Below are 114,555 nucleotides of genomic sequence, written 5' to 3' on the forward strand. Positions count from 1 at the left end.
ACAAGCTCATCCATGAAACGCTGCATGATGGCGTTGCCGGATATGGCAGCAAGCGTCAGATGGAAGTCGCCTGATGCCTTGATCTCGGCACGCCGGGCCGTCTGGCCGCGCTCGCCCATCAGGCGGCCTTCCTCGAGCAGCAATTGCTTCAGATGCTGGATTTGCGAAGGCGTGACTCTGGCCGCGGCCTCCCGCAAGATCCCGGGCTCCACGAGACGGCGGGCGGCAAAGATCTGGCGCGCCTCATCGGGCGAGGGGTAGGCGACGAAGGCGCCACGATTCTTTTCGACGCTGACCAGACCTTCATAGGAAAGAGCCTGCAAGGCGGCGCGCGCAAGCGTGCGACTGACATTGAACAAGTTGCCGACATCGCTTTCAGACAGCTTCGTTCCCGGTGACAGACGCCGCTCGACGATCGCATCGCGGATCGCGTCGCGGATTTGTTGTGTGCCTGTATCGGCTGGATCCTCTGCAGTCTGCAGGGCCGTTGCGGTGGGCTTCATGAACACAAATACCTTTTGACCGGGAAATGATATCTGCGTTTCCCGTAAAAGTTAAACGGAATTTGCGCGCAAAGTGAAGGCTAAATTGTATACGATATTTTGCACGAATTGCAGACGATGGCCTATTTTGTGTGCATGTGACGCCGCTGCCTGAATTTTGATATATGACGTTGCATCGATCGGAAGTCTTTGATTTCCCGACGTTTTGTGCGCCGCAAAAGAAACTGGCACGGCAGATGCATTGTCTTTCTCAAACAGGGGAAGATCAATGTCGAAAGCTGCAGAGATCGATATCATATCCGTTTCCAAGGTGTATGGCGCCACGACGGCGGTCCATTCCATCAGCCTGAAGATTCCGGCCGGCTCCTACTGCTGCTTTCTCGGGCCTTCCGGCTGCGGCAAGACCTCGACGCTGCGCATGATCGCCGGGCACGAAAGCATTTCCTCAGGCGATATCAGGCTCGGGAATACCGTCGTCACCGATTTTCCGCCGGCCAAGCGCGGTACCGCGATGATGTTCCAGTCCTATGCGCTCTTCCCGCATCTTGATCTCATCGACAACGTCGCCTTCAGCCTGAAAATGAAGGGCGTCGAGAAGGAGGACCGGCGCGCCAAGGCGCTTGACATGTTGAAGCTGATGCAGATGGACGCCTATGCGACGAGGCGACCGCTACAGCTCTCTGGCGGCCAGCAACAGCGCGTGGCGCTGGCGCGCGCGCTGATCACAGATCCCGAAGCGCTGCTGCTCGATGAACCGCTCTCAGCCCTCGATCCCTTCCTGAAGATCCGCATGCGTGCGGAGCTGAAGAAGCTGCAGAAGAGTCTCGGCATCACCTTTGTGCACGTGACGCACAGCCAGGAAGAGGCGATGGCGCTCGCCGATATCATCGTCATCATGAACGACGGCAAGATCGAGCAGGCGGCAACGCCGCGCAAGGTCTTCGAGGAGCCGGCCACCGCCTTCGTCGCTCGCTTCATGGGCGATCACAATGTTCTTTCCGGCCGCGTTGTGTCTTCAAATGGCGGTGTCACTACGCTCGAGGTTCCGGAAGGGCAGACCTTCTCGGTGCGCGGCAACGGCAAGCATGCCGGCGAGAGCGTCGATATCGGCGTCCGCACGGATCGTGTGCGCCTCGAAAAGGCTTCCGACAAGACGCTCGGCTTCAACGGTGTCGTCTCCAATATCGAATATCGCGGCGCCTCGGTGAAGCTCACGGTGGCCGGCGCGGGCAGTGACGACTTCACTGTTATCGCGAGTGACGGCGATTATTTCGCCAAACCCGTATCGGTCGGCGATGCGGTGTCTCTGAGATGGGCTCTGGAGGACGCGGTCCTCCTCGGCCGTGCATGAACCTCACCAGCAAAAAGAAGGGGAACTGACATGACAACTGAAAAGAAGACGACCAAGACTGAGGTCGGGATTTCCCGCCGCAGCCTGCTGAAAACTGGCGCCGCCGCGCTCGGCGCTGCTGCAGGCTCGGGCCTCATCACCGGCTTCCCGACGATCTGGGCGCAGTCCAACATCACGCTACGCCAGTTCGGCACGGGTGTTTCCAACATCAACGCCATTGCCGAGCAGTGCAAGAAGGACCTCGGCATCACGCTGGAGATGACGGCGACCGATTCCGACGCCGCCGCCCAGCGCGCCGTGACGCAGCCTGACAGCTATGACATCGCCGACATCGAATACTGGATCCTGAAGAAGGTTTACCCGACCGGCGTCATCCAGCCGATGGATGTGAAGAAGCTGAAGTACTACGACAAGGTCGTTCCGTTGTTCAAGAACGGCAAGCTGAAGCCGGACAGCGTCATCGCGCAGGGCACGGCGCCGCACACGGTCGGCTATGTCGAGAGCGCGGACGCCAAGACCTTCGCCAAGGGCGAAACCGAGCTCTTCACCATGATGCCGACGATCTACAATGCCGATACGCTCGGCATTCGTCCGGATCTCGTCGGTCGCGATATCACCACTTGGGCCGATATCATGGACCCGAAGTTCAAGGGCAAGACCTCGATCCTCAACATTCCGTCGATCGGCATCATGGATGCCGCGATGATCATGGAAGCGCTCGGCAACATCAAATACGCCGACAAGGGCAACATGACCAAGGAAGAGATCGACAAGACGATCGAGTTCCTCATCAAGGCCAAGCAGGACGGCCAGTTCCGCGCCTTCTGGAAGAGCTTCGACGAGTCGGTCAACCTGATGGCCTCCGGCGAAGTCGTCATCCAGTCCATGTGGTCGCCGGCTGTCGCGGCCGTCCGCTCCAAGGGCATCGCCTGCAAGTATCAGCCGCTCAAGGAAGGCTACCGCTCGTGGGGCGGCGGTCTCGGCCTTGCCTCGCACCTCAAGGGCGCGCAGCTCGACGCGGCCTATGAATACATCAACTGGTACACGTCGGGCTGGGTCGGCGGCTACCTCAACCGCCAGGGCTACTACTCGGCCTGCATGGACACCGCCAAGAACTTCATGACGGCTGACGAGTGGGGCTACTGGATCGAAGGCAAGGCCGCCCAGGGCGATATCCTCTCGCCTGAGGGCAAGGTCATGGAGAAGGCCGGCGCCGTTCGCGACGGTGGTTCGTTCGAAGAGCGCATGGGTCATGTGGCGTGCTGGAACTCCGTCATGGACGAAGACCGCTACATGGTTCGCCGCTGGAACGAGTTCATCGCTGCCTAAGGCAACCGCTTCTGCCAGGCCCTCTCCCCAGTTCCTTTGGGGGGGAGGGCGTCTATAACGGAGAGACCGGAAACATGGCGACGATCGCGTCTTCGCAGGCCGAGCACCAATCGGAACAGACAAGCCGCCGACGGATCGGATGGCCGACATGGGCAGCCTCTTATCTGCAGGCGACGCCGCTAATCCTCATTCTCGGTTTCTTCTTCATCCTGCCGATCGCCATGATCGCCGTCGTTAGTTTCTGGGACTACGACTTCGCCGGTCTCTACCCTGATTTCCTGACCATGAACTACACCGACACGCTCGGTTCATGGGTCACCTGGAAGACCTATCTCAACACCTTGAAATTCACGGTGATCGTCTGGAGCCTGACACTCTTCATCGGCTTCTGGGTCGCCTATTTCCTCGCCTTTCATATCCGGCGCACGTCGACGCAGATGATCCTGTTTCTGGTCTGCACAGTGCCGTTCATGACCTCCAACATCATCCGCATGATCTCGTGGATCCCGGTGCTCGGCCGCAACGGTCTGGTCAACTCCGCGCTGGTGCAGATGGGCATCGTGCCGCAGCCGATCGAATGGCTGCTCTATTCCGATTTCGCCGTGGTTCTCGCCATGGTGCATCTCTACACACTCTTCATGGTGACGCCGATCTTCAACACGCTGATGCGCATCGACCGGTCGCTGTTCGAGGCGGCGCGAGACGCCGGGGCCACCGGCTGGCAGATCCTCTGGAATGTCGTGTTGCCGCTGGCAAAGCCCGGTATCGCGATCGGTTCGATCTTCGTCGTCACCCTCGTCATGGCCGACTTTTCGACCGTGCAGGTCATGTCCGGTGGCCAGAGCGCTTCGGTCGCGCTGATGATGAAGAACCAGATGTCGCTGCTGCAGTATCCGGCCGCTGCCGCGAATGCCGTCGTGCTTCTGATCGTTGTCCTGATGATGGTCGCCGCCATCCTGCGCGTCGTCGATATTCGTAAGGAGCTTTGAGATGAACCACGAGAAGCGCACCTTTGAATTCTACGTGCTCGCTGCCTTCTTCCTTGTCTTCGTGCTGTTCCTCTACGGACCACTCTCGGCGATCCTGATCCTGTCCTTCCAGGGGCCCGACGGGGGCCTAACATTCCCGCTGAATGGCGTTTCCGTTCACTGGTTCTACAATCTCTTCGAGAAGCAGGCAGTCGGGGATTTCGGCGCATCCTTCCGCCGCTCGTTCACGCTCGGGCTGATGGTGATGGTGGTCACCGTAGTCGTCTCGCTGTTGGCCGGCCTGGCGTTCCGCCGCCGCTTCCGGGGCGCGACCGTGCTTTTCTACGCAACGGTCGCGAGCCTGGTGGTTCCGTCGATCATCATTTCGCTCGGGATCGGCGTGGTCTTCCAGCAGGGCGGCCTTAAGCCTGCCTGGTACTCGTCCGCCTTCGGCGCGCACCTGACATGGACGCTGCCCTTTGGCGTGCTGATCATGTTTGCCGTCTTCAACCGGTTTTCGCCAGCCTACGAAGAAGCTGCGCGCGATCTTGGCGCGAATTCGTGGCAGACCTTTCGTCATGTCGTGTTGCCGATGATTGCCCCCAGCCTGATCGGTGTCGGCCTGTTCGGGTTCACGCTCTCTTACGACGAGTTCGCCCGCACGCTGATGACGTCAGGAAGTTACAACACGTTGCCGCTCGAAATCTACGGCATGACCACCAACGTCACCACGCCGGTGCTCTATGCGCTCGGCACGGTCACGACGTTGTTTTCCTTCACCATCATCCTCGTCGCGCTCGGCATCATGCTCATGCTGCGTCGGCGCCAGGCAAAGGTAAGCTAACCCCTAATGCGCATTCTTCTGGTCAATCCCAATACGACTGAAACCATGACCGACAAGGCCGCCTTTGCTGCCCGCGCGGTCGCGGCGTCCGGCACCGCCATCATTGCCGCCACCTCACGCATGGGGCCGGTATCGATCGAAGGACATTATGACGGAGCGCTCGCAATCCCGGGACTTCTCAGCGAACTCAAGGAGCGGGCTGGCGAATACGATGCCGCCATCATCGCCTGCTTCGACGACACGGGACTAGATGCGGCGCGCAGCTTTGCCGACGTGCCGGTGCTTGGGCTCTGCGAATCTGCGGTCGCCACCGCAGGCTTCCTGGCGCAGCGATTTACCGTCGTGACGACGCTGGAGCGTTCGCGCGTCCTGATCGACAACCTCGTGCGGCGCTACGGCATGGGAGGCCGCGCGAAGGTGCGCGCCTCCGATATTCCGGTTCTTCAGCTCGAAGATCCCGCCTCGGGTGCTATCGGCAAGCTCCGGGCCGAGATCGAGCGTGCTCTTGCTGAGGATGGCGCCGAAGCGATCGTGCTTGGTTGCGCCGGGATGACTGATCTGGCTCGCGAGCTGCAGGATATCTACGGGGTGCCCGTTGTCGACGGCGTAGCCGCGGCGGTGAAGCAGGCGGAAGCGCTGGTGTCACTTGGGCTGTCGACCAGCAAGCGCGGCTCCTACGCGTCGCCRCTGGCCAAGCTCTTTACAGGCGCGATGAGTGTTTTTGCGCCGATGCGGGCAGCAGGCTGACCTGTGACGGCGATACCTGTTCGACGATCCGTGACCGTTTCGAAATGCTGACGCCCCAATTGTAAGCTTCCGGGCAGCGCCACGATTCCGCTTTACTTTTCACCTCCGCTTGCATTTGTTCAAACAAAAGCATTGCAGGAGAGGAAGCACACGTGACCATGCCGGACGACGACCTTAAGCGGATTGCAGAACAGGAGAAGGTGCTGAGTTTCGACACCTTCGATCTCACGACAGCATGGCAGCTCGGCAGGCTCCTGCAGGAACTTGGAACCGAGCGCGGCCACGGGATCGCGATCGACATTACGCTGCATTCGATGCCCGTCTTCTATGCGGCACTGCCCGGTGTCACGCCCGACAACGTCCAGTGGGTGCGGCGCAAGCGTAATCTGGTGCTGCGCTACTTCAAGAGCAGCTACGCGATCGGTCTCGATCTTAAGGAGAAGGGCAAGACGGTTGCCGACAATGGTCTTTCGGATGCCGACTATGCGCCGCATGGCGGCAGCTTTCCGATCAATGTGAAGGGCACCGGCTGCATTGGCGCGGTCACCGTATCCGGCTTGCCGCAGCGAGACGACCACAATCTTGCGGTCGAGGCGCTGGCATTGATGCTGGCGAAAGACATCGACGCCCTTCGCCTGGCGTGATTGCTGTTTCACCTGGCGTGTCTTGGCACGCCAGGTTTACGCTGCGAGCGATCGGATGGGGAGGACGGCTTCAGCTGGACCCAATCGAGGTATGCGAAGCCCCCATCAACGGCAGCCGCTCAGTTCGAGCCGAAGACAACGTCTTCCAACCACGGGTTAGAGAACCTCCGTTCCGGATCCATCCTGTCGCGAAGACGGACAAACTCGGCAAGCTTTTCATATTTGGCGCCGATGTTGCGCTCCGTAAAGACCTTGCCCCAATGCGGCAGGGCTGCGAAGGGCGAGAGTGCCTGCTCGATATGCCCCACGGCCGCATTCACGGCCTCCTGATCCCGAACCCAGGTAAAGTGGAACGACAGCGTATCGCGGTGATACTGAGGACTGAGCCATAGCTCGTCCGCCGCGACAGTCCGGAGTTCGCCCGCTTGCACCAAGTGGGCAAATTTATCGCGGATCGACAGCAGCGCTTCGATCGCTGCCGCGCCGTGTTTGCGTGGAAGGTGGAACTCGGACTGTATCTCTTCGCCATTGCTGGGCGTGAAGCCCATCTTGAAGTGCGGGAGCCTGTCGGACCAGCGGCCATATTGCCCCAACTGATCCGTGGAGTTTTGCGCGTCCAATTCGCTTATGGGGTGCCTGTTGACCATCGCGCGTGTTGCGCCGTGGATGTCGGCCGGCCAGTCCTCGGCGGACGCAGTTCTCTTGACCCAAATCGATCCTGCTTGTTGACCCCATTGCGTGAACACGCTGACGCTGTAGCCCAAGGCCATGATCTCATCGAGGTTGGCCAAAAGCTTGTCCCAGGCCAATCCTTCGTAGACGCACTGTGCGACCTGAAACTCCGGCTGAACGTCAAGCGTCACGCGCGTTACGACGCCAAGCGCGCCCAAATGCACCACCATGCCCGCGAAATCGGCATCGCCGCGGGTCACCTTCACGAGGCGGCCGTCGCCTGAGACGATTTCCAATCCCGAGACCGCTGTCGCCAGATTGCCGTTCCGGTCGCCTGAGCCATGCGTTGCCGTGGCAATCGCGCCAGCAATGGAGATGTGGGGTAGGGAGGCTAGATTGTGTACGGCAAGACCATGGCCATGGAGGAAAAGCGCAAGCTCGCCATAGGTGCAATGACCGCCAACGGAAACCTGTCTCCCATCGCCTTCGATGACGGGGTCGATTGGCACATCGGCAAGCGCCAGGGCAACTTCGCCATCGGCAATCGCATTGAATGAGTGGCTTGACCCCACCGTCTTTATCTTTGGCGCTCGCATCACGACTTCGCGGACCGCTTCCACCGAAGACGGATAGAGGCAGTCTCGAAAGCCATAGTGAAAGCTTCCCGCCCAGTTAGCCTTTGGAACCCGCGTCATAACAAAACCTCGCGCTTCTCTATCGCACAGCCATTCCAACGACGTACTTTGCGACGCTGTGCCGGGTCTCAGCTCAAGTTACGGCGTCGACGCGACGCCACTTGATGATCGAGCGCCACTGAAGCGGCGCTCGCTCTATATCAGATCTTGCCGCCCGCCTCGGGAATGACCTTGGTTAGGCTTCCGGTTGCGGGGAAGAGGGGGATCAGGCAGGCCTGCAGGGCGTGGTAGATGTCGCCCTTGCCGGGGAACAGGCTGTGTGAGGGTACCAGATTTTCCGTCAGCTCCTCGTGCCAACCGCCATTCTTGTGGTCGATGAAGGCGCGTTCGATCACGTTCCAGATCCTGCGGTAATGTTCCTCGTGGTAGTCGCTTGGCAGGTGCTCATTGAGGAAGTGCGCGGCGGCAGCGCCCTCGCAGGCCGGCCACCACAGCTTGTTGCGCTTGGCCGGCTTGTCTTCCCAGTCGAGTGTATAGAAGAAGCCGCCCTTGTCGTCGTCCCAACCGAGGGCGATCGACTGCGAGAACAGGCTCTTCGCCGCATCTGGCATCCACTCCTGCTTCTTGCCGCCAAGCACCCAGAGCTGGAGAAGGAGGCGCGCCCACTCCAGCCAATGACCAGGAGTAGTGCCTGCCGGGCGGAACATTTCGTTCGGATGATAGTAATCCTTGTCGAGGCCCCAATCGGTGGTGAAGTGCTCGGCAACGCGCCAACCGACGGAGCCGGCGGCTCGACGAATGACGAGATCAGCAATGCTTTCAGCCTTGGCGAGATAGTCGCGGTCGCCGGTTGCCTCGAAGGCCGCCATCAGCGCTTCGGTCAAATGCATGTTGGAGTTCTGGCCACGGTAGTTGCCGCCGTCGAGAGCCTGCCAGTCGGCGGTGAACTCTTCGGCAATGGCGCCGTGCTTGGCTTCCCAGAACTTGGTATTCAGGACCTCGGCAATATCGGCAAGCATGCCGTCGGCAAGCGGATGGCCGACCGTCTTGGCGGAGGACGCTGCGAGCAGGACGAAGGCGTGGCCATAACCCTGCTTGTTTGAATCGACGGGGCCCTTGTCATCGAGCGACCAGAAGTAACCGCCGTTCTTGGTGTCACGGTGATGGTTCCAGATGTACTGCATGCCATGATCCACGACGTCGGAGGCACCGGGACGGCCGAGCAGCGTGCCGATCGCAAAGCAATGAACGGCGCGTGAGGCTATGTGGATCGGACGGACCTGACCGGCGGCATTGAGCGGTTTGCCGGCATCGTCGAGATCGAAGAAGCCGCCTTTCGGGTTGACGGAGTTGTGCTGGAAGAAATCGAAAAGGCCGTTTGCCTGTGCGAGAAGCCAATTGCGGTGGTAGGCGCGGGTGGTCCAGTTTCCAAGCGCGGCGTCGCCGATTGCTAGTACCATGATACTCCTCCAATTTCGTGCACAAAGCCTTCGTAACCGCCTATATAGGGGTCGCCCGAGTCTGTCATCTGCCCAGCGCCGCAAAGGCGCCACATGATGGGCATATATTGACATAAAGATATCTTTATGTGATTTGACCAATTGGCCTGTAACGACGTCAAGGAGTCCGCCCGTGTTTGATACTCTGTTTAGTCCCGAAGGGACAAAGCGCGACGGTAGCGAAGTGTTTGCGGCGCTCAAGAAAGCTGCCAGTGAACGTATCCTCGTTCTTGACGGCGCCATGGGCACGCAGATCCAGGGGCTTGGCTTCGACGAAGACCATTTTCGTGGTGATCGCTTCATCGGTTGTGCCTGCCATCAGAAGGGCAACAACGACCTGCTGATCCTGACGCAGCCGGATGCGATCGAAGAGATCCATTACAAATACGCAAAGGCCGGCGCCGATATTCTGGAGACCAACACCTTTTCGTCGACCCGCATCGCACAGGCCGACTATGCGATGGAAGGCGAAGTCTATGCGCTTAACAAGGAGGGCGCCGAGATCGTGCGCCGCGCCGCGATCCGTGCTGAGCGCGAGGACGGCCGTCGTCGTTTCGTCGCCGGTGCCATCGGCCCGACGAACCGCACCGCGTCGATTTCGCCCGACGTCAACAATCCGGGCTTCCGCGCCGTCAGCTTCGACGACCTGCGCATCGCTTATGGCGAGCAGATCGACGGCCTGATCGATGGTGGCGCCGATATCATCCTCATCGAGACGATCTTCGACACCTTGAATGCGAAGGCCGCGATCTTTGCCTGCGAGGAGCGCTTCGAGGCGAAGGGCATCCGCCTGCCGGTCATGATCTCCGGCACGATCACCGATCTTTCCGGCCGTACCCTGTCCGGCCAGACGCCGTCGGCGTTCTGGAACTCGGTGCGGCACGCCAACCCGTTTACGATCGGCCTGAATTGCGCACTCGGCGCCAACGCCATGCGTCCGCACTTGCAGGAGCTGTCGGGCGTTGCCGATACCTTCATCTGCGCCTATCCGAATGCTGGCCTGCCGAACGAGTTCGGCCAGTATGACGAGACGCCGGAACTGATGGCGGCGCAGATCGACGAGTTTGCACGCGAAGGCCTCGTCAACATCGTTGGCGGCTGCTGCGGCTCGACGCCTGAACATATCAAGGCGATCGCTGAGGTGGTGGCGAAGTACAAGCCACGCCCGATTCCCGAGCATCGCCCCTTCATGTCGCTGTCGGGTCTCGAACCGTTCGAGCTGACCAAGGACATTCCCTTCGTCAACGTCGGTGAGCGCACCAACGTCACGGGCTCCGCCAAGTTCCGCAAGCTGATCACCAATGCCGACTACACGGCAGCGCTCGATGTGGCACGCGACCAAGTTGAAAACGGCGCGCAGATCATCGACATCAACATGGACGAGGGCTTGATCGATTCCGAAAAGGCGATGATCGAGTTTCTGAACCTGATCGCCGCCGAACCGGATATCGCTCGCGTGCCTGTGATGATCGACTCCTCGAAGTTCTCGATCATCGAGTCCGGCCTGAAGCGTGTCCAGGGTAAGCCGATCGTCAACTCGATCTCGCTCAAGGAAGGCGAAGAGAACTTCCTGGCGCAGGCGAAGCTGCTGCACGCTTATGGCGCGGCCGTCGTGGTCATGGCCTTCGATGAGACGGGGCAGGCAGACAGCTACGAGCGCAAGGTCGAGATCTGCACGCGCGCCTACAAGATCCTGACTGAAAAGGCGGGCTTCCCGCCTGAGGACATCATCTTCGATCCGAACGTCTTTGCTGTCGCGACCGGCATCGAGGAGCACAACAACTATGGCGTCGACTTCATCGAGGCGACGCGGACGATCCGTAAGACGATGCCGCTGGTGCATATTTCGGGCGGCGTCTCGAACCTGTCCTTCTCGTTCCGCGGCAACGAGCCGGTGCGCGAGGCGATGCACGCCGTGTTCCTTTACCACGCCATCCAGGCGGGGATGGACATGGGCATCGTCAATGCCGGTCAGCTGGCGGTCTATGACAATATCGACCCGGAGCTGCGCGAAGCCTGCGAAGACGTCGTGCTGAACCGCCGCGCCGACGCGACCGAGCGGCTGCTTGAAGTGGCAGAGCGTTATCGTGGTGCCGGCACCCGGGAAGCGAAGGTGCAGGATCTCACCTGGCGCGAATGGCCGGTCGCAAAGCGGCTGGAGCATGCGCTGGTCAACGGTATCACCGAATATATCGAAGCCGACACCGAGGAAGCCCGTCAGCAAGCGGAGCGGCCGTTGCATGTCATCGAAGGCCCGCTGATGGCCGGCATGAACGTGGTCGGCGATCTCTTCGGCTCCGGCAAGATGTTCCTGCCGCAGGTCGTCAAGTCGGCGCGCGTGATGAAACAGGCGGTCGCGGTACTCCTTCCCTACATGGAAGAGGAGAAGCGACTGAACGGCGGCGACGAGCGCAAGGCTGCCGGCAAGATCCTGATGGCGACCGTGAAGGGCGACGTCCACGATATCGGCAAGAACATCGTCGGTGTCGTTCTCGCCTGCAACAATTACGAGATCATCGATCTCGGTGTCATGGTGCCAGCAACGAAGATCCTCGAGACTGCCGTCGCCGAGCAGGTGGATGTCATCGGCCTCTCCGGCCTGATTACCCCGTCGCTCGACGAAATGGTGCATGTCGCCGCTGAAATGGAACGTCAGGGACTGGACCTGCCGCTCTTGATCGGTGGCGCGACGACCAGCCGTGTCCACACGGCAGTCAAGATCCACCCGGGCTACAACAAGGGCCAGACCGTCTATGTGACGGATGCCAGCCGCGCGGTCGGCGTCGTTTCCTCGCTGTTGTCACCTGAAGGTCGCGACGGTTATGTGGCCGACATCCGCGCCGAATATGCGAAGGTCGCTGCAGCGCACGCCCGCAGCGAGGCGGAGAAGGTGCGCCTGCCGCTGGCACGTGCCCGTGAAAATGCCGCTGCGGTCGACTGGGCGGCCTACAAGCCGACAAAGCCGAGCTTCCTCGGCACCAAGGTATTCGACGGCTACGATCTTGCCGAGATCGCCAAGTACATCGACTGGACGCCGTTCTTCCAGACCTGGGAGCTGCGTGGGCGGTTCCCGGCAATTCTCGAAGACGAAAAGCAGGGCGAGGCGGCTCGCGCGCTGTGGGCCGACGCGCAGGCCATGCTGAAGAAGATCATCGACGAGAAGTGGTTCAACCCGCGCGCCGTCATCGGCTTCTGGCCGGCGAACGCGGTCGGCGACGATATCCGGCTGTTCAAGGACGATAGCCGCAAGGAGGAGCTTGCCACCTTCTTTACGCTGCGCCAGCAGCTTTCGAAGCGCGATGGCCGGCCGAACGTCGCATTGTCGGACTTCGTGGCGCCAGCCGACAGCGGCATTCACGACTATGTCGGCGGCTTCGTCGTTTCAGCCGGTATCGAAGAGATCGCTATCGCGGAACGCTTCGAACGTGCGAACGACGACTATTCGTCGATCCTCCTGAAGGCGCTGGCCGATCGCTTCGCGGAGGCCTTTGCGGAATGCATGCACGAGCAGGTTCGTCGCGAATATTGGGGTTATGCCAAGGATGAGCATCTCTCCAACGAGCAGCTGATCAGCGAGGAATATGCCGGTATCCGTCCGGCGCCGGGCTATCCGGCGCAGCCCGATCACACCGAGAAGAAGACGCTGTTTGCTCTGCTCGATGCCGAAAAGGCTGCCGGCGTGCAGCTCACCGAGAGTTATGCGATGTGGCCGGGTTCGTCGGTCTCCGGCATCTACATCGGCCATCCCGAATCCTACTACTTCGGCGTCGCCAAGGTGGAGCGGGACCAGGTCGAGGACTACGCAGCCCGGAAGGGCATGGACGTAGCCGAGGTCGAACGTTGGCTTGGACCGGTCCTCAACTACGTACCGCGCAAGCGTGACGAGGAAATCGAGGACGCTGCCTGATCGGCGGCGTCTTCAGTATTTGATTCAAGGACCAGAGGGATTGATTTAGCTCTTGGTCGCAACGCACTGAATCTGAATCGAAAATCGCCTCAGGCGCTGGGTGTCAACTCGACAAGCAACGCCGTGGTGTCGTCGCTCTGCTTGTAGCGTGGATAGCGGAGCCCTTCGGGATCAATCTCGCGTTCGAAGCGCCGAAGTTCGTCGAGCATCGGCCGCAGACCCTTGGCGAGTGCAGTGCGCACCAAGCTTGTAGAATCATAGGTCGCGTAAAGGACCGCGAGGTCTGAAAAACCGTCGCTGCAGACGATGGCGTGCGCTTTGCCCCTGATATCCAGCCGCTCTGAAACCAGATGATCGGCCGCCTCCGGCACGAGGCCGAGGGTCCAGACGCCGCTTGCCGGCGTGTTCTGGCGCTCTCGGTGCTGGCGCAATAGGGCGAGCGTTTCGGAATTGCCGAGCGCGCCACCTTCCTTGGTAATGCCGCCCGTGCGTGCAATGTGCTTTCGCGCCTGGTTCTGTTCATACTCATAGGCACCGGGAATAGCCATGTGCATCGCTGCCGAGCCGTCTTCCTGCAACAGAAAGAGGCAGGAGTCGCCAAGGCCGACGAAGTGGAAACCGTCGCGCGTGTGGTGCAACATGGCAAAGGCGGTCAGCGGCCACGCGTAGCGCGGGACGCTCTCGTTGTGGGCTAAGAACTCCGTGCGGGCTGCCAGAGACAGGCTGCGAGCAATCTCCGAGACGCTGCTGTCACGGGTAATCCGATCCTGAAAGCCACGGGCGAAGTGCTGGGCGATCCAGGCGGCGTCGCTACCTCCCTCATCCATATATTGGCGATCGCCGAGGCCCGTCGCACCGTCGATTACGAAGGCGCAGGCGTCGTTATGGCCGAAGCTGTCGTCGTTCGGCTTTGCGGGATTGCCGGGATCGGAGATGGTGTCGAGGATAGTGATGCGACTTGTCATGGGTGCCATCAATAGACGGGCATTGCCGTCCATTCAATGCGACAAGGAATCACGACGGACCGATCGTCAGTTCGGCGACAAAATCATAGGCATCCCCGCGGTAGAGCGAGCGGGTGAATTCGACCGCGCGTCCCGAACCAAGGTATGAAATACGCTCGATCGACAGCCCTGCGGCGCCGACGGGAACGCCGAGAAGATGGGCATCGACCTCTTTCATGTTGGTCGCCGAAATTCTCTGCACCGCGCGGACGGGCCGGACCTGGCGACGCTCGAGCTCCTCATAGAGCGACGTTGTCACCACGAAAGGATCGGGCAGGAACTCGCCGGAAACACTGGCATTTTCGATGGCCAGCGGCTGGTCGTCGGCGATGCGCAATCGGCTGAGGCGTGAGACCCTGACATCGGTCGCGAGACCGAGAATCATCATTTCGTCGGGAGAGGGCGTGTGGATACCCTTGTGCAGCCATTCGGAGCGGGAGGTCATGCCGCGACGGGCCATATCCTCCGTAAAGGAGGTGAGCTGCGAGAGGCGCTGTTCGACCTTCGATACCGGCTTTGTCACGAAGGTGCCGGAACCGTGGCGGCGGATGAGCAACCCGTCCGCGACAAGCTCATCGATCGCTTTGCGCACGGTCACCCGGCTGACGGTCGCCAGTTCCGCGATGTCGCGCTCAGGCGGCAGGGCATCGCCATGACTGAGCGTGCCAGTGCGAATGGCATCTTCCAGCGTGCGGCGCAGCTTTACATAAAGCGGGCCTGTGCCGCCGGCTTGAAGACGTTCGGGGGAAAGGAGGCTTGCAAAATCGTCGGTCATGCCGCGCCTCTTCCTTCCTCGTGGAGAAACTTCACTGCGAGATCAATGGCGCCCTGCAGGACGTCGCCCTTCGGCTCACGCAGCAGGACAGCGTGACGTTCAGCAAGCCATGGACGATAGGCCTTTGCCAGTCCGCCCAACAGGCAGATCACCTCGCATTCCGGCCAGAGCAACGCATCCAGGCTCTCGCCGATCGAGGCTGCTGCGTTCTGCACGATCGCCGTCGCGACCGAGTCGCCCTTGGCAGCGGCCTCGAACACAACGGGCGCGTAGCGGGCGAAGTCATTCGGGCGGGAGACGTGGGCGAACTCGACGACGCGCTCAGGATCGTCGCCATATTCAGCCATGACGGTCTGGGTGACCGGGGAGGAGGGGCGCACCCCGTCATGGGCCAGCAAAGACTGCTCCAGCAGGTCCCGGCCGAGGCGAGCGCCACTGGCCTGGTCGCCGACGACGAATCCCCAGCCGCCAATGCCGTAGAGCTTTCCGTTGCGGCGCGCATTGTAGACCGAGCCCGTTCCGAACGCTCCAATCACACCGTCGGAATCGCCGAGCGCTCCTTGGAGTGCCGTCGTCGCATCTGTTACGACACGGCGCCGGGCAAAAGGCAGGGCACGCTCGATGCGTTCGGCATAGTCGCCCACATTCGCGCCGGCGACGCCGACGACGGCAGAGACGCTGGAAACGGTTTCAGAGGAAAGGCCGGCGTCATTCAACGCGTTTTCGGCTGACGCTACGATATTGAGCAGCGAGTTTTCGAGGTCGGACAGGATGTTCGACGGGCCGGCCGTGCCACGGCCCAGAATGCGCCCTGTCGCATCCGTGACTGCGGCGCGGCAGCTGGAGCCTCCGCCGTCAATGCCGATCGCAAGTTCTGTCATTGAACCACCAAATCCGCCCATTCCCCTTGTTTTCACTACAATACCAAAAAAATACCATTTACCAAGTCAAAAGCGTGGCGAAAAATCATCTTTTTATCTATCTGATTTTTATGAATAAAATTTTTTTGACGACTTTTCTGTCGTTCGAGTGTTAAAATCGGCTGGACAATTGGTATTTTTTTGGCCTTAATTCAACTCAAGGGAACAGCGCATCGAGCAGCGATAAACGGCAGGATAGAGATAAGCCGGGTCACTCGATGAAATGCAGATCCGGCCGTAGCGACACCGTCGCTCTCGATCCGTTCATTTGCCGTCAGCTTTCCCTTTCATGGCTGCGCCGGATCGGTTTCTTGTTCGGGTGCGCCGTCTGGTCGACAGGTGTTATCTGTCGCGCCGATTTTGAGCTTTCGGGCCGGCAGCTGCTGACGGCCCTCGAGTGGCGTTGCGTGTCACCTCATGCACGCGAACGCTGGTTTCAGGTCAGGAACAGCGCCTCACCGGCGCATAAAACAGGAGAGGGAAATGAAGAACACCGCACTTAGAGGCTTCCTGCTGGCGTCCAGCCTGCTGACATCAGTGGGCTTTGCTCATGCCGCCGACGTTACGCTGACGGTCGAGAGCTGGCGTAACGACGACCTGCAGATCTGGCAGGAAAAGATTATCCCGGCGTTCGAAGCCAAGAACCCCGGCATCAAGATCGTCTTCTCGCCGACCGCGCCGACCGAGTACAACGCTTCGCTGAACGCCAAGCTCGATGCCGGCTCCGCCGGTGATATCATCACCTGCCGGCCGTTCGACCCTTCGCTCGGAATCTTTGATAAGAAGCAGCTCGCCGATCTGACGAGCCTGCCGGGCATGGAGAACTTCTCGCCCGTCGCCAAGGCCGCCTGGACAACCGATGACGGCAAGTCCACCTTCTGTGTGCCGATGGCCTCGGTCATCCATGGCTTCATTTACAACAAGGATGCCTTCGACAAGCTCGGCATCTCCGTTCCGAAGACCGAAGAGGAATTCTTCGCCGCCCTCGACAAGATCAAGGCGGACGGCACCTACATTCCGCTCGCCATGGGCACGAAGGATCTCTGGGAAGCCGCAACCATGGGCTACCAGAACGTCGGTCCGAACTACTGGAAGGGCGAAGACGGTCGTCTGGCGCTGATCTCAGGCAAGCAGAAGCTGACCGATCCGGAATGGGTCCAGCCTTTCGAACAAATCGCCAAGTGGAAGCCCTATCTCGGTGACGGTTTCGAAGCCCAGACCTATTCGGACAGCCAGAACCTCTTTACGCTCGGCCGCGCCGCCATCTACCCGGCCGGTTCCTGGGAAATCTCGCTGTTCAACAGCCAGGCCCAGTTCAAGATGGGCGCTTTCCCGCCGCCGGTTCCGAAAGCTGGCGACCAGGGCTACATCTCCGACCATCCGGATATCGCTGTCGGCCTGAACGCCAAGAGCACCCATGCCGAGGAAGCCAAGAAGTTCCTCACCTGGGTCGCCTCGCCGGAATTCGCCGAAATCTACGCCAACTCGTTGCCGGGCTTCTTCAGCCTGAACTCGACGCCGGTGAAGATGGCTGATCCGCTGGCCCAGGAATTCGTTTCCTGGCGCGGCCCGTTCAAGTCGACGATCCGCTCGACGTACCAGATTCTGTCGCGTGGTACGCCGAACCTCGAAAACGAAACCTGGGTTGCTTCGGCGAACGTCGTCAACGGCACCGTGACGCCAGCCGATGCCGCCAAGAAGCTGCAGGACGGCCTCGACAGCTGGTTCAAGCCTGCCAAGTGATTGAGATGTGAGGGGCGGCGTTAGCCGTCCCTCATTCCGGCTCAAAGCCAATTTCGTATCCGCTCTTTTTCTCCCCGCCGCCTTCGAAAGCCGAAGGGCGGGGAGATGACTAGAGGGAAAGGGCGTTCTGCCCGTTGTGTCAGACGCGCTGCGCCATAGGTGCAGCTAAGAAGAACAGGCAAAAGCCATGAGCGTAGCCGAATCCGCTGTCGATGTTGTTCCCATTAAGCGCCCTGTGCGCTGGCACGTCGGCGTCTTTCTCTTCCCGGCATTTGTCGTTTATTCGGCGATCATGATCCTGCCGCTGATCGAAACGCTGAGGCTTTCGTTCTACAACACTGTCGACGGTGCGCCTGTCTTCGTCGGGCTCGCGAACTACAAGGTGTTGTTTGGCGATGCGCGCTGGGCACACGACTTCTGGAACGCGCTGGTCAACAACTTCATATTCTTCGTCATTCACATGTGCGTGCAGAACCCGATCGGCATCGCGCTGGCGGCGCTGCTGTCGACGCCACGGCTGCGGTTCGTCGCGTTCTACCGCACCGCAATCTTCCTGCCGACGCTGCTTTCCTTCGTGATCGTCGGCTTCATCTGGAAGCTCATCCTTTCGCCGATCTGGGGCGTTGCCCCGTGGCTGATGAGCCTTGTCGGCATGAAGAGCCTGTTCGCGCCGTGGCTAGGGCAGTCCGGGTCGGCGCTGATTGCCGTGTCGCTGATCTCGAATTGGCAGTACATCGGCATTCCGATGATGCTGATTTACGCTGCGCTGCTCAGTATCCCGGAAGAGGTGATCGAAGCTGCCGAATGCGACGGCATCACCGGCTGGGCTCAGTTCTGGAAGATCAAGCTACCGCTCATCCTGCCCGCCATAGGCATCATCTCGATCCTGACTTTTGTCGGCAACTTCAACGCCTTCGACCTGATCTACACCGTGCAGGGCGCACTCGCCGGGCCTGATATGTCGACCGACATCCTGGGTACGCTCCTCTACCGCACCTTCTTCGGTTTCCAGCTTCAGCTTGGCGACCGCTCGATGGGCGCCACGATCGCGACGGTGATGTTCCTGATCATCCTCGCCGGCGTGTCGTTCTACCTTTTTGCCATCCAGCGGCGCATGCGCCGGTACCAGTTCTGAGGAGTGTGCCATGTCCAACAGAGCACGCACATCCCCCATCCGCACCAGCTTCGTCCACCTGGCGCTCATCGGCTATACGCTGGTTGCCATCTTTCCGGTGTTCCTGACGATCATCAACTCGTTCAAAGACCGTAACGCGATCTTCCGCTCGCCGCTGCAGGTGCCGACGCCCTCGACCTTCAGTCTTGTCGGGTATCGAACAGTGCTGGGGCAGGGTGATTTCGCCACTTACTTCCAGAACAGCTTCATCGTCACCATCGTTTCGATCGCGCTGGTGCTGCTCTTCGGCGCGATGGCCGCCTTCGCGCTCTCCGAATACCGTTTCCGTGGCAACACGTTGACCGGCCTCTATATGGCGATCGGCATCATGATCCCGATCCGCCTTGGTACGGTCGCAATCCTGCAGGGCATGGTGGCCGCCGGTCTCGTGAACACGCTGACGGCGCTGATCCTCGTCTACACTGCGCAGGGCATTCCGCTGGCGATCTTCATCCTGTCGGAATTCATGCGGACCGTCTCCGACGACCTCAAGAATGCCGGCCGCATCGATGGGCTGTCGGAATATGCGATCTTCTTCCGGCTCGTCATCCCGTTGGTGCGCCCGGCAATGGCTACGGTTGCAGTCTTCACGATGATCCCGATCTGGAACGATCTCTGGTTCCCGCTGATCCTGGCGCCCGCTGAGGCGACGAAGACCGTCACCCTCGGGTCGCAGATTTTCATTGGGCAATTCGTGACCAATTGGAACGCCGTGCTTGCCGCGCTTTCGCTGGCGATCCTGCCGATCCTCGTTCTCTACGTCATCTTCTCGCGGCAGCTCATCCGCGGCATCACTTCGGGAGCGGTCAAGTGAGTTCGACGACCAAGCCAATCCGCGTTCTCGTCGCCGGCCTCGGCAACATGGGACGCAGCCATGCGCTGGCCTATCACAACAATCCCGGTTTCGAGATTGTCGGGCTGGTCAATCGCTCGACGCCTGATCTGCCGGAGGAACTACGGGGCTACAAGATCTATTCGGATTTCAAGGCCGCTCTTGCCGAGCTGAAACCGGATCTCTGTGCGGTCTGCACCTATTCGGACACGCATGCGGACTATGCGGTCGCTGCCTTCGAGGCTGGTTGCGACGTTTTCGTCGAGAAGCCGCTCGCAACAACCGTTGCGGATGCGGAGCGCGTCGTGGTGGCGGCGAAGAAGGCCGGCCGGAAATTGGTGATCGGCTATATCCTTCGCCACCATCCATCCTGGATGCGGCTGATCGAAGAGGCGCGCAAGCTCGGTGGGCCGTATGTGTTCCGCATGAATCTCAATCAGCAGTCCAGCGGTCCGACCTGGGAAACACATAAGTCGTTGATGCAGACGACCTCTCCGATCGTCGATTGCGGTGTGCATTATGTCGACGTCATGTGCCAGATCACGGACGCTAAACCGGTGGAAGTGCGCGGCATGGGTCTGCGTCTATCGGACGAAATCGCGCCCGATATGTATAATTACGGCCAGCTCCAGGTGCTTTTCGAGGATGGTTCAGTCGGCTGGTACGAGGCCGGCTGGGGCCCGATGATCTCCGAGACGGCGTTTTTCGTGAAGGACATCATGTCGCCGAAGGGATCGGTCTCGATCGTGATGGATCCGAACGCCAAGTCCGACGATATCGACGCTCACACCAAGACTTCAGTCATTCGCCTGCACACGGCGGAGACAGGAACCGACGGCAAGTTCATACGGCCGGACCAGGACATGACGATGGCGGGAGAACCAGGCCATCAGGAACTCTGCGACCGCGAGCAGGCCTTCATGCTGAAGGCCATTCGCGAGGATATCGACCTTAACCGCCACATGGCAGACGCCGTCGCTTCGCTGCGCATCTGCCTCGCCGCCGACGAAAGCGTGCGTACCGGCCAAGCCGTCAAGCTCCAAGAGCCGGTCAAACTGTAAGGATTACGACTAGTGGGATCGCTTCAACTCAAATCCATCCGCAAGACCTACGGCACGCATGAGGTGCTGAAGGGCATCGACCTAGAGGTCAAGGACGGCGAGTTCGTCATTTTTGTCGGACCTTCGGGCTGCGGCAAGTCAACCCTCCTGCGCAGCATTGCGGGATTGGAGGATGTCACCTCGGGCGCCGTTTTCATCAATGGCAAGGAAGAGACGCTGACGCCTCCCGCCAAGCGTGGCATCGCGATGGTGTTCCAATCCTATGCGCTCTACCCGCACCTGACGGTCAAGGACAACATGGGCCTCGGCTTGAAGCAGGCCGGCACGCCGAAAAATGAGATCGACAAGCGGGTGACCAAGGCGTCCTCGATGCTGTCGCTTGAGCCTTATCTGGCGCGGCGCCCGGCGGAGCTTTCCGGTGGTCAGCGCCAGCGCGTCGCTATTGGCCGCGCGATCGTGCGCGAGCCGGCGCTCTTCCTCTTCGATGAGCCGTTGTCGAACCTCGACGCAGCCTTGCGCGTTCAGACGCGTCTTGAGATCGCGCGCCTGCACCGCAGCCTCAAGGCGACGATGATCTACGTCACCCACGACCAGGTCGAGGCGATGACGCTTGCCGACAAGATCGTGGTGTTGAATGCCGGTGCGATCGAGCAGGTCGGCTCGCCAATGGAGCTCTACAACCGCCCTGCAAACACCTTCGTTGCGGGCTTCATCGGTTCGCCGATGATGAACTTCATTCCGGGTGACAAGGTTAGCGATGCCGCGGCAAAGACTGTTGGCGTGCGCCCAGAGCACTTGACCCTTTCGCGCGAGCAGGGCACGTGGCGGGCGAAGGTCGTCCACGTCGAACATCTCGGCGCGGACACGATCATCTATCTCGAATCCGAGCAGTGCGGCCTGATCACCGCGCGCCTTTTCGGTGAGCATCAGTACGAGCCCGACGAGATCGTCTATGCGACGCCGGACATGGCCCACATGCATCGGTTCGATGCCAATGACAAGGCGATCCGCTAGAGCCCAACGTCAAACTGAAAGCCCCGCCAGAGCGGGCCCGCCAGAGCGGGGCTTTCCATTTCTATCGATCAGACAAGAACAGGGCGCATGAAGCTGCGCTCGTAGCTGATGATGCTGCGATTTCGTTTGTCGAGATCGAACGCGGCCTGGCATTCGGGTTCGCTTGCCATGCGCGTGCGATAGTCTTCGTAGGCCGCGAGGCTCGGAAACGAAAACAGCGCAATGGCAATGTTGTTCGCGCCCTCGGACGGCAGGAAATAGCCGTGATGCGTGCCTCCCATTCGATTGACGATCGGAATCCAGAGGCGCGCATACTCCTCGAATTCGGCCACCTTGTGTGGGTCGATCGTGTAACGCAGATAGCAGGTAATCATTGAAGCGTTTCTTTGAAGCAAAGCCGGACGGCGGCCACACGCCTCCGACAGCTAGGCGGCGAGGCGCTCGGCGAGTTCCTCGATGCCGACGTCTGCCTCGACGCTGTCTCCCTTGGCGATCAGATAGAGCCCTAGCACGAAGGCGAGGGCGGCGATGAAGAGCAGGTAGTAGGCATGAGCCATCGGATTGATTGGCAGCAGCGATGCGACTGCAAGAGGCGTCAGGCCGCCGAAAATCGCGTAGGAGACGTTGTAGGAGAAGGAGAGGCCGCTAAAGCGAACGCGGGCCGGGAAGGCGCGGACCATTACGTAGGGCACAGCTCCAACCATACCGACCGATAGCCCCATGATCGCATAGAGCACGAAAAGAACGGTCAGCGAAACGGCGGCATAACTGTAGAACGCGAAGGTCGCAGCACCAAAGAAGATACTTGAGACAACGAAGAAGCGGCCTGAGCCAACGCGATCGACGATCGCGCCGGCGGCGGCAGTTCCGAAGATCAGGAACAGCGTGCCGAAACTGGTGGCGGCAAGCGACTGCTGCGCGGTGTAGCCATAGAGCTTCTGCAGGAAGGTTGCCGTCATCAGTGTTGTCACGACGATGCCGGCCGACAGGATCCAAGTCAGCAGCATGGAGATGATGACGCCACGCGGGTAGTCGCGCAGCACGGCCTTCAGCGGCAGTTCCGGCGCAAGCGAGCGGGCCTGTTTCATTTCTGCGAAGACGGGCGTCTCCTGCAGCCAGCGGCGGAGGTAGACGGCAACGAGGCCGAAGATGCCGCCGAGGAAGAACGGGATGCGCCATGCATAGGCGACGACATCATCTTGCGTGAAGACGGAGTTGATGATCGTCGCGATGAAGGATCCGAGCAGGATGCCGAGGGTCAGGCCGGAGCAGAGGAAGCCGCAGGCAAAGCCGACGCGGCGGAAGGGGACGTGTTCGGCCACGAAGGTCCAGGCGCCGGGAACTTCACCGCCGATCGCCGCGCCTTGCAGGATGCGCATGAGCACGAGGAGGATTGGAGCGGCAACGCCGATGGTAGCATAGGTCGGCATCGCCGCCATGCCGAGCGTTGAGAGCGCCATCAGCAGGATCGAGAAAGCAAAAACGCGCTTGCGGCCAAAGAGGTCGCCGAAATGGGCGAGGACGATGCCACCGAGCGGGCGAACCAGATAGCCGGCGGCAAAGATCCCGAAGGTCTGGATGGTCACCAGCCACTCCGGCATATCGGGCGGAAAGAACAGCTTGCCGATCACCGCCGCGAAGAAGACGAAGATGATGAAGTCGTAGAACTCAAGCGCACCGCCGAGGGCCGAGAGGCCAAGGGTGCGGAAATCCTGCGCGGTGAGGCGGCGGGGCGGTACGGCTGTTGTGGTAGGGGACATGATGCTGACTTTGCTGAATAAAAATGCTTCAGCCGTCGTTACGCATCGAGGTCGCACTTTCAAGCAATTTCCGGCGCCGCAGAGTGGGGCGCCGGAAATGCGGAGGCAAGTGTGGCAAAGCCGCAAACGTGAGCGCAGCGCTGCCGCGATCAATCGCGGATGACGAGGAGGTCGGCTGCCATGAAGCGAAGCGTGACGGTCTCGCCAGCAGCCGGTGGGGTCACGCCCGGGCTGTTGAACATGTCGAAGGAAATGACATTGCCGCCGACATTCATGCGCGTGCGGATGACCGAACCGAGGAAGTGGGCGGATACGACCTGACCGGTCAGCTTCGTGTCGCATGGCGCGCTCTCGGCCAGCGATCCTGCCTCCGGACGCAGCGCCAGCGAGACTGTATCGCCAGCCTTGAAGGCGGCGACGGACTGCTTCAACGTCACGCCCTGGTCACCGATCTGGATGCGGTTGGCCGAGGGGTCGACAACCTTCGCTTCGATCATGTTGAGCGTGCCGACGAAGGAGGCGACGAAGCGCGTAGCCGGTGTGTTGTAGATTTCGAACGGCGTGCCGATCTGGTCGGCGCGGCCGGCGTTCATGACGACGATGCGGTCGGAGATCGAGAGAGCTTCTTCCTGGTCGTGCGTCACGAAGACGGTGGTGATGCCGAGCTTCTGCTGGATGGCGCGGATTTCCTCGCGCAGCGACACGCGGATCTTGGCGTCGAGGGCAGACAGCGGCTCGTCGAGCAGCAGGACCTGGGGGCGGACCGCCAGCGCACGGGCAAGCGCCACGCGCTGCTGCTGGCCGCCGGAGAGCTGATAGGGATAGCGATCCGCGAGGTGGTCGAGCTTGATCAGCCCAAGCATATCCTTGACGCGAGCGTCAATCTCGGTGGCCTGCGTGCCGGCGACCTTGAGGCCGAAGGCGACATTGTCGTGTACGGTCATGTTGGGAAACAGCGCGTAGGCCTGGAAGACCATGCCGATGTTGCGCTTGTTCGGCTTGAGATTGTTTTGCTCCTTGCCGCCGATGGCGATGCGACCGGCCGAGGGTGTTTCGAAGCCCGCGATCATGCGCAGGACAGTCGTCTTTCCGCAGCCCGACGGGCCAAGGAAAGAGATGAATTCACCCTTCTCGATCTGCATGTTGAAGTCATGCACGACCTGCGTGTTGCCGAAGGATTTCTTGAGGTTTGCGAGTTCGAGAAAGGCCATGAAAACCAGATACCTTACGACTTAGCCGGAGCGGCTTTGTGGAAGCGGGAGACGAGTTGCAGCAGGCCCATGCTGAGCCAGGTAATCGAGAAGGCGATGACCGCCAGGGCCGACGGCTCATAGGCGCGGTTGGCGCCAACCAGCTGCAGGTAAGGCCCGAAGGCCGGACGATTGAGGAGCGCGGCCATGGTGAATTCGCCCATGACGATCGCGAGCGTGATGAAGGCGCCCGAGAGTACGCCGCTCATGACGTTCGGAAAAATGCACTTGAACAGGATCGTCGCCCAGCCGGCGCCAAGGCTTTCCGCAGCTTCCGTCAAGGTGCGGACATCGATGGCACGCATGGCGGTGTCGACGGCGCGATACATGTAGGGCAGGGACAGCGTTATGTATGAAAGGACGAGCAGGATGTTCGTACCCGTGGTCGATCCCGTCAGCGGCAGGATCGAGGACGAGTTGTACATTCTGAGATAACCGAAGACGATCACGATTGCCGGGATGACGAGCGGCAGCAGCGTGATGAACTCGACGATCGGACGGATCTGCGGCAGGCGCAGGCGCACCCAATACGCCGTAGGCACCACGAGCAGCATGCCAAAGACGATCGTCAGAAGCGCCATCAGCATCGAATAACCGAAGGTTTCGCGGAACTGCGCCTCGGAAAAAACCGAAGCGTAGGCGTCAAAACTGTAGGCGCCGCGGCGCATGCGCAGCGAGAATTCAACGGTGGCGATGAGCGGCAGGACGAAGTAGATCGCGCCGAATCCGATCGATATCCAGGCTCCAAGGCGTGAAGTCTTCATTTTTGCCACCGTTCAGCGCGCATGCGCAGCATGATGTATAGGAGGTTGGACAGGCCGGTGATGACGATCATGCCGAGTGCCAGCGCATAGCCGAGGTTGGCGTTATGAAGCACGTCGCCGCGGATCTGTGCGTAGAGCAGGATCGGGACGATATTCAGCGAACTTCCCGTCAGCGCATAGGCTGTGGCGATCGCGCCGAAAGCGTTGGCAAAGAGCAGGAGTGTCGTGCCCATCAGGCTCGGCCAGAGAATTGGGAACGCGACCATGCGCCAGTATTGGCCGTTGGTGGCGCCGAGAATGAGCGCGGCTTCCTTCCACTCCTTTTTCATGCCGTCGAGCGCTGGCGTCAGGATCAGTACCATCAGTGGGATCTGGAAGTACATGTAGGTGAGCGTGAGCCCGAAGAAGCTCAAGAGGTTGAAACCGGTGGAATAGAGATTGAAGCCCAGCCAGTCGCGCATCAAGACGGTCACGAGACCCGTGCGTCCGAGCGTGGCGAGAAAAGCGAAGGCGAGCGGTACGCCCGCGAAATTCGAGGCAACGCCGGAAAAGGTCAGGAGGCCCGAACGAACCCAGGTCGGGAGCCCGCCGAGCACCACAGCCCAGGCAAGAAGGGAGCCGATCACCGCGCCACCGAGGGCTGAAACCACCGACACCTTGATACTGATCCAGTAGGCACTGAGGATCGACGGCGTGAACAGGTCGGCAATGTTCTTGAGGGTGAGTTCGCCTTCCGGGGTCAGGAATGCGCCTGCGACCAGATAAAGCGTCGGTATGATCAGGAACATCGCAGCGAAGATCATGAAGGGCGCGATGCCGAGCCAGTCTACGATCCTGTCGCGGTTTATCATGGGCGTGGCGGTAGCCACGGATGTTGAAACAGTGCTCATAGACGACGGCCTTATCGGGGCAATGAAAAATGAGACCTCTCCGCCCACAGAGGCGGAGAGGTCTTGCGTCAGAGATTACTTGACGTTGGCGCCAACGACGCTGTCCCACTTCGTCGTGATGGCGGCCTTGCCGGCAGCCTGTTCGTCGAGGGTGGGGAACACGGCCTTTTCGTAAGCAGCGGCCGGCGGCAGCTTGTCGAGGAGCTCCTGGGGGACCTTCTTGTTCTTCGCCAGATCGTTGAAGCGGATCGGGTGGCAATAGCCCTTCAGCCAGCCGAGCTGACCTTCGTCGGAGTAGAGGTATTCCATCCAGAGCTTTGCAGCGTTCGGGTGCGGAGCGAAGGCCGAGATCGCCTGAACGTAGACGCCAGCGACAACGCCCGAAGCCGGAACGACGACTTCAGCTGGTGGGTTGCCCTTGAGGGTATCGCGCCAGGAGAGACCATTGTAGTCCCAGGCAACGACGATGGGGGTCGAGCCCTGAGCGAGCGAAGCGGACTTGCCGATCACAGGAACGAGGTTTCCAGCCTTGTTGAGCTCGGCGAAATACGCGAGACCAGCTTCGCCAGCCTTGGTCGCGTCCTTTTCACCAGCTGCGATGCCGGCTGCGTAGACGGCCTGGACAGCCTGGTTAGAAGCGCGCGGGTCGCCAGCGAGCGCGATGCTGTTGGCGTAGTCGGACTTCTTCAGGTCGGCCCAGTCCTTCGGAACGTCCTTGACGATGTCGGTGTTCACGACGAAGGAGAGAACGCCGTAATAGTCGCCGTACCAGAAGCCATCGGCATCCTTGGCGCTGTCAGGAATGGAATCCCAGGTCGACACCTTGTAGGGCTGGATCAGGCCATCGGCCTTTGCGGAGGGGCCGAAGGAAAGACCGACGTCGATAACGTCAGGAGCCTGCGGTCCGGTGTTGCCCTTGTTGGCCTTGATGGCTTCGATCTCGTCGCCCGAGCCCGCGTCGGGGTTCAGTTCGTTGACTTCGAGGCCGTACTTGGCCTTGAAGCCGGCGATGACGTCGCCGTAGCCGCACCAGTCGTGCGGAAGCGCGATGGTCGTCAGCGTGCCTTCCTTCTTGGCGGCAGCGATAAGTTCAGCGCTTGGTTCAGCAGCTGCGATTGCAGTCGAAGCAACAACAATTGCAGTAGAAAGCGAAAGCATTTTCGAAATATTAGAGATCACTGTTGTTCTCCTTCGGGTTTTCAGTGTCCGACGATGCTGTTACTTACGTTACGTGAAGCTTTCGTGACAGTTTCATGACCTTCTTTTTTCTTTGTATAGCAGGCAGTTGGCGGCGATGTTTCATTTACGACACATTATTCGCTCAAGCGCCGAACGTCATCTCACTGTTGTATTTTCCCTCCTAACTGAGTTTGCGGAATAGCCTGGTCTGTTCGAACAGGCCCTCCAGGGTTTTCATGCGTTCTTTCGTCTCATCCCAGGTCGAGCTTTGAACGGCCTCGATCAGGGCTTCTACGATGAAGAGAGTGACGACGGACGTGTCCCAGGCCGATGGCGCCTCGATCTGCACACGGAACGTGTGACGCGCGAGCTTGGCGGCGGGCGATCCCCACTGATCGGTAAAGACGACGATCTCCGCGCCGCTTTTTCGGGCAGCGGTCGCGAGGCTGACCATTTCCTGCTCGTAGCGACGGATATCGAAGATGACCAGGAGGTCGCCGGGATTCATATTGAGTACGTATTGCGGCCAGCTGCTCGAGTTTGATGAGAGCAAAGCAGTGTTCGGACGAATGACTTGCATATGTGTAAAGAAGTATTCGGCCAGCGCGCCGGTGATGCGCCCGCCCACGAAATAGAGGCCGCGTTTGCGATCCGAGAGGAGCGAGGCGACGCTGTCGAACGTCGCCGTGTCGAGCGCGCTCAGCGTCTGGCGAAGATTGCCAATGATCGCGTCGGCAAAGCGATTGAGAATATGCGTGCCCGGCGCGTTGGAGGCCCATCGATCATGCTTGGCGATGGGGTTCGAGATTGTCGCTTCGACCTCCTGGTGGAGGTGCGCCTGGAAGTCGGGATAGCCCTTGAAGCCGAGCTTCTGCACCATGCGTACGACCGTTGGCGTCGATACGCCGGCGTTCTCCGCAATCGTCGTGATACTCCCCAATCCTGAGACTGGGTAGTTGTCCAGCAGGCTCTCGGCCAATTGCTTTTCGGCCCGCGTAAGCATGCCAAAATGCGAATGGATTACGTCCGAAACTGTCTTCGACGCAGCGCTCACGCGTTCTTGCTCCCCGGGATTGGTCTTGTGCCACTTTCCCACTGAAAGTTAACAACGCTGTCACAATCCATGTCAACTGCTGTCATGAAAAGAAATTTTCAGTCGCGCTTGACAGTCGCCAAAACCTGAAGAATTCTTTTCTTATACATTCTTTAATTAATGATCGGGATGCGCCTGTGGTGCCTGCTCAGTTCAAGGTCCTAAGTGAAGCGGAAGGCGACTGCGTTTCCGTTGAGCGGCCGAATGGCGAGAGCCCGCTGCTGGTGATCTGCGAGCATGCGTCGCGTTTGATGCCCGAGCGATACGGTACCCTCGGTCTCTCCCGTGAGGCTCTGAAAAGCCATATCGCATGGGACCCTGGCGCATTGGCAGTCGCCCGCGGGATTTCCGAGGCGCTCGACGCCACGCTCGTCTACCAGCGATTTTCGCGATTGATTTACGATTGCAACAGGCCGCCGGAGTCAGCCGGCGCCATGCCCGAGAAGAGTGAAGTCTATGAAATTCCGGGCAATGCCGATCTCAGCGCGGAAGAACGCCTCGCGCGCACCGAAGCATTGTATATTCCTTTTCACGACGCCATTCGCGCACTGATTCGCGATCGCAGGGCGAGGGGGCAGGAGACGGTGATTGCGACGGTCCACAGCTTCACTCCTGTTTACCACGGCAAGACACGTGCCGTGGAAATTGGTATATTGCATGACGAAGACAGCCGCTTTGCCGACAGCGTGTTGAACGCCGCATCGACCGGCTCGCCTCTCTATAAAATCGAACGTAACGAGCCTTACGGCCCCGTTGATGGCGTGACCCACACGCTCATCCTGCACGGGCTTTCGAACGGGCTGCGCAATGTAATGATCGAGGTCCGCAACGACCTCATCTCAGATGAAGACGGCCAAGGGGTCATGGCCGGCTATCTGACGAGGCTTCTCCGGCAAAGCCTGGACGCCTGACAACGAAGAGAAAGACCCCAGGGAGCAGTCTAACTGCGATCCGCCCGTAGGCGAAAACGTCACGGGCACTTTGGCACTGGATGATCACTCGCAATCCCGCGGCTGATCGCTAACAGGGGGAAGTCATGTCCGACTACACGGATCACGACAAGAAGCAGGACACGCATATCCTGCACTCCATGGGCTATGCCCAGGAGTTGGAGCGGAGGCTGAGCGCGTTCTCGAATTTTGCCGTCTCGTTCTCTATTATCTGCATTCTTTCCGGCGGTATCAACTCGCTGGCGCAAGCGACTTCCGGCGCCGGCGGCGCGGCCATCGGCATCGGCTGGCCGGTTGGTTGCTTCGTTTCGCTGGTGTTCGCCGTCGCGATGGCGCAGATCAGCTCGGCCTATCCGACCGCGGGTGGCCTCTACCACTGGGGTTCGATCCTCGGCAACCGCTTCACCGGCTGGCTGACCGCCTGGTTCAACCTGCTCGGCCTCGTCACCGTTCTCGGCGCGATCAACGTCGGCACCTACTATTTCTTCATGGGCTCCCTTGGGACGAGCTACTTCGGCCTGACGGACACGACGACTGTTCGTATCGTTTTCCTGGTCGTCATCACCGGCGCACAGGCGCTCGTGAACCACATGGGTATCGGCCTGACGGCGAAGCTCACGGACTTTTCCGGTTATCTCATTTTCGCGACGGCGATCGCGCTCGCAGTGGTGTGCCTGTTGGCGGCTCCGTCCTACGAGTTCGGCCGTCTTTTCACCTTTGCCAACTATTCCGGCGAAGCCGGCGGCAACGTGTGGCCGGAGACTTCGGGCGCTTGGGTATTCCTGCTCGGTCTTCTGCTGCCGATTTACACAATCACCGGCTATGACGCTTCGGCCCATACGTCGGAGGAGACGGTCAAGGCAGCTCATTCCGTTCCGCGCGGCATGGTCTCCTCCGTTCTGTGGTCCGCGCTTTTCGGCTACATCATGCTTTGCGCCTTCGTGTTGATGCTGCCGAACATGGAAGAGGCGGCGAAGCAAGGCTGGAACGTGTTCTTCTGGGCGATGGACAGCCAGGTCAATGTTGTCGTCAAGGATGTGCTCTACTTTGCCATCTTCGTCAGCCAGTGGCTGTGCGGCCTTGCGACCGTCACCTCGGTTTCGCGCATGATCTTCGCCTTCTCGCGCGACGGCGGTCTGCCGGCCTCCAAGGCACTCGCCAAGGTCAGCCCGAAGTTCCGCACGCCGGTCGCGGCCATCTGGACTGGCTCGATCCTCGCGGTCCTGTTCGTCTGGGGCTCGTCGCTCGTTTCGATCGGCGAAACGCCGGTTTACACGATCGTCGTGTCGTGCACGGTTATCTTCCTGTTCTTCTCCTTCGCGATCCCGATCACCCTCGGCCTCCTCGCCTGGGGTTCGTCGAAGTGGGACAAGATGGGTCCGTGGAACCTCGGCGAAGGCATGTTCAAGCTGTTCGCGATTCTTTCGATCCTGGCGATGGTGCTGATCTTCGTCCTCGGCATCCAGCCGCCGAATGATTGGGCTCTCTACATCACCGTCGGCTTCCTCGTACTGACTGCGATCATCTGGTTCGGCTTTGAAAACCGCCGCTTCAAGGGCCCGCCGATCGGTGAGGAAGTTGCGCGCCGTCAGGCGGAGATTGCTGCTGCCGAAAAGGCAGTTGGCGAACGCTGAGGCTTCGACTTCCCTCTCAAACCGCGGGGCCGCGATGGCGGCCCCGTTTAACGGCTCAACGAAAACGCATCAGATGCGGCGCGCCCGTTTGACGGCATGCCCTTTCGTTGACCCGATTTTTTCAGTTCCAGGTTCAGGCGGATTCAATATGAGCATCTATACTCTCGACGATCTCAAGCAGGATGTTGCCGACGGGCGCATCGACACGGTTCTGGCATGCCAGGTGGATATGCAGGGCCGCTTGATGGGCAAGCGTTTCCAGGCCGAATACTTCCTCGAGAGCGCATGGAAGGAAACGCACAGCTGCAACTATCTCGTCGCCACCGACATGGAGATGGAAACCGTCTCCGGTTACAAGGCGACGAGTTGGGAAAAGGGTTATGGCGACTACACGATGAAGCCCGACCTTTCGACGCTGCGGCGGATTCCATGGCTTGAAGGTACGGCGCTCGTGCTGTGCGATCTGCTCGACCACCATTCCCACGAAGAGGTGCCGCATTCGCCGCGCGCGATCCTGAAGAAGCAGGTCAAGCGTCTGGAAGACATGGGCATGAAGGCCTTTATGGCCTCGGAGCTCGAATTTTTCCTGTTCGACCAGACCTACGACTCCGCGCACGCAGCCGGTTATCGCAACCTGAAGCTCGCCAGCGCCTATAACGAGGACTACCACATCTTCCAGACGACCAAGGAAGAAGAGGTTATGCGGGCAATCCGCACGGGGCTTCAGGGGGCCGGCATTCCGGTCGAGAACTCGAAGGGTGAAGCATCCGCCGGGCAGGAGGAAATCAATGTCCGGTACGCCGATGCGCTGACGATGGCGGACCGCCATGCCATCATCAAGAACGGCTGCAAGGAGATCGCCTGGTCGAAGGGCAAGGCAATCACTTTCCTCGCCAAGTGGCACTATAATGCCGCCGGTAGCTCGTCACATATCCATCAGTCGCTCTGGAGCGTGGACGGCAAGACGCCGCTTTTCCATGACGAGAAGGGCAAGTACGGCATGTCGCCGCTAATGGAAAACTACATCGCCGGCCTGCTCTCGCACGCGAGCGAGATCACGTATTTCCTGGCACCTTACATCAACTCCTACAAGCGCTTCATGGCCGGCACGTTCGCGCCGACAAAAGCGATCTGGAGCAAGGACAACCGCACGGCCGGTTATCGTCTCTGCGGTGATGACACCAAGGCGATCCGCATCGAGTGCCGTGTTGGTGGGTCTGACCTCAATCCCTATCTCGCTTTTGCGGCACTGCTTGCTGCGGGCATCGATGGCATCGAGAACAAGGTGGAACTCGAGGCTCCATTTGTCGGCGACGCCTATGGCGCTCGCCGCGTCCGCGAGATCCCGCGCACGTTGCGTGCGGCAACCGTTGCCATGACGAAATCGAAGATGCTGCGCAATGCCTTCGGCGATGATGTCATCGACCACTATACTCGCGCAGCCGAGTGGGAGCAGGAAGAGTACGATCGTCGCGTCACCGATTGGGAAGTGGCGCGCGGTTTCGAAAGAGCATAAAGCGTAGCCAAGCCGGACGGCGTCCTGTCACACGATTTCCATATCTCGGGAGATTGTTTGGGAGGTCCGCCGGTTTCGGCACGCTAAAACATAGGATGAAGATCATGGGAATGATCCAATGCATTTCACCGGTCGACGGATCGGTTTACGCCGAGCGCCCGGCGCTTTCGCTGGAGGCGGCGAAAGAGGCCGTTGCGCGTGCGCGCAAGGCGCAGAAGGCCTGGGCAAAACGCCCGCTGGAAGACCGTGTTCAGCTGGTGCTGAAGGGCGTCGCACGGCTCAATGAAATGTCCGACGTCGTCGTGCCCGACCTTGCCTGGCAGATGGGCCGCCCGATCCGTTATGGCGGCGAATACAAGGGCTTCAACGAGCGCTCCAACTATGTCGCCTCGATCGCTGCCGATGCGTTGGCGCCGCTTGTCGTCGAAGAGAGTGACAAGTTCGAGCGCCGGATCGAGCGCGAGGCGCATGGCGTCGTCTTCGTCGTGGCGCCCTGGAACTACCCCTACATGACGGCGATTAACACGATCGCCCCGGCGCTCATGGCGGGCAATGCGGTTGTTCTGAAACATGCCTCGCAGACGCTCCTGGTCGGCGAGCGGCTGGTGCAGGCCTTCGTCGAGGCCGGCGTTCCCGAGGATGTCTTCCAGAACGTGTTCCTCGATCACGAGACTACCTCGGCCCTGATTGCTGCTGGTAGCTTCAATTTCGTCAACTTCACCGGTTCGGTCGAAGGCGGTCGCTCGATGGAGCGCGCTGCGGCGGGTACGTTTACCGGGCTTGGCCTGGAGCTCGGCGGCAAGGATCCAGGCTACGTCATGGAAGACGCGGATCTCGATGCGGCGGTCGATACGCTGATGGACGGCGCGACCTACAATTCCGGCCAGTGCTGCTGCGGAATCGAGCGCATCTATGTGCACGAGTCGCTCTATGACAGCTTCGTCGAGAAGTCGGTCGCCTGGGTATCGAACTACAAGCTCGGCAATCCGCTGGATCCGGAAACGTCGCTTGGGCCGATGGCGAACAAGCGTTTCGCCAAGGTCGTGCGCGAGCAGATCGCCGATGCCGTCTCCAAGGGTGCCAAGGCGTTGGTCGATCCCAAGCTGTTCCCGCAGGACGATGGCGGCGCTTATCTCGCTCCGCAGATCCTGGTCAACGTCGACCACTCCATGGCCTTCATGCGCGAAGAAACCTTCGGTCCGGCTGTCGGCATCATGAAGGTGAAGAGCGACGACGAGGCAGTGGCCCTGATGAACGATAGCCAGTACGGCCTGACGGCTTCGCTCTGGACGAAGGATCCGGAGCGGGCAGGGCGGCTTGGTCGCGAGATCGAAACCGGCACCGTGTTCATGAACCGCGCAGACTATCTCGATCCGGCGCTCTGCTGGACCGGTGTCAAGGAAACCGGCCGTGGCGGCTCGTTGTCGATCATCGGCTTCCACAATCTGACGCGTCCGAAATCCTACCATCTGAAGAAAGTCACAGCATGAGCAGCAACATCACAGCCAACTGGAGCTATCCGACCGCCTTCAAGTTAGGTCGGGGGCGCATCAAGGAACTGGCGGACGCCTGCAAGAGCCTTGGCATGAAGAAGCCGCTGCTGATTACCGATCGCGGCCTCGCGTCCATGGCGATCACCAAGACGGCGCTCGACGTTCTGGAAGACGCCGGTCTCGGTCGCGCAATCTTTGCCGATGTAGATCCGAACCCGAACGACAAGAACCTCGACGCCGGCGTCAAGGCGTTCAAGGATGGCGGCCACGACGGCGTGGTTGCCTTCGGTGGCGGTTCCGGCCTTGATCTCGGCAAGTGCGTGGCCTTCATGGCCGGCCAGACGCGCCCCGTCTGGGACTTCGAGGACATCGGTGACTGGTGGACACGCGCCGGCGTCGAAGGCATCGCGCCGATCGTTGCCGTGCCGACGACGGCGGGCACGGGCTCGGAAGTTGGTCGCGCCAGCGTCATCACCAATTCCGAAACCCATGTGAAGAAGATCATCTTCCACCCGAAGTTCCTGCCGGGCGTCGTCATCGCAGATCCGGAACTGACGGTCGGCATGCCGAAGATCATCACGGCCGGCACCGGCATGGATGCCTTCGCGCATTGCCTGGAAGCCTATTCCTCGCCCTTCTACCACCCGATGTCTGCCGGCATCGCGCTGGAGGGCATGCGCCTCGTCAAGGAATTCCTGCCACGCGCCTACAAGGAAGGCACCGACCTCGAAGCCCGCGCGAACATGATGTCGGCGGCCGCCATGGGCGCTGTTGCTTTCCAGAAGGGCCTCGGCGCCATTCATGCGCTGTCGCACCCGATCGGCGCGGTCTACAACACCCACCACGGCATGACGAATGCCGTCGTCATGCCGGCCGTGCTTCGCTTCAACCGTTCGACGATCGAAGACAAGATTGCGCGTGCTGCAGCCTATCTCGGTATCTCCGGCGGTTTCGACGGATTCTACAACTACGTGCTGCAGCTTCGCGCCGAGCTTGGCGTTCCCGACAGCCTGTCTGCGATGGGAATCAAGCCGGATCGAATCGATGAACTTTCGGCGATGGCGATCGAAGATCCGAGCGCCGGCGGCAATCCGGTCAAGATGACGCTCGAAAACACGAAGGCGCTCTTCAAGGACTGCTTCTGAATTTAGACAAGACGGCGGACCCAACTGGCCCGGAAAGCTTAGGCTTTCCGGGCTTTTTTATTCGTGGCGTCGTGATTTCGAGGGGATGCAAGAAATGTCAGCCGCAATTTCAGGCGCCGTGTTTAGGAGTTGTTAACCATCATTGTAAAGGATGCGTTAACCGCACGATGTTTCGGAAAGTGCGCGACAGGGCCATAGAGAGGCTCACTTTTCCCTTCGAGGACCGTCCATGCCAGTCATCACTTTCGCAAACACCAAGGGCGGCGCCGGCAAGACCACAGCCGTGCTTCTTCTCGCCACCGAGCTTGCCCAGAAGGGCTATCGGGTGACAATCCTTGACGCAGATCCGCAGCACTGGATCACGAGATGGCATGAAGTATCCGGGCATGTGGCCAACATCTCGGTCATCGATTTCGTGACGTCGGCGTCGTTGCCGCTGCACATATCGGAAAACAAACACAATACGGACTACTTCATCGTCGATCTGCCCGGTGCGCGTAATCCGCTGCTTGCCACGGCAATCGGCCTCTCCGATCACGTGCTGGTCCCGATCCAGGGATGCGCCATGGACGCTCGGGGCGGCGCGCAGGTTCTCGAATTGCTGCAATATCTGGACGAGAAGGCCGGCATCCGTATTGGGCACTCGGTCGTGTTGACCCGTGTCAACTCGATGGTGACCACACGCGCGCTCTCCATCGTCAAGTCGCTGCTGAGCGAGCGCCAAGTGCCGGTGTTGGATACTGCAATCATCGAGCGGTCTGCCTTCCGAGACATCTTTGACTGTGGGGGCACACTGCATTCCCTCGATCCTGCCCGGGTAAGCAACCTCGACAAGGCGCGCGAGAACGCGCGCTGTTTCGCTGAAGAGATCATGGGCAAGGTCCCGGCAAAGCTCTCGGAGCCGGCGCGCAGCACTGGCCCGTTGATCCGCTCAGCCGCCTAGCGGAAACTGTCTGCTAAACAAAAAAATGCGCCCTTTGCGGCGCATTTTTTGTTGGTGGAATGGCAGGATCGATCAGTCGGTGAATTCGACTGTTACGCCCGGCTTGACCATCTTCGCCAGTTCGGTGGCGTCCCAGTTTGTCAGACGGATACAGCCATGGCTCTGGGTCCGACCGATCTTCGATGGTTCCGGCGTTCCGTGGATACCGTAAGTCGGCTTGGAGAGCGCCATCCAGACCGTGCCGACCGGGCCGTTCGGACCCGGCGGAATGTTCAAGATCTTGTCGTTGGCGCCCTGCTGGAAATTGATCTTCGGATTGTAGGTGTAGCCCGGATTGAAAGCTACGCGCTCGACGGTGACCGTACCCGAAGGCGAGGGCGTATCGGTCGAGCCAATCGAGGCCGGGTAGGCAGCAACCAAATTGCCCGCGTTGTCATAGGCAAAGACCTGCTTGCGGCCCTTGTCGGCAATGATTCGCGCGACCGATCCAGCTTTCACTTCGCCAGGATTGACAACCTTGATGACCGTGCCGGGAACCGTGAAGTCGATGCCCGGATTGATTTCCTTCAGGAAGCCTTCGTCCATATGGAAGCGCTCAGCGAGCATTTCCGTCGTCGAGGTGTAGCCGAGCGACGACATCGCGGCCTTGTGTGCGTAGTCCTCGGGGATCTCCGCGACATAGGGGCCAGCGGCATCCGCAGGCGTGATCGTGTAGCTCACCAGCGGCAGACCGCCGGTCATGCGAAGCTGCTCGAGGATGGCGTCCGTATTGTTCGGGTCGAGAGTCTCACCCGTCATCTGCTGGTAGGCATAGATCGCTTTGGTCACGTTCGCGCCCATGTGGCCATCGATCGCACCTGGGGACACGCCGGCGCGGTCGAGGAACACCTGAAGGGCGACGATCTCGGACTTCGACTTGTTCTTGAGCGTGATCACCGGCTCCTGAGGCGGCTTCGGCTGCGCCATCTCCGGCATTTGCTGGTCCGGCTCGATGGAAGCGTAGTTTTCGCCGCCTTGCGGGTAAGGCTGCTCGTCCAGGGGCTGTCGGTCGATCGCAGCGTCACGCGGGATCGAGCCGGTGACGGCGCCGCGTTCGGAATAGCGCGAATCGCCGTAGGGATCGTCGCCGTAGTAAGCGTCGTTATTGTAGGCATCACGCACGGGCGGGCGCGGGTAGTAACCGCGGGCGCGCATTTCGGTCGCAATCACATTGCCATAGGGATCGACCAGTACGCGGTTACCCCTGCGGTCGCGCGCGTAGGCGGCGCCGGATGGTACGTAGTCGAGGATATCGCCGTTCGGCGCCACGAAGACAATGTCGCCCTGGCGTCCGTTGTAAAACTGCTGCGCATCGGCAGAAGGCGCGACAGCGATGGCGAGCACGGCAGCTGCGGCAGACAATCCCGATCTTACAAAGCGATTCACGTCTTCATATCCTTCAGTGACTTGGCCGACACACACCTGCGAATTTTGACGCTAGTGTGGAATTTATGAAATCGTACTGAACAAAAGATAAATATTTGGTGATTTCTCCTTTGCTCATAAACCTTTGGGGTGAACTGCCGGTTCCCTGAAGCGGCATAGCAGCCGCGATTGACGAATGCCGCTGCGAGACATATCGCTGCATCAGTCGCCAGAACCGGGAGGAAGTTGGACAATGATCGAGTTTGCCGCGGCAAGAGGGCCGAAGCTGATGCTGGACGAGACGTCGCAGATGGATATCGGCGGCTGTATCGTCAATGGTGTCGACATCGCTCCCAAGAAGGCGGTCCCCGATGACGGCGACGCGCGCATCTCGCATTCTGTCGAAGGCTTTCTCTTTACCTGCGGACCGGACCATATCCGTCACCGCGAGCCGATTCCGGGTCGCGCAGACGGCAAGGTCTATCCTTTGCATGGATCGGGCCCTGGTCATGCAGCCAGGATCCTCTGGACGAAATTCGAGAATGGGAATGCCGAGTGCCGGGCGGATATCGATATCGTAACGGTCGAAGGCTTGCCGGCTCGAATTGAACGCCATTGGTTCATCAACGGTCAGACAGGCGAGGTCAGTCTTAAAGACAAGGTCGTCAACACCAGCGACAAGGTCGTGCCGACTTTCCTGATGTACCATATGAATATTGGCGGCAAGTGGTTCGATGCCGGCACGCGTCTCGAAGGCAAGATGCTCGAGGGTGGCGGCTTCCCCTGGAATTTTGGTGAAGAGCCGGGTGGCATCTTCTGCGTTAAGGCGCCGGCAACGGACAGCGGTTTTGCCGAGGTGCGTCTTGGCCCGATAGCCGCGATCGGCGGCAAGGTCCTCCGAGTGCGGGTCCTTGCCGAGACGTTGCCGCACCTGCAGGTCTGGCGCAATCAGAAGGCACCTGCCGACGTCCTCGGCATCGAGCCGGTGTCGCATCGCTGGGTATCTCGCTCCGAGCTGGAAGCAGCGGGTGAGTTCATCATGCTGAAGCCCGGCGAGAGCCGAAATTATGCGCTCAGCTTTGCCTTCGTGTGAGTGATCTGCGGTTGACGCTTGGCATGGGGCGGCGTAGTCATTCAGCCCATGATTTCAGGAGGATTAGCGATGGACATTCGCCAAATCGACGACGAATATTCGGTTTCCGGACAGATTTCGGTCGAGGATCTCGATCAGATCAAGGCCATGGGCTTCAAATCGATCGTTTGCAATCGCCCGGACGGCGAAAGCCCGGATCAGACGCCTTATGCCCTGGTCGAAGCGCGCGCAAAGGAACTCGGCCTCGATATCGCACACGTGCCGGTCGGCCCGATGGGCGTCAACGAAGAGGCGATTGCCGGGATGGTCGACGCGCTTGATGAGTTCCCGCGTCCGATGCTCGGCTATTGCCGCTCCGGTGCCCGTTCGACCGCGATCTATCAGAAGACGCAGCACATCCGCGCATAACACAATCACTGACCCGAGTCCGACGCCGCTTCTTTCCAGCGGCGTCTTTCATTTCACCAATAGGAGACAATCATGAGCATTAAGCGCATCGACGTTGGCGCCCGCATGAGCGGCGCGGTCGTCCACGGCAACACGGTCTACCTCGCAGGTCAGGTCGGCGAAGGCGAAAGCGTCACCGAACAGTGCAAGTCGGCACTGGCTGAAGTCGATCGTCTGCTCGCTGCGGCCGGTTCGAACAAGTCGAAGATCCTGCAGACGCTGATCTATCTCTCCGACATGTCCTACTTTGCCGAAATGAACGCTGCCTGGGAAGCCTGGGTCGACCCGGCCAACACGCCGGCTCGCGCTACCAGCGAAGCCAAGCTTGCTGCACCGAAGTACAAGGTCGAGTTCACGGTTACCGCCGCCCTCGACTAAGTCGACGGTGTTGTAATCTCGAAGGCCGGTGGGTTTTACTCACCGGCTTTTTGTTTGGGCAATTTCCGAAAGGGTACGTGTCGGCGTAATTGCTTCCGGATCGAGCCTTACCTCGATGATCGAGGGCTTGCCGCTTGCCCGCGCGCGTTCGAAGGCGGCGGCGAAGCTTTCCGTCGTCTCGACGGTTTCCCCATGGCCGCCATAAGCACGCGCAAGTGAAGCAAAGTCCGGGTTGGTCAGGTCGGTGCCGCTGACGCGGCCGGGATATTCCCGCTCCTGATGCATGCGGATGGTGCCATAGATGCCGTTGTTGATGACGATCGCGATGATCGGCAGGCCATAGCGTACGGCAGTCGCAAACTCCTGGCCGTGCATCAGGAAGCAGCCGTCTCCGGCGAAGCAGATGACCTCGCGTTCGGGAAAGAGCTGCTTGGCCGCGACAGCGGCCGGCAGGCCGTAGCCCATGGAACCTGATGTCGGGGCTGCCTGGGTGTTGAACTGGCGGAAGCGATGGAAACGATGGAGCCAGGTGGAATAGTTTCCCGCGCCGTTGGTGAAGATCGCATCGGGGCGTGTGTTTTCTTCGATCCACTCCATGATCGGTCCCATGTGGACCGGTCCCGGGCCGCTCTGCGGCGGTGTCGACCAGGTGATGTAGGCTTGGTGCATCCGTTCAGTGCGCTCCGCCCATCTGAGTTCGCTTGGCGCCTCGAGATCAGCAAGATCCGCCACGAAGTCACTCGGGCTCGCGCAGATTGCCAGGTCGGGGCGATAGACACGGCCGAGTTCTGAAGGATCGGGATGAATGTGGACGAGCGATTGCTGTGGGTAGGGGATGTCGATCAGCGTATAGCCGGAGGAGGGCATTTCCGACATCCGGCCGCCGAGCAGGATCAGCAGGTCGCTCTCCTTGATTTCCTTCGCCAGCGCAGGGTTGACGCCGATGCCAACATCCCCGGCATAGTTCGGGTGTAGGTGATCAAACAGCATCTGCCGGCGGAAGGAGCATCCGACGGGGAGCGCGAAGCGTTCCGAGAAGGCTTTCAGGTCGGCGACCGCATCCGCATCCCAGCGCGTGCCGCCGACGATGACCATCGGTCGCTCCGCCTTCAGCAGGCGAAGATAGAAGTCGTCAATCTGGCGGCGGCCGGGATGGGCTTCGACGCGCGAATAGCGTTTTGCGCTGGGCGCCTCCACCTCGTCTCGCAGCATGTCCTCAGGCAGTGACAACACAACAGGGCCGGGACGACCGGATGTTGCGATCGCAAAGGCGCGGGTGACGAACTCCGGAATGCGAGCCGCGTCGTCGATCTCGCCGACCCATTTGCTGAATTCGGTGAGGGCGCGGCGATACTCAACCTCCTGAAAAGCCTCCCGCTCGCGGGCATCGCGCTGGACCTGCCCGATGAAGAGGATCATCGGGATGGAATCCTGCCTGGCAATGTGCAAACCCGCCGTTGCATTGGTGGAGCCCGGGCCGCGGGTGACCATGCAGATGCCGGGCTCGCCGGTGAGCCTGCCCCAGGCATCCGCCATCATGGCCGCTCCGCCTTCCTGTCGGCAGACCACCACGTCGATGTCGCTGTCATAAAGCGCATCGAGGACGGCAAGGAAACTCTCGCCGGGTACGCAGGAGAGGCGTTTCACCCCATTTGCTTTCAGGGCCTCGACGATCAGTTCCCCGCCGGTCTTCTTCATGATGCTCTTTTCCCCTCCAGTTCGGCGAGTTCCGCCAGAACTTCCTCCTGATGCTCTCCCAGCCTCGGGCTCGGCCGCTCGTAGCGCAAAGGCGTTTGCGACAGCACGACCGGCGTCCTCACACCGGGAATGACGGTACCCTTTGCGTCCGCGAGATCTACCCGCAACCCACGCGCCTGGATTTGCGGATCCTCAAACATTTCTTCGATTGTATTGATCGCACCGGCCGGAACCGCATCCGCCTCACAGGCTTTCAACAGGTCGGCTTTCTGCCATTTCAGCGTTTCGGTGGAAACCAGCTTGCGTACCTCGTCGCGGTTCGCGACTCGCGCCTTGTTCGTGGAATAGCGTGCATCGTCGGCAATGCCCTGGAGGCCGAGGATCGCGCAGAGGCGGCGGAACTGGCCGTCATTGCCCACTGCGAGGATCAGATAGCCATCGGCGGCGGGGACGACTTCATAGGGCGAGATATTCGGATGCGCGTTCCCAAGCCGGGTCGGGGCTCGGCCAGAAACGAGATAATTCATGTTTTGGTTGGCGAGCACGGCGGATTGTACGTCGAGTAGCGCCATATCGACCAGCTGACCTTCGCCGGTCTTCTGCGCGTGGATGAGGGCGGCCTCGATGGCTGCGACGGCATAAATACCGGTAAAGACGTCGGCGATCGCGACGCCCGCTTTCATCGGCTGTCCGTCCGGCTCGCCGGTGATCGACATGAAGCCGGACATGCCCTGAACGATATAGTCGTAACCTGCCAGGCTGGCATAGGGACCGTTCTGGCCGAAGCCGGTGATCGAGCAATAGACAAGCTTCGGATTGATCTTTTTCAGGCTCTCATAATCGAGACCGTATTTCACAAGGCCGCCGAGCTTGAAGTTCTCGATGACGACGTCGGCCGTGGCGATAAGGCGGCGGACGAGGGCCTGATCCTCTTCGCGCTTCAGGTCGGCGGTGATCGAACGCTTGCCGCGGTTGGCAGCGTGGTAATAGGCCGCAGAGAGGTTTTCGCCGTCGGCACCTTCGACAAAGGGGGGCCCCCAATGCCGCGTGTCGTCGCCTCCATCGGGGTTTTCGACCTTAATCACGTCGGCACCGAGATCGGCCAGCATCTGGCCCGCCCATGGCCCGGCAAGCACTCGCGCAAGCTCGATCACGCGTATGCCTGATAGCGGCGGTTTTTGGAGCTGATTGTCTGTCATGTTCCTCCCACGATCAGATCAGGGCGCCAGGGCCGATTGAGGTGTATCGGATACGGGCTTCGATGCAAAGCGGCGCTCGCGCCAGATGATGTACAAGCCCGATGCGATAATGATCAGGATACCGACCCACTTGAGCGCATCCGGAAAGTCATCGAATACGAGCCAGGCGAAAAAGGTCGCCGACACGATCTCGAAATACTGCAGTGGTGCCAAAATGGAGGCAGGTGCTGCACGATAGGCATAGACGCCGAAGATGCCGGCAATGGCCGCCGTGACACCGACGCCGACCAGATAGAAGTAGCCCCGGCCATCCGGCATCACCGCGTCGAAGATGTCGGAACCTGTGCCGCTGCCAAAGGCAAGCAGGATCGCGCAGAACAGCAGACCCCAGATGCCCATCTGAAGCTGCATCGCCCACGGATCTTCTCGGTGCGAAAGCACGCGGGTCATCAAGGCGAAGATGGCGATGCAGAAAGCGCTGACGACGGGCAGAAGCGCGACGTAGCCGACCTCTTGAAAGCTCGGCTGGATAATCAGCATCGCGCCGAAGAAGCCGACGCCGCAGGCAATGTAGCGGCGCCAGCCGATCGTCTCCTTGAGGAAGATACTGCTCAGGATCGTCAATATGATCGGCTCGACGAAGAAAATCGCGATGGCGTCAGCAACCGGCATGAACTTCAGCGTCGTAACAAAGGAGACCATGGAAATGGTAATGATGGCGCCTCGGATGGCGTGAAAGATATTGGCTCGCCAGGAGAAGGTCTTCCAGCTTCCTCGCCAGACAACGATCGGTAACATGCAGAGAGCCTGCACCACAAAGCGGGCGGCGGTGATTTCCGCTGCAGGAATCGTAGCGATCGCGAGCTTGGAAAAGATGTCGATGATCGGGGACACCAGCACCGACAGGAACATCAGGAGAATGCCGGTCGAAACCTCCGAAGCGGAGGCAGAACGGGACGAAATGCCATTGCTCATCGCGAAACCCTTCAGTTCAGGATCTTGCGATCGCTTCGTCGCACCAGTCGGCGAATGCGGCGATGGCCGCGTCCGCTCCAATTTCATTCAGCGTTTCGTGGCGCATGTCCTGATATATCTGTGTCCTGATACGGGAGAAGCCGTGAGCTTTCAAATGCTTTGACAGCCAGATCACCGCTTTTCCGTTATCTGTTGCCGGATCCTGTCCGCCGCCGACAAGGTGGATCGGCGTGTGCTTCGGCAGCCGGTCCAGTTGCGCCTCTTGTGGTGCGCGAAACGTCATCTCGAAAATATCGAGCCAGAGCGACACGGAAGCATCGAAGCCACACAGAGGGTCAGCAATGTATYTGTCGACCTCAACAGGATCGCGGCTTAGCCAGTCGAACTCGGTTCGACGGTTGGCAATGGACTTCCCCCAGGTGCCGAAGGTGAGCTTCGGTAGGATGCCGCTTGGAACATCGGAGCCCTTAAGGGCTCGTTCTGCCAAGAGGACCGCCTGGGCGGCCCGTCCCGATAGACCCGGGTTGAAATTCGAATTCCAGACGGCAATGGCGTCATATTTCTCCGGATAGGTGATCGCCGCGTTGAGCGCGATGAGCCCGCCCATCGAGTGCCCGAAGAGGATGACGGGGAGGCCGGGATATTGCTTTACGGCAAGCTCGCGGACAGAGCCGACATCGTCGATAACCTGTCGCATGCCGTTGCGGCGGGAAAAACGCCCGATTGGCGCATCCGGGCCAGTCGTTTCGCCGTGCCCACGGTGATCGAAGGCGAACACATGGTAGCCGCGGGCTGCCATCGCTGCCGCAAAACGGGAGTAACGTCTGGAATGCTCGGCCAGCCCATGAGACACAAGGAGAATTCCGCGTGCCTCGGATTGCGCCGGCTCATGATGAAAGGCGAGTGAAGCGTCCGCCGTTTCAAGGCGTTGCGTTTCTGCGAACATCATATCCTCCCGTTGCCGGGAGAAGACCAGATCGGCCGTGAAAAGCAACACGCCCAGATATTTATGCCAAGGGATTTTTCGTACCCTACGGATTGAGGGTTGTGAAAACAAACGCGGCGTGATCTCCTGTTCATGAATTGTTCTTTGTGGGGGTGAGAATGAGCAATCCATTTCTGCGGATGGCTGTAGTCTTGATAGGAATTGCGGCCGCTGGCGTTGCGGGAGCCCAGGACGGCGGCGGAAGGACGCGCTTCATTCTGGCGGCCAGCTGGCAACCCGCGTTCTGTGAAACCAACCAGCGCAAGCCGGAATGCCGCAGCCAGACCGGGGAGAGGTTTGACGCGACCAATTTTTCGCTGCACGGGCTCTGGCCGATGCGGAAGGACTATTGCGACGTCTCTGGTACCCTGCGGAGCGCCGACAAGGACGGCGAATGGGGGAAGCTGCCTGAGGTAGAGCTTTCGGCGGATACCAAGGCGGCCCTCGAGAAGGCGATGCCCGGTACGCAATCCGGCCTGGAGCGGCACGAGTGGATCAAGCACGGCACCTGCACGAAGATGAGCGCTGACGACTATTTCGGCGCGTCGGTTCGGTTGATCAACGAGCTGAACGCCTCGGCAGTCCGCGATCTGTTCGCGACCAATATCGGCAAGTCACTGACGGCGGACGCGATCAAGGCGGCTTTCGACAAGAGTTTCGGCCCGGGTGCCGGAGATCGGGTCAAGATGAGCTGCCGACGGGCCAGCGGAGGCCGCGTTATCAGCGAACTTACGATCGGGCTGTCGGAGGACGCGACATCGAACGAGCCAGCAAGCCTTCGTGACCTTATCCAAGGGGCAGGACGGTCGTCGTTCGGCTGCAATGAGGGCGTCGTGGACGCTGCAGGGTTCTGAGACTGCCTCTCATCGAAAACGAGCCTTCGTCCGTCCACGCGCCGCGGCTAGCTGCGCCTTGATCATGCGACGCTACGGTAGAGGAGCGTGCCGAGTTCGGCTATGAATGCTGCAAAAGCCTCTGGTTTTTGGCCGCCGCGCGTTGCTCCTTGGCCCCAATTCGCCTAAATAGCGGCAAAACTCAAATTCCCGCGCGGAGCGAATTATCTATGGCACGTCAGTTCATCTACCATATGGCCGGCCTCAACAAGGCGTACGGCAACAAGAAGGTGTTGGAAAATATCCACCTTTCTTTCTATCCGGATGCTAAGATCGGTATCCTCGGCCCGAACGGTGCTGGTAAGTCGACCGTTCTGCGCATCATGGCAGGCCTCGACAAGGAATATACCGGCGAGGCGTGGCTCGCCGAAGGCGCTACCCTTGGCTACCTCGCGCAGGAGCCGCAGCTCGATGCGTCCAAGACGGTCCTTGAGAACGTCATGGAAGGCGTTGCGCCGAAGAAGGCGATCCTCGATCGCTATAACGAGCTGATGATGAACTATTCCGACGAGACCGCGGAAGAGGGCGCCAAGCTCCAGGACGTCATTGACAGCCAGAATCTCTGGGACCTCGAAAGCCAGGTTGAAATGGCCATGGACGCGCTGCGCTGCCCGCCGGGTGACTCCTCGGTCGAAAAGCTCTCGGGGGGTGAAAAGCGCCGCGTGGCGCTCTGCCGCCTGCTGCTCGCCAAGCCGGACCTGCTACTGCTCGACGAACCGACCAACCACCTCGATGCCGAGACGATCGCCTGGCTCGAAAAGCACCTGCGCCAATATCCGGGCGCCGTACTGATGATTACCCACGACCGTTACTTCCTCGATAACGTCACGGGCTGGATCCTCGAGCTCGACCGCGGGCGTGGTATCCCCTACGAAGGCAACTACTCGGCCTACCTGCAGGCGAAGGCCAAACGGATGCAGCAAGAAGGCCGCGAAGAGGCCTCTCGTCAGAAGGCGATCAGCCGCGAGCAGGAATGGATCGCCTCCAGCCCGAAGGCGCGTCAGGCAAAATCCAAGGCGCGTATCCGCGCCTACGACGAACTGGTCGCAGCAGCGGACGCCCGTCGTCCGGGCGATGCGCAGATCGTCATCCCGGTCGGCGAACGCCTCGGCCAGGTGGTCATCGAAGCCGAGAACCTCACCAAGGGTTACGGCGATACCGTGCTCATCGAGAACCTCACCTTCAAGCTGCCGCCCGGCGGTATCGTCGGCGTCATCGGTCCGAACGGCGCCGGCAAGACGACGCTGTTCCGTATGATCACGGGCCAGGAAACGCCCGATAGCGGCGAGATCCGCATCGGCGAGACCGTTGATCTCGGCTATGTCGACCAGAGCCGCGACGCACTCGACGGCAACAAGACGGTCTGGGAGGAAATCTCCGGCGGCAACGACGTCATCAAGCTCGGCAAGCATGAAGTGAATTCGCGCGCCTATTGCGGCGCTTTCAACTTCAAGGGCGGCGACCAGCAGCAGAAGGTTGGCACGCTTTCCGGCGGTCAGCGCAACCGCGTTCATCTCGCCAAGATGCTGAAGGCCGGCGGCAACGTCATCCTGCTCGACGAACCGACCAACGACCTCGATACGGAAACGTTGGCAGCACTCGAGGATGCGCTCGAAAACTTCGCCGGTTGCGCCGTCATCATCAGCCACGATCGCATGTTCCTCGACCGTCTGGCGACGCATATCCTCGCCTTTGAAGGCGACAGCCATGTCGAGTGGTTCGAAGGCAACTTCGAAGACTACGAAAAGGACAAGATGCGCCGTCTCGGTGTCGATTCGATCAACCCGCATCGGGTGACTTACAAGCGCCTGACGCGCTGATCACCCAAGATCGCGTTGGAGACCTGGAAGCCCCGGTTCGCCGGGGCTTTTTTGCGCGCATCGATGTCGCGATCCGAGCAGCTAATTTCGTGAACGGATGGAATTGCGGCTTGCCACACTCAATCGTTTCACATAAAGATATCTTTATATGTTGATTGGATCGGGTATGGGTGAGCCTATCAGACTTGGATTGGATGCGTTGGTGGACGTCCTCAGGGCGGCCGGCGAGCCGACGCGTCTTCGCCTGCTGGCGCTCCTTGCAGCAGGGGACCTGACGGTCACCGATCTTACAGAAATCCTTGGCCAATCCCAACCCCGCATCTCTCGCCACCTCAAGCTGCTCGGCGAAGCGGACCTCATCGACCGTTACCAGGAGGGCGCTTGGGCCTATTTCCGGCTTCGGCAGGATGGCAAGGCGGCCGCGTTCGTGCGTAGCCTGCTGGCTCATGCCTCCGAGAACGATGCTGTGATCCTGCGTGACAGCGAACGGTTGGCGGCGGTCAAGCGCCAGCGGGCTGAGCGGGCGCAGGCCTATTTCAGTCGCAACGCCGCCGAGTGGGACGAACTTCGCCGTCTGCATGCCGCTGACGAAGAGGTCGATGCCGCGGTCATTCGGCTGCTCGGCAGCCAGCCGATCGACTCGCTTCTCGACCTCGGCACCGGAACCGGCCGCATCCTTGAACTCCTGTCCGGCCTGTATCGTCGCGCGATCGGCGTGGACGCCAGCCGCGACATGCTGAGCGTGGCGCGTGCCAACCTCGACAAGTCGGGGATTACCAAGGCATCCGTCCGACACGCCGATATCCTGAACCTGCCGTTCGAGGCGCAGGATTTCGACGTGGTGACGATCCACCAGGTACTGCATTTCTTTGACCAGCCCGAGATCGCGATCGGCGAGGCAGCGCGCATGCTGCGGCCAGGCGGGCGGTTGGTCATCATCGATCTTGCCCCGCATGGGCTGGAGTATCTTCGCGACGAGCATGCGCATGTTCGCCTAGGCTTTTCGCATCAGTCGATGTCCGACTGGATGCGCAAGGCTGGGCTGGATGTCGAGCAGGTCGTCGATCTTCATCCGGGTCATGAAAGCGGGCAGGGGCTCACCGTCACTGTCTGGCTTGCGCGCGACCCCCGGCGCCTTATGGCCTCCGCAGCGAGCGAAGGCGCCGAACCCATACTTGCCGGGAGATAATCATATGGCTTTGAACAGCGACGCGCGCCGCAAAATCGGCATTTCCTTCGAGTTCTTTCCGCCTAAGTCGGAAGAGATGGAAGGTCAGCTGTGGAATACGGTCACCGATCTGCAGGACTGGAATCCCGACTTCGTATCGGTGACCTATGGCGCCGGTGGCACCACCAAGGCGCCTACACTGGCGACTGTCTCACGGTTCCTTTCCGAAACCCCGCTCGCCACGGCGTCGCATCTCACCTGCGTCGGCGCGACGAAGGACGAAACGCATAGCGTCATCGACAGCTTCCGCAAGGTTGGCGTGAAGCATTTCGTGGCGCTGCGTGGCGATGCTCCGGGCGGCGTTGGCGCGCCCTATCAGCCGCATCCCGGCGGCTATGCGAATGCGGCGGCATTGGTTGCCGGTCTGCGTGAGATCGGCGATTTCGAGATTTCGGTGTCGGCCTACCCGGAAAAGCATCCGGAAAGCCGCGATACCGCCGCCGACATCGAGATGCTGAAGCAGAAGGCGGATAACGGCGCGACCCGCGCGCTGACGCAGTTCTTCTTCGATAACGACAATTTCGAGCGCTACCTGGAAAATGTACGGGCTGCGGGCATCAAGATCCCGGTTGTGCCGGGCATCATGCCGATCCAGAACCTGACGCAGCTGAAGCGCTTCGCCGGTGCCTGCGGCACGGTCATCCCTGCATTTCTCGATGAACGCTTTGCAGGCTACGACGACAAGCCGGAAGAAAGAGCCAAGGTTGCCGCTGAAGTTGCCGCCGAACAGATCGAGGATCTGGCTCGCCGCGGGCTCACCGATTTCCACCTTTACACGATGAACCGGGCGCCGCTCGTTTCGGCCGTGCTGACCAATCTCGGCTTCACACGGGAAGGCGCCAGGAAGGCTGGCGCTGCCGCGTAGGCTGCTCCGTCAGTGACGACAAAAAGAAAAGCGCATCTCCTCGTGGGATGCGCTTTTCTTCATTGAACTGTTTCGCTACTCAGGAGTCTCGGTACTGTTCGCTTGCCTCGGCGTTCAGATGAAAAGCATTGTCAATACAAATGCAAACGCCGCGCTGACCAAAAGGACATTCAAGGATTGTGTAAGTCCCATGTCTGTCTCCTCGCGTTAACAGTTGCGATAATATGTCGTGATTGTGTCGCTTGGAAAGCGGATTTTATATTGCGCTGCGGCGAAAATGTCACATTGCGGCCGTGATGCTTTCTTTAATTTGTTGAAATCGCAAGATAAATCTCCGTGGAAAAATATTCACAGATTTTAACCGGCCGTTAAGGTCGGCGATCCAGCCTTCACACTTGCGGCAAGATGAAGGCTTTGCCTGAAGCGCCTGAAACCATGGAACAATCCCCGAAAATGAAAAGGCCGGGTGCGAAACCCGGCCTTAAAGTGCTCGCTTGAGGAAACGTGATCAGAGCGAGTTGAGGAGCGTCGGCGTTGCCCAGCCATCGGCGGGAATACCGAGACGCTGCTGCTCCTTCTGGATGGCGACGCGCGTGCCTGAACCAAGGATGCCGTCGACCTTGCCGACGTCGTGACCGAGCGTTCCGAGCTTGGTCTGCAGTTCCTTCATCTGGTCGTTGGAAAGTCCCTGTTCGGGCGTGCCCTTGAGATAGGTCTCAGCGCCGGCAAGGCGTGTCGCGAAATAGGCGGCCGAGGTCGTGTAGATGAACGACTTGTTCCATTCGAGATAGATCTGGAAATTCGGATAGGCAATGAAGGTCGGGCCAAGGCGACCCTGCGGCAGTATCAGGTCGCCATGCAGGTTGCCGAAGCTCGTGTTGCCATCGCGCGGCTTGACGCCAAGGGCGAACCACTCACCGGCCGTCAGTGGGCCACCGATACCGGATTTCTCCCAGGGGAGGTTCTCGGGAAGCGTGACTTCCTGGATCCACGGCTGGCCCTTCTGGAAGCCGAGATGCTGGATGAACTTGGCCGCCGTCAGAATGGCGTCGGGGCCGCTCTGCTTGAGGCGGACGTGACCATCGCCGTCGCCGTCCATGCCATAGGCGACTATGTCACGAGGCAGCATCTGGACCTGGCCGATCTCGCCGGCCCAGGCACCGGTGTTGGTTGCCGGGTCGAGGTCGCCATGCTGAACCATTTCGATGAGGGCGATCAGCTGCGGACGGAAAAGCTCCGGACGGCGGCAGTCGTGAGCCAGGGTCACGAGGGCGTTGCGGGTGTTGAAGTCGCCCTGTACGGCGCCGAAGTCGGTTTCCATCGCCCAGAAGGCGGTGATAACCCCTGCGGGTACACCAAATTCCTGCTCAGCACGGGCGAAGACATCTGCGTATTGCTTCATCTTCTGGCGGCCAATGTCGAGCCGGCCCTGGCTGACAGTGCGTTGCGAGAATTCCAGGAAAGTCTGCTTGAACACGCCCTGAGCGCGGTCGCGGCTCAAGACCTTCTGGTCGATCTGTGCGCCTTCCAGAGCCTTGTCAGCAGCTTCGGCCGATGCGCCCGCTGCGATGGCGTCGGCCTTTACGCCGGCCAAGAATTCGCTGAGGTCGCCGTCACATGCTACCGCCGGTGTCTGCGAAGCCGGGGCACTCGGTGCCGGCGTCTGCGCGGCTGCGCCGGTCGCCAGACCGGCAGCGAAAAGGAGTGCAAGTGCCGTGCGGCTTGCGGGCGAGACGTACATAGTTTCGATCCTCGTCATAAAATGGAATTTCCGTCGATTTCCCAAATGATTGTGACGGAAGCAAGAAAGACGAGGCGACGTTACTAAGAATTTGTGTCCTTTGATACAGCCGCTACCCAGTTGTGCCAATTCTGGGTCGATCCGGCAAAGACATTGATGTCCGTTGGACCCTTGATACCGGGGATGACGCCCGTCGACGTGTATTGCCAGAAGGCCCAACGGCGGTCGGCATAGGTGACTTCGGGATGCTTGGCGGTGGAGCGGACCCAGAAGTGGTAATTCTGGAAGTAGCCGACGAGATTGTCGCGGTGGAAGTCTACCGAGGTATAGATGATCGGCCGCTTGCCGTAATAGGCCTCGAGGCGATCCATGAAGCGCTGAAGCTGGGCGCGGACCGCCGCCGGATCGGGGCGATAGCGGCATGTCTTCGATTCCGCATTCCATTCGGCGTCGAGGACCGGCGGCAGGCGCATGGATTCCTTGGGCACGTTACGGATAAACCAGTCAGCCTGCTCATCGGGCGTCGAGCAGAAATAGTAGAAATGATAGGGAGCGTGCGGAATGCCGACGGCGCGGGCGCGCTGCCAGTATTCGTTGAAGCGCGGATCGATGCGGTCCTTGCCTTCGGTCGCCTTGATGAAGGCGAAAGCAACGCCGGAACCCTTGACCGTCTGCCAGTCGATATTGCCCTGCCACTTCGACACGTCGATGCCGTGGATCGGCTGCTGCTCAGGATGCTTTGATCCGAAGTCCTGGGGATCGGTGTCCTTGAAGCGCGTCTTTGGCTTCACGGACGCTGTTTCGAGAAAATCATAGCCCGATGACGTGCATCCGGCGAGCATGACAGCCAACGGCAAAACGCAAAACAGAAGCCGGCGCATAGATGTTCCGTCGCGAAACGAATGGATTTTTTGCCCCACAGCTCGACCCCGTTAAAGACGCGTCCAGCAGAGGAATGTCCCCTCTATTTTCCATATCAACGTAAAAAAACGGTTAGTTTCAAGCGAAATGTCAAGGTTTGGTCACAATGACGGCCCGCCAGGCATARCCGCCACCAATGGTCTCGAAGGTCAGTCGCGCTTGATTTTCAGAGGCTTGCGACGCGAGAACCTGCCGCAAATCGGCACGCGGCGACACGTGAAATTTTCGCAGCCACGCCTTGAGAAAGCGTGCAAACCAGCCCGGAAGGCGCTCCTGCTGGCCGAAATCGACGATGTGCAGCTCGCCGCCGGGGGCGAGGGCGGCCATGGCCGAGTCGACGGCGCGTTCCCAATCGGGGATCATCGAAAGGGCGTAGGAAATGAGAATGCGGTCGAAGCCGCTGACGCCGAACTCGCGCGGCGTGAAGGCGGTCGCGTCCGCGACGCGGAAATCCGGAACCGTTGCTTTGGTCTCGAATGTTTTGCGCGCGGAGATCAGCATCTCGTGCGAGATGTCCAGGCCGAACAGCCGAGCCCGCGGGTAATATTGATGGGCGAGCGCCAGGTTGCGGCCGGTTCCGCAACCGACCTCCAGCAGGGTGCCGTCTTCCGGCACATTCAGATTGCGGATCGTCTCATCACGGCCGAGAAGGTAGTACTTGCGCGTCAGGTCATAGATGTGGCGCTGATAACGGTACATGCCGTCCATCAGGGCGGCGTGGCCGTCGTCCTTGGTGACGGGATTCGTGCCGACCCCGCTCACGCATTCTTCCCGTAGATATGGAAGCCGCCATAGATTGCCGAGCGATCAAGCGCCGTGAGTTCGGCGGAGCGATTTTCCATGTACGTCCACTGATCGCGGATTGCAGGCGACAGACGGCCTTCGATGATGCTCTTTTCGGCCGCCGTACGGAAGATCGCCCGGGCACCTTCGCGCGCCGTGCGGCTGATCTCTGCCCATAGGTCGTTGAGTTGCTGGTCCGTCATCCAGTCCTGTGCATCCAGGAGGACGTAGCGATCGCGCGATCCGGCCGGCTCGCCGGCGAGCAGTTCCGTGAAGCTTGCATGATGAACGGTGACGCGATCCACATTGCCACGGATCGCCTCGTAGTTCGCGGGCTCGAGATAGGTTGGGAGTGTGCCTTCGCCCTTCGGCGCGTAGCGGCGAGCGAAAGCCTGCCAGGCAAAATAGTTTTCCTGCATGGGGAAGTGACAGGCCAGCTTCTCAAGTCGGTGCCGTAGGATCGGCGCGATTGACTGCTCGGCGGCGAGGCTTGCCAGTTCGTCGTATTGCTGTGGCGGGATACCGAGGCCGAACAACGAGCTCTTGCGGCCGGTGATCCAGCGTACGACCGGCTTGTCGAAGAGTGGTGCGATCTTCTCGTCGAAGAACTGGCGCTGCTCGCGCAGGGAGCGCGTCTTGGTCATTTCCGTCAGGTCGACGCCATGCAGGCGGGCCAGAAGGTGTGCTGCTCCAATGAACCGACCGAGGAGACCTGTTTCGTAGATGTTGCGGTCGAAAACCGTGACCCGCCGACGGCCGAACTTGCGGCCGTTCCAGTAGTTGCGGGTCGCGTCGTCAAGATTTGCAGCGAGGAATTGGTCGAAGGCGTGGCTGTTCGACAACTCGCGCGGTGTGGCGAGGAAGCGAACGAGATCGGCGTGTGCGGGAAGGTGGCTGAACGCGGCAAGCTTCAGGCGATTGAGGGCAATATGATGCGGATTGAGATCGACCACATCAATCGACGCCGGGCTCCTGGAAAGATAGGCAAGCATGTTGCAGCCGCCGGAGCCGATCGTCACGATGCGGTGGTGAGGCTGAAGCTCCATCGCCAGCATGTCGAGGTCGGGATCTTCCCAGATTTGCGGATAGACCAGGCCGGAAAACAGCAGCCCAAAGAGCCGTTCCGAAAAGCCTGCCTTGGAGAAGGCATTGTGGCGGAGAAGAGCTGCCTTGAGTTTCCGGTTCTTGCGGAAGCCGGCATCCGGTGCAAATTCCGTCATATGAGTCTTTCACCCTTTTAGCGTTCAGGGCGTTTAGCGCGCCGTCACTACAGTTTGATGACGCAAGCTGTGGGCGCGTGCTTCCGTCGGTGGAAATGGAAAAACATCCGGGCATTGGGGGCTTTCGCGCTGCCGGCTTTCCTGCTTCTCTTGTGGGCAAGGAGGATCGCATATGCGATTTGTGCTGCGTGTCGTGAGGCCACTCGCTCTTTTGCTGGTCGCGATCGTCGCTATGAGCGCGGCTTGGCTTTATGCGCGGCCACCTGAATTGCTGCGAGTCGGTGATGGTTACGCAGCCAAGATCGTTTGCTCGAACGTATTCCTCGCAGGGCGTGACCCCGAACAGGTGCTTTACGAGGACGTTCAGGCGCCGGGAAATCCGTTGCTACGACTGGTACGCGTCACTGTCGACAGGCAGGACAAGCGGGTTACCGCTCGTATCCTCGGGCTCTTCGCGCCGGGCCATGCGATCTATCGCGGCGCACTCGGCTGCAGCAGCGTGCCGGATGGTGACTTCGAGGCCGCGGCGCGCGCCGTGCCCGAGGTTCCGGTGACTCCGGAGCCGCAAAATGAGGCCCCATGGCCGGAGGGAAATGCCGTCGCGAAGGCCAATGACAGCCGTGTCGATGCACTGCTTTCAGATGCCGAGCTGATCGGTCCTGCAATGCGCGCGGTTGTCGTGGTTCGCAACGGCCGCATCATCGGGGAGCGCTATGGTGATGGATTCGGTCCGATGATGCCGCTCACCGGCTGGTCGATGACGAAGACCGTGAATGCAGCCATCGTCGGGCGGCTGATGCTCGACAACAAAATCGCGTTCGATGAGGCTGGCCTTCTGCCGCAGTGGAAGGGGGGCGACCATTCGGCGATCAAGCTGAGTGATCTGCTCGGCATGGAGAGCGGCCTGGTGTTCAACGAGAGCTACGGCACGGTCGCCGATGTCACACGGATGCTCTATCTCGATGCGGATATGACGGCGCTGCCAGCAAGTCTGCCATTGGAGGCAAGCCCGGGCCAGCGTTTCAGCTATTCAAGCGGTTCGTCGGTGCTGATCTCAAAGATATGGATGAACAGGATTGGCAACATGCAGGCGGCGCTTGCCTATCCCAAGACGGCGCTGTTCGACCCGATCGGCATGTCGAGTGCTGTCTTGGAGGTCGACGCACGGGGCACCTTCGCCGGCAGTTCCTATCTTTACGCCACAGCGCGGGATTGGGCGCGTTTCGGCCAGTTCCTTCTTCAGGACGGCGTCTGGAACGGCCAGAGGCTGTTGCCGGAACGGTTCATGGCAGCGATGAGGACGCCGACCGTGGCCTCGGGCGGCAAATATACCCGGGCGCAGGCCTGGCTCGCCGCGCCGGGCGGTGACACCAGCGCCGTTGCCGGTCTTCCCGAAGATACGTTCTGGATGGAGGGGCACGATGGGCAGAGCATTGCGATCGTGCCGTCCGCGAAGCTTGTCGTCGTCAGGCTCGGATTGACGCCAAGCTGGCTTCGCTACAAGCCGCAGATGCTGGTCAAAGAGATCCTAGCCGCGCTGCCCGGCAGTGATCAGTAGTTGCCCTGGGCGACGTCGTCCATGCCCTTGCGCTTGGCTTCGTAGTAATAGCCACGGGCATAGAGGCGGACAGCATCGTCTTCGCTGCTGTCAGAGACGAGCCAAGCGCCGCGAAGATACTTGGCGGCGTATTTGATGTTCGTTTCGGCATCAAAGAGGCCAGCGGGATCACCTTCGTAGCCCATGGACTTGGCCGTGTTGTACTTGATCTGCATCAGGCCGAAATAGCCGCGCTTGTTATAGGCCTTGGAATTGTAGCGGCTCTCGCGATGCACGACGCGGTGAAGCAGCGAGGCGGGCACCTGGTAGAGCTTCGAATATTTGTCGATGATCTTGGTGATTGCGCTTTTCTCAACCGTCGGCGCGCCATCGTCGTCGCTGTCGCTGAACATCGGCGGTGCGGCCGGTGGATCCGAGGGACCTGAGGTGTCGAAACCGTAATCCATCATCGGGTGCGGCGTCGTATCGATAGCGGAAAGAGCTGCAATCGCGCTGCTTCCAGCCTGAGGTGTTGCGGCAAAGGCGAGTTGAGTCGACGGGGAAGGGGTGCCCGGGCGCGGGATCGGTACAACGGACTGAATCGCTGTCATTTCAGGCGTGAGCGGAATCTGYGCGTAACCCGTTGCCGTCGTCGCCCCGGCCTGACCGCTCAACTGAGAAGGATCGGTTGCCGGCATGGCGGGTGCCGCGAGGGCCGTTGTCGCCTGGTCGGCGGTGGTGATCATCGCCGTCTGGGCCGCTCCGTCGCCGGCCGGCACGGCTGCAAGCGTGGCGTCTTCGCCGGGCTTTGGTGTCGGAACAACGGTCTGGATTGCGGTCAGTTCTTCCACCGACGTGTATTCGACGCTCGTGCATCCGGCAACGACGCCGCAGAGCATCGTCGAAACGATGAGACTGCGTTTCAGGCCGGAAAAACCGATCGCTACCATACTCTCACTTTCGTGAACGCGCCGCCCCGGCAGCGTTAGAAGTTACCAAAAACCTTAAGCCTGGAATCCGCAATTAACGTATTCGTTGCGTTGCTGCAACCCGCTGGAAATATTTACGCGGCTATCCGCCTATAACCGGCTGTTACGGCGCCTGCGGCAATGAGCAGAGTGCCGCCGGTGCGGTTAACCGCACGCTGGATGCTTGCCTTGCGAATAAGCCCGCGAGCCGCGTTTGCTGCCAGTGCATAGGTCGAGGCATTGATGGTTGCGAGGACCAGGAACGTGGCTTCCATGATGAGCATCTGGCCGAAGAACGGCAAAGCGGGATTCAGGAACTGCGGAACGAAGGCGACGAAGAACACGATGCTCTTCGGATTGAGCGCCGTGACGACATAGGCGTGCAGGAAAACCCTTATCGATTTCTTTTCGGGCAGGTTGTCATTGTCCGCCATCGGTTCGGACATCACGGGTGCGCGCCAAAGCTTGATCCCGAGCCAGATCAGGTACGCGCCGCCGATCCATTTCAGCACCGTAAATAGGGTCGCGGAGGCCGCAAGCACGGCCCCCAGTCCGAAAAGGGATGCAGTCATCGCGGTAAAGTCGCCGAGCGCGACGCCGGTTACCGTCGCGAGCGCCGTCTTGCGCCCATGGCCCAGCGCATAGGAAACAACGAGAAGGATCGTCGGCCCCGGTATCGCCAGCATGATTGCAGACGCAGCGGCAAAAGCGAGCCAGGCTTCGAGCGACATGGAATCTCCTCCTATTCCCTAAGGGAAAGCAAAGACACCATATTAACCCTCAGTCAATCATGCCGCGCTGTATTTCTGCCCGATCGTGTCCATGACTTCGCCGAACCACTTGGTGGAGGTGTCGAAGGCCTTGCCACCCTTGATACGCGGGAACTCGATTGTCCGGAGCTTACCATTCTCCGCTTCATCGTGACCTGTGACACCGGAGACCTTGTTCAGGGCGCTTTCGACGGCAAGGTCGGTCATGCTCTGAATCAGACGAAGGTCATCGCCGTTTGCGGGGGCCGAACGTGCGAAGTAACCCGATTTCTGCACGAGCGAGCGCTCGGCATCGATGAGGCCTGCGAACTGTTTCTGGAACCAGCCGCCGACATTGATCGTGTCGATCTTCACGTGGCCGAAGGCGTCGCGCTTGATGGTCTCGCCCGCGGCCTCGCGCTCGGCGACGATGGCGTCAAGGCAGGCGCCTTCCGAAACGAACACGGTCGCATGACCGGTGCGGTCCATGACTTCCTTCAACCGGGCCGCTTCCGCATCGAGATCGAATGCCAGTTCGGGCAGGTAGACGGCGTCGATGCTTTTCATCCTGGCGTTCGTCATCAGCCCATCGACATATTCATAGTTCTTCGTCCGCTGCAGATAGGCCCGAGCAGTTGCCGCCGTCAGCCAGCCGCAGTGGCGCCCCATGACTTCGTGGATGATCAGTGTGCGCGGTGCCGCGGTCTGCTCGTTGCTGACGTTGTCGAAGAAGTGTGCGCCGACTTCGGCGGCTGTCCATGCGCCAAGCGACTGGCGGATCGGGACGACGTCGTTGTCGACCGTCTTCGGCAGTCCGACGACCGTCAGATTGTAGCCGTTGGCCGCCAGATATGCCGCAAGATCGGCAGCGGTAGTGTTCGTGTCGTCGCCGCCGATCGTGTGAAGAATGGTGACGCCATCGTTGGCAAGCCGCTCGGCCGCCACACGCAGCGGGTTTTCGCCTTCCTTAACGAGACCGCGCTTCACGCAATCGGCTGCATTGGTGAGCTTGACGCGGCTGTTGCCGATCGGCGACCCGCCGTAGCGATGCAGAAGCGACGCCTTCTCCCGCATGTCTGCCGTGATCTTGATGCTGTCGCCGAGGAGTACGCCCTGGTAACCGGAACGATAGGCGACGAGCTCGATGTCGGGCGCAACGTCGCTGTAGCGTTCGATCAATCCGCCGACTGCGGAGGAGAGACAGGGCGCCAGGCCTCCGGCCGTGAGCAATGCGACTTTCTGTTTGGCCATGATCCCTCCATTGTGTCTCGTATCGGTGCAAGCGCGTCTGCTTACCTAACGCATGGATGCGGCAGGGAAAGGGCCATGTAAAGTGTTGTTATTGTGAAAATCGCGCCCCTGACGGCGAAGGTAGATGGAAGCGCGGATATAATCGTTTCAAGCCAAGGATAGCTGTTCAGATGGCTTGTGGAAATTCCCGAGCGCGTGGAGCCGACTGTGCAACTGCATGCTTCTCTGATGCGTTAACAGCCTATCCCTTGGTGTCATATGACGCCGTGCGAATGCGGCGTATGCTTGGGTGCCGGAGCGACAATTACCGAATTGTGAAAGCAGTATTCGCTCCTATGACCAATCGTCGCCTTGCAAACGCAGGCTTTATTTGGTCAAGGTGTCTAATCTTATTTGCACTGCGAGAGACTCTTATGTCCTTCTGGGAAAAACTGCTGAATGCCATTGGCAACACCGCGGGCAACGTCCTTTCGGCGGTGGTCGAGGCTATCCGGACAGTTTTCGAAGGCGATCCGGAGACCCGCCGCAAGGTGGCTTTCTCAGTCGCGATCATTGCTCTGTCGGCAAAAATGGCCAAAGCGGACGGGATCGTCAGTGAGAAGGAGGTTGACGCCTTCCGCGAGATCTTCGAATTCCCGCCCGAGCAGGCGAAGAACGTTGCGCGTCTTTATAATCTGGCGCGCCAGGACGTGGCCGGCTATGAGGCCTATGCGGAGCGCTTGTCGTCCCTGTGCGTGACATGCGCCGCCAATTGCCCGGTACTGGAAGAGGTACTGGACGGTCTCTTTCATATCGCCAAGGCTGACGGGCTCATTCATGAGAAGGAATTGGCGTTCCTGCGGCACGTCGGCCAGATCTTCCATATGAATGACGAGCATTTCGAAAGGATCGCCGCGCGCCATGTCTCCGTGGGACGTGATCCCTATAAGGTGCTCGGTGTTTCTCCCTCCGATGATTTCACCACGATCCGTCGCCGTTACCATGGTCTTGTCAGTGAGCATCATCCGGATCGGCTGATTTCCCGTGGTGTGCCGGCCGAGTTCCATGCCATTGCCAATGAGCGCATGGCGGCGCTGAATGCCGCCTACGAGGCGATCGAGAAGGAACGCCGCGCAGCATGACCTCGTTCGAGGCCGACTACCGGAAGGCAATTGTTCGCCCTTCGCCCAATCACGGCGAGCGTGCGGATGGACGCAAGCCAGATATGATCCTTCTTCACTATACAGGTATGCCAACGCCCGACGGAGCGCTGGAGTGGCTCTGTCGCGACGAAAGCCAGGTCTCCAGCCACTACTTTGTCCAGGAAGACGGCGAGGTTCTGCAGCTCGTGCCCGAGGAGTGCCGTGCCTGGCATGCTGGCAAAAGTTACTGGCAGGGCGAGACCGATATCAACTCGTTGTCAATAGGGATCGAGATCGCCAATGCCGGTCATCCCGGCGGCCTTCCAGAGTATCCCCAAGAACAAATCCAAGCCGTGATCGAATTGTGTCGAGATTGCGGCCAACGTTGGTCAATTGCCCCTGAAAGGGTGCTTGGACATTCCGACGTTGCACCGATTCGGAAGGTCGATCCGGGGGAAAAATTTCCCTGGGCGGAGCTCTCCAGGGCCGGTATCGGCCACTGGGTCGAGCCCGCACCGATCTCAGGTGGAAGATTTTTCCAACGCGGCGACCGCGGCCAGCCGGTCGAAGCCCTGCAGTCGATGCTGTCGCTCTACGGCTATGCGACTGAAATCACTGGCGAATTCTCGGCCAAGATGGCAGGCGAGGTCGAGGCCTTCCAGCGTCATTTTCGGCCCGCCCGAATCGACGGAATTGCGGACTTTTCGACGATAGACACCCTGCACCGTCTGCTGGCGTCGCTTCCACGCTACTCCGCATAAGTAGTACTTTTGAGTCGCGCCAATTTACCGGGATTCTGAGAGTTCGTCGGCTCGCCACATCATTTCCCTATTATCTCCTCATTGCGATGGTCTAACGCCAAACGTCGAACGGCGCCGCTTGTGTTGTTTGGGGTTCTTGGCGGTCGTCAATTGAAACAAGAAGAATTGCTGCAGTATCTCTAATAAATATCTGCCGCATAAAACTGGATCGTTATTTGAAACGCGGTCCAGAAATTCTTTGGGTCGGAGTAATTAGACTGAATGAATAGGATTATTTCTGCTGCGGTGTGCGCAAGCGCACTGTTGATGGGTATGAATTGCGCTTTCGCGGGTGAATGGGGCGCAAGGGCACAGACGGTTCCTTTGAAGACTGTTGATCGGACTAGCGGCTATGCAATGCCGGACTTCACGGCCAACAAATATTCGGCTCTCATTATCAAGTACGCAAAGCAATATAACGTTCCTGCCGAGCTCGCTCAGGCCGTCGTTCGCGTCGAGAGCAATTTCAATCCGAACGCACGCGGTAGTGCCGGTGAAATCGGTCTCATGCAGATCAAGCCGGCGACAGCAAGGATGATGGGTTACTCGGGGACGAGCAAGGGGTTGTTCGATCCCGAGACGAACATCAGGTTCGGCATGAAATACCTGGCCGCTGCACATGAACTCGGCGGTGGTGAGACCTGCGACACGATCCTGAAGTACAATGCCGGCCATGGCGCAACCCGCATGAACCCGGTCTCCAAGGCCTATTGCGGTAAGGTCTTGGCGATGCTCGACTGATCACCTGAAACTGCCTGTCTGATAATTACTTCGACCGGGCACTTAAGAATATGATTCAACATGGTGCCTGTGTTATCTGGCCTCCGAAATGAGGTGATACATGGCAGTTGATTTCAAGGTGATCATCGTCGGGCGCGGAATGATGGGCGCGGCTGCGGCCCGCCATCTCTCCGGGATGATCGAGGGTGTTGCGCTCATCGGCCCCAGTGAGCCAGTCGAGCGCAAGAGCCATCATGGCGTCTTTGCCAGCCACTACGACGAGGCCCGCATCACGCGGACCTTCGACGACAATGCCGTTTGGGCGACGCTGGCGGCACGCTCGCTCGACCGCTACCACGAAATCGAAGCGAAGAGCGGCATTTCCTTTTTCACGGAAGCGGGTTGCCTCTTTGCCGGACCACCTGCCCAACCGGGGGAGCGATATCTCGGACGGGCGCTGCAGGTCAGCGAAACGCTCGGTCTCGACGTCGAAACGCTGACGCCGACGGCGTTGCGGGACCGCTTTCCTCCGTTTGATCTCAACCCGTCGTTCAATGGTTATTTCGAAGCGAAACGCGCGGGCCACATCAACCCGCGCGCTTTGGTTCGAGCGCAAGCCAAGCTTGCCGAGCAGGCGGGCGTGACGGTTATCGATGCGACTGTTGCCTCTGTTCGCGATGAGGGTACGTTCGTGGAGGTTCATGCCGGCGGCAAGCGCTATACCGCCGAGCGGGTGCTGGTCGCTGCCGGCGGTTTCAGCAATTTCAACGGTCTTCTCCCTGCTGCCATCGATGTCAGGATCGCGGCGCGCACCATGGCATTCTTCGAACTTGGCGCCCGGGAGATGGCAGTTTTTTCCGAAATGCCTTCAGCCATTATCTTCGGCGACCGCGACGAGGACCATGTCTACATCCTTCCGCCGGTGTGCTATCCCGACGGCAAGTTCTATCTCAAACTCGGCGGCGAGTTGGAAACGCGCTCATTCGAGACGCTTGAGGATGTCGGAACATGGTTTCGCTCCGATGGCGATCTGGCGGAGCGCGACCTGCTGGTGTCAAYGGCCCTGCAGCACATGCCCGCATTGGCGGGTTGCGCAACAACCTCGGCGCCGTGTGTGGCAACCTTCACGGCAACAGCCTATCCCTATGTGGGCTATACGGATTCTCCACGAATTGCGGTTCTGGCCGGTGGCAATTTCGTTGCCGCGAAATCATCGGATGAGCTCGGCCGACTGGGCGCGGTCGTCATGACGCAAGGCTGGCTCGGCGCCGAGGACTTCGGCAGGGAGCTGACGCCGGTCTTCCGCTAGGCACGCTCCGGTCGGGGAGGGGCGCCCGTTGCGAGTACGCGCAGAGCTCGAAGATATTTCAGTGGCATTCGCTTCGCGTCTCCGCTAAGGGAGCCATGCCAGTTGGCCGGGCAGCCGCGCTTTACCAATGCCGAAAGGCGGTAGGGTGAGGAAAGTCCGGGCTCCACGGAAACACGGTGCCGGATAACGTCCGGCGAGGGCGACCTCAGGGAAAGTGCCACAGAAAGCAAACCGCCTGCCTCGGCAGGTAAGGGTGAAAGGGTGGGGTAAGAGCCCACCGCATCTCCGGTAACGGCGATGGCAAGGTAAACCCCACCGGGAGCAAGACCGAATAGGGATGACGTGGGAGGCGAAAGCCTTCCGGCTGGTTTCCAGGTCAGTCATCCGGGTGGGTTGCGTGAGGCAGCGTGCGAACGCTGTCCCAGAGGAATGGCTGCCACGTTCCGGCTTCGGCCGGGGCCATACAGAACCCGGCTTACAGGCCAACTGGCGAACTACCTTTGCTAAGACGCGTCTTGTTGATGTCGTCGATTGCTAGTGGGCGGTCGGTGCCTTTGCCAGGCATTCATCGCAGGTGGTGCTGCTGCGCGCGAGAATGGACCAGCGCTTGAATATCTTGCCGCAGGAATCGCATTGGATGTCGGTCGTCATGCCTGACTGCGACAGTGGAATACGCTTTTCCGGTTCAAAGCGTCCGTAAAGAAGTCCCTTTAATGTGAAGTTTGTCATACTATTACTCCACGGTTACTTATTTAGCTTTCATTAATATGCGGCAGCGCTGAACCGATTCAATTCTCCGCCTCCTTATTATTTTGCACATGGCAATATCCGAATAGCTTGGTCGCTTACTTCAAAGGGGATAGCGGCTGCATACCTCTTCATGGGGTGCCTTGGATCGACGCCTGCCACTGTTGAAGAGCAAGCCTTAAGCCTTTGTTGGAAATTGCATATTTGGTTGTGCCGATCTGAGCCATCGGTCGCCTTCGGGCGCGTGCTGGCAGGGCTGGTTCGCGGCATCGGTAAGTGCGGAACTAACCCTTTGTTAAACTTAACAGCTTATAAATTTTCGATACGGCGCTCATCGTGAGACGGGCGTTTCCCATTGACGCCCATATGGTCCCATGTTATCCCATTCATGCACTGCGCAAGGGCAAGTAGGTGCCCACCAATCGCAAAGCCAAGGTGTCTTCTGTTCCGGAAGCTCCGGATGGGGTCTTGCCCATTCGGCTCGCGAAGCTGTGCCTGAATTTCAGGGTTCCGGGCTTTTGAGTTCAGTCCGGGCTCTTTCGGGAACGGATGTTTCGTGTCATGAGCCGCTTCCTTTCAAATGCGACCAACAGAATCGATTCCAAGGGCAGGGTTTCCGTGCCGGCGGCGTTTCGATCCGTGTTGGCGCAGCGCAATGTTCAGGAGCTCTATTGCTTCCAGGACTTTGTGTTTCCGGCGATCAGTGTCGGCGGTCCGGATCTCCTGGAGAGGTTCGAGCGTCAAATCTCTGCGGAAGATCCGTTTTCGCCGGACGCGAACGAGATGTCGCTTCTCATCCACGGGGGCGGTATCTTCATGAAGCTCGATGCGGAAGGCCGGCTGATGGTCACGGATTTCATCCGCGACTTCACCGGTATCTCGGACGAAGTGACCTTCGTTGGTCGGGCGGATCATTTTCAGCTGTGGCAGCCGCAGGCATTTCAGGCTGCTCAGGTGCAGGCACGAGGAGGGCGTCGGCTGGCGGGCAGGCGTTCCTAAAAATACGAGGGAACGGAATGGCGGCGAATCCTGGCGGAGATTCAACTGATGCCGGTGGCGGACCGGTTCGCCACATTCCGGTTCTTCTCAATGAGGTGCTTGCCGCGCTCGAGCCGTTGCCCGGCAAGATCATTCTCGATGGCACCTTCGGTGCGGGCGGCTATACTTCTGCCATTCTGGGTGCTGGCGCCAATGTGATCGCCCTGGATCGCGATCCGACCGCCATCGAAGCCGGTCAGGCCCTTGTCGCTGAAAGCCAAGGCCGCTTGAAGCTCGTTCATTCGCGGTTTTCTCAATTGGCCGATGCTGCTCCATCGGGCGGGCTGGATGGAGTCGTGCTCGATATCGGCGTGTCCTCAATGCAGATCGATGAGGCCGAGCGCGGTTTCTCGTTCCAGAAGAATGGTCCGCTGGACATGCGGATGTCGGCGGCTGGCGTTTCGGCGGCCGATGTGGTCAATCGTGCCAAGGTGGCTGATCTGATCCGCATCTTTCATTTTCTCGGAGAGGAAAGTCAGTCGCCGCGCATCGCGCATGCGATTGAAAAGCGGCGGGCTGAAAAGCCGTTCGAGACGACGCGCGATCTGGCTGGTCTGATCGAGCTCGTCACCCCACGTAAAATGAAGGACAAGATTCATCCGGCGACCCGGGTCTTCCAGGCGTTGCGGGTTTTCGTCAACGACGAACTTGGCGAGCTGGCGCGGGCGCTGTTTGCCGCCGAGCGCGTGCTGAAGCCCGGCGGGCGTCTCGTTGTGGTTACCTTCCATTCGCTCGAAGATCGGATCGTCAAGACCTTCTTCTCTGATCGCGCCGGCAAGGCTTCGGGCTCGCGTCATCTGCCCGTCGCGCACGAGCGTGCGGCGACCTTCGAGCGGATCGGCAAACCCATGGTTGCTGCGACCGAGGCGGAGGCGCAGGCAAACCCGCGGGCGCGATCTGCCAAGCTGCGGGCAGGGCTGCGCACTGCCGCACCCGCTGAAGCGGCGGATATTTCCATCTTCGGGCTGCCGAATCTGGCGAGTCTCGGAAAGCTCGGAGCCTGATATGCTGAGAACCTTGGACCTCATCCTCGTCGGTGTCATGACAGCAGCTGCTGCTGTCACCTATACGATCAAGCACCATGCCGAGCTCAAGCTCGAGGAAGTTCATCGGCTTGAAGCGGAGATCAAGCTCGAGAAGGATACCATCGATCTGTTGAAGGCCGATTGGGCTCTGTTGTCCCAGCCGAACAGGCTCGAGCGGCTCGTCAACAACTACAATGGTGAGCTTCAGCTGCAGCCGACGGCTTCCACGTCGCTGGTTCATGCCAAGGAACTGCCGATGCTGAAGTCGCAAGTTCCGGTTCCCGACATTACCGAAGCGAAGGCCGGTGCCAAGGCGAAGCCAAAGGCGGTGGCGCCTGAACCCGAAGAAGAAGACATGATGGCAACCGGATCGGTGGAGTAGAGATGTCGTTTCTTTCACGCATCATGGTCTTGAAGAGCCAGGCGCATTTCTCCGCCGGCACGCACAACCGCCTCGGCGGCAATAGGCCGATCGAGGGATCGCGAAAAAAGAGGGCGGGACAGGCCAAGAGCCGCGTCGGGCTCCTGATCGTCGGCTTCGTTGCTGTTTATTGCGTGATCGGCGGGCGTCTCGTCGAATACGCAGTCCGCGACCCCGATGTCGTGTCCAGTATCCTGCCGCCTGATCGTCTGATGGCGTCGCGCCCGGATATCCTGGACCGAAACGGCGAGGTGCTGGCGACCGATATCCGCACCGTCTCGCTGTTTGCCGAGCCGAACAAGGTTGTCGATCCCGACGAGGCGGTCGAGAAACTCGCCACCGTTATGCCCGACCTCGACATGAAGGGGACTTACAAGAAGCTCGCGAACCGCACGTCCCACTTCGCCTGGCTGCGTCGCCAGCTGACGCCGAAGCAACAGAGCCAGATCCTTGCGCTCGGCATTCCGGGCATCGGCTTCCGCCCTGAGAAGCGCCGCTTTTATCCGGGTGGCGCCACCGCAGCGCACATTCTCGGTTACGTCAACATCGACAACCGCGGCGTTGCCGGCATGGAAAAATACATTGACGATCAGGGCCTTGCCGACCTCGCTTCCGTCGGCATGACAAGCGACCAGCCGCTGGAGCCCGTTCGCCTGTCGATTGACGTCCGCGTCCAGAACATCGTGCGCGATGTCGTCGTCAACGCGGTCAAGAACTACGAGGCCAAGGGCGCCGGCGCTGTCATCCTCGATATTCATACCGGCGAAGTGCTCGGAATGGCATCGGCCCCGGATTTCGATCCGAACAACCCGCTGGAGGGCGCCAAGGAGGGCTGGCTGAACCGCATGTCGAACGGCACGTTCGAAATGGGCTCGACCTTCAAGACGTTCTCGCTTGCCATGGCGCTCGACACGGGCAAGGTCAGCCTGAACGACAGCTTCGATGCGACGCAGCCGATCCGCATCGGCGGCTTCACCATTCACGACTTCCACGGCCAGCGCCGTTGGCTGACGCTGCCTGAGGTGTTCCAGTATTCGTCGAACGTCGGCACCGCTCGCATCATCGACATTGTCGGGATGGATGCTCAGAAGGATTATCTTACGAAGCTCGGCCTTTTGACCAAGATGCAGACCGAACTGCCGGAAGTGAAGATGCCGAGCCAACCGAAGGTTTGGAAGAAGATCAACTCGATCACGATTTCCTTCGGCCACGGCGTTTCCACGACGCCACTGCAGACGGCGGTTGCCGGCGCGGCGCTCGTCAACGGCGGCAAGCTCATCGAGCCAACCTTCCTGCCGCGCAATCGGGAACAGGCGGACGAGGTTGCTGAAGTGGTTGTCAAGAAGTCGACCAGCGACGACGTGCGTTATCTCTTCAAGCTGAACGGCATCAAGGGCTCCGGCCGCAATGCTGACGTCCCCGGCTTCAACGTCGGCGGCAAGACTGGCACGGCTGACAAGGTGGTCAATGGCCGCTATGCGACGAACCTCAACTTCAATGCGTTCCTCGCCGCATTTCCGATCGAGGATCCGAAGTATGTCGTGCTGACGTTCTGCGATGAACCGCACAATGGCGAGAAGGGTCAGAACATCGCCGCGTATACTGCTGCACCGATGGTGAAGAACATCATTGCCCGCGCAGCGCCAATTCTCGGTGTGGAACCCAAGTTCGGTGACGACGGATCGGCCATGTTGGTGTCTTATTGAGTCTGAATGAATGTCGGAGCCGATTCGCCACGGGGGCGCGGCGGCTTGAATGAGAAAAGTACATTCGATGAACTTGCGAGACATCGCCGGAGATGCATTTCCGGAACTTGAAAATCAATTAGCCGGGTCTGTCGGGGCGCTGGCGGTTTTGGGCATCTCGTCCGACAGCCGCAAGATCGAACGCGGAATGGTGTTTGTAGCTGTCGCCGGGACGAAGGCAGATGGAGCAGGTTTTATCGCCGATGCGGCGACGCGCGGTGCTGTCGTGGCCATTGCCTCCCATGGCATTGATGCTTCCATACCTGTTCTCGTCGTGAACGATCCGCGCCGCTTCCTCTCGATCGCGGCCTCTCACTTCTATGGCAAGCAGCCGGAAACGATGGTTGCCGTGACCGGTACTGCAGGCAAGACGTCGGTTGCCTCCTTTACGCGGCAGATCTGGGCTTATGCCGGCCATCCGGCGGCGATGATCGGTACGACTGGTGTCGTCTCTCCGACACGCAATGAATATGGCTCGCTGACGACGCCCGATCCAGTTTCGCTTCACAAATTACTGGCTGAGCTCTCCGGGGAGGGCGTTACACATGCCTCGATGGAAGCCTCCAGCCATGGCCTCGATCAGGGCCGTCTGGATGGCGTCAGGCTCACTGCCGCTGCCTTTACCAATCTAGGCCGCGATCACATGGACTATCATCCGACGATCGAAAGCTACATGGCCGCGAAGATGCGGCTTTTCGATACGCTGCTGCCAAAGGGCGCACCGGCGGTGATCTTCGCTGACGATGCGTGGTCGGAGCAAGCCGTCAAAGCGGCGCGCGACTCGGGTCATGACGTCCGCACCGTTGGTCGCAAGGGTGACTACCTGACGCTGAAGCGCGTCGAGCATTTCCGCCACAAGCAGGTGGCTGAAATCCATGCCGAGGACGAAATCTTCGAGGTCGACATTCCGCTTGCGGGCGACTTCCAGGTGGCCAATGCGCTCGTCGCGGCAGGTCTCGCCATGTCGACGGGTGTGCCGGCGAAGGTTGCCATGGCGGCCCTCGAAAAGCTGCAGGGCGCATCGGGTCGACTGGAGCTGGTGGGCCACACCAGGGACGGCGCGCTTGCTTATGTTGACTACGCACACAAGCCAGACGCGCTTGCCAACGTCCTGGAATCCGTTCGTCCGTTTACTACGGGCCGCGTCATCGTCGTGTTTGGCTGCGGTGGCGACCGCGATCGCGGCAAGCGCCCGATCATGGGCGAAATCGCCTGCCGTCTGGCCGATGTGGTGATTGTCACGGACGACAATCCGCGCTCCGAAGAGCCGTCGAGCATCCGTGCCGAGATCATGGCGGCCGCTGGCTGCGCAACCGAAATCGGCGACCGCGCCGAGGCGATCCGAACGGCGGTCGGGATGCTGACATCCGGCGACACGCTGATCGTCGCCGGCAAGGGGCACGAGGAAGGGCAGACGATAGGGGGCGTCACCCTGCCGTTTTCGGATCACGCCGAATTGCGTAAGGCTTTGGAGGAGCTGAAACCGTGAACTGGCTTTGGACGACGGAAGACATGATTGCCGCCATGGCAGGGCGGCCGTTCGGCACTTTGCCTGAGGGCATTACCGGGATTTCCATCGACAGCCGCTCCATTGCGCCCGGCGAAGCCTTCTTCGCCATCAAGGGCGACCGCGTCGATGGCCACGACTTCGCGTCGATGGCGATGGCAAACGGAGCCGCTCTTCTCGTCGTCAGCGAAGCGCGCCTGCCAGCCATGGGGCGGCTCACCGTCCCAGTGATCGTTGTCGAAGATGTGTTGGCGGCACTCGGAAAGCTCGGACAGGCTGCTCGCGCCCGTTCGCGCGCCCAGATCATTGCCGTCACCGGTTCGGTCGGCAAGACGACCACCAAGGAGATGCTGCGCCGGGTCTTGTCTCCATCGGGCAAGGTGCACGCTTCCGTTGCCTCATTCAACAATCACTGGGGCGTACCCCTGACGCTCGCCCGGATGCCGCTCGACACGTATTTTGGTGTCTTCGAAGTGGGCATGAACCATCCGGACGAGATCCGCCCGCTGGTCAAGATGATCAAGCCGCATGTCGCCGTGATCACGACAATCGCGCCGGCACACCTTGGCAACTTCAAGAGCATTCGTGAGATCGCGACGGCCAAGGCCGAGATTTTCGAAGGCGTCGTGTCCGGTGGGCAGGTCGTGCTCAATCGAGACAACGACCAGTTCAACTTTCTGGAGCGGACGGCACAAGCTTGCGGTATCCACCACATCCATTCCTTCGGTCAGCACGCGAAAGCGGATTTCCGCCTGGCAGAGTTTAACGGCTCGGACCAGAGTTCGACGCTCTGGATCACCATCGACGGCGACACGAAGGAAGTGGCAATCGGTGCGCCGGGCCGGCACATCGCGGAGAATGCGCTGGCTGCCCTCGGGGTCGTGAAGATAGTCGGTGCGGACATGCAGCAGGCGATCGGCGCCCTCGCGACGCTCCAGCCCGAGAAGGGCAGGGGCCGCCGTCATCGGCTGATGATCGACCACGGCGCCTTCACGGTCATCGACGAGAGCTACAACGCCAATCCCGCCTCTATGAGGGCGGCAATCGCCGTGCTTGCGAGCGCGGTGCCGACGGGGGCGGGGCGGCGCATCGCCGTACTCGGCGACATGCTGGAGATGGGCGACTACGCGGAAAGGGTCCATTCGGATCTGGCGGGGCCGTTGCTTGCTGCCGGCATTGAGCATGTCTGGCTGGCCGGTCGTGAAATGGCTGCGCTGAAGGAATCGCTCCCGGAGAGCGTCCAGGTCGTTCACTACGAGACGACAGAAGAACTAAGCGAATACGTACTGAACTCCGTCGTGGCTGGCGACGTGCTGATGGTAAAATCGTCACTGGGCATAGGTTTCGGAAAGATCGTCGCCGCGCTTCTTGACAAGTTCCCGCCATTTGCCGACACGCAACGCGATTTTTGAGCGGGTAAACAAGGGGCCCTGAATGCTGATTTGGCTTGTCGAACTGTCGGAACACCTGAAATTCTTGAATCTGTTCAGGTACATTACCTTCCGCACGGGCGCCTCCCTGTTTACGTCCGCCTTCATTGTCTTCCTCTTTGGTCCGACGATCATCAACTCGCTGCGCATCCGCCAAGGCAAGGGGCAGCCGATCCGCGCCGACGGTCCGCAGACACACTTCAAGAAGGCAGGTACGCCGACCATGGGCGGCCTGATGATCCTCGCGGGTATCGTCGGGTCGTCGCTGCTATGGGCTGATCTTTCCAACGTCTACGTGGTTGCCACGCTGCTCGTCACCCTCGGTTTCGGCGCGATCGGCTTCTATGACGACTACCTGAAGGTCACCAAGCAAAGCCACAAGGGCTTCTCCGGCAAGGCGCGACTCGGCATCGAGTTCGTGATCGCAGGCATTGCCGTTTACTTCATGATGCGAACGGCGCTTGCATCCGGAACCGCGGGTTCGACCTTCGGCTCATCGATCGCGTTCCCGTTCTTCAAGGACTTCATGATCAACCTCGGCATCATGTTCGTCCTCTTCGGCGGCTTCGTGATCGTCGGTGCCGGCAATGCCGTGAACCTGACCGATGGTCTCGATGGGCTCGCCATCGTGCCGGTGATGATTGCCGCAGCATCCTTCGGGGTGATTGCGTATCTCGCGGGTAACGCCGTCTTTGCAAACTATCTGCAGATCAACTTCGTACCGGGCACCGGCGAGCTCTCGGTGGTGCTTGGGGCCGTCATCGGCGCCGGCCTCGGATTCCTCTGGTTCAACGCGCCGCCCGCCGCAATCTTCATGGGCGACACCGGCTCGCTGGCGCTTGGCGGCACGATCGGCACGGTTGCCGTCGCTACCAAGCATGAGATCGTCATGGCGATCATCGGTGGCCTGTTCGTGATGGAAACGCTCTCGGTCATCATCCAGGTTGGCTACTTCAAGATGACCGGCCGGCGCGTCTTCCTGATGGCGCCGATCCATCACCATTTCGAGAAGAAGGGCTGGACGGAAAGCCAGGTGGTGATCCGGTTCTGGATCATCGCGGTCGGTCTTGCCCTGCTTGGTCTCTCCACCCTGAAGCTGCGGTGAGGCGGCGATGATTCCCGTTACGACGCTTTCAGGAAAGAAGGTCGCGCTATTCGGGCTCGGCGGTTCCGGCTTTGCCACGGCGCGCGCGCTGAAACTGGGCGGCGCCGAGGTGACCGCCTGGGATGATAATCCGGATAGCGTTACCAAAGCCGCCGCCGAGGGCATCCATACCGCCGATCTGCGCACCATCGACTGGAGCGCGCAGTCGCTTTTCGTGCTCTCACCGGGTGTGCCGCTGACGCATCCCAAGCCGCACTGGACCGTTGATCTTGCGCGTGCCGCCGGCGTCGATGTCGTCGGCGACGTCCAGCTCTTCGTGCGCGAGCGCCGGGCTCATGCGCCCGATTGCCCGTTCATTGCCATTACCGGCACCAACGGCAAGTCGACGACGACCGCGCTGATCGCGCATATCCTGCAGTCGAGCGGCCGCGATACGCAACTCGGCGGCAATATCGGGACGGCGGTGCTGACGCTCGACCCGCCGAAGGATGGACGTTTTTACGTCGTCGAATGCTCGTCCTACCAGATCGACCTCGCGCCGACGGTCAATCCGTCCGCCGGCATCCTGCTCAACCTGACGCCGGATCATCTCGATCGTCATGGCACGATGCAGCACTATGCCGACATCAAGGAGCGGCTGGTTGCCGGCAGTGACGTCGCCGTCATCGGCGTGGACGACAGCCATTGCCAGATGATCGCGGATCGTATCGAGCGGGCCGGCGGCAAGGTCATGCGCATTTCCCGCCGTCATGCACTTCCCTACGGCATCTACGCGGATGGAACGAAGCTCATCCAGGCCTCGGGAGGCGCAACAAAGTCGATTGCCGATCTCGACGGGATCCAGACGCTGCGCGGCAGCCACAACGCACAGAATGCCGCAGCGGCGCTTGCCGCATGCCTGGCCGTCGGCGTCTCCGAAGAAGAGATACGCGCCGGGCTCGCATCCTTTCCCGGCCTCAAGCACCGGATGCAGCCGGTCGGGCGTCGCGGCAACGTCGTCTTCGTCAACGACTCGAAGGCCACCAACGCCGATGCCGCGGCTCCGGCGTTGTCGAGCTACGACCGCATTTACTGGATCGCCGGCGGCTTGCCGAAAGCTGGAGGCATTACCTCACTGACGGGGTTCTTCCCGCGGATCGCCAAGGCCTATCTGATCGGCGAAGCCGCGGCCGAGTTTGCCGCGACACTCGGCGAGGCCGTGCCCTATGAGATTTCGGGGACGTTGGAGCGCGCCGTCGCTCATGCAGCTGCCGATGCCGAAAAGGACGAAAGCGGTCCTCTGGCCGTGCTGTTATCCCCGGCTTGCGCAAGCTTCGACCAATATAAGAACTTCGAAGTCAGGGGCGATGCATTTGTCAGCCATGTGGCAGCGCTCGACGGAATCACCATGCTGATCGATTCGGCAACAGGAGATAAATAACATGGTAAGCCGCGCGGAACGTGGGCCTCTGGCCGATTGGTTTTGGACCATCGACCGCTTCTTCCTGGCGATGTTCATCTTCCTGATGGGCATCGGCTTCATGCTGTCTTTCGCCGCGTCGCCCGCCGTCGCCGAGCGCATCGGGCTGGAGCCGTTCCACTTCGTCAAGCGCCATGCCGCTTTCATGATCCCGTCGCTCGCGGTGATGGTTGGCCTCTCCTTTCTGACGCCCCGCCAGGTGCGGCGAACGGCGATCATCCTGTTGATCGTCGCCCTTGGCATGATGTTGCTGGCGTTGTTTTTCGGTGTCGAGGTCAAAGGCTCCCGCCGCTGGGTCACGCTTGCCGGCATCTCTATCCAACCCTCCGAATTCATGAAGCCGGCCTTTGTCGTCGTCTGTGCCTGGCTCTTTGCCGAGCATGCAAGGCAGCCGGAGATTCCGGGTAACCTGTTTGCCATCATACTTTTCGGCATTGTCGCTGCACTTCTGGTCGCGCAGCCCGACCTTGGGCAAACGATCCTGACGACGGCGGTGTGGGGCGGCATGTTCTTCATGGCCGGCATGCCGTGGATCTGGATCATCCTGCTCGGCGCAGGCGGTGTCGGCGGCCTTGTCAGCGCCTATTACATCTTCCCGCACGTGGCGCTGCGCATCGACAAGTTCCTGACCGGCGAAGGTGATACTTTTCAGATCGACACGGCACGCGAAGCCATCATTCGTGGCGATTGGTTCGGCCAGGGACCTGGCGAGGGCATCGTCAAGCGGATCATCCCCGACGCGCATACCGACTTCATCTTCTCGGTCGCGGCCGAAGAGTTCGGCATCGTCTTCTGCATGGCGCTCGTTGCGCTGTTTTCCGTCCTCGTGCTGCGCGGTCTCTCGCATGCCTACAAGGAGCGGAACGACTTCAACCGCTTTGCCGTCGCTGGCCTCGTGCTGCAGATCGGCATACAGTCGATCATCAACGTAGGCGTCAATCTCGAACTGCTACCGGCGAAAGGCATGACCCTGCCGCTGATTTCCTACGGCGGTTCGTCCATGGTCGCCATCTGCGTTACCGCGGGGTTCATTCTCGCGCTGACGCGTCACAGGCCGGAAAAACGTGCGCAGGATCGGAGCCTCTTCCGCGTCGCGCACGGAATGCCGGCGGAGTAATTGCTTATGAGTAAAGGCATTGTCCTGCTTGCCGCCGGGGGAACCGGCGGTCATGTGTTTCCTGCGGAGGCTCTGGCCTACAAGCTGAAGGAGCGCGGCTATTCCGTGCACCTGGTCACCGATAGCCGTGCCGAGCGTTATGCCGGCAAATTCCCGGCCGATGAGATTCATGTCGTGCCGTCGTCGACGATCGGCTCCAAGAATCCGGTCGCTGTCGCGCGCTCGCTGTGGACGCTGTGGACCGGAATGCGGGCTGCCAAGAAGCTTATCGCGCGTCTCAAGCCTGTGGTGGTCGTTGGCTTCGGCGGGTATCCCACCGTACCGCCGCTGCTCGCTGCAACGCGCCTCGGCGTGCCTGCGATGATCCACGAGCAGAACGCCGTGATGGGCCGCGCCAACAAGGCGCTGGCTAGCCGTATGCAGGCGATTGCAGGCGGGTTCCTGCCCGAAGGCGACGGCCAGTTTCCGAGCAAGACGGTGACAACGGGCAATCCGGTGCGACCGGCCATCATCGAGGCGGCGAAAGTGCCGTATTCTCCGTCCAATCCCGGTGAGCCTTTCAATCTCGTCGTCTTTGGCGGCAGCCAGGGCGCGCAGTATTTCTCCAAGGCGATGCCGACAGCCATCAGCTTGCTCGAGGACGGGCTTCGCGATCGCCTGCGCATCACCCAGCAAGTGCGTCCGGAAGATATGGGCATGTTGAGCGCTTGCGTCGCTCAATTGAAGATGGCTGCTGATACGGCGCCGTTCTTCAGCGACATGGCCGAACGACTTGCCGCGGCACATCTCGTCATCTGCCGTTCCGGTGCATCCACGGTTTCGGAGATTTCCGTGATCGGGCGGCCGGCAGTGCTTGTGCCTTACCCACATGCTTTGGACCACGATCAGGCGGCGAACGCGGCAGCGCTTGCGGCGACCGGCGGAGCCAAGGTCATTCCGCAGGCCGAGCTTTCGCCGGAGAAGATCGCTTCGATACTCACCCATGCGATGAACGATCCGGAAAAGCTCGCCCGGATGGCCGCTGCAGCCAGGCAAGCGGGTAAACCCGACGCTGCGAACTTGCTTGCCGACATGGTAGAGGCTATTGCGGCACGACGTACAATTGCAGAGTTCAAGGGGAAACGCGCATGAAAATGCCGAAGGCCATCGGCCTCGTTCATTTCATCGGCATCGGCGGCATCGGCATGAGCGGCATTGCCGAGGTGCTCCACAATCTCGGTCACCGCGTGCAGGGATCGGATCAGGCCGACAGCGCCAACGTGGAACGCTTGCGTGACAAGGGCATCGAAGTCTTCGTCGGCCACAAGGCAGAAAACCTCGGTGACGCCGAAGTGGTGGTCGTCTCGACTGCGATCAAGAAGAACAACCCCGAGCTTGTCGCGGCGCGTGAAAAGCTGCTGCCGGTCGTTCGCCGGGCGGAGATGCTTGCCGAATTGATGCGGTTCCGCAATGCGATCGCGATCGGCGGTACGCATGGCAAGACCACAACCACGTCGCTGGTGGCAACGCTGTTGGAGGCAGGCGGTCTCGACCCTACCGTCATCAACGGCGGTATCATCAATGCCTATGGCACCAACGCTCGCATGGGTGAGGGTGAGTGGATGGTGGTGGAGGCCGACGAGTCCGACGGCACGTTCCTGAAGCTTCCCGCCGACGTTGCCGTCATCACTAACATCGACCCCGAGCATCTGGACCACTACGGCAATTTCGATGCGGTTCGCGGCGCATTCCGCCAGTTCGTCGAGAACGTGCCGTTCTACGGCTTCGGCGTGCTGTGCCTCGACCATCCGGAAGTCCAGGCGCTCGTCGGCCGGATCGAGGACCGCAAGATCGTTACCTATGGCGAGAATCCGCAGGCCGACGTTCGTTTCATGAATGTCCGTGTCGAGGGTCCGCGCTCGATCTTCGACGTAGAGATCCGCCGCCGGAGAACCGGGCAGGTGATCAGGCTCGACAATCTCGTGATGCCGATGCCCGGACGGCACAACATATCCAATGCCACCGCCGCGATCGCGGTTGCCAATCGCCTCGGTATGTCCAGCGAGGACATTGCCAAGGGACTGGCCTCCTTCGGCGGCGTCAAGCGCCGCTTCACGCTGACCGGCGAATGGAATGGCGTCCAGATCTTCGACGACTACGGCCACCATCCTGTCGAGATCAAAGCCGTGCTGCGCGCTGCGCGCGAAGCCTGCAAGGGTCGCGTGATCGCAGTTCATCAGCCGCATCGCTATTCGCGGCTATCCAGCCTCTTCGAGGAGTTCGCGTCTTGCTTCAACGATGCGGACAGCATTTTCCTCGCGCCTGTCTATGCGGCGGGTGAGGATCCGATCGAAGGGGTGAATTCCGAGGCACTCGTATCCCGGATCAAATCGGGCGGTCACCGCGATGCCCGCTTCCTGCCTTCCCAAGAGCTTTTGCCTGAAATGGTCGCAGAGATTGCAAAGCCGGGGGATTTTGTGGTTCTGTTGGGGGCTGGGAGTATCACATACTGGGCGGCAGCGTTGCCCAAGCAATTGGAAAGCCTTTCGGGAATATCTGCATGAAACAGGTGAATGGGGAAAAGCTTCTTGCGTCGCTCGGCGACGGTGTAAAGAACATCCGCGGTAGGATCACGCCGGATGCGCCGATGGACCGCGTCACGTGGTTCCACGCTGGCGGTCTGGCCGAGTTGATGTTCCAGCCGCATGATGAGGACGACCTGATTGCTTTCCTCAAGCTTTTGCCGGAGGAAGTCCCGGTCACCGTCGTTGGCGTCGGATCGAACATCCTGGTTCGTGACGGCGGCATTCCCGGCGTGGTGTTGCGGCTTTCGGCAAAGGGCTTCGGCGCCGTCGAGCTTGCGGGCGAGAACCGAATACGCGCTGGTGCGATCTGCCCCGATAAGCATGTCGCAGCCATGGCTATGGACAACGGCATCGGCGGCTTCCATTTCTACTACGGTATTCCCGGCAGCATTGGTGGCGCAGCGCGCATGAACGCCGGCGCCAACGGCGGGGAGACGCGCGAGCGGCTCGTCGAGGTGAATGCGGTTGATCGCAAGGGCAACAAGCTTGTCCTGTCGAACGCGGATATGGGCTATTCCTACCGTCATTCATCGGTGCCGAGCGATCTGATTTTCACCTCGGTGCTCTTCGAAGGGTACAGCGAGGACCGCGCCAAGATCCGGGCCGAGATGGATGCCGTGCGCAGTCATCGTGAAACGGTCCAGCCGATCCGCGAGAAGACCGGCGGCTCGACCTTCAAGAATCCGGACGGCCATTCCGCCTGGAAGCTCATCGACGAAGCGGGATGCCGCGGGCTGGTGATCGGTGGCGCCCAGATGTCGTCGCTTCATTGCAATTTCATGATCAACATGGGGCAGGCGACGGGATATGATCTCGAATATCTCGGCGAACAGGTCCGTCGCGAAGTCTTCGAAAAATCCGGTATCAAGCTCGAGTGGGAAATCAAGCGTCTCGGCGTCTTCATGCCAGGACGTGAGGTTCGTCCTTTCCAAGGCGTAACCAGCGAGTAACGTTAGGTGAGGCGTTTGCTGAAGGCGGTGGAGAAAGTTACGCCGCCCCTGTCGTCACTGGCTTCGCCGATCGCTACATCCATCGTGTTGCTTGTCACCCGGACAAGGCAGAAGCCGCCCATGAAGGCGGCTTTTGCTTTGAAAACGTCCAGCTTGCCGACCCGATAGGCCATCGGCGTGTTGTGCTCGTGGCCGTGGAAAATACCGATTACGTTGTAGCCTACGAGGGTTGCGAGGAGTTCCTGACGTTCCGATTCACCCCACCAGTGGGGCGCACCGCTTCCTCTTAACGTGAATGTCTTCATTTCAGGATTCCAGCGCTCGAGGAAAAACCGGTCCCATCCATAGTGCTGGAAGATGACCACCGGGCGGCCATCGGACGCATAGGTCTCGAGATCGCGTTTCATCCAATCGAGGCTGCTCGCTGAACCTCTTGTGTTGTCCCAGCGTAACGCTGCGCCTGAATCAGATGCGGGCCACCCCAATTCCAGGAGTAGTTGTCCGATGCTTCGTCGTAGTTGTCGACAGGCACCAGCGGCTTGAAGAAGACGCTCGGCTTGTGGTTCATCTGCACGTAATCACGCAGTTCGTCGCGATACCAATCGATTTGCGGCGGGCGCCCGTCCTGATCGAGATCGTGGTTGCCGAGCCCAACATAGACGGGAAAGTGCACGTGGTCGGCACCGCGTCCTTGCTGGTAGCGTTGAGAAGACTCCAGTAGCTGCGACCCTTCTGCGAACTCCGCAGTCTGGCCGCCGCCATCATCGGTCACATCGCCACACACGGTGATGCCCTGCGGCCTCGCAATCGGCTCACCGGCGAGCAGAAGGCCGCTCGGCTCCCCTGCGATCTCAGTGGGCCATGCCTGGTGGTGAATGCCGTTGAGCGCAAGAATGTGACGGAGCAGGTTTGCGTCGGTCTTGCCTTCACACTGGCAGTTGGGACTTAGCCCGTCTCCGAAGCGGCACGCATGGACGTCGTTGATGACAAGGAAGGTGACATTGATCGGCGGGACGCTGGCCGGCTCGCAATGGACGGCAGTGTCAGCGAGATTCCGGCGCCTACACTTTGTGCCAGCAGTGATCGTCGTGTCAGCATCCCGGCTCTCCCCGTTTTCGAGAATCTAGGGGCAAGGCGTTAGCCGGCAACAATGAAAAGGGCCGCGGCAGTTTCCCGTCGCGGCCCTTCGAACTGGACTGTTTTCGTGATCAGACTTCGTTGCGGCCGGAGGCCAGAATGCAGATCAAGGTGATGACGGCAGAAAGACCGAGATAGTAGCCGACATATTGCATGCCGTAGTTTGCCTGCAGCCAAGTGGCAATGTAGGGCGCCAGCGAAGCGCCGAAGATGCCGGCAAGGTTGAAGGTGATCGACGAGCCGGTATAGCGCACGGCAGTCGGGAAGGGCGCAGCAAGCGCCGTGCCGATCAGACCGTAAGTCATGCCCATCAGCGCCATGGAGACGATCGCGAACACAACAATGCTGCCTTCGCCGCCGGTCATCAGACCGGGCAGGAAGAACGAGAAGATACCGATCAGCAAGGTGGTGAGGATCAGCATCTCGCGGCGGCCGAAGCGCTCGGCGAGTTTGCCTGATATCGGGATGAAGATACCGAAGGCGACGGAACCGACGATCTGGATCTTAAGCGCGTCCGGGAACGGGATCTTCAGGACCTTGACATTGTAAGACAGAAGGTAAGCCGAGCCGATGTAGAACAGCACGAAAGTGGCGAGCGCCACGAAGGTGCCGAGGAACAGGCTGCGCTTGTGCTTGCGGAAGAGTTCGGCAACCGGGACTGCAACGCGCTCCTGCTTGTCAATCGCCTTCTGGAACGCCGGCGTTTCGGTGATCGAGAGACGAACCCAGAGACCGATGGCGATCAGCAGAATCGAAGAGATGAACGGCACGCGCCAGCCCCAACTCAGCAGATCATCCTGCGACATGACCTGCAGCAGCAGCCAGAAGATGCCCGAGGAGAGGAACAGGCCGACCGGCGCGCCGAGCTGCGGGAACATGCCGTACCAGCTGCGCTTGCCTTCCGGTGCATTCTCGGTGGCGAGCAGCACGGCGCCGCCCCATTCACCGCCTAGGCCAAAGCCCTGGCCGAAGCGGCAGAGCGCGAGCAGCAGCGGCGCGAGAACGCCAATCGACTCGTAGGAGGGCAGAAGACCGATCACGACCGTCGAAATGCCCATGGTGAGCAGGGCGGCGACGAGCGTCGTCTTGCGGCCGATCCTGTCGCCGAAATGGCCGAAGACCACGGCGCCCAGTGGACGGGCGAAGAAGGCGATCGAGAAGGTTGCAAAGGAAGCAAGCAGGGCCGTGGTCGGATCACTGTTCGGGAAGAACAGCGTCGGGAAGATCAGCACGGCGGCCGTGGCGTAAACGTAAAAATCGAAGAATTCGATCGTGGTGCCGACAAGGCTCGCGATCAGAACACGCGCCGGCGAGTTGACTTGCGCATTGTTCGATAAAGCGGGCGTCGGCGATACTCTGGATATCGCGTCTGACATTTTCATTCCAATTGGGATTACACCGGTGCCCTTGGGAGGCAGACGGCTCTTAACGCAATTTTAATTCGGCGCAAATGCCCACCGAGTAACAAACGCAAAAAAAATTAGTACGCTTTGCATTTTTCCGACGATTCGGCGCTTCTGGGTGGCCGAACCTCAAAGTTGACGGGCGGAAAAGCCATCGAACTGGTGCGAATTCCTGATGGGATGCTGCACGAAAGCCGCCGTTGTCGTGGGGTTTTCTGAACGTTGCACGGCCTTCCTCCGGAGGGGCGTTCGAGGCAAAAATTAACGAAAGTAAACACTTCATTAACCATAATCAGGCTCTAATACACCTGCGTCACCGAGCGAGATTCGGACGGGAAACAAGCTTGGTGCAAGCGTCGAAATTCACAGTGCAGGTTATTTTTGGGGGTGTTGATGAGTCGCAAGCATGTCGCTGTCCTGATGGGCGGGTTTTCCTCGGAGAGGCCGGTAAGCCTTTCCTCCGGGACGGCGTGCGCGGACGCTCTCGAGGCTGAGGGCTTCCAGGTGACGCGGATTGACGTCGATCGCGATGTGTCTGCCAAGCTTGCTGCCTTGCGGCCCGATGTCGTCTTCAATGCGCTGCACGGCCCCTATGGCGAGGATGGCACGATCCAGGGCGTCCTCGAATATCTTGAGATTCCCTATACGCACTCCGGCGTGCTTGCATCAGCGCTCGCCATGGACAAGGAGAAGGCCAAGGGCGTTGCCGCCGCTGTCGGCATTCCGGTTGCTCAATCCGAGGTGATCAATCGATTCGCCTTTCCGGCGGAGCACCCGATGAAGCCTCCCTACGTCGTGAAGCCTGTGCGCGAGGGTTCCAGCTTCGGCGTAGTGATCGTTCAGGAAGATCAATCCCATCCTCCGCAAATCATCAGCTCTCCGGAATGGCGCTATGGCGAGCAGGTTCTTGTCGAGCGCTACATCTACGGTCGAGAGCTGACCTGCGGTGTGATGGGCGATCAAGTGCTCGGCGTCACCGAAATCGTGCCGGTCGGGCATGGCTTCTACGACTACGATGCCAAGTACGTGGCAGGTGGATCGAAACACGTCATTCCGGCGGAAATTTCACCGAATATTTACCAAAAAATACAATCATTGGCGTTAAGGGCGCATCAAGCAATTGGTTGCCGTGGCGTGAGTCGCTCCGACTTTCGTTACGACGATCGCTTCTCCGAAGATGGTGAAATCATCTGGCTGGAAATCAATACTCAGCCAGGCATGACTCCAACCTCCCTGGTGCCCGAAATGGCCGGTCATGCCGGCTACACGTTTGGTGAATTTCTCCGTTGGATGGTGGAGGACGCTTCTTGTTCTCGGTGACGGTCAAAAGAATAGGGCGCCCAAGTCATCAGGCGGAGCTCTCGTTTCCCGAGGGTGATGGTCGGTTGGTTCTGCCGCGCCCGCTGCGTCGCGTTGTGCGCTTTCTTGTCAGCCTCGGGAGTGGCCGCATCCATATTCCGGCTCACGTTGGGACGGTATCCGCCTTGGCATTCTTTGCGGCGACGGGTCTCTACGGCATGTCGCTCGGTGGTCACACCGAAGCGGTTGCGCAGGCGACGACGACGGCTGCAGGCTTTGCGATTGATGACGTGAAGGTGTCCGGCAATTCCGAGACCTCCGAAATCGAGATCCTGCAGTTGTTGGGGCTGGACGGTACGACCTCGCTCGTGGCGCTCGATGTCGATGCCGCGCGTCAGAAGATCGCGAAACTTCCCTGGGTCGAGAATGTCGAAGTTCGCAAGGTCTATCCGAAGACGATCGAGGTAAAGCTCACGGAGCGACAGGCTTACGCCATCTGGCAGCATGGTCAGGAACTCTCTCTCGTGGAGAAGGGTGGCTCGGTCATCGCTCCGCTGCGTGACAATAAGTTTTCGCAGTTGCCGCTGGTGGTTGGTCGCGGTGCTGAAGTTGCCGCAACCTCGCTCGAAACCGAATTTGCGAAGTGGCCGGAGATCAGGGCGCGGGTAAAGGCCTACGTCTGGGTGTCGGGTCGCCGCTGGGATCTGCACATGGACAACGGCGTTGCGGTGAAGTTGCCGGAAGACGATGTCGATCTGGCTCTGGCGCGGCTGTCGAAGTTCATGAAGGAGCAGGACCTTCTGGAGCGCGACATCGCTGCGGTCGATCTCAGGCTCACCGACCGCACGGCAATTCAGTTGACGCCGGAAGCCATGGCGCGCCGGCAACTTGTGCTTGATCAGCGGACCAAGGATTTGAAGAAGGCGGGGCAAAATATATGAGCTTGTTCGGTTCGTCCCATTTCGGATTGCCGCGCCTGAAGCCGCTTTCGTCGAAGCGGTCCCACGTCGTTTCGGTGCTCGACATCGGATCGACGAAGGTCGTCTGCATGATCGGCCGCCTGACGCCTCGCGAGGAAAGCCAGGTGCTGCCCGGCCGCACGCACAACATTGAAATCATTGGGATTGGCCACCAGCGTTCGCGCGGCATCAAGACCGGCGCGATTTCCGACCTCGATGCGCTGGAAAGCGTGATTCGCCTTGCTGTCGATGCCGCCGAGCGCATGGCCGGCCTGACGGTCGAAAGCCTGATCGTTAACGTCACGGCCGGTCGTCTGACGAGCGATATCTACACCGCAACCATCGATCTCGGTGGCCAGGAAGTCGAACTGAACGACCTCAAGAAGGTTCTGTCGGCAGCCTGCCAGCAGTCGCTGCGCCAGGATCGTGCCGTGCTGCATTCGCTGGCAACCGGCTTCTCGCTCGACGGCGAACGCGGTATCCGAGATCCCTTGTCGATGTACGGTGACGTTCTCGGCGTCGACATGCACGTCGTCACCGCTGAGCGTACCGCGCTTAAAAATCTCGAGCTCAGCGTCAATCGCGCTCACCTCTCGGTTGAGGGAATCGTTGCGACGCCGTATGCTTCCGGTCTGGCAGCTCTCGTCGACGATGAAGTCGAGCTGGGCTGCGCGGCGATCGATATGGGGGGCGGAACGACGACGATTTCGGTCTTTGCAGAAGGTAAGCTGGTGCACACGGATGCCGTCAGCCTCGGCGGCCATCACGTCACTACGGACCTCGCCCGCGGCCTTTCGACCCGTATCGAAGACGCCGAGCGCCTCAAGGTCGTTCATGCTTCCGCAATGCCGAACTCCTCGGACGAGCGCGAGTTGATCTCGATCCCGCCGATCGGCGAAGACGAACGCGACCTGCCGACGCAAGTGCCGCGCGCTTTGGTATCGCGCATTGTCAGCGCCCGTATCGAGGAAACCATGGAATTGATCCGCGACCGCATCCAGCGCTCGGGCTTCAGCCCGATCGTCGGCAAGCGCGTCGTGCTGACGGGTGGTGCGAGCCAGCTGACCGGCCTTGCCGAAGTTGCGCGTCGCATTCTTGCCCGCAACGTCAGAATCGGTCGTCCGATGGGCGTCTCGGGCCTGCCGACTGCAGCGAAGGGCCCAGCCTTTTCGACGGCCGTCGGTCTGATGATCTATCCGCAGGTCGCGGACCAGGAAACACATGCGTCACAGAGCGGTCTGCTCATGTCGCTTGGGGGAAATACCAGCCGCTTTGCCCGCATGGGGCAGTGGTTGAAAGAGAGCTTCTGACAATTGAGTGAATTGGCCGGCGTGGCGATGCGGCCATAAAGAGAAGGAACGGTAACATGACTATCAAGCTGCAAAAGCCGGATATCACTGAGCTTAAGCCGCGTATCACCGTGTTCGGTGTTGGCGGCGGCGGCGGCAACGCTGTCAACAACATGATCTCCGCTGGCCTCCAGGGCGTCGACTTCGTCGTTGCCAACACGGATGCCCAGGCCCTGACGATGACCAAGGCGGAGCGCATCATCCAGCTCGGCGCCAACGTCACTGAAGGTCTCGGTGCTGGTTCGCAGCCGGAAGTCGGCCGTGCCGCAGCCGAAGAGTGCATCGATGAAATCATCGATCACCTGAACGGTACGCACATGTGCTTCGTCACCGCCGGCATGGGCGGCGGCACAGGCACCGGCGCTGCCCCTGTTGTCGCTCAGGCGGCTCGAAACAAGGGCATCCTCACGGTCGGCGTYGTTACCAAGCCTTTCCACTTCGAGGGCGGTCGCCGCATGCGTCTGGCCGAAGCCGGAATCGAAGAGCTGCAGAAGTCGGTCGACACGCTGATCGTCATTCCGAACCAGAACCTCTTCCGCATTGCCAACGACAAGACGACCTTTGCCGACGCTTTCGCGATGGCTGACCAGGTACTCTACTCCGGCGTTGCCTGCATCACCGACCTGATGGTGAAGGAAGGTCTCATCAACCTCGACTTCGCCGACGTCCGTTCGGTCATGCGCGAAATGGGCCGCGCGATGATGGGCACCGGCGAAGCATCCGGCCAGGGCCGCGCGATGCAGGCTGCCGAAGCTGCAATCGCCAATCCACTGCTCGACGAAACGTCGATGAAGGGCGCACAGGGCCTGCTGATCTCGATCACCGGCGGTCGCGACCTGACCCTCTTCGAAGTCGACGAAGCTGCGACCCGCATCCGCGAGGAAGTCGATCCGGACGCGAACATCATCCTCGGCGCGACGTTCGACGAGTCGCTCGAAGGCATCATCCGCGTTTCCGTTGTTGCTACCGGTATCGATCGTGCGATCAATGCCGCGGCAGGAAAGGCCTTCCAGCCGGCAGCGAAGCCGATCGTGCGTCCTTCCGCGGCCGTTGCTCCGGCTCCGGCCGCTGTTCAGCCTGCACCTGTCATGCAGCAGGCACCCAAGCCCGTCGGCTCGGTTGCACAGGCAATCCGCACGGCCGAGGCCGAGATGGAACGCGAGCTCGAGATCCACGCTCCGCGTGCTGCAGCTCCGGTGCAGCAGCCGGCAATGCAGGAGACCTTCCGCCCACAGAGCAAGATCTTCGCTGCTCCGGAAGCCGCTCCCGTCATTCGCCCCGCCCCGGTTCAGCAGGCTCCCGTTCACGCGCCTGTTATCAGCCAGCCGGCTCCGCAGCCGGTCATGAGCCAGCCGGCTCCGGTCATGCAGCAGCCGATGGCCGCCCAGCAGGCCGTTCGCATGCCGAAGGTGGAGGACTTTCCGCCGGTCGTGCAGGCCGAGATCGACCGTCGCTCGCAGCCGGCCGCTCCGTCTCACGCCCACGAAGAGCGTGGCCCGATGGGGCTCCTGAAGCGGATCACCAACTCACTTGGTCGCCGCGAAGAGGAAGTTGCGCCAGAGATGACCTCGGCTCCGGCTGCGGCATCGCAGCAGCGCCGACCGCTTTCTCCGGAAGCCAGCCTCTATGCGCCGCGTCGCGGAAATCTCGACGATCAGGGCCGAAGCGTTCCGCAAGCTCGCATGATGCAGGAAGACGATCAGCTTGAAATTCCTGCGTTCCTGCGCCGCCAGTCGAACTGAGGCAAGGGACAGAATCGCCACAAGGATGCCCGGGAGTACGCTCCCGGGCATTGCCGTTTCAAAGCTCTGAATTCGACACGAATTGCGTTGTTATTTCAAAGGCATGCTTTCGTAACAATGCGAAAGAAACAGTGATTTGGATTGGAACCCGGGCGCACGTATGTATGTGCTCAAGGAACCGTCTTCTTGCGCTTTATCGCGAGGCTCTGACGGAGTGAAATGACCCCTGGCGGATGGTTCGGCATGTTAGCCGATGCGGATCACCAGGGATAATAAAGGCAAAAATTTATGGTTATTGGCATGTTGGGTTTTCAGACGACAGTATCGCGCCCGATTACGCTCTCGGGCATCGGCGTTCATTCCGGTGCTGACGTTTCGATTACCTTCAACCCGGCAGAAGCTGACACAGGCGTTGTCTTCAATCGCATGCACGACAACGGCGAGGTTTCCGAATATCGTGCCGTGTCTTCTCAGGTCGGCAATACAGATCTCTGCACCGTTCTTGGTTTCTCGCCGGCGCGATCGGTCGCGACGATCGAGCATGTCATGGCCGCTGTCTACGCGCTTGGTCTCGACAACGTCCTGATCGAAGTTCACGGTTCCGAAATGCCCATCATGGATGGCAGCTCGATGCCCTTTATCGAGGCGATCGAACAGGTTGGCCTAGTATCGCTTGGCGTCAAGCGTCGCTACATCCGCGTCACCAAGCCGGTTCGCATCGAGCATGGTGGTTCGTGGAGCGAGTTCCGTCCCTATGACGGCATGCGCTTTGAGGTTGAGATCGATTTCGACTGCCCGCTGATCGGCCGACAGAAGTGGGAAGGCGACATGACGGCTGCGACGTTCAAGTCCGAGCTGTCGCGTGCCCGTACCTTCGGCTTCATGCGCGATGTCGAGCGTCTTTGGGCCTCCGGCCACGCGCTTGGTTCGTCGCTTGAGAATTCGGTCGTCATATCGGACGACAACACCGTTATCAACGTCGAAGGCCTGCGCTACGCCAAGGACGAGTTCGTGCGCCACAAGGCACTCGATGCGGTTGGCGACCTGGCGCTCGCCGGTGCTCCTTTCATCGGCTGCTATCGGTCCTACCGCGGCGGTCACAAGATGAATGCTAATGCTCTCAAGGCGTTGCTCAGCGACCCGACCGCCTATGAAGTGGTCGAGACCTCTGCGCCGCGCCAGCGTGTTGCGGCTCGGGATTTCATCCGGGTCAACGCGCCGGAATTTGCTCCCTGGTCGGCATGACCTCCATCGCATTTATTAGGCCAGGGCCGCCTCCTTCGGGAGGCGGTTTCTTTATGGGGAGCAGGCTGACGATGATTCCCCGATAGATGTGCTGCCGCAGATGCTTAGTAGCACCAGATGCAGCATTCGCAGTGTAAAACCGGCGTTTATCGCCTGCATCGCCACAAAAATGCGTTAATGCATCATCATTGCGTTGCTCTGGCTCCACATTTGTGGCTAGAAACGCCAGCAAGGCGTGGCTGCCGTTGAGGGATGGCGGCGTTGGGATATTCCGATGGGTTATGCAGGGTCTGATAGTATGATGAAGACAGCGCGCGCTTTGTTCGCATCGCTCTTGGTGCTGAGCGCAGGTGCCTTAATTTCCGGATGCCAGTCGGACCCCGATATCGATATCACCAAGCTCGGCCTCGAGAACGATCCGCCGGATGTCCTCTATACCCAAGGCCTCGCCAACATGAAGGCCGGCAACATGGCCGAGGCGGCGCGCAAGTTCGACGCAATCGACCGCGAAAACCCGTTCTCAGAATGGGCGCGAAAGGCGCTCGTGATGAGCACCTTCGTCAAGTATCGCCAGGGCCGTCTGGACGACGCTCTCGCTTCGGGCAACCGCTATATGGCGCAGTATCCGAAGTCGAAGGACGCTCCCTACGTGCAATATCTGATCGGTCTGACCTATTCGAAGCAGATCGTGGACGTCACGCAGGACCAGCGCGCGGCCGCCAAGACCGTCGAGGCCATGCAGGCTGTCATCGACAACTATCCGGATTCGGAATACGTCGACGACGCGCAGGCGAAAATCCGCTTCGCACGCGATCAGATGGCAGGCAAGGAAATGCAGGTCGGCCGTTACTACATGGAGCGCAAGGAATACCTGGCGGCGATCTCACGCTTCCGCACGGTTGTCGAGAAATATCCGAATACCAACCAGATCGAAGAAGCGCTTGCGCGCCTTGTCGAAGCCTATTACGCAATGGGCATCGTCGAGGAAGCACAGACGGCAGCCGCGGTTCTCGGCCACAACTATCCTGACAGTCAGTGGTATGCGGACTCCTTCAAGCTGCTGAAGAGTGGTGGCACCGAGCCGCGTGAAAACCCCGGTTCGTGGATTGCTGCCGCGGGCAAGAAACTCCTGCTCGGTACCTGAGGCCAATGCTGATCCAGCTTTCGATCCGCGATATCGTCCTGATCGAGCGGCTGGATCTCGCCTTCGAGACCGGCCTCTCGGTGCTGACCGGGGAGACCGGCGCTGGCAAATCCATCCTGCTCGATAGCCTGTCGCTCGCGCTTGGCGGGCGCGGAGACGGCGGTCTTGTTCGCCATGGCGAGGACAAGGGGCAGGTTACGGCTGTGTTCGACGTCGGTCCGGACCACAGCGCCCGCAAGCTGCTGCGCGAAAACGGCATCGATGATGACGGCGATGTTATCTTCCGCCGTGTCCAGAACGCTGATGGCCGTACCAAGGCTTACGTCAACGACCAGCCGCTCAGCGTTCAGCTCATGCGCCAGGTCGGGCAGATGCTGGTCGAGATTCATGGCCAGCACGACGATCGCGCCTTGATCGATGCGCATGCGCACCGGATCCTGCTCGACGCTTTCGCAGGCGTGAACGAAGATGCTGCCGGAGTCTCCAATCTGTACCGCATCTGGCGCGATACCGAGCGGACGCTCAAGAAGCAGCGCGAAAAGGTGGCGAACGCTGCTCGTGAGGCCGACTACCTCCGCGCTTCCGTAGAGGAGCTCGAGAAGCTTTCACCGCAAGACGGAGAAGAGGACGAGCTCGCCGATCGTCGCCAGAAGATGATGAAGGCCGAGCGGATCGCCGGCGATATCGCCGAGGCTTCCGAATTCCTCAACGGCAATGCTTCCCCCGTGCCACATATCGCCTCGCTGGTGCGCAGGCTGGAGCGCAAGAGCCACGAGGCGCCGGGCTTGCTGGAAGATACGGTGGCGCTTCTGGATGCCGCTCTGGACCAGCTCTCCAATGCGCAGATGGAAGTCGAGGCTGCGCTGAGGAAGACGGAATACGATCCGAAGGAGCTGGAGCGTGTAGAGGAACGCCTGTTTGCCTTGCGCGCTGCCTCCCGCAAATACTCCGTTCCGGTGACCGAACTGCCGGCGTTGGCGGTCCGCATGATCAGCGATCTTGCCGACGTCGATGCCGGCGAGGAAAAGCTTGCCAAGCTTGAAGCCGAGGTCGGTGTTGCCAAGGCAAACTACGACGCAGCGGCGCGCAGCCTTTCCGATAAGCGTCATCATGCCGGAGACGCCTTGGCTGCTGCCGTCATGGCGGAACTGCCGGCGCTGAAGCTCGAGCGCGCAAGCTTCATGGTAGAGATCACCACCAATCCTGATGACGCGACCTCGGAGGGGATCGACGTGGTGGAGTTCCACGTTCAGACCAACCCGGGCACACGTCCTGGTTCGATCATGAAGGTGGCATCCGGCGGCGAGCTTTCGCGCTTCCTGCTCGCCCTGAAGGTCGCGCTTGCCGATCGCGGTTCTGCGCCGACGCTCGTCTTCGACGAAATCGATACCGGCGTCGGTGGGGCGGTTGCGGATGCGATCGGTCAGCGGCTGAAGCGGCTCTCCGACCGCGTGCAGGTGCTGTCGGTCACACATGCGCCGCAGGTCGCCGCGCGTGCGGCGACGCACCTGCTGATTTCGAAAGGACCGGCCGCCGAAGGCTCGGAGAAGATCGCGACTCACGTCGCGACGATGGCGCCTGGCGACCGGACGGAAGAAATCGCACGCATGCTGGCGGGTGCGTCGGTGACGGAAGAGGCGAGGGCGGCGGCGGCCCGGCTGCTGGCCGGGAACGGCTGATTTCCTAATCGCCGAATTGGGGAGAGGGCGAACGAGGACCTCTCGCTCTCTTTCAATCCATTCATTTTGCTCTAAAACCGACTCCAGATTCCGTGGAGCGAGAGCCGTATGTCGACCGAAGCCATAGCCGTTGATGCCCTGACGATCGAAGATGCCGCCGCCGAGCTTGAGTGGCTCGCCAAGGAGATCGCCCGCAACGACGAGCTTTATCACGGCGAGGATCGCCCGGCGATTTCCGATGCCGAGTATGATGCACTGAAGCGTCGCAACGACGCGATCGAGGCGCGCTTTCCGGAACTCATTCGCGAGGACAGTCCGTCGCGGCGTGTCGGTATCGCGCCTTCGGTAACGTTCGCGCCCGTTGTGCATGCACGGCCGATGCTATCGCTCGACAACACGTTCTCGCAGGAGGACGTGCAGGACTTCGTGGCGAGCGTCTATCGCTTCCTCGGCCGTCTGCCGGACCAGTCGATTGCCTTTACCGCGGAGCCGAAGATCGACGGCCTCTCTATGTCGATTCGCTATGAGAACGGCAGGATGGTGAGCGCTGCAACGCGCGGCGACGGCACGACCGGCGAAAACGTCACGGCCAACATCCGCACGATCAAGGAAATTCCCCAGACGCTGCCGGCGGGGGCACCAGCAGTCGTCGAGGTGCGCGGCGAGGTCTACATGGCCAAGAGCGACTTCCTGGCGCTCAATAAGCAGATGGAAGCCGAGGGGAAGCAGACCTACGTCAATCCGCGCAATACGGCAGCCGGATCGCTGCGGCAGCTCGACGCCAAGGTGACTGCGAGCCGCAAGTTGAAGTTCTTCGCCTATGCCTGGGGTGAGATATCCGACATGCCCTCCGACACACAGTTTGGTATGGTCGAGGTATTCAAGAGCTGGGGCTTTCCGGTCAATCCCCTGATGAAGCGGTTGAATTCCGTCGCCGATATTTTAGCCCACTACGACGAGATCGGCCTGAAGCGACCGGACCTGGACTATGATATCGACGGTGTCGTCTACAAGGTCGACAGCCTGGAACTGCAGCAACGGCTCGGATTCCGCTCCCGCAGTCCGCGCTGGGCGACGGCACATAAGTTCCCGGCCGAGCAGGCTTTCACGACTGTCGAGAACATCGATATCCAGGTGGGCCGCACCGGCGCCCTGACGCCGGTTGCACGGCTGACGCCAATTACCGTCGGCGGCGTCGTCGTAACCAATGCGACCCTGCATAACGCCGATTACATCGAAGGCATCGGGAACTCGGGCGAACGCATCCGCGACGTCGGGCACGACATTCGGATCGGTGACACGGTCATCGTGCAGCGGGCCGGAGACGTTATCCCGCAGGTGCTCGATGTTGTCATGGAGAAGCGCCCCGCTGATGCCGCCCGCTATGAATTCCCGCAAAAATGCCCGGTCTGCGGCAGCCATGCGGTGCGGGAGAAGAACGAAAAGACAGGCAAGCTCGACTCCGTAACGCGCTGCACCGGCGGCTTCATTTGCCGTGCGCAGGCCACCGAGCATCTGAAGCACTTTGTTTCGCGCAATGCCTTCGATATCGAGGGCCTGGGATCGAAGCAGGTCGACTTCTTCTTCGAGAGCGACGATCCGGCGCTGCAGATCCGTAACGCGCCAGATATTTTCACGCTTGAGAAGCGGCAGGCCGGTTCGCTGACAAAGCTTGAAAATATCGAAGGTTTCGGCAAGGTCAGCGTCGGAAAGCTCTATACGGCGATCAACGAGCGGCGGAGCATCGCGCTGCACCGGTTCATTTACGCGCTCGGCATCCGGCACGTCGGCGAGACGACAGCCAAGCTCCTGGCACGCTCCTACGGCACCTATGCCGACTTCGAAGCAGCGATGACAGCTGCCGCGCCGCTCTCGGGCGATGCCTGGAACGACCTCAACGCCATCGAAGGCATCGGTGAGATCGTCGCGCGCGCGATCGTTGAATTCTACAAGGAACCGCGCAATGTCGAGGTGATCTCGCGACTGCTCGCCGAACTGAATGACGGGACGCCCTTGCCTGCAGAGATGGTTGCTGCTGCAGACAGCCCAGTCGCCGGCAAGACTGTGGTCTTCACCGGTTCGCTGGAGAAGTTCACGCGCGATGAAGCCAAGGCGCGGGCTGAAAGCCTCGGCGCTAAGGTCGCAGGCTCGGTGTCAAAGAAAACCGACATCGTGGTTGCAGGACCAGGCGCAGGCTCGAAACTCGACAAGGCACGCGAACTCGGTGTCCAGACGATGGACGAGGACGAGTGGCTGGCCCTGATCAGCGGATGAGGGATCGGCTGTCACCGACCTCGGAGCGTTCCTCTACCGCTTGATGCGCGCCATCGCGTAAGCATCGACGTAGCTGCCGGCGCGGAAGGCGAAAGCACGGAGTATACCTTCCTCTTCGAAACCAAATTTCCTGTAAAGGGCGAGGGCGGCTTCGTTGTCGGTGTAAACAGTCAATTCCAGGCGCATGATGTTCAGCCAGTTGTCGGCGGCATCGATGACGGCCGCGAGCATCGCGCTGCCGATGCCGCGACCGGTAAAGTCGTCATGCACGCCCATGCCGATGCTGGCGACGTGACTGCGGCGGCCGTGGTAACGGGTCATGCCGATGTCGCCGACGATCTGCTCGTCGATAATTGCGACCAGACGCATTGCATCCGGATTGCTGTTTTCGACATGGCGGCGGGTCTCTTCAATGCTTTGGTAGGGTGGACGCAAGGTACCGGCACGGAAGCCCGGCAGATTGACCAGCGCCGTCAATGCCTCGGTGTCGGACGGACGGATGGCTCGGATCGACAGTCCGGCGGGTATTTCTCTGGGGTTTGGATTCTTCTGCATGCAACTCTCCTTCTCAGTTTGAGGAGAGCCGGTTCCCGAACCCTGCTCGCCTCGGCAGGGTTTAGGGGATGACGGACTGCTTCTAACGCACCATCGCTCCCGCCAACCCTGCAAGGGTGGTCGTCCGCGTCAGCACAATGGTCATCAATCCGGTCATGCGCCATGATTTCGCAATCCGCTTGCGGATGTCAACAGCCGGATTTGCGCGGAGAGGGTGGGGAGGTTATGCCAGATCCATGACATCGAATCGGAAATCTCGTTGAAAACCATCGCCATTGATTTCGAAACCGCCAACGAACAACGCGGCAGCGCCTGTTCGGTGGGACTGGCATGGATTGAGGACGGCAAGGTTACTCGCGTCGAGGAGCGTCTGATCCGGCCGAAGGAGATGCGGTTCTCCGGTATGAACATCGCCATTCACGGCATCCGGCCTGAGCATGTCGAGGACGCGCCGGCGTTTCCGGAAGTGATGGACGAATTCCACGACGATTTCCGAGGTGCGACCATGATTGCGCACAATGCAGCGTTCGATTTCAGCGTCTGGCGCGCGAGCCTCGATCTCTATCGGCAGTCCTATCCGGAGCTGACGTATCTCTGTAGCCTGAAGATGGCCCAGCGGATCTGGCCGCATTTCCTCTCGCACCGGCTCAACATGATCGCCGAGCATCTCGGCCTGCGTTTTGCGCATCACAATGCCGCCGAGGACGCCGCCGTCTGCGCGCATGCCGCGATCGCGATGGCAAAGGCTGTCGGGGCGGCTGCAGTGAACGCCATTCCCGCTCTGATAGGCATGAAGCCTGGCAGGCTGACGTCGACCGGGTATGAGGCCTGCACCTGCAGGAAGGCGTGAACACTTCCTTGTAAAGGCATCAGGCGCGCTTACCTAAGATGCGGATGCAATCAGGGAACCGTCATGTCCAGAAAGAGTTACATCGCGCTTGCCGCTGCTTCACTCATCGGCCTTAGCGCCGGCGCTGCCTCAGCCGACGTCGTCGGCAAGGTCGGGGTCGACTGGATTGGCAACGACATCATCATCGATGCGGTGGCCGACCCGCAGGTGAAGGGCGTGACTTGCCACGTCACTTATTTCGACCGCAGCGTTATCGATCGCGTGAAGAACGGCAACTGGTTCGAAGACCCCTCGAACAACTCCATCTCCTGCCGGCAGACGGGGCCGATCGAGATTGGCGACATCAATCTGTCGGAGGGCGGCGACGAGGTGTTCAAGACGGGCATGTCGCTTATCTGGAAGAAGCTGGTCGTCAACCGGATCTACGACAAGAAGAACGACACGCTGGTCTATCTCGCCCACTCCCGCGAACTGACTGATGGCTCGGCGAAGATGGCGATTTCAACCATCCCGCTATACGGCCAGAATGTCACGTGGAAGAACGGCAAGCCGCAATAGCAACACGCCTCGTCGCGCTAGGCGCGGCTCTTGGGATGTGCCGGCAGCTTGTCGCAGATGACATCCCAGGACACCTTTTCAGACGTCCAGACATGAAAGGTCGGATGATACTCATCCGGGTCGTCGAGGCTGACTGTCATGATGTCGATCAGGTCTGGGTCGGCATCGTTCTGATAGCCGATCGGGGAACCGCATGAGCCGCAAAATGTCCTGACAACGCCTCTCGAGGAGGCAAATGCCCGAGGGGCTCCCTGTTCGTATACCAGCGTTCGCACGGGAAAGGTGACGAACGGAAGCGTAGGAGCCGAAGCGACCTTTCGGCATGTCTGACAGTGGCAGATGCCGCTCGCCAGCGGCGCCTCGTCAATTCTGTATCGGACCGCACCGCAGCCGCATCCTCCGGTGTGACGGGTTTTCGCCTCGCGCATTCTGCGTACCCCGTTGTTCTTCTGACAACCATTCGAACGCCCGTTCGCGCACTTCGTTCACTCGAAGCGACGTCGGACGATGCGATGAGGAGATAGCCTGCAATGCGGCCCTAACAATGACCGTACAGAAAAAACCGCTCGCAACGGTTCGATGCGAGCGGTTCGAAAATCTCTTGGCGGTTATGCTGGCTGGTCGCGTCAAGCAGCCTGTGCCAATTCGTCGGCGATTACGGTGTCGAGGTTTAGGAAGCAGACCATGGTCTTTTCCAGGGCGACGATGCCGCGGCAGAAGGCGCGCTGGGCTTCCGGGATGATCTCCGGTGCCGGCTGCAGGTCTTCGCTCTTGATGGTCATCATGTCGGAGACCTGCTCGACCAGCAGGCCGACGAGCTTGCCGGCAATGTCGGTGACGATAATGGCGGAGCGCTCCGACGGCTCGGTCATCTTCATGCCGAGGCGGCAGGCCATGTCGATGACCGGAATTACCGCACCACGAAGATTGATGAGGCCGAGGACGTAGGGCGGTGTGTGCGGCATTGGCGTTACGGGCGCCCAGCCGCGGATTTCGCGGATCGCCATGATGTCGATGCAGAACTCCTGCTCGCCGAGATGGAAGGAGACGATCTCGAGATGCGATCCGGTCTGGTTGATGACGGTATTGTTCATGATCAGAATTCTTCCCAGTTGTCTCCGGCCGGTACGGCCATGGCTCTGGCGGTTGCGCCGCCGCTGAATGCGCCCGCGACCTTGCCGATAAGGCTTCGTGCGGGAGATGGTTTCGGATGCGAGACTGCGGTGGCTTCCCGCGGCGTGGAACGGGCATTCATGCCTTCGCCGATCTTGAACGTCTGGATCAGGTGGATCAGGCTGTCGGCATCGGTGGCGAGCGCGTGACTTGCTGCGTTCGTTTCTTCCACCATGGCCGCGTTTTTCTGCGTGACCTGGTCCATCTGGCTGATGGCCGTATTGATTTCGTTCAGTCCGGTAGATTGTTCGCGTGCAGAGGTTACGATTGATTTAACATGCTCGTCGATGCGCAAAACATCTTCGCCGATCTGGCGCAGGGCTTCGCCGGCCGCCGTTACGAGTTCGCCGCCGGCCTTTACCTCGGCGCCGGATTTTCCGATCAAGGCCTTGATATCCTTGGCGGCACCGGCCGCGCGGCCGGCGAGTTCGCGTACTTCCTGTGCTACGACAGCAAAGCCCTTGCCGGCTTCGCCGGCGCGAGCAGCTTCGACGCCCGCGTTGAGGGCGAGGAGGTTGGTTTGGAAGGCGATCTCATCGATGACGTTGATGATTGTTCCGATCTCGCGCGAGGCGGTCGCGATTCGCTCCATCGCAGCCATGGCATCGGTCACGACCACATCTGATTTCGCGGTATTCTGCCGGGTGTGGGCAACCATGTGGCCGACTTCCTCGGCACGGTTGGTGGCGTTGCGAACCGTCGCGGTGATCTGGTCGAGCGCCGCGGAGGTTTCCTCCAGCGAGGCCGCCTGTTGTTCCGTACGCTTGGCGAGGTCGTCTGCTGCCGAGCGCATCTGCTGGCTGTTTGCCTGGATGGAAGTCCCGTTTCGGGCGATCCCGGCCATTGTCTGGCGGAGCGTCGCCGTGGTGTGATTGAAGTCGGTGCGCAAGCGCTCAAGCTCTGCCGTGAACGGCTGATTGATGGTGACTGTCACGTCTCCGCCCGCGAGGCGCGTAAGGCCGTCGCCCAACGCATGGACTGCATCGTTGAGCGCTTCGGCGTCCGCAAGCTTCGCTGCTTCACGGCTGCGGCGCTCGGCGTCGCTCTGCTGGCGTTCGCTGTCGCTACGCGCCTGCAATTCCTGCTTCTCGATTGCGGCAAGCCGGAAGCTCTCCGCTGCGCGTGCCATGTCGCCGATCTCATCGCCCCGGTCAGTGGCGGGGACAAGGCTATTGAGATCGCCGCGCATGATGCCCTGCATGCTTTTTCGCACACCCTCGATACCGCGACGGATGGAACCGCCATGGATGTATTGCAGGGTGCCCATTGTCAGGATGGCGACGATGCCAAGTCCCAGCTGGATCAGTATCGCCCGCTCCGAGATTGCGTTTGCCTCGTCGATACGCGCTTTGGCCAATTCGCCGCCTTCGTGGGCGAGCTTGTCCAGTGTCGCGCCCACCTTGTCGCCGCCACCGTCGATGGCGTCGTCCAGCTTGTCAAATTCACTGTCCGGCGCCCCGGCTTCGACAGCAGATTTCAAGTCTCCGACGACATTTTTCCCCAGAGACGCCACGTCTGCATCATAGGTGGACAACAGGTTTCCGGCGTTCAGCTCTTCGCCCAGGCGGTGCATCTCCTTGGAGCTGTTCTGCAGCTCGCCGATCGCCTCGTTCATCAGCTTCAGGCGTTCGGGCATCACGGCGCGATCGCCACGGTCGACGATGGTGTCCATGGCGGCAAGAATGAGGGTGAGGTTTGCGGCGCGCATCTCGTTAATCTGGTCGACGCTGGCCTGGATTTCGTTGGCATGTCTCAAAGCCGCGTCGGCGCTCGAATTTTGATACCAGCCAACTGCAAGCATCGAGCCGAAGCCAATGAACGCCGCGCCGGCAAGTGTCCCCAGCCGTTGGCCTACAGAGAGGCTCTTGCGCACTTTCATATCAGTCATTGATGATCATCCCCCTCCGCGATGAGACGCGGTGTGCATCTTGCGCTCACGCGGATAGCCGGGGATTGAAATGCCGGGTGGACCTCATGTCACGAGAACGTAGAACGTTCTATCCATTCCTAAATATAGATATGTATTTTTAAGTATTTGCTAACCCTCAAAGATTGCAACCGTCTTTGTTTCATCTGCTAAGTGGTTGAAGATTTTGGTTTTTGTGAAACCGATTTCGCCTTTTCCGTGTGCTGGTGGGGCAATCGGTCGCCACTGGGAAACGTGTTGTTGAATTGCGCCCCGAAGCAGGAGGCGATATCACCCGATAAACGGGAATAATCCCGATCTTTGAGGTTCGATCGATGAAGACTGTCCGCATTGCGGTCTGGGTTGCGGTGCTGCTGATGGCCGGAATTCTCGGCTGGCTGACGCTTAATGTCACCAAGACGAAGGAGGCCGTTTCCGAGGGGCCGTTCGGCGTGCCGTTCACGCTCGTTGCCCAGGACGGCAAGCCGATCACCGAGCAGGCCTTCCGGGGCAAGCCGACGGCGCTCTTCTTTGGCTTCACCCATTGCCCGGAGGTCTGCCCGACAACGCTCTTTGAGATGAACGGTTGGCTGGAGAAGGTCGATCCGGATGGCAAGAAGCTGCAGGCCTATTTCGTGACCGTCGATCCGGAGCGCGACACGCCTGAGGTGATGAACGAATACGTTTCCAACGTGTCCAAGCGCATCGTCGGCATATCAGGCGCGCCCGACAAGATTGCCGATGTCATCAAGGGCTACCGCGTCTACGCCAAGAAGGTTCCGGTGGACGAAAGCAATCCGAACGGCGACTACACGATGGATCACACGGCTTCTGTCTTCCTGCTCGATTCGGAAGGGCGGTTCTCCGGTACCATCGCCTATGGCGAAAATCCCGATACGGCTGTAAAGAAACTGGAGAACCTCGTCAGCAAGGGATGACGGCATGGCGTCAGGGCATCGCAGCATCTTGATCGCCGGAGCCGGTGCGACTGGTCTGACTGCTGCTCTTGAACTCGCCCGCCGCGGCCACCTCCCGCGCATCGTCGATAGCGACGCCGGACCGGTGCCCCTAACGGAAAGCCGTGCTCTCGGCATCAATGCCAGAACGCTGACGCTGCTTTCACCTTCGCGTGTGACGGACACGATCCTGCAGGAAGCGCAGCAGATACAGCACTTCCGGATCGCCGCCAAAGGCAAGGTCCTTGCCGACATCGACACCACGGAGGTTCCCGGTCCCTACAGTGCCATCCATGCGCTGGCGCAAGGGCATACCGAGCGGCTGCTGCTCGGCAAGCTTTCCGACTACGAGATTGCTCCGGAGTGGCAAACCGTCGTGGAGGCGGTTTCCGGCGATCTTTCGAAACCGAAGGTGACGCTAAGGAAGCTGGATGGTTCGGTCGAAACCGCGGATTTCGATATCGTGATCGCGGCCGACGGGTCCCATTCAACGGTGCGAGAAGCCCTCGGCATCGGTTTCCCCGGGCAGGTGCTGGAGAGCAGCTTTTACCTGGCGGATTTTCGCTACGCCGGACCGGTCGATCCCAGCTTTGCCGAGATCAGCCTGTTCGATCCTGGCATGATCGGGCGCTTGCCTGTGACGCGTGACGTGCTGCGCTACATTTCGACGCTCCCCGATTTCGAGAGCCGCATCGAGCATCCCGCGCCCATTGCTGAGCGGGTCTGGGCGTCCGATTTTCGCATTCACTTTCGTCGTGCCGAGGTAATGGCGAGGGGCAACGTTTTCCTTGCCGGGGATGCTGCGCACATTCATTCGCCTGCCGGGGCGCGGGGGATGAACCTTGGCATCGAAGACGCATGCTGGTTGGCCTGGCTGATCTCGGAGGGGCGGGAGCAGGAGTATGCGGTGCTCAGGATGCCTGCTGTGACGACGGTGCTGAAGCAGACCCATCAATTGACATCGCTAATCACAATGACACATCCGATGGCAATCGCGATCCGCAATCTTGCCGTACCGGTTCTTTTGCGGATACCTGCATTCCGACAAAAATTGCTTCACGGTGTTTCCGGATATGATACGCAGTCGCCGCCCTGGATCGATGGCGCCCCATAAAAGAAAGAGTGATTGTGAGTGAAATACGCCTTTATGTGACGACGACCGAAGTGCAGGCCGGTGAGATTCTGGACCTGCTGTCCGAGGTCTTCGGCGAAGAAGACTTCGCGATCGCAACGACTGAAATCGACGAGAAGAAGGACATTTGGGAAGCCTCCGTCTACATGATGCGTGAAGACGAGGCGCAGGTTCGCGCGCGTGTCGAAGACGCGCTGAAGACGAGCTTTCCCGACGCCAAGGTCGAACGCGAGGTGATCCCTGACGTCGATTGGGTCGCCAAGTCACTCGAGGGCCTGAAGCCGGTTCGGGCAGGGCGGTTCCTCGTCCATGGCTCGCACGACCGCGACAAGGTACGGCCCGGGGACATTGCGATCGAGATCGATGCGGGCCAGGCGTTCGGTACGGGTCACCACGGTACGACGGCTGGCTGCCTGGAGACGATCGATCGTGTTCTTCGTTCCCGCTCCGTGCGGAATGCGCTCGACCTCGGAACCGGTAGCGGCGTTCTGGCGATTGCCGTGAGGAAGCTGCGTAACATTCCCGTTCTCGCCACCGATATCGACCCGGTCGCAACTCGGGTCGCGGCCGAGAACATCAGAAGCAACGGGATTGCGTCCGGTATCTCGACGGCGACAGCGCCGGGTTTTCACTCGACGGCCTTTTCCACACATGGTCCCTTCGATCTCATCATCGCCAACATCCTCGCGCGACCGCTGATCAAGATGGCGCCGCAGCTCGTCAACCACCTGGCGCCGGGAGGCTCGGTCATCCTCTCCGGCATTCTGGCCGCGCAACGCTGGAAGGTGCTTGCCGCCTATAATGGTGCGCACCTGCGGCATGTCCGCACGATCTGGCGAAACGGTTGGGTGACGATCCATCTCGACCGCCCTTGAGATGAAGGCAAAAGAAAAGGCGGTGCCAATGGCACCGCCTTGAGACCAGTTTCCCGGTCAGTGCCCGCGAGCTCGAAGGAGGAGGAGCGCTCGAGCGGGCTTCTACTGTTCTGATCGCCGATCCCGTGAGGGAGGAGGAGAAGGGAGCGGCGAGTTGCTCAGAACGTGTAGCTGGTTGCGACCTGATGGCGCGTAACCCTGTGGCCGGCGCCGAGCAGCTTGAGGGTGTCCTCATGCGGCGGACGGCGCGAGCCGATGATGTGACGCACAGTCTGGCGCTCGCCAGCCTGCACCGGGCTGCTGTAAGCGAAGCGCGACAGAGGGGCAGTCATATCCAAATTCCTTTTGTTTCGTTTCAGGTTCGTCTCGAACCCGTCTGATGGCGCCTATATAGCGATTTAGAAAAGCTGAGGGAGAGGGTTTCCTTCATGGGAGCCATGCAGAGAATGCATAAAGCGTGCCAGTTTGTGAATCGGCGCCTCATTTCCGCCGAATTATTGCGCGGCTCTCACTCAGGTATCGCGTAGCAATTTCTCGTATTCTCATGAAATTCCGATACCATAGCCGAATCTCTTCGCTGAGGGGATTGTCCAAAAAAACGGGTTAGTGAGCATGTTCCAGTCTTTCGAAGTCACCTCGACGCCACAATTCGGCCGCGATCGCGTTTCGGCCCTGCGCGCAAGCTTTGATGCGCTTGGCATCGACGCCTTTCTGGTGCCGCGCGCCGACGAGTTCAACGGCGAATACGTGCCAGCTTGCTCGGAACGCTTGTCGTGGCTGACGGGTTTCACGGGCTCGGCGGGGGTCGCGCTGGTGACGCGTTCGGAGGCGATTGTCTACGTGGACGGGCGCTACGTGACGCAACTTGCCGAGCAAGTCGACAACGCGCTCTTCACCGGTGGGGACCTTGTGAACGAGCCGCCTCATGCCTGGCTTGCAAAGAATGGCTCCAAGGGCTTGCGTCTTGGCATTGATCCCTGGCTGCACTCCGGGGCGGAGGTGCGGCGACTTGAAAAGGCGCTTGCCGAAATTGGCGGTTCGCTCGTTGTCCTGCCTCACAATCCTCTGGACAAACTCTGGAGCGACCGGCCGCAGGAGCCGTTGGGGCAGGTGACAATCCAGAACATCGTCCAGGCGGGCGTGCTCGCAACCGACAAGATCGCAACGGTCGCGGCCGATCTTGCAAAGAAGAACCTCAAGGCGGCGCTGATCGCGGATCCGTCTTCGGTCGCCTGGATCTTCAATATCCGCGGTGCCGATGTGCCGCACACGCCGCACCCGCTGGCGCGGGCGATCATCTATGCCGATGGCAAGGCGGACCTCTTCCTCGACAAGCGCAAGACCGGTATCGAACCCGAAGCCTATCTCGCTCAGATGTGCATGCAGCTTCCGCCGTCGGAGCTCGAAAAGAAACTGTCAGCTGTTGCAAAGGATGGTGGTCGCGTCTTCGTGGATCCTGACCTCACCTCGTATGCCCTGGCGGAGATCATTCGCAAGGGAGGTGGCGAAGTCGTGGAAGGGAATGATCCCGCAAAGCTTCCGCGAGCGGTGAAGAACAACGTTGAGATTAACGGTTCCGCGGCCGCGCATCTGCAGGATGGCGCAGCGATGGTCGAGTTTCTCTACTGGCTGTCGCAAGTCAAGCCCGGGACCGTGTCGGAAATCGACGTGGCGGAGAAGCTCGAAGTAGCGCGCGCCCGTGTCGGGCAGAGCATGCAGAACCCGCTGAAGGACATTTCGTTCGATACGATTTCCGGTGCCGGCGAGCACGCGGCGATCATGCACTATCGCGTCACGACGGAAACGAACCGCAAGCTGGAAGCCGGGGAGCTTTTCCTGATCGACTCCGGCGCCCAGTACATCAACGGCACGACGGACATTACCCGCACCGTCGGGATCGGTTCGGTCACCGAGGAGCACAAGCGCTTCTTCACGCTGGTGCTGAAGGGCATGATCCAGATCAGCACCGCGCGTTTTCCGAAAGGCACCCGCGGCTGCGATCTCGATCCGCTGGCCCGCATCGCGCTCTGGCGGGCGGGGGCCGATTTCGCCCATGGCACCGGCCACGGTGTCGGGTCCTACCTTTCGGTGCATGAAGGTCCGCAACGCATCGCCAGGTTATCAACGCAGGAATTACTGCCGGGGATGATCCTCTCGAACGAGCCCGGCTACTACCGTCCCGGCGCTTTCGGCATCCGCATCGAGAACCTGATCTACGTCCGCGAGGCAGAGGCAATCGATGGCGGCGACACGCCAATGCTCGGGTTCGAGACGCTGACCTTCTGTCCGATCGATCGCAGCCTCGTCATTCCAGAACTTCTGAACCATGACGAGTTGCATTGGCTGAACAATTATCATGAGCGCACGCGGGAGGCGCTGATGCCGCTGATCCACGACCACGACGTCAAGGCGTGGCTGGAGAACTCGACCTTGCCGCTGGAATACTGAGCCAGGCGGCCTTGCTCGCCGCCGATGGCGTCACATGCCGATCGTGTGACGCCAGCCCAGAACGAAGAGCCACGCGACGATCAGCATCCAGGTGTGCGAGGCCCGCAGGCCAACGACGAGTGCGACGAGCAGGGCCAGCTTCGAATCCCAGCCCCCCATGAAGAAGGCCGGCGCGACAAGCGTCGTCAAGACTGCAGCTGGGACCGCAGCAAGTGCGGCCTCCATGCGTGGCGGAATGCGCTTCATCGTGGTGATGAGGATATAGCCGCCGATGCGGGTTGCGTAGGTTGCAACCGCCGCAGCGACGATCACGAGTGCCATATGAAGATCGAAGGCCATCGTCATACCTCGTGCAGATCGGATTCGAGTTCCTGTTCGTGGGGCGGCGGTGGGAACAGGGCGGCAAGGATGATTCCCGCTGCGGCACCCAGGCTGACGTGCCAAGGTGAGCCGACATAGTGATAGGCGACAACAGAGGCGACCGCACTGACGGCGGCGACCGGCAGAAAGTTGTCGCGATGGCGGAAATCCAGGACGATGCCGAGGAAGTAGGCCGGCAGCAGGATGTCGAGACCGATCAACTTCGGGTCGCCGATGTAGTTGCCGAGCAGCCCGCCGAGCAGGCTCACCAGGACCCAGGGGATGTAGATGATGATGCCGAAGCCGAGGTACCAGACAAAGGTGACCGGCTTGCCGGCTTCGCCGCGCTTCAGCGTTTCGGCAAACTGCGGATCGACCAGCAGGAAAAAGGTGAAGAATTTCTGGAGCGGCGAAAAATGCTTGATGTAAGGGGCGATGGCCGCCGAATAGAGGACATGGCGAAAGTTGACGGCCAGGATGGAGGCGACGATCAGCCACGCCTGGACGTTATGGCCGAACAGTTCGAGGCCGACCATCTGGCTCGCGCCGGCATAGACCGTGGCGCTCATGAAGGTCACTTCCGCGAGCGACATGCCGTTATCGACTGCGAGCGCTCCAAACAATGCCCCAAACGGGGCCGAGGCCATCGCAATGGCTGAGCCACCGCGCAAGCCGTCGAAAAAATCAGCGCGACTCATCGGCGATAATCCTTCTGGAATTTTGTCCCCCGTCTAGGGACGGGCGGTATCCGCCGCAAGCAAATTTCCTTGATTGACCGATCGATTTCGCTGAACGATGCACACGCGACTGATTGCCGTTCGAGGAACAAAGATGACCCGGATCGAACTATCGAAAGAGGAAAAGGCCGAACTCATTGCGCGGATCCAGCACTATTTCGATAGTGAGTTGGACCAACCGATCGGCCTCCTGAAAGCGGAGTTTGTTCTCGAGTTTTTCGCGAAGGAAGTTGGCGCCGCTTACTACAAGAAGGGGCTCGAGGATGCGCAAGTCGCGCTTGCCAGACGCATGGATGACTTTTCCGAGGACGTCTATGAGTTGCAGCGGACTGCGACGGAGTGATCAGCCTTCCAAAATTTGTCGGCTGGTGACGATGTCGATGCCGTGCTCGCGCATTTCCTTGACCGCGATCGCAACACCTTCGGGTGTGATCCCACGGCTGGCATCTTCGACAAAGCGAACCCGCACTCCGGGCATCATTTCGGTCGCATCGAGGACGGAGAACTTCACACAATAGTCGGTTGCGAGACCGCAAACGTCGAGTTCCGTGACATCCTGCCCCTCGAGAAAGTCGGCGAGCCCGGTGAGGGCGTCCTGATCGTTGTCGCGGAATGCCGAGTAGCTGTCGACACCACGATTCTCGCCTTTCTGGAGGATGAGATCGATCTCGCCCGTCTTGAGATCGGGATGCAGTTCAGCGTCCACCGTTCCTTGAACGCAATGGTCCGGCCACATCATCTGCGGCTTGCCGGAGAGCGTCCCTAATTCGAACGGCTGCTTGCCGGGATGAGATGAGGCAAAGCTTCCATGGCCGGCAGGATGCCAGTCCTGGGAGGCGACGATCAGGTCATACTTGCCGCTCTCGATCAGGCGGTTTGCGATGGGAACCACTTGGTCGCCATCCGGCACCGGCAGGTTGCCGCCCGGGCAAAAGCCATTCTGAATATCGACTAGAAGCAAGGCTTTCATCGGTGCGACTCCCTCGATTTGCACTGCAACATGCCAAGGGCCGAGGGACGGCGCAAGCGCCGAAACGCTTCGCCGCATGGGCGGCGAAGCGGGCCTTGAAATGGTCAGGTCGGCCGGTGCCCCTTCAGCCCATAAAAGGCAATGTAAGCATAGCACAGAACCGGCATCAGGAAGGCGAGATGTATGCCGATCGTGTCAGCAAGGGCGCCTTGCAAAAGCGGCAGCAAGGCGCCGCCGACGATTGCCAGGCAAAGGATTCCAGAGCCTTGGCTCGTGTATTTTCCAAGGCCGTACAGTGCGAGACTGAAGATCGTCGGGAACATGATCGAGTTGAAGAGGCCGATTGCGAGGACCGACCACATGGCGACGTGACCGCCCGAGAAGACGGTGAGTAACAGCAACAGGATGACCGCGGCTGCATTGAAGGCCAAGGCCTTGCCGTCATCGACGTAGCGCATCACGACAGCACCAATGAACCGGCCGATCATCGCGCCGCCCCAGAAGTAGGATACATGATGGGCGGCCTCGGCTTCCGAAAAGCCTGCTATATCCGGCTGGCTCATGAAGTTGACCAGGAAGCTGCCGATGCTGACCTCCGCGCCGACATAGAGGAAGATGCCGATTGCGCCGAGCACGAGATGGCGATACTGCCAGGCCGAGCCGCCGCCGGTGATCGGCTCAATATCTTCCGCACCTTCAACCTGGGGGAGCTTGAGGGCTGCAAAGAGCGCGGCGAGTAACAGGAAGGCGACAGCCAGCAGCATATAGGGGAACTTCACAGCGCTCGCTTCGGCAAGCCTGACGGCGTCGAGTTGTTCCGGAGTGGTGCCCGCAACGGCGGCCGCTGTCGCCGACAGGATCAGGACTGCGCCGAACATCGGGGCAAGTGTCGTGCCGAGGGAGTTGAAGGCCTGTGTCAAGGTCAGGCGGCTTGCGGCGGTGTCGGGTGGACCGAGGACCGTGACATACGGGTTTGCCGCGACCTGTAGCACGGTGATCCCAGTTGCCAGCACGAAGAGGGCGCCGAGGAAGAGTGCATAGATACGGTAGCTTGCGGCCGGAATGAAGAGCGCGCAACCGATGGCGGAAATGATCAGGCCCGTCACGATCCCCCACTTGTAGGTGATGCGCTTGACGAGCGCGCCGGCGGGCAGGGAGACGATGAAGTATGCGCCGAAGAAGCAGAGCTGGATCAGCATCGATTGCGTGTAATTCAGCTGGAAGACGTTCTTCAGGTGCGGAATGAGAATGTCGTTCAGGCAGGTGATGAAACCCCACATGAAAAACAACGATGTCAGGGCCACGAGGGCAAATTGATAGCTCGCTGCCGGGGAAGCCGATGCCGGGCGCGTCGTCGCGGCACTGTTGGTGATGATACCAGCCACAGTCTTGTACCTCTTGTTCTTGTTGCGCCGGAAATTTTCTCTTGAAGCCGTCGAAACGGCGGGCCGGCGGTGGCTCGGCAAGGCACTTGGGAGGAGGCATGCAGCAAGCCACAAGGCTCATATATCCATTTGAAACCAAATTGGTAGTATTCAAACGATTTTTATTGTGCGTTGCGGCGGGTGGTTCGCCCCTGCGAACATGTGCTGACGCGGCCGGTTCTTGCGCCGGCGTTCCAAGACCGTGGAGAGATTTCCTGCGCCGGGGAAATGGTCAGGCCGCCGAAGCGGACTTTTCATTCGCCGCGACGCTGCCTTGTCCTTCTGTCTTGCGGCTGGCGTGATAGGCGCGTTTCTGCGCGTACATCGCAATGTCGGCACGCCGCACCATGGCTTCCATCGTTTCCCCCGGCTCGCTTGTCGCGACACCGAGCGATATGCTGAGCGGAGCATTGGAGTAGAACTGATTGTTGATCTTCAGCAGCTCGCCGATGGTCTCGACCATTGCGGCGACAGCCTGCTTGTCGGCGCCGGGCATCAGCACCGCAAACTCGTCGCCGCCGATGCGGGCAGCATGGTTTGGCTGTGTGGCGGCGCCATTCAGAACTTCGCCGAGACGGCGCAGCAGCGCATCGCCGGCATCGTGTCCCAGCTGGTCATTGGCCTCCTTCAGGCCGTTGAGATCGATGACGACAGCCGAGACCGGCCGCAGCGACTTGCGTTCGAGCCTGTTCAACTCGTCCACGTAGAAGGCGCGATTGTGAAGCTTGGTCAGGACGTCGTGCTTGCCGAGATATTCGAGGTAAGCTTCGGCCTTCTTGCGCGCTGTGATGTCGGTGAGGGCTACCTGCACAAGTGCCCAGTCGCCTTCGTGGCCGGGAAGGACGGAGAATTGCAGAAGGACGTAGCGCTCGGAGCCGTCGAGGGCGTAGTTGATCACTTCGCGCTGATGAAAGAGCCGGCCGTTCCAAAGCTCGATCAGCTGTTCGCGGAAGTGTTTTTCCATGTCGTCGCGGAAGACATCGCCAATGCGCTGCAGAAGCGTATGCCGGTCGGGTGCGCAGAACAGGTCGAGGGTTGCCTGGTTGACGTCGATCACCTGGATCTCGCTCATGCACTGACGCACGAACTCGGGATGGACATCGGTGAAAACCCTGAAATCGTCGATGCCGCGATCGCGGACATTCTCAAGCAGCAGTTTGATCTGGCTGAAATCCTCGACCCAGAGCGAGACCGGGGAATGCTCGAAGATGCCTTCGGCGTAGCGGCGATTTTCGCGCTCCTTGCGGCGCGCTTCCTCACGTGCGGTGACATCTTCCGTTGTCAGCATTATCTGCGCAAGCGACTGCTCATGGCCCGGCAGCACCGAACCACGGAGCTGGATATCGAGCCTGCGGCCGGACAGCGTATAGTTGACCGCGCTGCTGGTGAATTCGGTCTTGCCATCCCAGAGTTCTGCCAATTCGTTGACGTGGCTTTCGAGCATCTCGTCGCGAAACACCAGGCCGAGATTGGCGACCAGGTGGTCGAGATCGTTAGCCCCGAAGAGTTCGAGTGTCTTTCGGTTGACGCGCAGCACGCGGATAAGCTGTGAGCAGGCGGCGATGCGCGTTGTGTCTTCTCTAAGGTAAGCTCGGATGTCTTCGACGCCCTCAGCGCGCCAGCGATCGAATTGCGCCTTGACCCCGCTGAAATCCTCGATCCACATCGCGATCGGTGACAGGTCGAAGATATCGGAGTCGCTCATGATGAGACTTTCGGTTTGTTGTCGCATGTGTGGAGGCGCAGCGTTGTTCGTCGGCTTTTAAGCATGATTCGTAAACCTTCACTTGATGCGGCGAAGATCGGTTTCCCGATCCTCGTGCGATTCATGCCATTGACGCGCGCTCAGTCAGGCCAATCTAGAGATAGGAGACCTTGTGCCCGCGACAGTGCGAGTGAGTGATGATGGTGAGTAGCGTTCAGAGTCTCGGGCGACAGGCGACAGTCGCGACGGCCAAATTCTGTCTCGTCATGCTGGTCATGATTTTCCTAGCGGCGGGATCCCTGTCTTACTGGCAAGGCTGGGTGTTTCTCGTGCATTTCTGCGGGTGGTGCGCAGTCCTCACGGCCTATTTCGTCAAGCGCGACCCGGAACTGGTCCGGAAACGCATGAGTGTCGGACCGGCGGCGGAACGCGAGCCATCGCAGAAGCGCATACAGTCCTTTAACAGCATCGCGATCCTTGCGCTTTTCGTCGTTTCGGCGCTCGACCACAGGTTCGGCTGGTCGGTCGTTCCGGCCTCGATCGTGCTTCTCGGCAATGCATTGATCGCGGTCGGCTTTATCGGCTGCTTCTTCGTGCTCCGGCAGAATTCGTTTGCCGCGGCGACAGTCGGCGTGACGGCGGGGCAGCGGGTGATTTCGACCGGCCTCTACGGCGTGGTGCGCCATCCGATGTATGCCGCGGCGCTGGCGATGTTTTTTGGCGTGCCCTTGGCGCTGGCTTCCTATTGGGGTCTGCTTGTGTTGGCTCCCGTCATTGGTGGTCTGGTCGCCCGCCTCCTAGATGAGGAGAGGTATTTGGTGGGCAATCTGGTCGGCTATGCCGAGTACCGCAGCCAGGTCCAATGGCGCCTAGTGCCTGGGATCTGGTGACGGATCATTCCTCTGGAGGCTGGTGAGGCGGCGGCCCTTGCGGTAAATATCGCGGCAGGTCGATGGAGGGCGTCGTGGCAATCAGGGTCGTGCAATTGGGTTCGCCGCGGGCAGAAGGCGAGGGGGTGCGGATCGGTACCGTCCGCCGACCGCCACGGGGCGTGCCGAAGGAAGAATTTTCCAGCCGCAACTACTATGACGTCTGGCTGCCGGTGCTTTCGCCGAGCCAGCCCCTTGTGACGGAAGCGAAGGCCGCGACGACTGACGCCGAGTGGGCGGCCTTCGTCCGCAGCTTCACGAAGGAAATGAAAGTGCCGGAGGCGAGCCATGTGCTAGACCTGCTCGCCACGCTTTCGCATGCCAGTCATTTTTCAATCGGATGCTACTGCGAGACCGAGAGCCGCTGCCATCGAAGCGTGTTGCGGCGCCTCCTTGAAGAGCGCGGTGCGACATTTGCCGCGGAAGGCTGTGCCTGATGGCTGCAGAGGATGACCTGAAGCGAAAGCCAACGACCGAGCCCGGTCCTGATGAGAAGATCGATGCGACCTTTCGCAACGGGTCACTGACAGCAGCCGGCATCATTCTCGGTTTTTCCCTGAGTTTCATGAGCCGTTGGGCTTCGAATCCGAACGACTGGAGCCGGATCGATATCCTGCCGATGTTGCTGCTGACGGTAGGGATTGCCTTGCAGGTCAAGGTCTTTGCCGATCTGCTGGCCAGGGACTCGCTGATTGCGGCCAAGTACGATCGGGCGAGGCGCCTGTTCCTGATCGGAATCGCGGTCGTCGCCGCCGGGATCGGGCTCGCATTGCTCAACGACATACTGGGGTTGGGATCGATGCCGATCCTGGGGTGAGCGGGCGCCACGCCCGCTCCATGAATTCGGACTTCCTCGCTTGTCGGTAGTCGTTCGTGTACCTGCGGGATCAGGTCCCTAGGATGATCTTGCTGCAGGCAAATGCGACGGTCGGACTGCTCAACACGGCAATCATGAGCGAGGCTACGATCAGAGGCAGCGAATAACGTTTCATCTGCGTCCTCCTTCTCTCCCGCGATCGATGCGCGCGGGAGTTCAGTATGCGGGACGCGGGGCAGTAAACGAAGTCACGAAAGGGTGAGGCAAGCCGCGCTGTCGTTTGCTGCAGTTGTTGGTACATTATCTGAGGTCAGTGAGTTGGCGGTTCCGCTTTAGGAAACCCTCTCCACAAACCCATCCAAGACGCGCTTCTGGCCTGCCCGGTCGAACTCGATCGTCAGCTTGTTGCCCTCGATCTCCACGATGTTGCCGTTGCCGAATTTGAGGTGGAAGACGCGATCGCCGGTCTTGAATTTCGAGGGCTCGGCGGCGGTTGATTTCGCCACGAGTTCGCCATCGATGGTGCGGCTGCGCGGGCCGCTTTCGCCGTAGCCGATGCGTTCGACGGCGTGGCCAGAACGTGTGCCCCAGTTGTCGCGGGTGGCGTCCGTCTTGTTCTGCTGGGCACGCTTCCAGCCGGGCGTCGAATAGGAGTTGGCGAAGGGGTCAGCCTTGTCGAAACGGGACTGGCCGTAGCCACCGCGACCATAGCCGCCGTAGCTCTGCTCGGCTTCCGCCACCTCGACATGCATTTCCGGCAGTTCGTCGAGGAACCGCGAAGGGATGGTCGACTGCCAGAGACCGTGGATGCGCCGGTTGGAGACGAACCAGATGTGGCAGCGGCGCTTGGCGCGGGTGATGCCGACATAGGCAAGGCGGCGTTCTTCCTCGAGGCCGGCGCGGCCGCTTTCGTCCAGTGAACGTTGGTGCGGGAACAGGCCTTCCTCCCAGCCCGGCAGGAAGACGGTATCGAACTCCAGGCCCTTGGCGGAATGCAACGTCATGATCGAGACGGCGTCGAGGTTTTCGTTCTGCTCGGCGTCCATGACAAGCGCGACGTGCTCGAGGAAACCACGCATCGACTCGAAGCTCTCCATCGAGCGAATGAGTTCCTTCAGGTTTTCGAGACGGGTCGGCGCGTCCGCCGACTTATCGTTCTTCCACATGTCGGTGTAACCCGACTCTTCAAGGATCTGCTCGGCAAGCTCAGTGTGCTGGGTGTTTTCCAGCATTTCCTGCCAGCGGCGGAATGATTGGACGACGTCGAAGAGAGCTTTGCGCGCCTTCGGCTTCAGCTCGTCGGTTTCGATCATGTCGGCGGCTGCGGCCAGCATCGGAATGTCGCGGGCGCGGGCATAATCGTGGAGGGCGCGCACCGTCGTATCGCCAAGACCGCGCTTCGGGGTGTTGATGATGCGCTCGAAGGCGAGGTCGTCGGCAGGCTGGGCGACGAGGCGGAAGTAGGCCATGGCATCGCGGATTTCGAGGCGCTCGTAGAAGCGCGGGCCGCCGATGACTCGGTAGTTGAGGCCGAGCGTCACGAAGCGGTCTTCGAACTCGCGCATCTGGAATGAGGCGCGCACGAGGATCGCCATGTCGTTGAGCAAATGCCGCTTTCCTTTGGCGTCGCCGCGTTGAAGTTGCTCGATCTCCTCGCCGATTTCCCTGGCTTCCACCTCTGAATCCCAGGATGCGTGCACCTGGACCTTGATGTCATCGGGGTCGCTGCGGTCGGTGAAAAGCGTCTTGCCGAGGCGGCCTTCATTGTGAGCGATCAGGTGGCCGGCGGCGCCAAGGATATGCGCCGTCGAACGATAGTTGCGCTCCAGCTTGATGACCTTGGCGCCCGGGAAGTCCTTCTCGAAGCGGAGGATGTTGTCCACCTCGGCACCGCGCCAGCCATAGATCGACTGGTCGTCGTCGCCGACGCAGCAGACGTTCTGCGGCTCGCCCTTTGGGCGCTGGGCAAGCAGCCGCAACCACATGTACTGGGCTGTGTTGGTGTCCTGATACTCGTCGACAAGGATGTAGTGGAAGCGGCCGTGATACTCCTTGAGAAGATCCGGGTTTTTCCGGAAGATCGCGATCGGGTGCATCAGGAGATCGCCGAAATCGCAGGCGTTCAGCGTCGAGAGCCGTTGCTGATAGGCAAAGTAGAGTTCGCGGCCCTTGCCGTTGGCAAAGGCGCGGGCGTCGCCCTCGGGAATGTCGCCAGGGCCGAGGCCCTTGTTCTTCCAGCCATCGATCATTCCGGCGAACTGCTTGGCAGGCCAGCGCTTGTCATCGAGGCCTTCCGCCTGGATCAGCTGCTTGATCAGCCGGACGACATCATCGGTGTCGAGGATCGTGAAGTCGGAGCGCAGGTTTACGAGTTCGGCATGGCGGCGCAGAAGCTTGACGCCGATCGAGTGAAAAGTGCCGAGCCAGGGCATGCCCTCGACGGCGCCGCCGACGAGCACGGCAATACGTTCCTTCATCTCGCGGGCGGCCTTGTTGGTGAAGGTCACGGCAAGGATCTGCGAGGGGAAAGCGCGTCCAGTGTTCAGGATATGGGCGATGCGCGTCGTCAACACGCGCGTCTTGCCGGTGCCCGCACCGGCGAGCACGAGTACGGGGCCTTCCAGTGTCTCGACGGCTTCGGTCTGTTCAGGGTTCAGGCCGGAAAGGTAATCGGGGCGCCCGCCGCCATCGCGAGCTGCCATGGCACGGGCGGCGAGCCTTCCGGCGGCGGGAGCGGCAGGGGCCGGTTGCTTGCGCGGCGGCTCGCCCGGCTCTTCATCGAAGAAGGGGATATCGTCGAAACTATTGCTCATGGCGCGTAATGTAGTGATTCGGGATCGAAAGACCAGAAAAGATGTTCTGCTTTCATTCCGCCCCGCACCCGCTGTCCTCAGCTTATGCAGTGCATTCGAGCAGTCCTGCCCGGGAATTGCCCATGTGCGCTGTAAGGGCGGGCTCGGTCGCGCGCAAACATCGTCAATAAAACTCAGAAAACAAAACCGTCATTTGACGTTGGCGATGAAATTCTACAACACGGCAGGCGGCGGTCGAGAGTTGCCTGACAGTAACTCAGTCTTGAATTACAATTCAGTAATGCTGGAGCAATTCGCTTGCTGGTGATCGGCAAAGAGACAATATTGTCGCAGACGCGCGGCAATTTGTCCTGCGAACGCCTCTTTCGATAGACCCTGGACCAGCCTCGAGTCCCTCTGGAGACGTGAATGCCATTTTGGAAGCAGTTTATAGTTTGCCTTGTCGTGATTGCGGCCGGCTTTGCTGGATGGGTTTTCTTCGTGCCAGGGGCTGGCGAGACGCTACGGAAGGCCGGCTTTTCAGAGGTTTCAAAGCTGGCGCCCGGTGAGGCTGCACCGAAGCCGGTGGGGAGCGAGGAAGGGCAATCGAGACGTCGCAGCGGCGGAGCAAACGCGCCCGTTCTGGTCGCCACGCAGGCCGTCGTTCGTGGTGTCGTCAATGATCGGCTGAGTGCCATCGGCACGGGCGACGCCATCCGCTCCGTGGTGGTGATGCCGCAGGCAAGCGGGACAATTCGCGAGATCCTGATCAAGTCGGGCGACAGGATCACCAAGGGGCAGGTGCTTGCAAAGCTAGACAGCGAAGAGCAGGTCATCGCTCGCGGTCAGGCCGATGTGGCGCTGAAAAGCGCCGTCGAGAAATCCAGCCTCTACCACAACATCAAATCCAGCGTGTCGCGCATGGATGTCTTCGATGCAGAAATCGCCGAGCAAGGCGCACGCCTTCAACTGCAGGCCGCCGAACTCAATCTCGAGCGTCGCAGCATTGTCGCGCCGATCGATGGCATTGTCGGCATCATCCCGGTCAACGTCGGCGACAACGTTTCGACGACGACGCCGATCGCGACCCTCGACGACCGGACCGAAATCCTGGTCGACTACTGGGTGCCGGAACGCTTCGCCAACACGATCACGGTCGGCCAGCCCGTGGAGGCAACGTCGGTGGCACGGCCAGGTCGGGTATTCTCGGGCGCGGTCGAGGCAATCGACAACCGCATTGACGCCGCCAGCCGGACAATGCGCGTGCGGGCCCGAATCGACAACGCATCGGACGAACTGCGCGCCGGCATGTCGTTCAATGTCGGGATGAGGTTTGGCGGCGACCAGTATCCCGCGGTCGATCCGCTCTCAATCCAGTGGGATTCGCAAGGCGCGTTCGTCTGGCAGGTCGTCGACCGCAAGTCCGGCAAGGTGCGTGTCAGCATCGTGCAGCGCAATCCCGACTATATTCTCGTCAAGGCCGATCTGGACGATGGCGATGCAATCGTTACCGAAGGGCTGCAGCGTGTCCGTGAAGGCGGCGCGGTACGGGTGGCCGGCGAAGTGGCGTCGAATTCGGAGCCAGTCACGCAATGACCGTGACCGAGATGCAGGAGAAGCCGGCTTCCGGCAAACAGACCTTCACCGCGCTGTTTGTCAGGCGCCCGATCCTTGCGCTTGTCTTCAACGCCCTGATGATCGTTGCCGGCCTTGCAGCCTATGCCGGGATCGAAGTGCGCGAACTGCCCGATGTTGACCGACCCGTGGTGACGGTGCGCACGACTTTCGACGGTGCCTCGCCACAGACTATCGACCAGGAACTGACGAAGGTGATCGAGGGCGCTGCCGCACGCGTCAGCGGCCTCAAATCCATTTCCTCCAGTTCTCAGTTCGGCCAGAGCCGGGTGACGCTCGAATTCTCTGACTCCGTCGATCTCGCGGTAGCGGCAAACGACGTGCGAGATGCCATCGGCCGTATCGCCGACCGTCTTCCCGAAGAGGCGGATGCGCCGCAGATCGTCAAGGCGGATTCCGACTCTCAGCCGATCATGCGTCTTGCCGTTACGTCGTCGAAACTGAACATGGACGATCTGACGCTTCTCGTCGAGAACCAGGTCATCGACCGGCTTGCCTCGGTAGATGGCGTTGCCGATGTCGAAACCTACGGCGACCAGGAGAAGGTCTTCCGCGTCGACGTGAACCAGAGCGAACTGGCCAGTCGCGGGCTGACCGTTGGCGATCTGACGAAGGCGCTTTCAAGCGCTGCTCTCGACGTGCCGGCCGGATCGCTAAAGAGCCCGACGCAGACGATCGTTGTCCGCGCGATGGCAAGTTTGCAGACGCCGGAGGATTTCTCCAACGTCATCCTGCAGAACCACGTGCGTCTCGGCGATGTGGCAAATGTTACCCTCGGACCGCGCGACGGGCAGACGGCGCTGCGCTCGAACGGCGTTCCCGGCATCGGCCTCGGCGTCATCCGCCAGGCACAATCGAATACGCTGAACATCTCCAACGGCATCAAGGACGCCGTCGCCGAGCTTTCAAGAACGCTTCCCGAAGGCACGCGGATCGCCATCACCAGCGATGACGCCGTCTTCATCCAGGGCGCGATCCATGAAGTGGTACTGGCGCTCATCCTGGCCGCGGTCATCGTCACCGGCGTCATCTATCTCTTTCTGCGGGACT

Annotated in this window: 100 protein-coding genes, 1 other RNA gene and 2 pseudogenes (2 of these 103 only partly in view); 64 read left to right on the top strand and 39 right to left on the bottom strand. The window is 60.3% G+C overall.

Annotated elements, in window-relative coordinates:
- Window positions 1-503: the 5' portion of a GntR family transcriptional regulator gene (locus AC1DE4_RS09330; RefSeq protein WP_041912273.1), read on the bottom strand. The gene continues 211 nt to the left of window position 1, outside the view; only the first 503 of its 714 coding nucleotides appear in the window; it begins with the start codon at window positions 501-503; its stop codon lies beyond the left edge, outside the window.
- Between the two features lie 268 nt (window positions 504-771).
- Here AC1DE4_RS09330 and AC1DE4_RS09335 point away from each other — a divergent pair, with 268 nt between their 5' ends.
- From AC1DE4_RS09335 to AC1DE4_RS09365, 7 genes and pseudogenes are all read left to right on the top strand, one after another.
- On the top strand, window positions 772-1,854 hold the full coding sequence (locus tag AC1DE4_RS09335; RefSeq protein ID WP_477881132.1) for an ABC transporter ATP-binding protein: 1,083 nt from the start codon (window positions 772-774) through the stop codon (window positions 1,852-1,854).
- Window positions 1,855-1,884: 30 nt separating this feature from the next.
- Window positions 1,885-3,183 (top strand): ABC transporter substrate-binding protein, encoded by a 1,299-nt coding sequence (locus tag AC1DE4_RS09340; protein WP_018116582.1) that lies wholly within the window; start codon window positions 1,885-1,887, stop codon window positions 3,181-3,183.
- A gap of 74 nt (window positions 3,184-3,257) precedes the next feature.
- On the top strand, window positions 3,258-4,172 hold the full coding sequence (locus tag AC1DE4_RS09345; RefSeq protein WP_018116581.1) for an ABC transporter permease: 915 nt from the start codon (window positions 3,258-3,260) through the stop codon (window positions 4,170-4,172).
- A 1-nt stretch (window position 4,173) separates the two neighbouring features.
- Window positions 4,174-4,995, top strand: a complete 822-nt coding sequence (locus AC1DE4_RS09350; protein ID WP_169681489.1) for an ABC transporter permease — start codon at window positions 4,174-4,176, stop codon at window positions 4,993-4,995.
- Between the two features lie 6 nt (window positions 4,996-5,001).
- Window positions 5,002-5,742 carry an aspartate/glutamate racemase family protein gene (locus AC1DE4_RS09355; RefSeq protein WP_477881134.1) on the top strand — a complete coding sequence of 247 codons (741 nt, stop codon included), beginning with the start codon at window positions 5,002-5,004 and terminating at the stop codon, window positions 5,740-5,742.
- Window positions 5,724-5,807 (top strand): annotated as a pseudogene (locus tag AC1DE4_RS09360) (flavin reductase family protein); the annotation flags it as partial. The gene AC1DE4_RS09355 and the pseudogene AC1DE4_RS09360, both read left to right, overlap by 19 nt.
- 93 nt (window positions 5,808-5,900) lie before the next feature.
- Window positions 5,901-6,386: a heme-degrading domain-containing protein gene (locus tag AC1DE4_RS09365; RefSeq protein ID WP_018857133.1), complete on the top strand. Its 486-nt coding sequence runs from the start codon at window positions 5,901-5,903 to the stop codon at window positions 6,384-6,386.
- A 119-nt stretch (window positions 6,387-6,505) separates the two neighbouring features.
- Here AC1DE4_RS09365 and AC1DE4_RS09370 read toward each other — a convergent pair whose 3' ends face one another.
- A complete protein-coding gene (locus AC1DE4_RS09370; protein ID WP_113471566.1) occupies window positions 6,506-7,753 on the bottom strand; it encodes a D-arabinono-1,4-lactone oxidase in 1,248 nt (415 codons plus the stop codon).
- 140 nt (window positions 7,754-7,893) lie between these two features.
- The gene (locus AC1DE4_RS09375; protein WP_169681487.1) at window positions 7,894-9,153 is read right to left on the bottom strand and encodes an AGE family epimerase/isomerase; all 1,260 of its coding nucleotides are present in this window, start codon (window positions 9,151-9,153) and stop codon (window positions 7,894-7,896) included.
- 172 nt (window positions 9,154-9,325) lie between these two features.
- On the opposite strand from AC1DE4_RS09375, the gene metH reads away from it, so the two are divergent.
- Window positions 9,326-13,099 (top strand): methionine synthase, encoded by a 3,774-nt coding sequence (metH, locus tag AC1DE4_RS09380; RefSeq protein WP_113471568.1) that lies wholly within the window; start codon window positions 9,326-9,328, stop codon window positions 13,097-13,099.
- Between the two features lie 89 nt (window positions 13,100-13,188).
- Here metH and AC1DE4_RS09385 read toward each other — a convergent pair whose 3' ends face one another.
- The 3 genes from AC1DE4_RS09385 to AC1DE4_RS09395 are packed head-to-tail and all read right to left on the bottom strand — an operon-like array spanning window position 13,189 to window position 15,759.
- Window positions 13,189-14,064: a protein phosphatase 2C domain-containing protein gene (locus tag AC1DE4_RS09385; RefSeq protein WP_112645365.1), complete on the bottom strand. Its 876-nt coding sequence runs from the start codon at window positions 14,062-14,064 to the stop codon at window positions 13,189-13,191.
- A 49-nt stretch (window positions 14,065-14,113) separates the two neighbouring features.
- Window positions 14,114-14,878 carry a GntR family transcriptional regulator gene (locus tag AC1DE4_RS09390; RefSeq protein WP_018857128.1) on the bottom strand — a complete coding sequence of 255 codons (765 nt, stop codon included), beginning with the start codon at window positions 14,876-14,878 and terminating at the stop codon, window positions 14,114-14,116.
- A complete protein-coding gene (locus tag AC1DE4_RS09395) occupies window positions 14,875-15,759 on the bottom strand; it encodes an N-acetylglucosamine kinase (RefSeq protein ID WP_113471583.1) in 885 nt (294 codons plus the stop codon). Before AC1DE4_RS09395 ends, AC1DE4_RS09390 begins: the two co-directional genes overlap by 4 nt.
- A 522-nt stretch (window positions 15,760-16,281) precedes the next feature.
- On the opposite strand from AC1DE4_RS09395, the gene AC1DE4_RS09400 reads away from it, so the two are divergent.
- The 5 genes from AC1DE4_RS09400 (at window position 16,282) to AC1DE4_RS09420 (ending at window position 21,622) form a co-directional block, all read left to right on the top strand.
- The gene (locus tag AC1DE4_RS09400) at window positions 16,282-17,541 is read left to right on the top strand and encodes an ABC transporter substrate-binding protein (protein ID WP_113471569.1); all 1,260 of its coding nucleotides are present in this window, start codon (window positions 16,282-16,284) and stop codon (window positions 17,539-17,541) included.
- A 187-nt stretch (window positions 17,542-17,728) separates the two neighbouring features.
- Window positions 17,729-18,676 carry a carbohydrate ABC transporter permease gene (locus AC1DE4_RS09405; RefSeq protein ID WP_018116212.1) on the top strand — a complete coding sequence of 316 codons (948 nt, stop codon included), beginning with the start codon at window positions 17,729-17,731 and terminating at the stop codon, window positions 18,674-18,676.
- A gap of 10 nt (window positions 18,677-18,686) precedes the next feature.
- Window positions 18,687-19,529 (top strand): carbohydrate ABC transporter permease, encoded by an 843-nt coding sequence (locus AC1DE4_RS09410; RefSeq protein ID WP_018857125.1) that lies wholly within the window; start codon window positions 18,687-18,689, stop codon window positions 19,527-19,529.
- A complete protein-coding gene (locus tag AC1DE4_RS09415; protein WP_113471570.1) occupies window positions 19,526-20,608 on the top strand; it encodes a Gfo/Idh/MocA family protein in 1,083 nt (360 codons plus the stop codon). The genes AC1DE4_RS09410 and AC1DE4_RS09415 overlap by 4 nt, the downstream gene beginning before the upstream one ends.
- Before the next feature lie 12 nt (window positions 20,609-20,620).
- Window positions 20,621-21,622: an ABC transporter ATP-binding protein gene (locus AC1DE4_RS09420; RefSeq protein ID WP_018857123.1), complete on the top strand. Its 1,002-nt coding sequence runs from the start codon at window positions 20,621-20,623 to the stop codon at window positions 21,620-21,622.
- 68 nt (window positions 21,623-21,690) lie between these two features.
- On the opposite strand, the gene AC1DE4_RS09425 is transcribed toward AC1DE4_RS09420, so the two are convergent.
- The 7 genes from AC1DE4_RS09425 to AC1DE4_RS09455 all read right to left on the bottom strand — a co-directional run bounded on the left by AC1DE4_RS09425 (window position 21,691) and on the right by AC1DE4_RS09455 (window position 28,519).
- A complete protein-coding gene (locus AC1DE4_RS09425) occupies window positions 21,691-21,996 on the bottom strand; it encodes an NIPSNAP family protein (protein ID WP_477881137.1) in 306 nt (101 codons plus the stop codon).
- Window positions 21,997-22,047: 51 nt separating this feature from the next.
- A complete protein-coding gene (locus tag AC1DE4_RS09430; RefSeq protein WP_477881139.1) occupies window positions 22,048-23,382 on the bottom strand; it encodes an MFS transporter in 1,335 nt (444 codons plus the stop codon).
- 149 nt (window positions 23,383-23,531) lie between these two features.
- Window positions 23,532-24,593: an ABC transporter ATP-binding protein gene (locus AC1DE4_RS09435; protein WP_113471572.1), complete on the bottom strand. Its 1,062-nt coding sequence runs from the start codon at window positions 24,591-24,593 to the stop codon at window positions 23,532-23,534.
- A gap of 14 nt (window positions 24,594-24,607) precedes the next feature.
- On the bottom strand, window positions 24,608-25,396 hold the full coding sequence (locus AC1DE4_RS09440) for an ABC transporter permease (protein WP_018116406.1): 789 nt from the start codon (window positions 25,394-25,396) through the stop codon (window positions 24,608-24,610).
- Window positions 25,393-26,286 carry an ABC transporter permease gene (locus AC1DE4_RS09445; protein ID WP_026371779.1) on the bottom strand — a complete coding sequence of 298 codons (894 nt, stop codon included), beginning with the start codon at window positions 26,284-26,286 and terminating at the stop codon, window positions 25,393-25,395. The genes AC1DE4_RS09440 and AC1DE4_RS09445 overlap by 4 nt, the downstream gene beginning before the upstream one ends.
- A gap of 75 nt (window positions 26,287-26,361) precedes the next feature.
- Window positions 26,362-27,444: an ABC transporter substrate-binding protein gene (locus AC1DE4_RS09450; RefSeq protein ID WP_018116408.1), complete on the bottom strand. Its 1,083-nt coding sequence runs from the start codon at window positions 27,442-27,444 to the stop codon at window positions 26,362-26,364.
- 202 nt (window positions 27,445-27,646) lie between these two features.
- Window positions 27,647-28,519, bottom strand: coding sequence for a MurR/RpiR family transcriptional regulator (locus tag AC1DE4_RS09455; RefSeq protein WP_018857119.1), 873 nt, complete (start codon window positions 28,517-28,519; stop codon window positions 27,647-27,649).
- 176 nt (window positions 28,520-28,695) lie between these two features.
- Here AC1DE4_RS09455 and AC1DE4_RS09460 point away from each other — a divergent pair, with 176 nt between their 5' ends.
- The 6 genes from AC1DE4_RS09460 to AC1DE4_RS09485 all read left to right on the top strand — a co-directional run bounded on the left by AC1DE4_RS09460 (window position 28,696) and on the right by AC1DE4_RS09485 (window position 36,239).
- A complete protein-coding gene (locus tag AC1DE4_RS09460) occupies window positions 28,696-29,469 on the top strand; it encodes an N-formylglutamate amidohydrolase (protein WP_477881142.1) in 774 nt (257 codons plus the stop codon).
- 125 nt (window positions 29,470-29,594) lie between these two features.
- Window positions 29,595-31,142 (top strand): amino acid permease, encoded by a 1,548-nt coding sequence (locus AC1DE4_RS09465; protein ID WP_018857117.1) that lies wholly within the window; start codon window positions 29,595-29,597, stop codon window positions 31,140-31,142.
- Between the two features lie 148 nt (window positions 31,143-31,290).
- A complete protein-coding gene (locus tag AC1DE4_RS09470; RefSeq protein WP_018857116.1) occupies window positions 31,291-32,658 on the top strand; it encodes a glutamine synthetase family protein in 1,368 nt (455 codons plus the stop codon).
- A 104-nt stretch (window positions 32,659-32,762) separates the two neighbouring features.
- Window positions 32,763-34,148 (top strand): aldehyde dehydrogenase family protein, encoded by a 1,386-nt coding sequence (locus tag AC1DE4_RS09475; protein ID WP_477881144.1) that lies wholly within the window; start codon window positions 32,763-32,765, stop codon window positions 34,146-34,148.
- The gene (locus tag AC1DE4_RS09480; protein ID WP_169681478.1) at window positions 34,145-35,296 is read left to right on the top strand and encodes an iron-containing alcohol dehydrogenase; all 1,152 of its coding nucleotides are present in this window, start codon (window positions 34,145-34,147) and stop codon (window positions 35,294-35,296) included. The genes AC1DE4_RS09475 and AC1DE4_RS09480 overlap by 4 nt, the downstream gene beginning before the upstream one ends.
- 229 nt (window positions 35,297-35,525) lie before the next feature.
- A complete protein-coding gene (locus tag AC1DE4_RS09485; protein ID WP_477881146.1) occupies window positions 35,526-36,239 on the top strand; it encodes an AAA family ATPase in 714 nt (237 codons plus the stop codon).
- Window positions 36,240-36,311: 72 nt separating this feature from the next.
- On the opposite strand, the gene AC1DE4_RS09490 is transcribed toward AC1DE4_RS09485, so the two are convergent.
- The gene (locus AC1DE4_RS09490) at window positions 36,312-37,664 is read right to left on the bottom strand and encodes a L,D-transpeptidase family protein (protein WP_026371936.1); all 1,353 of its coding nucleotides are present in this window, start codon (window positions 37,662-37,664) and stop codon (window positions 36,312-36,314) included.
- 232 nt (window positions 37,665-37,896) lie between these two features.
- Here AC1DE4_RS09490 and AC1DE4_RS09495 point away from each other — a divergent pair, with 232 nt between their 5' ends.
- The 3 genes from AC1DE4_RS09495 (at window position 37,897) to AC1DE4_RS09505 (ending at window position 39,561) form a co-directional block, all read left to right on the top strand.
- Window positions 37,897-38,736 carry a DUF4432 family protein gene (locus AC1DE4_RS09495; RefSeq protein WP_018858291.1) on the top strand — a complete coding sequence of 280 codons (840 nt, stop codon included), beginning with the start codon at window positions 37,897-37,899 and terminating at the stop codon, window positions 38,734-38,736.
- Between the two features lie 69 nt (window positions 38,737-38,805).
- The gene (locus tag AC1DE4_RS09500) at window positions 38,806-39,144 is read left to right on the top strand and encodes a protein tyrosine phosphatase family protein (protein ID WP_018858292.1); all 339 of its coding nucleotides are present in this window, start codon (window positions 38,806-38,808) and stop codon (window positions 39,142-39,144) included.
- A 72-nt stretch (window positions 39,145-39,216) separates the two neighbouring features.
- Window positions 39,217-39,561 carry a RidA family protein gene (locus AC1DE4_RS09505; protein WP_018858293.1) on the top strand — a complete coding sequence of 115 codons (345 nt, stop codon included), beginning with the start codon at window positions 39,217-39,219 and terminating at the stop codon, window positions 39,559-39,561.
- 39 nt (window positions 39,562-39,600) lie between these two features.
- On the opposite strand, the gene AC1DE4_RS09510 is transcribed toward AC1DE4_RS09505, so the two are convergent.
- Genes AC1DE4_RS09510 through AC1DE4_RS09525 form a run of 4 tightly spaced genes read right to left on the bottom strand, consistent with a single transcriptional unit; the run spans window position 39,601 to window position 44,379 of the window.
- Window positions 39,601-41,259 (bottom strand): thiamine pyrophosphate-binding protein, encoded by a 1,659-nt coding sequence (locus AC1DE4_RS09510; RefSeq protein ID WP_169681472.1) that lies wholly within the window; start codon window positions 41,257-41,259, stop codon window positions 39,601-39,603.
- The gene (caiB, locus tag AC1DE4_RS09515; RefSeq protein ID WP_018858295.1) at window positions 41,256-42,458 is read right to left on the bottom strand and encodes a succinate--glutarate CoA-transferase; all 1,203 of its coding nucleotides are present in this window, start codon (window positions 42,456-42,458) and stop codon (window positions 41,256-41,258) included. The genes AC1DE4_RS09510 and caiB overlap by 4 nt, the downstream gene beginning before the upstream one ends.
- Before the next feature lie 18 nt (window positions 42,459-42,476).
- On the bottom strand, window positions 42,477-43,433 hold the full coding sequence (locus tag AC1DE4_RS09520) for a DMT family transporter (RefSeq protein ID WP_026371937.1): 957 nt from the start codon (window positions 43,431-43,433) through the stop codon (window positions 42,477-42,479).
- Between the two features lie 16 nt (window positions 43,434-43,449).
- Entirely contained in the window at window positions 43,450-44,379 is a 930-nt protein-coding gene (locus AC1DE4_RS09525; protein WP_477881149.1) for a lysophospholipase, read from the bottom strand.
- A 158-nt stretch (window positions 44,380-44,537) separates the two neighbouring features.
- Between AC1DE4_RS09525 and AC1DE4_RS09530 the strand changes: the two genes are divergently transcribed.
- The 4 genes from AC1DE4_RS09530 (at window position 44,538) to metF (ending at window position 49,224) form a co-directional block, all read left to right on the top strand.
- Window positions 44,538-45,272, top strand: coding sequence for a ribonuclease T2 family protein (locus AC1DE4_RS09530; protein ID WP_192240799.1), 735 nt, complete (start codon window positions 44,538-44,540; stop codon window positions 45,270-45,272).
- A 209-nt stretch (window positions 45,273-45,481) separates the two neighbouring features.
- The gene (ettA, locus tag AC1DE4_RS09535; RefSeq protein ID WP_477881151.1) at window positions 45,482-47,131 is read left to right on the top strand and encodes an energy-dependent translational throttle protein EttA; all 1,650 of its coding nucleotides are present in this window, start codon (window positions 45,482-45,484) and stop codon (window positions 47,129-47,131) included.
- Between the two features lie 166 nt (window positions 47,132-47,297).
- Window positions 47,298-48,320, top strand: a complete 1,023-nt coding sequence (locus AC1DE4_RS09540; RefSeq protein WP_477881153.1) for an ArsR/SmtB family transcription factor — start codon at window positions 47,298-47,300, stop codon at window positions 48,318-48,320.
- A 4-nt stretch (window positions 48,321-48,324) separates the two neighbouring features.
- Complete coding sequence (gene metF, locus AC1DE4_RS09545; protein ID WP_477881155.1) at window positions 48,325-49,224, top strand: methylenetetrahydrofolate reductase [NAD(P)H]; 900 nt, start codon at window positions 48,325-48,327, stop codon at window positions 49,222-49,224.
- Between the two features lie 508 nt (window positions 49,225-49,732).
- On the opposite strand, the gene AC1DE4_RS09550 is transcribed toward metF, so the two are convergent.
- The 4 genes from AC1DE4_RS09550 to AC1DE4_RS09565 form a co-directional block, all read right to left on the bottom strand.
- A complete protein-coding gene (locus AC1DE4_RS09550) occupies window positions 49,733-50,965 on the bottom strand; it encodes a lytic murein transglycosylase (protein WP_018858302.1) in 1,233 nt (410 codons plus the stop codon).
- 83 nt (window positions 50,966-51,048) lie between these two features.
- Window positions 51,049-51,846: a glycoside hydrolase family 25 protein gene (locus AC1DE4_RS09555; protein WP_477881157.1), complete on the bottom strand. Its 798-nt coding sequence runs from the start codon at window positions 51,844-51,846 to the stop codon at window positions 51,049-51,051.
- A 130-nt stretch (window positions 51,847-51,976) separates the two neighbouring features.
- On the bottom strand, window positions 51,977-52,648 hold the full coding sequence (locus AC1DE4_RS09560) for a class I SAM-dependent methyltransferase (RefSeq protein WP_477881159.1): 672 nt from the start codon (window positions 52,646-52,648) through the stop codon (window positions 51,977-51,979).
- A complete protein-coding gene (locus tag AC1DE4_RS09565) occupies window positions 52,645-53,889 on the bottom strand; it encodes a BtaA family protein (RefSeq protein ID WP_477881161.1) in 1,245 nt (414 codons plus the stop codon). The genes AC1DE4_RS09560 and AC1DE4_RS09565 overlap by 4 nt, the downstream gene beginning before the upstream one ends.
- A 172-nt stretch (window positions 53,890-54,061) precedes the next feature.
- Between AC1DE4_RS09565 and AC1DE4_RS09570 the strand changes: the two genes are divergently transcribed.
- A complete protein-coding gene (locus AC1DE4_RS09570) occupies window positions 54,062-55,447 on the top strand; it encodes a serine hydrolase domain-containing protein (RefSeq protein ID WP_169681463.1) in 1,386 nt (461 codons plus the stop codon).
- Here the strand turns inward: AC1DE4_RS09570 and AC1DE4_RS09575 are convergent.
- The 3 genes from AC1DE4_RS09575 to AC1DE4_RS09585 form a co-directional block, all read right to left on the bottom strand.
- Window positions 55,441-56,376, bottom strand: coding sequence for a lytic transglycosylase domain-containing protein (locus AC1DE4_RS09575; RefSeq protein WP_169681461.1), 936 nt, complete (start codon window positions 56,374-56,376; stop codon window positions 55,441-55,443). The two genes, AC1DE4_RS09570 and AC1DE4_RS09575, sit on opposite strands and share 7 nt — an antisense overlap.
- Window positions 56,377-56,489: 113 nt before the next feature.
- Window positions 56,490-57,125, bottom strand: a complete 636-nt coding sequence (locus AC1DE4_RS09580; RefSeq protein ID WP_018858308.1) for a LysE family translocator — start codon at window positions 57,123-57,125, stop codon at window positions 56,490-56,492.
- 57 nt (window positions 57,126-57,182) lie between these two features.
- Window positions 57,183-58,394 carry a pyrophosphate--fructose-6-phosphate 1-phosphotransferase gene (locus AC1DE4_RS09585; RefSeq protein ID WP_169681459.1) on the bottom strand — a complete coding sequence of 404 codons (1,212 nt, stop codon included), beginning with the start codon at window positions 58,392-58,394 and terminating at the stop codon, window positions 57,183-57,185.
- A 413-nt stretch (window positions 58,395-58,807) separates the two neighbouring features.
- Between AC1DE4_RS09585 and AC1DE4_RS09590 the strand changes: the two genes are divergently transcribed.
- From AC1DE4_RS09590 to rnpB, 5 genes are all read left to right on the top strand, one after another.
- Window positions 58,808-59,515 (top strand): J domain-containing protein, encoded by a 708-nt coding sequence (locus tag AC1DE4_RS09590; protein WP_018858310.1) that lies wholly within the window; start codon window positions 58,808-58,810, stop codon window positions 59,513-59,515.
- Window positions 59,512-60,276 carry an N-acetylmuramoyl-L-alanine amidase gene (locus tag AC1DE4_RS09595; RefSeq protein ID WP_477881165.1) on the top strand — a complete coding sequence of 255 codons (765 nt, stop codon included), beginning with the start codon at window positions 59,512-59,514 and terminating at the stop codon, window positions 60,274-60,276. Before AC1DE4_RS09590 ends, AC1DE4_RS09595 begins: the two co-directional genes overlap by 4 nt.
- Window positions 60,277-60,537: 261 nt before the next feature.
- Window positions 60,538-61,056: a lytic transglycosylase domain-containing protein gene (locus tag AC1DE4_RS09600; RefSeq protein ID WP_026371940.1), complete on the top strand. Its 519-nt coding sequence runs from the start codon at window positions 60,538-60,540 to the stop codon at window positions 61,054-61,056.
- A 100-nt stretch (window positions 61,057-61,156) separates the two neighbouring features.
- A complete protein-coding gene (locus AC1DE4_RS09605) occupies window positions 61,157-62,344 on the top strand; it encodes an FAD-dependent oxidoreductase (protein ID WP_477881167.1) in 1,188 nt (395 codons plus the stop codon).
- 98 nt (window positions 62,345-62,442) lie between these two features.
- Window positions 62,443-62,838, top strand: an RNA gene (gene rnpB / locus AC1DE4_RS09610) — RNase P RNA component class A.
- 40 nt (window positions 62,839-62,878) lie between these two features.
- Here the strand turns inward: rnpB and AC1DE4_RS09615 are convergent.
- Window positions 62,879-63,073, bottom strand: coding sequence for a hypothetical protein (locus AC1DE4_RS09615; RefSeq protein ID WP_018858314.1), 195 nt, complete (start codon window positions 63,071-63,073; stop codon window positions 62,879-62,881).
- A 579-nt stretch (window positions 63,074-63,652) separates the two neighbouring features.
- On the opposite strand from AC1DE4_RS09615, the gene mraZ reads away from it, so the two are divergent.
- From mraZ to murB, 12 genes are all read left to right on the top strand, one after another.
- Window positions 63,653-64,090 (top strand): division/cell wall cluster transcriptional repressor MraZ, encoded by a 438-nt coding sequence (mraZ, locus tag AC1DE4_RS09620; protein WP_025659370.1) that lies wholly within the window; start codon window positions 63,653-63,655, stop codon window positions 64,088-64,090.
- A gap of 17 nt (window positions 64,091-64,107) precedes the next feature.
- A complete protein-coding gene (gene rsmH / locus AC1DE4_RS09625; protein ID WP_477881169.1) occupies window positions 64,108-65,133 on the top strand; it encodes a 16S rRNA (cytosine(1402)-N(4))-methyltransferase RsmH in 1,026 nt (341 codons plus the stop codon).
- A 1-nt stretch (window position 65,134) separates the two neighbouring features.
- Window positions 65,135-65,536 carry a cell division protein FtsL gene (gene ftsL / locus AC1DE4_RS09630; RefSeq protein WP_018858317.1) on the top strand — a complete coding sequence of 134 codons (402 nt, stop codon included), beginning with the start codon at window positions 65,135-65,137 and terminating at the stop codon, window positions 65,534-65,536.
- 2 nt (window positions 65,537-65,538) lie between these two features.
- Window positions 65,539-67,281, top strand: coding sequence for a peptidoglycan D,D-transpeptidase FtsI family protein (locus AC1DE4_RS09635; protein WP_018858318.1), 1,743 nt, complete (start codon window positions 65,539-65,541; stop codon window positions 67,279-67,281).
- 67 nt (window positions 67,282-67,348) lie between these two features.
- Entirely contained in the window at window positions 67,349-68,809 is a 1,461-nt protein-coding gene (locus AC1DE4_RS09640; RefSeq protein WP_018858319.1) for a UDP-N-acetylmuramoyl-L-alanyl-D-glutamate--2,6-diaminopimelate ligase, read from the top strand.
- Window positions 68,806-70,239, top strand: a complete 1,434-nt coding sequence (locus AC1DE4_RS09645) for a UDP-N-acetylmuramoylalanyl-D-glutamyl-2,6-diaminopimelate--D-alanyl-D-alanine ligase (protein ID WP_018858320.1) — start codon at window positions 68,806-68,808, stop codon at window positions 70,237-70,239. Before AC1DE4_RS09640 ends, AC1DE4_RS09645 begins: the two co-directional genes overlap by 4 nt.
- 22 nt (window positions 70,240-70,261) lie before the next feature.
- Window positions 70,262-71,362, top strand: a complete 1,101-nt coding sequence (gene mraY / locus AC1DE4_RS09650) for a phospho-N-acetylmuramoyl-pentapeptide-transferase (protein WP_018858321.1) — start codon at window positions 70,262-70,264, stop codon at window positions 71,360-71,362.
- Between the two features lie 7 nt (window positions 71,363-71,369).
- Window positions 71,370-72,782 carry a UDP-N-acetylmuramoyl-L-alanine--D-glutamate ligase gene (gene murD / locus AC1DE4_RS09655; protein WP_477881171.1) on the top strand — a complete coding sequence of 471 codons (1,413 nt, stop codon included), beginning with the start codon at window positions 71,370-71,372 and terminating at the stop codon, window positions 72,780-72,782.
- A 1-nt stretch (window position 72,783) separates the two neighbouring features.
- A complete protein-coding gene (gene ftsW, locus AC1DE4_RS09660) occupies window positions 72,784-73,938 on the top strand; it encodes a putative lipid II flippase FtsW (protein WP_018858323.1) in 1,155 nt (384 codons plus the stop codon).
- A 6-nt stretch (window positions 73,939-73,944) separates the two neighbouring features.
- On the top strand, window positions 73,945-75,069 hold the full coding sequence (gene murG, locus AC1DE4_RS09665; protein WP_113471580.1) for an undecaprenyldiphospho-muramoylpentapeptide beta-N-acetylglucosaminyltransferase: 1,125 nt from the start codon (window positions 73,945-73,947) through the stop codon (window positions 75,067-75,069).
- Entirely contained in the window at window positions 75,066-76,481 is a 1,416-nt protein-coding gene (gene murC / locus AC1DE4_RS09670) for a UDP-N-acetylmuramate--L-alanine ligase (protein WP_477881173.1), read from the top strand. Before murG ends, murC begins: the two co-directional genes overlap by 4 nt.
- Window positions 76,478-77,452, top strand: coding sequence for a UDP-N-acetylmuramate dehydrogenase (gene murB, locus AC1DE4_RS09675; protein WP_477881175.1), 975 nt, complete (start codon window positions 76,478-76,480; stop codon window positions 77,450-77,452). The genes murC and murB overlap by 4 nt, the downstream gene beginning before the upstream one ends.
- Window positions 77,453-77,454: 2 nt before the next feature.
- Here murB and AC1DE4_RS09680 read toward each other — a convergent pair.
- Window positions 77,455-78,550: pseudogene (locus AC1DE4_RS09680) on the bottom strand (metallophosphoesterase).
- A 110-nt stretch (window positions 78,551-78,660) separates the two neighbouring features.
- Window positions 78,661-79,965: an MFS transporter gene (locus tag AC1DE4_RS09685; RefSeq protein WP_018858327.1), complete on the bottom strand. Its 1,305-nt coding sequence runs from the start codon at window positions 79,963-79,965 to the stop codon at window positions 78,661-78,663.
- 420 nt (window positions 79,966-80,385) lie between these two features.
- Between AC1DE4_RS09685 and AC1DE4_RS09690 the strand changes: the two genes are divergently transcribed.
- The 8 genes from AC1DE4_RS09690 (at window position 80,386) to ligA (ending at window position 91,683) form a co-directional block, all read left to right on the top strand.
- A complete protein-coding gene (locus AC1DE4_RS09690) occupies window positions 80,386-81,312 on the top strand; it encodes a D-alanine--D-alanine ligase (RefSeq protein WP_018858328.1) in 927 nt (308 codons plus the stop codon).
- A complete protein-coding gene (locus AC1DE4_RS09695) occupies window positions 81,300-82,232 on the top strand; it encodes a cell division protein FtsQ/DivIB (RefSeq protein ID WP_026371941.1) in 933 nt (310 codons plus the stop codon). Before AC1DE4_RS09690 ends, AC1DE4_RS09695 begins: the two co-directional genes overlap by 13 nt.
- Window positions 82,229-83,560 carry a cell division protein FtsA gene (gene ftsA / locus AC1DE4_RS09700; RefSeq protein ID WP_018858330.1) on the top strand — a complete coding sequence of 444 codons (1,332 nt, stop codon included), beginning with the start codon at window positions 82,229-82,231 and terminating at the stop codon, window positions 83,558-83,560. Before AC1DE4_RS09695 ends, ftsA begins: the two co-directional genes overlap by 4 nt.
- Window positions 83,561-83,616: 56 nt before the next feature.
- Window positions 83,617-85,341, top strand: coding sequence for a cell division protein FtsZ (gene ftsZ / locus AC1DE4_RS09705; protein WP_477881177.1), 1,725 nt, complete (start codon window positions 83,617-83,619; stop codon window positions 85,339-85,341).
- A gap of 288 nt (window positions 85,342-85,629) precedes the next feature.
- Window positions 85,630-86,586 carry a UDP-3-O-acyl-N-acetylglucosamine deacetylase gene (gene lpxC / locus AC1DE4_RS09710; RefSeq protein ID WP_018858332.1) on the top strand — a complete coding sequence of 319 codons (957 nt, stop codon included), beginning with the start codon at window positions 85,630-85,632 and terminating at the stop codon, window positions 86,584-86,586.
- Window positions 86,587-86,860: 274 nt separating this feature from the next.
- Entirely contained in the window at window positions 86,861-87,730 is an 870-nt protein-coding gene (locus AC1DE4_RS09715) for an outer membrane protein assembly factor BamD (RefSeq protein WP_025659382.1), read from the top strand.
- 5 nt (window positions 87,731-87,735) lie between these two features.
- Window positions 87,736-89,409: a DNA repair protein RecN gene (recN, locus tag AC1DE4_RS09720; RefSeq protein WP_477881179.1), complete on the top strand. Its 1,674-nt coding sequence runs from the start codon at window positions 87,736-87,738 to the stop codon at window positions 89,407-89,409.
- A 108-nt stretch (window positions 89,410-89,517) separates the two neighbouring features.
- Window positions 89,518-91,683 carry an NAD-dependent DNA ligase LigA gene (gene ligA / locus AC1DE4_RS09725; protein ID WP_477881181.1) on the top strand — a complete coding sequence of 722 codons (2,166 nt, stop codon included), beginning with the start codon at window positions 89,518-89,520 and terminating at the stop codon, window positions 91,681-91,683.
- 33 nt (window positions 91,684-91,716) lie between these two features.
- On the opposite strand, the gene AC1DE4_RS09730 is transcribed toward ligA, so the two are convergent.
- Window positions 91,717-92,238: a GNAT family N-acetyltransferase gene (locus AC1DE4_RS09730; RefSeq protein ID WP_169681449.1), complete on the bottom strand. Its 522-nt coding sequence runs from the start codon at window positions 92,236-92,238 to the stop codon at window positions 91,717-91,719.
- Between the two features lie 259 nt (window positions 92,239-92,497).
- On the opposite strand from AC1DE4_RS09730, the gene AC1DE4_RS09735 reads away from it, so the two are divergent.
- Both AC1DE4_RS09735 and AC1DE4_RS09740 read left to right on the top strand, forming a co-directional pair.
- Window positions 92,498-93,088, top strand: a complete 591-nt coding sequence (locus AC1DE4_RS09735) for a 3'-5' exonuclease (protein ID WP_018858337.1) — start codon at window positions 92,498-92,500, stop codon at window positions 93,086-93,088.
- A 63-nt stretch (window positions 93,089-93,151) separates the two neighbouring features.
- Window positions 93,152-93,646: a CreA family protein gene (locus tag AC1DE4_RS09740; protein WP_018858338.1), complete on the top strand. Its 495-nt coding sequence runs from the start codon at window positions 93,152-93,154 to the stop codon at window positions 93,644-93,646.
- A 17-nt stretch (window positions 93,647-93,663) separates the two neighbouring features.
- Here the strand turns inward: AC1DE4_RS09740 and AC1DE4_RS09745 are convergent, their stop codons facing one another.
- From AC1DE4_RS09745 to AC1DE4_RS09755, 3 genes are all read right to left on the bottom strand, one after another.
- Complete coding sequence (locus AC1DE4_RS09745; RefSeq protein ID WP_113583067.1) at window positions 93,664-94,074, bottom strand: GFA family protein; 411 nt, start codon at window positions 94,072-94,074, stop codon at window positions 93,664-93,666.
- Window positions 94,075-94,272: 198 nt separating this feature from the next.
- Window positions 94,273-94,740, bottom strand: a complete 468-nt coding sequence (locus AC1DE4_RS09750) for a chemotaxis protein CheW (protein WP_018858340.1) — start codon at window positions 94,738-94,740, stop codon at window positions 94,273-94,275.
- A 2-nt stretch (window positions 94,741-94,742) separates the two neighbouring features.
- Window positions 94,743-96,707, bottom strand: coding sequence for a methyl-accepting chemotaxis protein (locus AC1DE4_RS09755; RefSeq protein ID WP_026371943.1), 1,965 nt, complete (start codon window positions 96,705-96,707; stop codon window positions 94,743-94,745).
- A gap of 353 nt (window positions 96,708-97,060) precedes the next feature.
- Between AC1DE4_RS09755 and AC1DE4_RS09760 the strand changes: the two genes are divergently transcribed.
- The 3 genes from AC1DE4_RS09760 to AC1DE4_RS09770 are packed head-to-tail and all read left to right on the top strand — an operon-like array spanning window position 97,061 to window position 99,688.
- Window positions 97,061-97,663 carry an SCO family protein gene (locus AC1DE4_RS09760; protein WP_018858342.1) on the top strand — a complete coding sequence of 201 codons (603 nt, stop codon included), beginning with the start codon at window positions 97,061-97,063 and terminating at the stop codon, window positions 97,661-97,663.
- 4 nt (window positions 97,664-97,667) lie between these two features.
- Window positions 97,668-98,795, top strand: a complete 1,128-nt coding sequence (locus tag AC1DE4_RS09765) for an FAD-dependent oxidoreductase (RefSeq protein WP_477881184.1) — start codon at window positions 97,668-97,670, stop codon at window positions 98,793-98,795.
- 14 nt (window positions 98,796-98,809) lie between these two features.
- Window positions 98,810-99,688: a 50S ribosomal protein L11 methyltransferase gene (locus AC1DE4_RS09770; protein WP_026371944.1), complete on the top strand. Its 879-nt coding sequence runs from the start codon at window positions 98,810-98,812 to the stop codon at window positions 99,686-99,688.
- A gap of 158 nt (window positions 99,689-99,846) precedes the next feature.
- On the opposite strand, the gene AC1DE4_RS09775 is transcribed toward AC1DE4_RS09770, so the two are convergent.
- Complete coding sequence (locus AC1DE4_RS09775; RefSeq protein WP_018858345.1) at window positions 99,847-100,020, bottom strand: hypothetical protein; 174 nt, start codon at window positions 100,018-100,020, stop codon at window positions 99,847-99,849.
- Window positions 100,021-100,300: 280 nt separating this feature from the next.
- Between AC1DE4_RS09775 and AC1DE4_RS09780 the strand changes: the two genes are divergently transcribed.
- On the top strand, window positions 100,301-102,136 hold the full coding sequence (locus tag AC1DE4_RS09780) for an aminopeptidase P family protein (RefSeq protein ID WP_169681443.1): 1,836 nt from the start codon (window positions 100,301-100,303) through the stop codon (window positions 102,134-102,136).
- Window positions 102,137-102,166: 30 nt separating this feature from the next.
- Here the strand turns inward: AC1DE4_RS09780 and AC1DE4_RS09785 are convergent, their stop codons facing one another.
- The gene (locus AC1DE4_RS09785) at window positions 102,167-102,475 is read right to left on the bottom strand and encodes an AzlD domain-containing protein (protein WP_169681441.1); all 309 of its coding nucleotides are present in this window, start codon (window positions 102,473-102,475) and stop codon (window positions 102,167-102,169) included.
- Window positions 102,476-102,477: 2 nt separating this feature from the next.
- Complete coding sequence (locus AC1DE4_RS09790) at window positions 102,478-103,194, bottom strand: AzlC family ABC transporter permease (protein WP_018858348.1); 717 nt, start codon at window positions 103,192-103,194, stop codon at window positions 102,478-102,480.
- Window positions 103,195-103,327: 133 nt separating this feature from the next.
- Between AC1DE4_RS09790 and AC1DE4_RS09795 the strand changes: the two genes are divergently transcribed.
- Entirely contained in the window at window positions 103,328-103,576 is a 249-nt protein-coding gene (locus tag AC1DE4_RS09795) for a DUF2164 domain-containing protein (RefSeq protein ID WP_113471819.1), read from the top strand.
- On the opposite strand, the gene pncA is transcribed toward AC1DE4_RS09795, so the two are convergent.
- From pncA to AC1DE4_RS09810, 3 genes are all read right to left on the bottom strand, one after another.
- Window positions 103,577-104,203, bottom strand: a complete 627-nt coding sequence (gene pncA, locus AC1DE4_RS09800) for a bifunctional nicotinamidase/pyrazinamidase (protein WP_169681439.1) — start codon at window positions 104,201-104,203, stop codon at window positions 103,577-103,579. It abuts the gene before it with no gap.
- 104 nt (window positions 104,204-104,307) lie between these two features.
- A complete protein-coding gene (locus AC1DE4_RS09805; protein WP_348644129.1) occupies window positions 104,308-105,579 on the bottom strand; it encodes a sugar MFS transporter in 1,272 nt (423 codons plus the stop codon).
- Between the two features lie 280 nt (window positions 105,580-105,859).
- Window positions 105,860-107,332, bottom strand: coding sequence for a sensor domain-containing diguanylate cyclase (locus AC1DE4_RS09810; protein WP_169681435.1), 1,473 nt, complete (start codon window positions 107,330-107,332; stop codon window positions 105,860-105,862).
- Between the two features lie 197 nt (window positions 107,333-107,529).
- Between AC1DE4_RS09810 and AC1DE4_RS09815 the strand changes: the two genes are divergently transcribed.
- The 3 genes from AC1DE4_RS09815 to AC1DE4_RS09825 all read left to right on the top strand — a co-directional run bounded on the left by AC1DE4_RS09815 (window position 107,530) and on the right by AC1DE4_RS09825 (window position 109,078).
- Window positions 107,530-108,222, top strand: a complete 693-nt coding sequence (locus tag AC1DE4_RS09815; protein ID WP_018858353.1) for a methyltransferase family protein — start codon at window positions 107,530-107,532, stop codon at window positions 108,220-108,222.
- Between the two features lie 74 nt (window positions 108,223-108,296).
- Complete coding sequence (locus AC1DE4_RS09820) at window positions 108,297-108,698, top strand: DUF488 domain-containing protein (protein WP_026371947.1); 402 nt, start codon at window positions 108,297-108,299, stop codon at window positions 108,696-108,698.
- On the top strand, window positions 108,698-109,078 hold the full coding sequence (locus AC1DE4_RS09825) for a hypothetical protein (protein WP_018858355.1): 381 nt from the start codon (window positions 108,698-108,700) through the stop codon (window positions 109,076-109,078). The genes AC1DE4_RS09820 and AC1DE4_RS09825 overlap by 1 nt, the downstream gene beginning before the upstream one ends.
- Window positions 109,079-109,410: 332 nt before the next feature.
- Here AC1DE4_RS09825 and AC1DE4_RS09830 read toward each other — a convergent pair whose 3' ends face one another.
- The gene (locus AC1DE4_RS09830) at window positions 109,411-111,891 is read right to left on the bottom strand and encodes an ATP-dependent helicase (protein WP_169681432.1); all 2,481 of its coding nucleotides are present in this window, start codon (window positions 111,889-111,891) and stop codon (window positions 109,411-109,413) included.
- Between the two features lie 408 nt (window positions 111,892-112,299).
- Here AC1DE4_RS09830 and AC1DE4_RS09835 point away from each other — a divergent pair, with 408 nt between their 5' ends.
- Together AC1DE4_RS09835 and AC1DE4_RS09840 are read left to right on the top strand one after the other, a co-directional pair.
- Entirely contained in the window at window positions 112,300-113,466 is a 1,167-nt protein-coding gene (locus AC1DE4_RS09835) for an efflux RND transporter periplasmic adaptor subunit (RefSeq protein ID WP_169681430.1), read from the top strand.
- On the top strand, window positions 113,463-114,555 hold the 5' portion of the coding sequence (locus tag AC1DE4_RS09840) for an efflux RND transporter permease subunit (protein ID WP_169681428.1). 2,063 nt of this gene lie beyond the right edge of the window; only the first 1,093 of its 3,156 coding nucleotides appear in the window; the start codon lies at window positions 113,463-113,465; the stop codon falls past the right edge of the window. Before AC1DE4_RS09835 ends, AC1DE4_RS09840 begins: the two co-directional genes overlap by 4 nt.

The organism is Rhizobium sp. 10N414, assembly GCF_056394785.1.

Bases quoted from the DNA above. Each gene is read 5' to 3' on its own strand.
- metF (WP_477881155.1), top strand. From the start codon at position 48,325: ATGGCTTTGAACAGCGACGCGCGCCGCAAAATCGGCATTTCCTTCGAG.
- AC1DE4_RS09580 (WP_018858308.1), bottom strand. From the start codon at position 57,125: ATGTCGCTCGAAGCCTGGCTCGCTTTTGCCGCTGCGTCTGCAATCATG.
- AC1DE4_RS09335 (WP_477881132.1), top strand. From the start codon at position 772: ATGTCGAAAGCTGCAGAGATCGATATCATATCCGTTTCCAAGGTGTAT.
- AC1DE4_RS09340 (WP_018116582.1), top strand. From the start codon at position 1,885: ATGACAACTGAAAAGAAGACGACCAAGACTGAGGTCGGGATTTCCCGC.
- AC1DE4_RS09495 (WP_018858291.1), top strand. From the start codon at position 37,897: ATGATCGAGTTTGCCGCGGCAAGAGGGCCGAAGCTGATGCTGGACGAG.
- AC1DE4_RS09595 (WP_477881165.1), top strand. From the start codon at position 59,512: ATGACCTCGTTCGAGGCCGACTACCGGAAGGCAATTGTTCGCCCTTCG.
- AC1DE4_RS09585 (WP_169681459.1), bottom strand. From the start codon at position 58,394: ATGGCCAAACAGAAAGTCGCATTGCTCACGGCCGGAGGCCTGGCGCCC.
- AC1DE4_RS09365 (WP_018857133.1), top strand. From the start codon at position 5,901: ATGCCGGACGACGACCTTAAGCGGATTGCAGAACAGGAGAAGGTGCTG.
- ftsL (WP_018858317.1), top strand. From the start codon at position 65,135: ATGCTGAGAACCTTGGACCTCATCCTCGTCGGTGTCATGACAGCAGCT.
- AC1DE4_RS09815 (WP_018858353.1), top strand. From the start codon at position 107,530: ATGATGGTGAGTAGCGTTCAGAGTCTCGGGCGACAGGCGACAGTCGCG.
- AC1DE4_RS09425 (WP_477881137.1), bottom strand. From the start codon at position 21,996: ATGATTACCTGCTATCTGCGTTACACGATCGACCCACACAAGGTGGCC.
- AC1DE4_RS09775 (WP_018858345.1), bottom strand. From the start codon at position 100,020: ATGACTGCCCCTCTGTCGCGCTTCGCTTACAGCAGCCCGGTGCAGGCT.
- AC1DE4_RS09795 (WP_113471819.1), top strand. From the start codon at position 103,328: ATGACCCGGATCGAACTATCGAAAGAGGAAAAGGCCGAACTCATTGCG.
- AC1DE4_RS09465 (WP_018857117.1), top strand. From the start codon at position 29,595: ATGTCCGACTACACGGATCACGACAAGAAGCAGGACACGCATATCCTG.
- AC1DE4_RS09475 (WP_477881144.1), top strand. From the start codon at position 32,763: ATGGGAATGATCCAATGCATTTCACCGGTCGACGGATCGGTTTACGCC.
- caiB (WP_018858295.1), bottom strand. From the start codon at position 42,458: ATGACAGACAATCAGCTCCAAAAACCGCCGCTATCAGGCATACGCGTG.
- AC1DE4_RS09635 (WP_018858318.1), top strand. From the start codon at position 65,539: ATGTCGTTTCTTTCACGCATCATGGTCTTGAAGAGCCAGGCGCATTTC.
- murC (WP_477881173.1), top strand. From the start codon at position 75,066: ATGAAAATGCCGAAGGCCATCGGCCTCGTTCATTTCATCGGCATCGGC.
- AC1DE4_RS09590 (WP_018858310.1), top strand. From the start codon at position 58,808: ATGTCCTTCTGGGAAAAACTGCTGAATGCCATTGGCAACACCGCGGGC.
- AC1DE4_RS09470 (WP_018857116.1), top strand. From the start codon at position 31,291: ATGAGCATCTATACTCTCGACGATCTCAAGCAGGATGTTGCCGACGGG.
- AC1DE4_RS09510 (WP_169681472.1), bottom strand. From the start codon at position 41,259: ATGAAGAAGACCGGCGGGGAACTGATCGTCGAGGCCCTGAAAGCAAAT.
- AC1DE4_RS09570 (WP_169681463.1), top strand. From the start codon at position 54,062: ATGCGATTTGTGCTGCGTGTCGTGAGGCCACTCGCTCTTTTGCTGGTC.
- AC1DE4_RS09765 (WP_477881184.1), top strand. From the start codon at position 97,668: ATGGCGTCAGGGCATCGCAGCATCTTGATCGCCGGAGCCGGTGCGACT.
- ligA (WP_477881181.1), top strand. From the start codon at position 89,518: ATGTCGACCGAAGCCATAGCCGTTGATGCCCTGACGATCGAAGATGCC.
- AC1DE4_RS09835 (WP_169681430.1), top strand. From the start codon at position 112,300: ATGCCATTTTGGAAGCAGTTTATAGTTTGCCTTGTCGTGATTGCGGCC.
- AC1DE4_RS09505 (WP_018858293.1), top strand. From the start codon at position 39,217: ATGAGCATTAAGCGCATCGACGTTGGCGCCCGCATGAGCGGCGCGGTC.
- AC1DE4_RS09715 (WP_025659382.1), top strand. From the start codon at position 86,861: ATGGGTTATGCAGGGTCTGATAGTATGATGAAGACAGCGCGCGCTTTG.
- recN (WP_477881179.1), top strand. From the start codon at position 87,736: ATGCTGATCCAGCTTTCGATCCGCGATATCGTCCTGATCGAGCGGCTG.
- AC1DE4_RS09405 (WP_018116212.1), top strand. From the start codon at position 17,729: ATGAGCGTAGCCGAATCCGCTGTCGATGTTGTTCCCATTAAGCGCCCT.
- murG (WP_113471580.1), top strand. From the start codon at position 73,945: ATGAGTAAAGGCATTGTCCTGCTTGCCGCCGGGGGAACCGGCGGTCAT.
- AC1DE4_RS09485 (WP_477881146.1), top strand. From the start codon at position 35,526: ATGCCAGTCATCACTTTCGCAAACACCAAGGGCGGCGCCGGCAAGACC.
- AC1DE4_RS09615 (WP_018858314.1), bottom strand. From the start codon at position 63,073: ATGACAAACTTCACATTAAAGGGACTTCTTTACGGACGCTTTGAACCG.
- AC1DE4_RS09745 (WP_113583067.1), bottom strand. From the start codon at position 94,074: ATGCGCGAGGCGAAAACCCGTCACACCGGAGGATGCGGCTGCGGTGCG.
- AC1DE4_RS09480 (WP_169681478.1), top strand. From the start codon at position 34,145: ATGAGCAGCAACATCACAGCCAACTGGAGCTATCCGACCGCCTTCAAG.
- AC1DE4_RS09440 (WP_018116406.1), bottom strand. From the start codon at position 25,396: ATGAAGACTTCACGCCTTGGAGCCTGGATATCGATCGGATTCGGCGCG.
- AC1DE4_RS09395 (WP_113471583.1), bottom strand. From the start codon at position 15,759: ATGACAGAACTTGCGATCGGCATTGACGGCGGAGGCTCCAGCTGCCGC.
- mraY (WP_018858321.1), top strand. From the start codon at position 70,262: ATGCTGATTTGGCTTGTCGAACTGTCGGAACACCTGAAATTCTTGAAT.
- AC1DE4_RS09430 (WP_477881139.1), bottom strand. From the start codon at position 23,382: ATGTCCCCTACCACAACAGCCGTACCGCCCCGCCGCCTCACCGCGCAG.
- AC1DE4_RS09600 (WP_026371940.1), top strand. From the start codon at position 60,538: ATGAATAGGATTATTTCTGCTGCGGTGTGCGCAAGCGCACTGTTGATG.
- AC1DE4_RS09790 (WP_018858348.1), bottom strand. From the start codon at position 103,194: ATGAGTCGCGCTGATTTTTTCGACGGCTTGCGCGGTGGCTCAGCCATT.
- AC1DE4_RS09810 (WP_169681435.1), bottom strand. From the start codon at position 107,332: ATGAGCGACTCCGATATCTTCGACCTGTCACCGATCGCGATGTGGATC.
- pncA (WP_169681439.1), bottom strand. From the start codon at position 104,203: ATGAAAGCCTTGCTTCTAGTCGATATTCAGAATGGCTTTTGCCCGGGC.
- AC1DE4_RS09760 (WP_018858342.1), top strand. From the start codon at position 97,061: ATGAAGACTGTCCGCATTGCGGTCTGGGTTGCGGTGCTGCTGATGGCC.
- AC1DE4_RS09730 (WP_169681449.1), bottom strand. From the start codon at position 92,238: ATGCAGAAGAATCCAAACCCCAGAGAAATACCCGCCGGACTGTCGATC.
- AC1DE4_RS09555 (WP_477881157.1), bottom strand. From the start codon at position 51,846: ATGCGCCGGCTTCTGTTTTGCGTTTTGCCGTTGGCTGTCATGCTCGCC.
- lpxC (WP_018858332.1), top strand. From the start codon at position 85,630: ATGGTTATTGGCATGTTGGGTTTTCAGACGACAGTATCGCGCCCGATT.
- AC1DE4_RS09785 (WP_169681441.1), bottom strand. From the start codon at position 102,475: ATGGCCTTCGATCTTCATATGGCACTCGTGATCGTCGCTGCGGCGGTT.
- AC1DE4_RS09345 (WP_018116581.1), top strand. From the start codon at position 3,258: ATGGCGACGATCGCGTCTTCGCAGGCCGAGCACCAATCGGAACAGACA.
- AC1DE4_RS09825 (WP_018858355.1), top strand. From the start codon at position 108,698: ATGGCTGCAGAGGATGACCTGAAGCGAAAGCCAACGACCGAGCCCGGT.
- AC1DE4_RS09740 (WP_018858338.1), top strand. From the start codon at position 93,152: ATGTCCAGAAAGAGTTACATCGCGCTTGCCGCTGCTTCACTCATCGGC.
- AC1DE4_RS09530 (WP_192240799.1), top strand. From the start codon at position 44,538: ATGAGCAATCCATTTCTGCGGATGGCTGTAGTCTTGATAGGAATTGCG.
- AC1DE4_RS09370 (WP_113471566.1), bottom strand. From the start codon at position 7,753: ATGACGCGGGTTCCAAAGGCTAACTGGGCGGGAAGCTTTCACTATGGC.
- ftsA (WP_018858330.1), top strand. From the start codon at position 82,229: ATGAGCTTGTTCGGTTCGTCCCATTTCGGATTGCCGCGCCTGAAGCCG.
- murB (WP_477881175.1), top strand. From the start codon at position 76,478: ATGAAACAGGTGAATGGGGAAAAGCTTCTTGCGTCGCTCGGCGACGGT.
- AC1DE4_RS09385 (WP_112645365.1), bottom strand. From the start codon at position 14,064: ATGACAAGTCGCATCACTATCCTCGACACCATCTCCGATCCCGGCAAT.
- AC1DE4_RS09410 (WP_018857125.1), top strand. From the start codon at position 18,687: ATGTCCAACAGAGCACGCACATCCCCCATCCGCACCAGCTTCGTCCAC.
- AC1DE4_RS09830 (WP_169681432.1), bottom strand. From the start codon at position 111,891: ATGAGCAATAGTTTCGACGATATCCCCTTCTTCGATGAAGAGCCGGGC.
- AC1DE4_RS09520 (WP_026371937.1), bottom strand. From the start codon at position 43,433: ATGAGCAATGGCATTTCGTCCCGTTCTGCCTCCGCTTCGGAGGTTTCG.
- AC1DE4_RS09375 (WP_169681487.1), bottom strand. From the start codon at position 9,153: ATGGTACTAGCAATCGGCGACGCCGCGCTTGGAAACTGGACCACCCGC.
- rsmH (WP_477881169.1), top strand. From the start codon at position 64,108: ATGGCGGCGAATCCTGGCGGAGATTCAACTGATGCCGGTGGCGGACCG.
- AC1DE4_RS09565 (WP_477881161.1), bottom strand. From the start codon at position 53,889: ATGACGGAATTTGCACCGGATGCCGGCTTCCGCAAGAACCGGAAACTC.
- AC1DE4_RS09450 (WP_018116408.1), bottom strand. From the start codon at position 27,444: ATGCTTTCGCTTTCTACTGCAATTGTTGTTGCTTCGACTGCAATCGCA.
- AC1DE4_RS09690 (WP_018858328.1), top strand. From the start codon at position 80,386: ATGAGTCGCAAGCATGTCGCTGTCCTGATGGGCGGGTTTTCCTCGGAG.
- AC1DE4_RS09445 (WP_026371779.1), bottom strand. From the start codon at position 26,286: ATGAGCACTGTTTCAACATCCGTGGCTACCGCCACGCCCATGATAAAC.
- AC1DE4_RS09640 (WP_018858319.1), top strand. From the start codon at position 67,349: ATGAACTTGCGAGACATCGCCGGAGATGCATTTCCGGAACTTGAAAAT.
- ftsW (WP_018858323.1), top strand. From the start codon at position 72,784: ATGGTAAGCCGCGCGGAACGTGGGCCTCTGGCCGATTGGTTTTGGACC.
- AC1DE4_RS09780 (WP_169681443.1), top strand. From the start codon at position 100,301: ATGTTCCAGTCTTTCGAAGTCACCTCGACGCCACAATTCGGCCGCGAT.
- mraZ (WP_025659370.1), top strand. From the start codon at position 63,653: ATGAGCCGCTTCCTTTCAAATGCGACCAACAGAATCGATTCCAAGGGC.
- AC1DE4_RS09350 (WP_169681489.1), top strand. From the start codon at position 4,174: ATGAACCACGAGAAGCGCACCTTTGAATTCTACGTGCTCGCTGCCTTC.
- AC1DE4_RS09685 (WP_018858327.1), bottom strand. From the start codon at position 79,965: ATGTCAGACGCGATATCCAGAGTATCGCCGACGCCCGCTTTATCGAAC.
- AC1DE4_RS09400 (WP_113471569.1), top strand. From the start codon at position 16,282: ATGAAGAACACCGCACTTAGAGGCTTCCTGCTGGCGTCCAGCCTGCTG.
- AC1DE4_RS09750 (WP_018858340.1), bottom strand. From the start codon at position 94,740: ATGAACAATACCGTCATCAACCAGACCGGATCGCATCTCGAGATCGTC.
- ettA (WP_477881151.1), top strand. From the start codon at position 45,482: ATGGCACGTCAGTTCATCTACCATATGGCCGGCCTCAACAAGGCGTAC.
- AC1DE4_RS09540 (WP_477881153.1), top strand. From the start codon at position 47,298: ATGGGTGAGCCTATCAGACTTGGATTGGATGCGTTGGTGGACGTCCTC.
- AC1DE4_RS09550 (WP_018858302.1), bottom strand. From the start codon at position 50,965: ATGTACGTCTCGCCCGCAAGCCGCACGGCACTTGCACTCCTTTTCGCT.
- murD (WP_477881171.1), top strand. From the start codon at position 71,370: ATGATTCCCGTTACGACGCTTTCAGGAAAGAAGGTCGCGCTATTCGGG.
- AC1DE4_RS09390 (WP_018857128.1), bottom strand. From the start codon at position 14,878: ATGACCGACGATTTTGCAAGCCTCCTTTCCCCCGAACGTCTTCAAGCC.
- AC1DE4_RS09500 (WP_018858292.1), top strand. From the start codon at position 38,806: ATGGACATTCGCCAAATCGACGACGAATATTCGGTTTCCGGACAGATT.
- AC1DE4_RS09755 (WP_026371943.1), bottom strand. From the start codon at position 96,707: ATGACTGATATGAAAGTGCGCAAGAGCCTCTCTGTAGGCCAACGGCTG.
- AC1DE4_RS09435 (WP_113471572.1), bottom strand. From the start codon at position 24,593: ATGGCCTTTCTCGAACTCGCAAACCTCAAGAAATCCTTCGGCAACACG.